The following is a 113069-nucleotide window of genomic DNA, read 5'->3' on the forward strand; positions in this document are numbered from 1 at the left end:
ACCTGCGCGGATTCGGCCCCCAGCTGTCGCCACCACTCCCCGGCACTGCGCGTCAGCAGCAGCACCCGTACCCGCCGCCCCTCATCAGCTGCCACGTCGTGCAGCAATGCCGATAGACCGGTGCGCGTCTCGGCGTAATCGACCACGATCAGCACCTGTCCCCGATCCACCGTCCGCCACCGGGACAATGCCTCGGCCTCGGTGTCGTCACGGACCTCCAGCACCCCCCACTCCCGCCCCAGCCGGTTGGCCAGCTCTGCCGCCAGACGTGATTTGCCGACTCCGCCCGGTCCCGTCAGCAGTCGCAGCTGTCCAGCATGTGGATCAGCGCACCAGGCTAGTAGGTCCTCAAGTTCCCGTTCTCGGCCCTCGAATGGCACCACGCCTCGCGAAGCATGCAGCAGCAATGCCGGGCCGGAGCCTCCTGGCACCAACTCGGCCACATTGTCAAGGTTGTCCCGGGCGGTAGCCCGCTCCCGCGCCCGGTCGAGCAGCGTCGGAGCGAAGGCCGTACCGATACCGCCGATCACAGCCCCTATCACTGTCAGCGCTGGTTTGCCGTCCGTGAGAGCCGCCACCGCTGCCGCTGTCGCAGCAACACCGACTACGGATGCTGCCAGTATGCGCTGAAAGCCGCCCATACCTCCCTGTGTAGGACGCGGCGGAGAGTATTGGTATCAAGGTTGCGAAATCGCAACCGAATCCCCTCAGTCCGTGACGATCACTATCTTCGGTGCCCGCCGTACGGAGCGGGGTGATCGGCTGCTGCGGCCCTCCTGCGTCGGACCTTGCCATCGGGTGAAGAGGTTGGTCATCTGCTGGGTGGCTGTACAGCAGCGGATACAGTAACCCCGCCTCACACAACCACATGTCACCGGTCGGCATCTACCACCTGATCAGGAGGACAGACGGCCCACATCGTGACCGGCTCCCGTTTATAAGCAGGACATCAGGCGATCGAGTACGGCAGCGCTTCGCGCCGCCGCACGGCGGGGCGTGCCCGCTCCCGCCGCGCGGACATCGGGACCGGGCATGCGGCCTTGGGGGCCGGTCCCGGCCCGCGCCCGCCCGGCGGGAGCGGGCAGACCCCGCCGCCCGCCGCACCGAGCGCCCGCCGTACCGAACCGCACCCGCCGCCCTGGGTATGCGCTGCCGCTACTGCGACCGCCGGCCCAACCGCTACGCGGCCCCTTCGGGATGCCTTCGGCATTGCGCCGACCGTCTCCGCTCTGCACGTTCACCAGGTGCACCGAATCTATGGAGAAGACAGGACTGCCGCCCCGCTTCCGGTGCTCGCGCCTGACGGCACTGCGCTCCGGGTCGGGTTGCCATCGAATAGCCTGAGGCCAGGTGATCACGGTCATTCGATGGTCGGGTGCGGCGGCACGACTACGGGGGAAGGCCGCACCGCCGCACCGGCCTTAAGAGAGTCAGCGGTAGGCGAGTTGCACCCAGACCGCGCGGCCTATCTCCGGGTCGTAGTCGGTTCCCCAGGCGCTGGACAGGAAGTCCACCCACGCCAGGCCCCGCCCGCCGAGGCTGTCACTGTCGGCAGGACGCATCGCGGGGACGTTGACGAGCGAGCCCTTGTCGATCACCTCGACATGGACCAGGCCGTCCCCCAGACCGACACCGACCGTGATGATCTCGTCAGGGTGCCCCGAGTCGCTGTGAAGAATCGCGTTCGTGACGACTTCGCTCACCAGCAACTCCACCGTCTCCAAGACCTCCGCAGAGGCCGTGATGTGCAGGCTCAGTAGCTTCCGCACCCAGTGGCGCGCGTCCGATGCCGACTGCGGCATCCCGTAGAAGTCCCGGTGATCGAGGAAGCGCAGCCCGTTCCAGCGCTTGAGCATCGCTTCGAACGCCTCGTAGACGGCTTCCCGGCTCACCGCGCCGCCGCCTTGTGAAGGGGGGCCGTTTGCGCCTGGTCAGCCGGTGTCGCCTCACCCGGCGACGTGGCTTTAGAGTGATCCACGGATCGCACCTCCGATGTGCGGTCAAGGGACCCGTACGGCGTGTCCGCGCCTGCGGGTCCCGCTTTGTGCAGCCCTCCCATGACATCCCCGAGTCCCCTCCCATCGGCAGTGTGAGTAGGGGAGACTGGGGGAGACAGGCGGACCCTCCGAGTCCCCCGAGGTGCATGCGATGGACGACGTTCCAGCCTGGGCCGTACGGCTACGCGCCGAGCGACGAGGCAAGCTGTGGACGCAGCGAGAGATGGCGAAGCGACTCGCCGACGCCGCTGACGGCCGCACCCGAGCCCGGTTCCCCGAGCGTGAATCCCTGACCCGCATGATCAAGGACTGGGAAGCGGGCAGGCATCAGCCCAAGGACCCCTACCGGGTGCTCTACTGCCGAGTGTTCGGCATGGACGAGTCCGAACTGTTCGGCGACGACCCCGACAGCATGCCTCCCGGCAGCACCCACCTCGGTGGGGACGAGATCGAAGCCCTGGAACTGGCCCGCCGCGTCGCCGCCAGCGACGTGGGAGCCGAGACGCTCGACCGGATGGAATCAGCCGTCGATGACCTCGCGATGGCCTATCCGGGGACGCCACCGGCCGAACTGCTGAACCGGGTACGCGAGCACCTGTCCTACGTCTCACATCTTTTCGACGCGAAGAAGACGATCAGTGAGCATCGCCGCCTGCTCACGGTCGGCGGCTGGCTGTCATTGCTCGCCTCCACATGCCACATCGACCTTCGTCAGTTCCGGGCTGCTACGACGTGGCTTCAGACGGCCTCCCAGTTGGCAGAGCACGCCGAGCACCCCGAGATCGCAGCGTGGTGCCTGGAGACGGAGGCATGGCGAGCGGTCACCACTGGCGACTACCGCCGTGCTTTGGCGCTGTCCCAGGGTGCGCAGACCGTCGCACCGCGCGGAAGCTCCGCCTACATCCAGGCGACCGCGCAGGAAGGCCGGGTATGGGCGCGTCTCGGCGCCGGACCGGAGACGAGGGACGCGCTTGCCCGGGTCGACCGGCTCGTCTCCCCCCTGCCGATGCCCGACAGCCCCGAGCACCACTACCGCTACGACCCCACCAAGCGGGACGCCTACGTCGCGACCACCCTGTCATGGCTCGGGGACCCGGCCGCCGAGTCATACGCCCGGCAGGTGCTCGGACGCCTGGAGACGGTCGCCGGTGGGCCGCCCCGCCCGAGACGGGCGGTATCCGCGCGTCTGGATCTGGCGCTGGCCCTCATCGCAGCCGATAAGCCCGATGAAGCCGGACAGGTCACGCTCACCGCCGTGACGAGCGGTTCTCTCGTGCCGTCCAACTATTGGAGGGCACGAGAGGTGATCAGCGCCGTCGAAGCTCACCGTGTGCCCGAAGCCGTAGAGCTACGCGAGGCGTATCGAGAACTCATCGGTCCTCAGTAGGAGTCTCCGGCTCGCGTTCACGGGCGATCCGGCGGGCGGTGGCGATGCGTTGCCGGGCGAGTTCGGCCCATAGGGCTTCCCCGTGCCGCAGGCCGTTTCCGGCGTAGCGCCACTGGGACAGGCTGACCGTCTCCTGTCCGTCCGGGGCGGGAAGGCCGAGGATCGAGCGGGCTTGTTCGGCTCGGTAGTCGGCGCGCGCCTGTCGTAGGTCGCCCAGGGTGATGGAGTAGTGGCGGCTCTTGGTCGAGAAGTGGCCCCGGTAGCCGAGCATGTGCGCCCACTGCCGCAGGGGAAGGTCCCGGTACTCCGGCAGGCGGCCCAGTGCGAAGCAGGTGAGGATCATGCGCCGGGCGTGCTCGGTCACGGCCAGTTCGGCGATGTCTTCGGCCTGGCGGATCGGGCGGTCCACCGTCCCCGCGGACTCCGCCCCCTTGGTCGCGTACTTGGCGACGTACGCCGCCACCCGCTGATCACTGACCCCGTCCACATCGGCGGAGACGTACACCGGCCGGACGTCGAGCTGGTCGCCCCACCGCAGCAGGACCGGGGCCGGGCCGTCCGAGGCCGGGACGACGACCTGTCCGGCCGCTTCCCGGATCGCCCGATCGAGCAGAGGGACGGTCGCCCAGACCGGTGGCCGGTCAGCCGGCCCCTGCGGACCGTCGAGACGGATCACGGCGTGGAAGTGGACCAGGCCGCGCGCCTGGTATTCGGCGACCTTGGCATACGACAGGCGCAGCGTACGGCGCAGCGCGGCCCGGCTCACGCCGAGCAGGCGGGCGAGAACGGACGGAAGCGCCTGGGTGAAGCGCCGCCACAGTTCCCCCGCGTGGGCGTTCCACAGCACCGCGCCCCGGTAGTCGTAGCAGCTCAGGCAGAGCGGTTGCCCGACCCGGGAGTCATCTTGTCCGTGGCGTATCCCGCAACCCTCAGGTCGCCCGTGCCGGCATATCGGGAAGTCGCGTCGGGGACGACATGGCAGTGCCTTGCCATCCTTGCCCGAGCGGTGAGCATGGACCGCACCGAAGGATGGGGCGGTGAAGGTGGCGAACACGCGGGGATGTCCGCTGACGTCCTCGGGAATGCCCTTGCCGCCCCGTAGGCCGGAGATGATCAGGTGATAGGTGTCGTCTCGGTAGGTCTGCGAGCAGGCCGGACACCGGGAAGCCCGCCGGTTGCCGCAGGCGGTGAGCAGGAAGCCCGTGGGTTCGTCGGCGGTCCGGTAGACGTCCAGGACCTCCCCCGTCCGGGCGTCCACGGTCAGCCGTTCACCATGGAGCCGGACGGGTTGGGCACACCCGCCCGTGGCGTACACCATGCGCTGCCACCGGGCGAAGTCCGGCATGGCCGCACGGTGCAGCGCGGCCAACATGTCAGGGGCAAGGGAAGGCGCTTGGTTCACGCGGCGTCCCTCCCGCGCACCTCATCGGGCCGGGAACCGGCGTCCTGCGTCTCGGCGACGCTGACGCCGAACACGGTGGCGACACGTCGCCACTTCTCATCGGTCCAGCGGGGGGACCGCGCGGCTTGTCGTCTGCCCCACTCCCGGGCAGACAGGGGTTCAGGGTTCAGGTGGACTCCTCACCTCGTGGGTGGAGCCACCGCCGCGCCTGACGGACAAAGACGTCGCACACCGCCGCCGGGGCAGCCCGAAGACAGCCGTCGGCGCGTGGTGCGCAGCAGCGAGAGATCAGAAAATGGAGTGCGGCGAGGAAGTGGATGGCGCGCTCTGTGTGGACACCTACCGCCGGGCCGGGGCCCTCCGACGATCATCGGTGATCATGAGATGTGTTGTGCCCGGATGAAAAATGCGCCTGAGGTGATTCGCCGAGATGTTCGCTGTGTCGTGCCGTGGGGAGGTCGGTGGCTTCTTACGCGATCAGTTCTACATCGGGGTAGACGAGTTCGACCAGCTTCGAGTTCCTTCGTGAGCGTTGTGTGTGGACGTCCGTTGGCGTCCGTGGGTGTCCGTCAGCGTCCGTAGACGTCCGGCTGTCGCCGGGAATCCGGGTGTAAAAGGAAGGGAGTTCTTGCCTTCCGGTAAGGCCAACAGCTCCCTGTGGAATCGAAGACGTCCAGAGACGTCCTGGCTCAGCCCTCACGCCAGATCGGTTCGAGCAGGTCGGGGTTGAAAGGCCGCCGTCCACCTCCGCTGGGGTAGATGATCACCGCGTGCAGGGCCTCACGGATATAGGACCGCTTCACCGACAGGGGCAGCCCACCGTCCTCCTCTGCCAGGTACCACCGCCGCCGGATCTCCGCCACGTCGGTGTCCGACCGGCTCCGACGCCGCTGAAGCGAAGCGGTGAAGTTCTGCGCCTCCGTGCGCAGGCGGGCGATGCGCTTTTCCAGATCGGGGGCGGTGGAGAAGAACAGCTCGTTGCTGATGTTCCCCGCCGCCCACTGGGTGCGGAGTTCTTCGAGGCGGGACTTCGCGTCCTCGTATTCCTTCTCCCCGGTCCACTCGGCGGACTCGGCGGTGGATGCCAGTTGGACTTCTTCGAGCTTGGCCAGGACCGCTTCCGAGATGTAGAGGTCCACCATGTCTCCGCGCCTGCCGACGCCACCGCATCCCCCAGCCGTCTTGCCGGGGCAGATGTAGATGTGCTGCACACAATCCTTGCTGTGGGTGACGCGGAGAGAGGTGTTGCAGGGTGTGCCGTCCGGCTTGGGCCGTCCGCAGCGCAGGAAGCCGGTGAGCAGATACTTGGGGTCGCGGAAGTCCTGGGAGAGGATATGGCCGACCCTGCCATCCCGGTAGACGTAGTGGCCCTTCCTCGCGTCGAACAGGTTCTTCACCGCCATCCACTGCTCGGGGGAGACGATCGGTTCCCACTGTCCGACTACAGGATTCCCGCTCGCGTCTCGGACCAGTTCCCCGTTGTTGATCTGGCGCCAGCCGCAGATGCGGGGGTTGGTCACCGTGACCTTGAGGGAACGGGGTGTCCAGTCGTTCCCCAGGGACGTCTTCACGCCGTCCCTGCGCCACTGGGTGGCAATCGAGTGGAGCGAACGTCCGGCGATCAGGTCGAGGACGGCCTGCCGTACCAGGGGAGCCTCTGCGGGATCGAGGGTCAGGCGGTCCGGCAGCCAGCCGAAGGGCCGCGTTCCGCCCACGGGCAGGCCCTGCTCCGCCCGTGTCCGGTGGGAGCGCCGCATCCGGCGCTGCATCTTCCGGACCTCCATCTTGGAGATGACCGCGCCGAAGAGACCCATGCTCTCCGTGTCCTCGCTGTAGAGGTCCTTCACCCCGCGAGCGTCGGCGAACACGCGGCCGTCCTGATAGGTGATCGCCTCCACGAAGCGCTCGTAGTCACCGGGACGCCGGGCCAGGCGGTCCTCCGCCACGATGACGACGCCCCGCACCGCCGTACCGTCGGGCAACTCGCCGGCGCGCAGTACCTTGAGCATGTTCTCGAACCCGTCGCGGACAACATCGGCCTTGGCGGCCGACTTGTCGTTGTCCGTGTACTCGTGGACGACGGTCCAGCCGTGCCGCTCCGCCGTCTCGCGGTTGAGCTTGTGCTGGTCCTGAACTCCGTGTTCGTCCCGCCTGATGTCGGCGGAGATGCGAGCGTATGAGACGACCGGGATCGGTGAGCTGCCCTGAGCCATGGTGACCTCCGCCATAATTATTGCGCCAAGAGAAGGTCTACCACCAGCAGTACCTCTTCAAGAACCCCGGCGGTTACTGCGGAATCGGCGGAACGGGCGTCACCTGCCCGGTGGGTCTGACGTCCGGCGAGGCATAGACCCGCGGAGATAGTCGGTCACTGACCTGAGGTCGCCCGACTCATCCGGTGTCGATCTCGGGTCAGTACTGTTTCTGGCGACAATCTTCTCTACAGGGTTGAAGGCGATCCGCCTTCGGCGGCTCGCCGCGCGTCAGGCGGTCGCCGGCCGCGCTGCGGCTCTTCGGCCGGTCGCGACCGGCGCCGCCCACGCGCCCTGAGTGCGCTGGGGCATCAATGAGCGCTTTTCATCCTGAGTAGCGGCCTTCTTCGATGAGCTGCAGGACAAGGATGGTTGCATGATCGTGGTGGCGCGCTGTGGGCGGCAGCGCAGCCGAGTCAGGATCTTCCAGGTCTACGTGGCCACGGCGCGTTCCCCGCAGGCGCGGATGGGAGCTTGCGCGCGTTTGACCGAGCGCTGATGGCGCGACGGCGGCAGTCGTAGCCGATGGCCTTCGAACGGCGTGCGGATGCTGCAGCCCGCGCTTCGATATCCGTTGCCGGCAAAGGTTCTCACCCCCCTGCGGCGGTCAGCCTGGGCGCCGCTCGCCGGTTGCGCGGCCTCTCACCTGAGTCAGCGGGCTTCGAGGTTGCCGTGTGCCTCGATTGAGAGGTCCTGCCAGTCGGCCCAGGTCTTGAGCCGGTCGGCGTAGGCCCGCTCGATCAGTGGGTGGAAGCCCATGCCGAACAACACCCGCACCGGCGGGTTGGCGGAGTCCACGAGCTTCAGCAGTGCCTGCGCCGCGGCGGCCGGGTCGCCTGCGGGCATCTTCTCTGTCATCGCCCCGAGGCGCTGACGGAGACCGTCGTAGGCCGGGTCGGGCTTGGCCATGTAGCCGTTGGCGAGCGGGTCGGGGTTGTTGCCGTCCCGGGTGGCGAAGCCGCCAGGCTCGATGATGGTCACCTTGACGCCGAACGTGGCGACCTCACCGGCGAGCGCCTCGTTCAGGCCCTCCAGGGCCCACTTAGAGGCGTGGTACGCGCCGCCGAGCGGCATCGCGATGACCCCGGCAGCCGAGGAAAGCTGGATGATGTGCCCCGAGCGCTGCTCGCGCAGGTACGGCAGCGCGGCCTGGACCACCCACACCGCGCCGAACAGATTGGTCTCGAGCTGGTCGCGCAGTTCCTGTTCGGTAAGTTCTTCGACCGCGCCGACCTGGGCGTAGCCGGCGTTGTTCACGATGACGTCGAGCCGGCCGAAGTGCTCCTTGGCGCGCTTCACGCTTTCGAAGACGGTGGCCCTGTCGGTCACGTCCATCTCCAGTGGAAGCACCGCGTCTCCGTAGGTGTCGGCCAGCGCCCGCAGGCTCGCGGAATTCCGGGCGGTGGCAGCGACCTTGTCGCCGCGCGCCAGGGCGGCCTCCACGAAGTTGCGGCCCAGGCCGCGGGACGAGCCGGTGACGAACCAAACCTTCTGCATGGTGTGCTCCTTGTTGCCGCTTCAGCCGTTACAACCCCCTGGACGAGATAGCCCGGCAGAGATGTGAGATCGCCGGAGTGTGACCTGCGACACCATGTCACCTTTATCCTGAGTGGTGATATCAATGGTCGGCATGACTCGCGTCGAGGACTTCCAGGAACTGAGGCCGCTGCTTTTCGCGATCGCCTACCGCATCCTGGGCAGTGTGAGCGAGGCCGAGGACGCCGTCCAGGAGGCCTGGCTGCGCTACGAAGGTTCCCCGACCCGGCCCGAGTCACCCAAGGCCTTCCTGTCGGCCACGGTGACGCGGATCTCGATCGACGTGCTGCGCTCGGCCCGCGTCCGGCGCGAGGCCTACGTCGGGCCATGGTTCCCCGAACCGCTGCTGACCGACCCCTACCAGGACCCGGAGCGGTCGGCGGAGCTGTCCGACTCGTTGTCGATGGCGGCGCTGATCCTGCTGGAGCGGCTCAGCCCGCTCGAGCGTGCGGTCTTCGTGCTCCGCGAGGTGTTCGCCTTCAGCTACCGGGAGATCGCCGCCGCGGTGGAGCGGTCGGAGGCGGCCTGTCGCCAGCTCGCGGTGCAGGCGCGCCGTCACATGGACGCGGGCCGGCCCCGCTTCGAGGCGGATCGCCGGGCCCGCGAGCAGCTCGCCGGGCGGTTCTTCCATGCGATGAGGGAGGGGGACGTTACAGGGCTGCAGGAACTGCTGGCCGCCGACGTCCAGCTGGTCAACGACGGCGCGGGCAAGATCGGGAGTACGATCCCCCTCTTCGGCGTCGCGAAGGTCGCCTGGGTGCTGTCCGTCGCCGTCCCGCCGTTCGCCCAGATCGGCGCGGTGCTGGAGGCGCACGAGGTGAACGGCCAGCCGGGTGCGATCATCCGCGACCGAGACGGTCACATCTTCAACGTCTGGACGCTCGACATCCTGGACGGACGCATCCAGACCATCCGCTCGATCGTCAATCCCGACAAGCTCGCTCACCTAGGCCCCGTCGCCGACGCCCACGCGGTCATCCGCGAGAAGAAGCAGACCCGCCGCGACCAGCAGACGCCATGATGGGCGGCGCGCGGGTCGGCCGGACGGAGTCCCGCAAGGCGCTCAATGACGACTGGCAGGTCAACTCGGATATCGCAATCTCAGCTGGTCCATTGAGCCCTTCAATCCCGAGTAGGGGTCGGCTTCGACGGCGTGCAGGACGAGGATGGCCTGCACGGTCGAGGTGGCCCGGCGAGGACGGCAGCGGAGCTTGGCCGGGACCTTCCATGTCTTCAGGGTCGCGATGGCGCGTTCGCCGAGGGCTCGGATGCGGGCGTGGGCACGGTTGACGTCCTTCTGTCCGCGTGACAGCCGCGGCCGGTGCCGGTGGCGCTTGAACGGGGCGCGGACCGTGCCACCTGCGCCTTGGTAGCCCTTGTCGGCGAAAGTCGGCACGCCGTTGACCGTCAGTGCGTCGATCAGGCCCACGATGCGGGCTGCGGTCAGGTCGTGCACCGCCCCGGGAAGAGCAGGAGAGGCCCGGACCAGGCGAAGCCGCTGAAGCGCTCCCGTGTGACCGTTGCGGCACTCCTGGATCGGTCCGCATCAGAACGTATTCTGACATACACTCGTGGAGTGAGCACTAGCCATGCCGACGCGGTGACATTCTCCGACCTGTCGAGAAATCCCCGGGCGGTCGCCGAGCGCGCGGCGCGCCTGGGGCGGGTGCGTGTCACGCATCGGGATGCGCCAGATTTCTACTTGACCACGGCGGACCGTGAAGAGGAACGCGAACAGACGCTGGCCACCGCGTCCCGGCTGTTCCTTGCTTTGATCAAGTACGACCCCACCGCGCGTGCGCTGGTCATAGCCATGCCGGAGGTCTTCCCCTGGGTTCGCCACCTGTCCTCGGACGAACTTCGTGCCTTCACGCTCGAGCTGGTCGAAGCACTCTCCGACGCAGCCGAGCTGGATGTCGATGCCACCGTTCAGGAGGTCGTCGCAGGCTGGCGGGCCACTGCCAGAATCAAGGCTGACCCTGCGCAGTACGGCGAAGCCCGCCGGCCCACCCGTGGAGACTTTGGGCCGGTGCAGGTTTCGCCATGAGCCCGAAGCGCGGAGATCGAGTTACGGTGCCACCGTCGGATGACGAGTGGGATGTCCGGTTCGGCACCAGCGACGCAGTCAGGGGCTGGGAGGAACTGCGCCGTCATGCCTTGGCCAATACGCGCCGATGCTTCGAGGTGTTGCGGGTTGATCCCCGTTCACGCTCCAGCCACGACCGGCAACATCGCCTGCGCGGTGACCTCGCGACTCATCGCCACAACGGCAGGGACTTGGAGCAGTGGGGAATTCGAGGTCACCAGCGGTGGACGTGTGCGCTATGCCATCGATGACGTCGCCCATACCGTCTGGGTGATTTATGCATCGCCACGCCACCCCAAGGACACCGAATAGCCCCCGAACTACTGCGTGAAGCCAAGTGCTATCACCAGCAGTACCTGTACAAGGTGCCGAACGGCTACTGCGGAATCGGAGGGACCGGCGTGGCCTGTCCGGTTGGACTGGCCTCCGGCGAGGCGTGGACCTGCGGAGATAGCCGATTGCTGACCCGAGGTCGCCTGGTTCGTCCGGCGTCGGTCCCGGATCAGGGCTGTTTCCGGCGACGATCTTCTTCACAGGGTCAAGGCGTGAGATCCGGCTCGAAGGGGTTATGTCGGCGGTGCCGGTGTGGACATGCAGAAATCGAGGTGCCTGAACCGGGCGCGCATCCCTACCCTCGGCCCCATGCACCACGAATCCGCCCTGCTGAACGTCATCGATGTGGAAGCCACCTGCTGGGACGGACAGCCGCCGCCCGGCTCTGTGAGCGAGATCATCGAGATCGGTCTCACCGTCGTGGACGTGTCGGCACGGCGCCGCGTGTCCCGGCACCGTGTCCTGGTCCGTCCTGTACGGTCGGCGGTGAGCGACTTCTGCACTGAACTGACCGGACTGACGCAAGCCGAGGTGGAACGAGGCGTCACCTTCGGCGAGGCATGCCGGATCCTCGTCGAGGAGTACGAGGCCGGGGAGCGCCCCTGGGCGAGCTGGGGCGAGTACGACCGTCGGCAATTCGCTCGGCAGAGTCAGGCCGACGGGGTGGCCTACCCGTTCGGTTATCCGACGGAGCGCACCCACACCAACGCCAAGGCCGTGTTCGCCGCGGCCTACGGGCTGCGCAAGAAACCCGGCATGAACCACGCTCTACAGATCGCCGGACTGCCGCTGGAGGGACGCCATCACCGCGGCGAGGACGACGCGTGGAACATCGCCGCGCTCGTCCTCGATCTGTTGGGCCGCGGGGCATGGCCGGCCACGGCTACAGCCGTCTAGGGAGCGTTCCGTCGAATCAGGCTTGATGTCCGGTGGGCCTGGCAAAGGTGTTGCCTGAAGCGAAGTGTTGCCGCCGGCAGTACCTGTACAAGGTGCCGAACGGCTACTGCGGGATCGGGTCTCCTGCCCCTGCCGGCCTATCGGCTTCTTCCGCGGAGTAGCCGGAATGCGGGACGTTCGGGCGGCGTCGGGCCTGTTCCCGAAGGCTGGAGCCTCAGGCGGGTCCGGGTGATGCGGCCCGGACGAAGCGCTCGCCCCATTCGCGGATGTACGTGACGAACTCCGGCGGGCCCAGCACCTCGAACTCCGCGCCCACGTTGCCCAGCGCCTGGGCCGGCCAGTCCAGTGAGGTCGAGGTCATCCTGAGCAGGCAACTGCGTTCGCCGGCTTCTTCGACCGTCCCCCACTGACCGACCGTCGTGCGTACCCACGCGGCGGGTGCGTGCACGAGCGCCTCGACCGTGTACGGCTCGGGCACGCCGCCGGCCGCTCTGACGAACGCCGCCGCGTCCTGCGTGGGCAGGTCGCGCGGGCGGAAACGTGCTCCCGTCGCCTGCGCCTGTGCCAGGCGGTCGAGCCGGAAGCTGCGCCAGTCCTGCCGGGTCAGGTCGTAGGCGACCAGATACCAGCGGCGGCCGAGGGTCACCAGCCGGTACGGCTCGACCTCGCGCGATGAGGGCTCGCGGCCCCGTGCGGCGTAGGAGAAGCGCAGCCGCTCCTCGTCCCGGCACGCCTGGGCGACGGTGGTCAGCACGTCCACCGTGACGACCGGCTCCGCCGAGGTCGCGGAGACCGTCGCCCCGCGCAGGACGTCCACGCGGCGGCGCAGCCGGGGCGGCATGACCTGGACGACCTTGGTGAGGGCCCGGATCGCGGACGCCTCCATGCCCGTGATCGAGCTCCGCGCGGCCTCACCCATGCCGACGGCGAGCGCGACCGCCTCCTCCTCGTCGAGCAGCAGCGGCGGCAGCACGGCGCCGGGTGCGAGCTGGTACCCGCCGTCGGTCCCGCGGGCGGCGTGCACCGGATACCCCAGCTCCCGCAGCCGGTCGACGTCACGACGAAGCGTCCGTTCGGAGACGCCGAGCCGGTCGGCCAGCTCCGTGCCCGCCCATTGGCGGTGGGTTTGCAGGAGGGCCAGCAGCCGGAGGGTGCGTGAGCTCGTGTTCGCCATGGCTCCAGTCTGCCCGGACTTCCGGTCAAAAAGTGGCCGGAAGCCTCCCTAGCGTTGAGATCGAAGCCCCGCAAGGAAGGAACAGGAATGATCACTCGTGAGATCCGGCTGGCCGCGCACGTCACCGATGAGCCCGGCCTCGATCACTTCGCCCTCGCCGAGACCGAGGTGGACGGCGAGGTGATCGTCAGGACCGACTATGTCGGGTTGGCCGCGACCTATCTGGAGCTGATGCGGGCCGACTGCCGGATCCCGGTGCCCGCCTGGCAGCCCGGCGACCGGGTGGGCGCCGCCGTCGTGGGCACCGTGGTCCGCTCCGACAGCCCGGATCTCGCCGTGGGCGATCTGGTGCAGTCGATGACCGGCTGGAGCGAGTACTCGGCGGGCCCGGCCGCGCGGTACGTCAAGTTCGACCGTGACCTTTTCCCCGAGCCCTCCTATCACCTCGGTCAGGGCGTGACCGCCTACTACGGGATGGCCGACGTCGCCGCCGTGGGGGAGGGGGACGTGGTGTTCGTCTCGGGCGCGGCCGGCGGGGTCGGTTCGCTGGCCGGGCAGATCGCCAAATGCCGGGGCGCGGCCAGGGTGATCGGCAGCGCGGGCAGCCGGGCGAAGGCCGCCTACCTGGTCGACGAGCTGGGCTATGACGCCGCCTTCGACTACCACGACGGACCGGTGGCCGACCGGCTGCGGGAGCTCGCGCCCGAGGGCATCACGGTCTTCTTCGACGTCGTGGGCGGCGAGCAGTACCAGGCGGCGGTCCGGACGGCGCGACCCGGCGCCCGCTTCGCGCTGTGCGGCTCCCTTTCCCACCAGCTCGGCGGCGGCGCCGACCGCTTTCCCGAGCCGGACCGCGCGGCGGCCCAGGCCAGAGGCATCGAGCTGTTGCCGTTCTCCTGCCACCACACGCCGGAACAGGTCGCGGCCTGGCGTGAGCACTTCACCCGATGGCTGGGAGAAGGCCGTTTCGTCTTCCCGCAGACCCTCGTGGAGGGCGGCATCAAGGAGGTGCCCGGCGCGTTCCTGTCCATGCTCAAGGGCTCCTACCGGGGCAACGTCGCGGTGCGGTTGGCGTGAGCAGGCTCTCCCGGCGCGCGCTCAACCGGGCCCTGCTGCACCGGCAGTTCCTGGTGCGGCGCACCGGCCGTACCGCACTGGAGGTGATCGGACATCTGGTCGCGATGCAGGCCCAGGAGCCGAACTGGCCCTACGTCGGACTGTGGAGCCGGATCGACGGCTTCACCCAGACCCGGCTGAGCGATCTGCTGGAGGAGCGTACGGTGGTCCGCTCGGCGCTGCTGCGCAGCACCCAGCACCTGGCCGTGGCCGACGACTTCCGCCGGCTCCGGCCGGTGCTGCAACCGGTTCTCGACCGTACGGCGAGCACGCCGTACTTCAGACGGGTGAGCGAGGGACTCGACACCGATGGGCTCACCGCGGACGGAGCGCGGATCCTGGCGGGCCGGACGCTGCCCCGGCGGGAGCTGGCCCGGCTGCTGGCGCTGCGCCACCCCGGCCGGGAGGCCAAGGTCCTGGCCGGGGAAGTGGAGCTGAGGACCCCGCTGGTCCACACCCCCGAGACCGGGACATGGGGCCGCTGGGGCACCCGGGCCGCCATCTCGGTCACCCGCGCCGAGGACTGGCTCGCCGCGCCGATGGAGCCGGCCACGGCACAGGACCTCGTACGCCGCTATCTGGCGGCCTACGGCCCGGCCTCCGTCATGGACATGCAGGCGTGGTCGGGACTGACGCGGCTGCGCGAGGTGGTCCACGCCATCCGTGGGGAGCTGCACCGCTACCGCGATGCCGAGGGCAGAGAGCTGTTCGATCTGGAGACCGCGCCGGAGCCGCCGGACCCCGACACCGCCGTTCCGGTACGGTTCCTGCCCGCCTTCGACAACCTGCTGCTCGGCCACGCCGACCGGACCCGGGTGATCAGTGACGCCGACCGCAAGCGGGTGATGCCGGGCGCGGCGATGGTGCTGCCGACCTTCCTCGTCGACGGATTCGTCCACGGCAGCTGGTCGCTCAAGGACGACACGCTGCGCCTGGTCCCGTTCCGGCCGTTGCGGCCGGCCGAGATGAGCGCGGTGACGGAGGAGGCCGAACGCATGCTGCCGTTCCTGGGCGTCAGGAACGTCGCCTTCGGCCAGGCACCGTAGCGGCACCGCCTCCGCACACAGCGCCGGTGGAGGCGAACCTTCGTATCAGCGCAGTCCAGTCCCCTGCCAGGCAGCTAGCAGAGTCATCGCCTGAGAGGAGCCGCTGCCACCGGCGACATTTTCTCAAGGCGCCGAACGGCTACTGCGGCCTCGGCGGGACCGACGTCAAGCCGGATGACCGTCCGATTCAGCGGATTCCAGATGATGCAACATTTCGGGGTTCTGGTGCGTCTCAGCCGGGATGAACGAGAGGATTCCCGCCCGTGGATGACGCGCCGGATTTCGCGGACTTCGCCGCCGAGCGGATCGATGCGTTGTTCCGCTACGCCTACATGCTCACCGGCAACCCGCACGACGCCGCCGACCTCGTTCAGGAGGCGATGGTACGGCTGCGCGGCTCATGGCCGCGCGTGCGGCGCAAGCACAACCCGGAGAGCTACGTGAGAACGACGATCACCCGGCTGCACATCTCCATCTGGAGGCGGCGCAGGCGCGAACACCTGACATGGGAGGTGCCCGAACGGCCGCAACCGGTGGCGGAGCCACCGCCGGACCTCTGGGACGAGCTGGCCAAGCTGCCCAAGAGGCAGCGTGCCGTACTGGTCCTGCGCTACTACGAGGACCGATCGGACGCCGAGATCGCCGAGATCCTCGGCATCTCTCCCGGAACCGTACGGAGCCAGGCGTCCCGCGCCCTCGGCAAACTGCGTGACACCGTCAACCCGCTAAGGAACCTGCGATGAACGACGTCGAAGAGGCGCTGCGCCGTACGTTCGCCCGCGCGGAGACGCGGATCCCAGCCACTCCGCCGGATCTGCTGCGCCAGGTGACCGTGGGGCGGACCCGGCGCGGCCGCCGTGGCCTGGTGCTGGCGACCGCGATGGCCACCTGCCTGGCGATCTGGGCGGCGTCAGGCGTGACATGGTGGGCTTCCGAGCAGCGACCCGCCACCGCGGCCAAGCCCACGCCGTACATTCATGAACCACGGATCGTGGAGGAGATCGCGCCGCCGCTGGAACAGGTGCTGCCTTCGGTGATCGCGGAGGTCCCCCGGAAGGTCCCGAACGGTAAGGCGTTCACACCGAAGCGGTTCATCGATTCACGCACCATGCTCGGGTACGTGTCGAAGAAGGGCTACGATCGCGCGCCTGAGTTGTGGGCTTATCACCTGGAATCGCAGACCTTTCGGCGCCTGGCCGTCATCGACCGCCCCATCGCGCCGGTGGACTCGCCGGCGGTGGGCGAAGGCGTGATCGCCTGGTTCAAGTACGTGAACCGAGACATCCACATCATGACGATTCCGGTGACCGGGGGCACTCCCCGCACCGTGGTCTCGTTCCCGGCCGAACTGGATGTGGACAAGGTGAACGGGGACACCGTTCACGGTGTGGACCTGGCCGTCGGAGACGGCAGGATCTTCTGGTCGTCGACCAAGTCGGGGGGCGTCAACCAGGTTCCGGTGGCGGGCGGCGAACCGTCGCCCGTCCCGGGTACGAAGGGGCTGCGTCTCTCCTCCTGGCCCTGGGCGGGGCGTCCCACCGATGGCCCGGGGGCCATGACGAATCTGCTCAACCTGAGCACCGGGGAGCGGCTGAAAGATCCGGCGCGGGCGCGGTGCGATGTGACCTGGTGCCTCACCGGCGACCGGGCGACCCGCCGCGACGGCAGCCAGGTTCTGGACCTGCCGGGCGACAACCCCCGGTCACTCGTGGCCGACCGCTTCGTCACCATGGATCAGGTCGACGAGCAGGGACGGAAGGCCTCAGTGATCTTCGATCTCGTCACATCCCGGGCCGGCAGGCTGTGGATTCGCAACGACCGCAAGGCATCCCCCACCCTCTACACGGATACGGAGATGCTCTACTTCAAGCGCGGTGACAAGTGGGCCGTCATTCACGACCCGGACCGTTAGGCCAGGAACCCGCGGCCAAGCCCGGCCGGTGGGTACGCGGTTCACAACGGCGTCCCGGCCCTGGTCGTCGGCGCCGACGGTGACCTCGTCGCCGCCCGCCCCGAGCAGCGGGCCATGCACCGGGCACCGGCCGCCGCCCGCATGGTCGCTCCGCGCGGCGCATCCCGCCACGGTACGGCGCCCGCCCGGCTTCGGTTCCCCGGTGAGTGAGGAGGTGTCCCCGGCCGGGAACCCGGACGACACCGTCCACGGCGGTTGGGAACGGTGCCGCGTCATGTCCCGAGGCCATCCGCCTCAGGACTCGAACGGCGGGCCGTAAGGGCGCGGCCTCCGGCTGCGACGGCCAGTGCGACGACGATCAGAGCCGCCGCGACCGCGAACGTGATCCGCGTGGCGGTGGCTACGGTCTCGGGGCGCGCCGTCGTGACATCGGTGGCCCCCGAGGCGAGGGTGAACACGGCGCCCATGACGGACGCGCCGGTGATGAGCCCGAGGTTGCGCGACAGGTTGAGCATGCCGGAGACGACGCCTCGCCGCTCCGGGGGGACGTCCGCCATGACGGCGGTGTTGTTGGCCGCCTGGAAAAGCGCGTAGCCGGAGGTGATGACAACGACGGGGGCGATGTAGCCGGCGATGCCGAGCGACGCCGACATCACGGCCAGAGCGGAGCACCCTGCCGCCACCCCGGCGAGTCCCAGGACGGTCATGCGTTGGGTGCCGAGACGGTCCACGATCCGACCGGCCGGCACGCCGGTCAGTGCGGCGACCAGCGGACCGACGGACATGGCGAGTCCGACGGGAGCCGCGTCGAGCCCGAGCGCACGGGAGAGATGGAACGGCCCGACCACCAGTGTCGTCATCATCACCGTCGAGACGAGCGCACTCATGGCGAGGCTCGTGCTCAGCATGGGATCGCGGAACATCGTCAACCGGATCAGAGGTGACGCCGCCTTTCTCTCGGCGAGGACGAAGAGGCCGGCTCCGACTCCGGCGGCCAGCAGCAGAGCCGTGTTGAGCGGATCCGGACGGCCGCGTCCGGCCGTCATGGCGAGCGCGTAGGCCGCGAGCGTCAGGGCAAGGAGCAGCGTGCCCGTGTTGTCGAAGCCGGTCCGGCCGGTTTTCCGCCCCTGGTGGTCGACGGGCAGATGGCGACGCGCTAGAAGAAGGGCCAGCGCGCCCAGCGGTACCTTGACCAGGAAGATCGCCCGCCATCCCAGGACGGAGATCAGGACACCGCCGAGCGAGGGGCCGAGAGCGGTGCCGATCGCGGACATCGTGCCGAGCAGTCCCATGGCACTGCCGGTCCTCGCCTTCGGCACCGTCCCGCCGACGAAGGCCATGGTGAGAGCCATCATGGTGGCCGCTCCGACCCCTTGCGCCACCCGGGCGGCGATCAGCAGCCAGAGCGTGGGCGCGACGCCGCACAGTGCCGAGGCCACCGTGAACAGGGAGATCCCGGCCAGCAGCAGCCGCCGGCGGCCGATGAGGTCACCGAGCCGTCCGACGCTGACGACCAGGATGGTGGTGGCGAGGAGATAGGCGAGGACGATCCACTGGACCTCCTGGAAAGAGGCGGTGAACGCCTGCGACAGTGTCGGCAGGCCGACATTGGCGATGCTGGTGCCGAGCGAGGACAGCAACATGGAGAGCGAAAGGCACGTGAGCGCCCATCGAGCCGAAGACGTCCGTTCGGCGCTTCCCGCCTTTGCCGCGTTCGCCGGAGCTCTGCCCACCGTGGTTCCCTTCGTTCGCCGAGTGCGCCCACGGTGCGCCCTGCACCGCCGGTTCGGCAAGTAACGTTGCCGGTATGGCAAATGACGACGTCGTTGTCCTGGCCTCTGTGGGCCCGCGGCTGCGTGAGCTTCGCAAGAAGCGCGGCAGCACCCTGAGCCGGCTCGCGGAGTCCACCGGCATCTCGGTCAGTACCCTGTCCCGCCTCGAATCCGGTGAGCGCAAGCCCACGCTGGAGTTGCTGCTGCCGCTCGCCCGCGCCTACCAGGTGCCGCTCGACGAGCTCGTCGGCGCGCCGCCGGTCGGTGATCCGCGGGTACGGTTGAAGCCGATCAAACGCGCGGGCTCGACGGTCGTGCCGCTGACCCAGCACCCCGGTGGCCTGCAGGCGTTCAAGATGGTCATCGGGGCCGCCCGCCGCGATCCCGAGCCGCGTACGCACGAGGGCTACGAGTGGCTGTACGTGCTCAGCGGGAGGCTGCGGCTGGTGTTCGCCGAGCACGACATCGTGCTCGGGGCGGGGGAGGCCGCGGAGTTCGACACCCGGCTACCGCACTGGTTCGGCAGCACCGGGGAAGGGCCGGTGGAGATCCTCAGCCTGTTCGGGGCGCAGGGGGAACGCATGCACGTCCGCGCGAAACCGCGTGGCACGTAGTCCTGCGGCGCCGTTGACGACGTGCGCCGGGGCGAGCGGAAGGCCGCCTTCCGTGATCCTGAAGGCGGCCTTTTCGAGCTCTGCAGGGCTTGGCGGGGCTTGGCGGGGTAGGAGCCGATCCGGACCCGCACGCCCATGAGACCGTGCGGCGTGTCGGCGTAATCCGGCCACGGGATCCGGGCCACGTTCGGCTCGAAGCCGGCCGTACGCAGCCGGGTCACGGTGTCCGAGGCCCATGACTCCGTGCCGAGTCCGCTTCTCGTCGCGGCATGTGGGCGCGTTCGCTCTCCCGTCCGAACGACTCTGAGCACAAAAGCGGAGACGCGTTCCATGTCATGTGCGCGTATCGGCCACTGCGGCATCGGGGGCACCGGGATCGCGTGCCCGGTGGGCGTCGCGCCCGCCGGGGAGTGAATAAGACGGTCTTCGACGAGGTCGACGGTCCGGAGGCGGCCGAGGCCGAGACGGGCATGTGGAGGGACCTGCGCGCCGCGTACGACGAGGGCCACCGCATCGCGGCCCTGCGGGCGTCTTCGGACGGTGAGCCCGTCTACCGCCGCCTCGGATTCGACACCTGCGGCCGGTTCACCGATGCGACGGGAGACGCAGAGTGAACGTCGTGCGGACACCTGGCACGCTGGCGACCGTGGCCGTGCCGCCGTGCGCCTCGGCCAGGTTGCGCACGATGGCGAGTCCGAGCCCGCTGCCGCCGGTCTGGCGGTTGCGGGACTTCTCCGCCCGCCAGAACCGGTCGAAGACGTGGGGGAGGTGCTCGGCGCGGATTCCGACCCCCGTGTCGGTCACCTCGATGAGGACCTGGTCGCCATCCTGGCGGGCGCCCAGCGTGATGTGCCCGCCGCGTGGCGTGTAGCGCAGGGAGTTGGTCACCAGGTTGCCGATGGCCTGGCGGAGCCGTACCGGATCCGCGGTCAGCGAAGGGTCACCGGTGACCACGGTGGTCAGCGTGAGCCCTGCGGCTTCGGCCCGGCCACGGTGAGCGGTGGTCACCTGGTCGAGAAGGTCGCCGAGGTGAAGGGGTTCGACGTGCAGGCGGAGCTTGCCCGCGTCGGCGAGGGCGAGCTCCTGAAGATCGTCGACGATGTGCTGCAACAGCAGGATCTCCTCGACCAGCGAGGCGATCAGTGCGGGGTCCAACTCGGCGACGCCGTCCTGGGTGGCCTCCAGCCAGCCTCTGAGGTTGCTCAGCGGCGTGCGCAGCTCGTGGGAGATGTCGCTGACCATGGCCTTTCGCTGCTCTTCCATGCGCTGGAGGTGTTCCGACATCTCGTTGAACGCCGTGGCGAGCTCGCTGATCTCGCCGGTGGTCCTGACCGTGACGCGGGCGGAGCTGTCCCCGTCACGCATCCGCTGCGCGGCGTGGGTGAGCGCGTTGACGGGCCTGACCAGGCGTCTGGCCGCCATGACGCTCACGCCCACGGTCAGCACGAGCACGAGGAGGGCGGCACCGGCGATCGAGGGCAGCGGGATGCGCTGGCCGGTGCCCTCGGCAGGGGAGCCGATGTACAGATACGCCGCGGGGGCGACGTAGGGGTCGAGTTGTTCTCTGCGGGCGGTGACGACGCAGGAGGAGATCACCTGATCGGGTTCGGCGACCGACGGCATCGGCTGTCTCTCCCTGGAGACCCAGGTGAGGTCAAGGCCGACCGAGCCCCTTCCCGCGTCCTTGCCCTTGCCCTTGAGACACTTGCCGACCAGGAGGTTGAGCTGTTTCAACGCGGCCTTCTCGGTGCGCGTCGGCGTGCTGAAGACGGTGGCGTCGCAGACGTCCACCACGGCGGGGGCCTCAGCCGGCACCGGGCGCGGTACCGGGCTCGGCTCCTGACCGCCCCCCTGGCTGAGCGTCGTGACGACGGGCCTGCCGGTGTTCGAGACGGTCACCTGTACGGTCTGCCCGGTGCGGCCCGCGCAGGCGGCGTAGGTGTCGGCGGCCTTCCTCAGCCGGGCGCGATCACGGGCGGACAGCAGGAAAGGACCTACCGCGCGTGGATCGATACGGTCCCTGGCCGCCCCCGGCACCAGGGTCACGTCCACGGCCAGCGGGTCGACGACGGCCGACACCTTGGCGGGCAGTGGGGTCCCGGCGGTCGCCGAGTCGGCGATGAGGGTGCCGTTCTCGGTGACCAGCGCGATGCGGCGGCCGTTCTGGGCGGCGAGGTCGCGCAGGGTGCCGGCTACGCCCGACCAGTCCGGATGGCGGGAGGCGTAGCCGAGCAGGCTGTTGTTGATCCGGGCGTCGCTGGCCAGCGTCTGGCCCTGCTCCTGCTGGATGGCGCCGGAGGTGCTGCTGGCGGCCAGCCACGCGGTCGCCGTGATCGAGCAGACCGCCACGACGGCCGAACTCGTGAGCAGTCTGGCGAACAACGACCTCATGCGCGGGTCAGTTTGTAGCCGACGCCGTACACGGTCAGCAGCCGGGCCGGGCGGCGCGGATCAGACTCGATCTTCTTACGCAGGTTCATCACGTGCACGTCGACCGTGCGTTCGGTGATGAACCTGTCGAAACCATGGATGCGCTCCAGCAACTGCTTCCTGGTGAACACCCGCTCCGGCTCGGCGGCCAGCGTCTCGATGATCCGGAACTCCGCGAGTGTGCAGTCCACCGGCGTGTCCGCCGCGGTGACGGTGTGCCTGACCGGGTCCACGAGGAGATCACCCACCTGGAACACCTGCCGATCGGCGCCGTGGGACCTCCCGGTGCGGCGCAGCAGGGTCCGCACGCGGGCCATCAGCTCACGCGGGCTGTACGGCTTGGCGACATAGTCGTCAGCACCGAGGTCGAGCCCCAGCAGCAGATCGTCCTCGGTGGACCTGGCGGTCAGCATCAGGATCGGCAGGTCGGACTCGGCGCGCAGCACCCGGCAGACGTCCAACCCGTCGACCTTCGGCATCATCACGTCGAGTACCACGAGGTCGGGATCCGCCCGCCGCGCCTCGTCGATCGCGGAACGCCCGTCGTGCACGACGAGGACCTCGTGGCCCTCCTGCTCCAGATATCGCCTGAGCAGTTCGGCCTGCTTGGGATCGTCCTCGGCGACCAGCACGTGCGCGCACATGGGCTGAGGTTATGCCCATGCCAGGGGTGCACATGGGATCTGCATGACAAGCAAACAGGTTCCACACATTCTGTCGCCAGGCTGCGGCAGGTGAGAACCAACCTCCTTCGTACGGCTGCTGCGGCGACGCTCGCCTTCCTGCTGACCGGCTGTGGGGGCAGCGCGAGCAGCACCGCACGATCCGAGCCGGTGGGCAGTGCCGCACGATCCGAGCCGGTGGGCAGTGCCGCACGATCCGAGCCGGCGGGCAGTGGCAGTTCGAAGATCGCGAGCGTCAAGGGATCTCGGATCACGGTCTACGGAAGCAAGGAGGGGATGGCACAGAGGACGATCACGAGTCCCAACGACTACGGCGCGGTGCGTGTCTTCCTGGTGGAGCGTGACGAGGGCGAGTGGCTCCAGGTGCTGCTGCCGATCCGGCCGAACGGCAGCAAGGGCTGGGTCAAGGCCACCGACGTGACGCTCGCGGAGACCGCCTACCGGGTGGAGATCGATCGCGGGGCGTTCAGGTTCACGGTCTATGACGGCGACAGGGCCGTCAGGATGGGCAAGGTCGCGACGGGTGAAGCGGGCACGCCGACGCCTCCGGGTCGCTACTTCTTCACCGAGCTGGTGCGACCCGTCGACCAGGGCGGGGCCTACGGCGCCTACGCCTTCGGGCTGAGCGGCTTCTCACCGGTGCTGAAGAGCTTCGCCGGCGGCCCAGGCCAGCTGGCGATCCACGGGACGAACAAGCCCTCTGCCATCGGCACGCGGGCCAGTCATGGCTGCGTCCGGATCAGCAACGACGACATCACCTGGATGGCGAAGAACCTGGCGATCGGTACTCCGGTCGTCGTACTGGGCTGAGGCCCGACTTGAATGAACAGGGGAATCCTATGAAGATCAAAGCCACGCTCATCGGCATCGGCGCGGCGCTGGCCCTGACCGCGGGCCTCGCGGGTCTCTCGGGCACGGCCGCGGCCGAGCCTGCGAAGCCGGCCGCCACGCCCGCTCCGGCGCCGGCCGAGGTACGGCCCACGCCCGCTCCGGCGCCGGCCGAGGAGCGGCCCACGGCCAAGGCGGGCCCGAAGGAACCCGTCGTCGTCAGGCCGGCCTACACCGGCTGATCATCGTGCGGCACCGCGGCCACCGGGTCTGCGACGCCGTGCCGGCCTGACGGCCTCCAGCGGGGAGCGGCCGGATCGTGAGACCTCCGGGCGGCGGCGCACCCGGAGGTCCAGCGTCCGCGGCCGGGGAGCGGGGCGCGCTGCCGGCTCCGCTCCCCGGCCGGGGGCGTGTCGCGGTTACTTCAGGTTGATGGTGGTGAAGTGGCTGCTGCCGTCATCGAGCTTCAGCTCGAACGTACGGCAGGTGCCGGACCACCTCTTGTCGGTCTTCCACACGTAGTTGTACCGACCGTCTCCGTAGCCGAGCTTCGAGTTCCCGGGGCCGACGGTCGGCTCGGCCGTACCGGTCGCCTTCCCGGAGTCGCAGGCCACCGGCTGGGAGACCGGGTAGCCGACGGCGATGACGTCCAGGCCGCGGTCACCGCCGAGGCCGAACTTGATCGGTACGGCGCTGCCGGCCTTGCCGTCCATCGTCTCCGGGAAGTGGGCCTTCCAGGGATAGACGACCTGGTAGGTCACCTTCTTGTCGGCCGCGTTGCCGGCCTTGTCGGTGGCGTTCACGGTGAACTCGTGGAAGCCCACGGCGGAGGTGTCGAGCGCGCTGCCGTCGGGCACCGTGCCGGCACAGGTGGCGACCCCGGCGAGGTCGTCATCGCACCGGTAGGACGCGGTCGCGGTCGTCCCGAGCGTGAAGACCGCGCCGTCGGCGGGCGTGGTGAGGGAGATCGTCGGCTTCGTGAGGTCGACGGTCATCTTCACCGCCTGGTCACCGGCGATCGACACACCGCGCTCGTTCGCCACCCGGCCGTCGACGGTCGTGGTGAAGTCACAGGTGGCGTGCGGGAGCACCGCCTGCAGCCGGCCGTCGGCGCCGGTGGCGCCCAGGTCACGCGGGCCGTTGCCGCAGTCGGCCCGCACCGGCGCCCCGGCCAGCGGCCGGCCGCCGTCGGAGACCGCGGACACCGTCACCGCGTTCAACGCGTTGTGCGCCACCGCGCCGCCCACGACGTCAAGGGTGATCTGCAGCCGCTCGGGACTGATGTTGTCCATCGTGTCCGTCGGCCTGTGGTACTGCGGCTCGGTGACGTACGTCCCACCGGTCGGACCGCAGACGGCCGGCGGGGTCGGCGGCCGGTAGTCGAGCCAGATGAACAGCGAGGACGGGATGCCCACGTCGAAGAACGCCTGGTGGTCGCTCTGCCCGAGCCTGCAGTTGCGCAGTCCGTCGAAACCGACGCGCGCGCCCGCGTTGTACGCCTCCTGGACCACGTGGTTCGACTGACCGTTCGGGGTCAGCGCCCACAGCCGGGCCGGCTCGTACGGCGTGCCGACCATGTCCATCTGCCACTCGCCGACGAACCGCGCCCTCTCCGCCGCGGTCAGCGTGTTGACGTACGCCTTCGCGCCGAGAAGGCCGCCCTCCTCACCGCCGAAGCCGCCGATCCGCAGCTCCTTGTCCAGCGGGTACTGGCTGAGGACCCGGGCGATCTCCAGCGAGACGCCGTTGCCCGAGGCGTCGTCGTGGGCGCCGGGCGCGCCCAGCACCGAGTCGATGTGCGCGCCGACCATGACGATCGGAGCCTTGGTGCCATCCGGGTCGCCGACCGCGCGCCGGATGCCGATGACGTTGGTGCCCATCGGGTTCACGTACTGGTTGGTCGTGATCCGCAGCGTCAGCGGGCCCTTGTCCAGAAGGTCCTTGATCCAGGTGTGGTGCGCGCTGCCGCCGCCCATCACCGGGATGTTCGGCTGGGCCGTGGTGAGCGTGAACGACGGCGGCGCGTTGTTGCCGGCCGGGTGGGCCAGGATGACCGCGACCGCACCTTGGCTCACCGCGTTGACCACCGCGGTGTTGCGGACCGACGCGGTGGTGCTGTAGTCCATCAGCACGATCTTGCCCGCGGTGTCGGCGGGGAAGTCCGCGGCGGACTGGCCGGTCCTGGCGTAGACGACCCGTCCCTCCACGGCGGCGTCATCGCCGGTGAACTTCGCGCTGGTCGACGCGGCCATCTGCCAGTTCGGTCCTCCCGGCAGGTCGGCGTTCGGGGACGTGACCTTCGCGACGCTCTTGGTCGAGACCGGACCCCATGACTGGAGGGTCACATCGAAGCCGTAGGACTTCAGGACACCGCCGATGTACTCCGCGCCCTCCCGCTCCTGCGGGGTGCCGTTCAGCCGCGGGCCGATGTTCACGGCGAGCTGCCGGATATGGTCGACGGAGTTGGCCGAGTCGAACCGGTCGACGATCTCTTGGTCGTAGTCCTTCAGCGCGCCGGTCGCGCCGGTCGCGGTGGCCGTCAGGCCCGCGTCCGACGATCCCTGGGTCGGGACACCGCCGGCGGCGGCGGACACGGTCCCGAGGGCCAGCGTCGCCGCCAAGCCGCCGACGACGGCAAGTCGCCTGAGCCGACGGGGGTGGTCGAATGAACTCCTCATAGAGGAACTCCCTGGTACTGGCGGATGTGGAGGTCCGCGTGGCGTCCTCGCCCTTTGGGCCGCAAGGGGAGAGGACAAGATTCGCGATTAGTACCAGGCCGGTAAAATAGGCGTCAATAGGTACATTGCTCCTGACATGGTTGACCGCCGCCGGTAATCTCGCCCCTTCCCGTGAGGGGAGAGCGCGGTGGCCCGCCGGTGCCCGCGAGCGCCGTGCGAGCGTGACCGATTCCGTGACCGGGGATCGAAAGCGGGTCCGGGGGTGACGCCGGACGGCAGGGGCCGGAGCCTTCCCGGCGCGGAGACCGTCCTCACGGTGGGGGCGGCGCCGACCGAGGGGCGGAGTCGTTTTTCGGCGAAAATCTCCACTGCAAGATCCAGGCCCGGCGGCCGGGCCGTATTGTCGGCCATGATCGTGGCTTTTCCGCTGCCGTCCTTGCGAAACGGCGGAATTGATCAAGAGGAGTCGCGGGATCCCTCAAGGGATGATCTCGGCGGCAGATCACCTGGTGAGCGGTCCGACCTCGGTCGAGTTCGAAGAGTCGGCAAGGGCCGTTATTTCGGGCCAGGGCCTTGACGTGAAATTCCGAATAAAACAAACTTAATGCTGCGGAACCGAGAAACGGGCTGATATGTTACGCCCGCGAGTGGGCGGGGGAAGTGCACCCGGGTCGGAATCACGGCCTGCATACCGATCGCATCACGCGACCGGCCCGATCGAGCGCGAGGTGGGGACATGGTCAAATACTGCGTCATTCCCGGCATCGACGGTAAGCCCGACTCGGAATACATCATGGGTACCTACCCGAACGCCGACGCGGAGTGCAGGAGCAGCGGCGGCCGCGTGGTCGACCGCTCCGAGGGGGGTTGCGGCGCGACCGCCGCGGCGGGCCCTCCGGGCGCCGACTCCGGAGCGTCGGCGTCCTCGCCCCTGACCGCCGCGGTCGTCGGCCCCATTCAGAAGCTCCGCGATCAGCTCCCGGAGTCCGACGTCCTGCGCGACCTCGAGATCGTGAACTACTCGCCCGACCTGCTCCGCATGCTTGAGGAAGACGAGGCCGTGCGCGACCGTGCACGCGACGTCGTCGGGATGGCGAGCCAGTTCGCGTTCCTCGCCCTGGCCGACCCGCGGGCCGAGACGCTCGAGCGCTCGCACTACACCGAGGAACTCCATCGCTGGATGGTCGAACTGGCCGACATGGTGCGTGAACGCACCGATGACGAGAAACTGCGCGGAGCCGTCGATCGCTTGGTCCGTGCCTTCGAGCAGCGGGTCGGCGAGCCCATCGGCGCCCTGATCGAGCGGATGCACGGCGGCGGCTCATCGGCGACTTCCTGAGCCGATCCGATGCCCACCGAACTCACCGACGGATTCAGCCTGGCCGCCCAGGTTCCCGCGGCACTGCTGCGCAAGGTGTTCTCGCCCTCGTTCTTACAGGCGCTGCCCGGACTGAACAGGACGGCCCCCTCGGGAAAGCAGCTGACGCTCTGGTTCACGGCCGCCGATCTGGCTTTTCTGCCGAAGCCGTTGCCGTTCGTGAACCCCATCGAGGTCGATCTCTCCTTCACGGCCCGGCTCTCGGGGGAGTATGACGAGGTCAGGGGAATTATCCGCATCCGTACCGCTGTCACTCAGATGCGGGTGGGGTCTGGCGGTGACGCGTTCATCGCTCCGGTCATCGACTTCCGCCCCGGGGCGGTCGACTCATTCGAGGTGTCGGGACTGACCCCGGCCCAGGAGCCGATCTGGGGACCGGAGATCACGTCGGCGGTGAAACCCACTTTGGCGAGCATGTCGCCGTTCACCGCCGGTCCGCTTTTCCCCGACCGCAACGCCCGGTTCTTTCTGAACACCCACCCCGACGCCTCTTACGGGCCGGGCAACGGCGTGCTCTCGGTCTACATCTGGACGGCGGGCGGCGATCCCCCGCCCATTCCTCCGGTGATCGTTCCTCGCCGTCTTTCCGCCGATCGCGCGGTCGCCCTCGTTCCTCGCGACCGGGTCGAGCAGGCGATCGACGCGGGCCTGCAGGCCAACGGGCTGAAGAACCTCCCCAAGGAGGTCGGTGGAACCACCCTCACATCGTTCTCCTTCGCCTGGCGCGATTTCGGCGTCGGCGCCGGTCACTTCTACTTCTCCGGCACGGCCGACCACACCTTGGGCAGCGTCCGTTTCGAAGCCTGGGTGCAGCTCTATGTCGAGCACGGCCAGGCGAAGGTGAACGTCCTCCGCACCAGGCATGACGCCGGCTTCTTCATCGACCTCGCCGACCTGTTCACGGCCGGCGCCATCACGCGCACACTCGAGGAGGTCCTCCCCAGAGCCGTCCGCGGTATCGGGGGCGGAGCGTTCGGGGATCTGGGGCTCTTCGCCACCGACGCCGTACCCGAGCCGCAGGCGTTCGCGACGATGGACGTCGATGGCAACGTCGACGTCTGGCCGGGCGGGTTGGGCATCCCCGCCCGCCTCGTCGCGAGGCCCGTCACCTCGACGTTCCCACCGCCGGTGTATCTGTGGGGCCACGTCGGCAACCGCGAGTTCCACACCGGGACCTGTGAGTACGGGCGCCGCATCAAGAATCCGGCTCGCTTCCCGACCTGGATGAGAGCGGTCGAGCTGGGCTACAACGGATGCCTGTACTGCCAGAGCGAGTACGACGTGGCGGCGGTCGGGCAGCTCCTCGTGGACGTCGCCGGCGCGGTCTCGTCGATGCCGGAGGTGACCGCCCGGCTGGTCAGCGAGGTGCGACGCTTCGGTGTCATCGTCAGGCCGCCGGTCGAGCGGCTGGACGGAAGGTTCGGCCGGCAGGAGTCCACGGGGTCGAGGGTCTACCGTTCCGCTCCTCTCGTGCCCGGTACGTGGGAGGTGATCGTCACGCACCAGGACTGGACGGTCTCCATGACCGTGGAAGTCGGCAGGGCCTGGCGATCGGAGGGCACATGGCACGGGACCGCGACGATGGTGCGCGCGGAGGTCGGATCACCCGAGGTCGGCTCGGAGACGGTCCCTCCCCGGATGTGACCCCCTGCCTCCACCCCCGCTTCGCGGTCGCTGAACGGTCGTGGCCACCTGGCTCAGCGTGAGGGCGGCGAAGGGCCGGGTGCCGTCCGGTCAGCCGCTCATCGCGCGGGGGAAGGCCCGCCGGTAGTCACCCGGAGACACTCCGAGCTGCTTGAGGAAGTGGTGGCGGAGGTTGTTGGCCGTGCCGAGCCCGCTCAGCTCCCCGACCCTCGTGATCGGCAGGTCCGTCGATTCGAGCAGGCTCCGGGCACGTGCCAGGCGTTGGTTGAGCAGCCACTGCAGCGGTGTCATCCCGGTGGACGCTCGCAGCCGCCGGTAGAAGGTCCGGGGGCTCATCGCGACCCGTCGCGCCAGTTCCTCGACCGTGATCGGCTGATCCAGGTTCGCGCGGGCCCACTCCAGGACAGGACCCAGCCCCTCGTCATCGGTCGCCGGTACGGACAGGTCGATGAACTGCGCCTGACCGCCGGGCCGATGGGCGGACACCACCATCCGGCGGGCCAACTGGTTGGCGATGTGCGCGCCGAGGTCGCGGCGTACCAGGTGCAGGCAGAGATCGAGTCCCGCGGTCAGCCCGGCGCTGGTGAGCACGTCGCCGTCGTCCACATACAGCACCGAGTCGTCGACCCGCACCTTCGGATAGCGCTCGGCCAGCTGGGCGGTGTGCATCCAGTGGGCGGTGGCGCGGCGTCCGTCGAGCAGCCCCGCTTCGGCGAGGGCGAAGGCGCCGGTGCACAGGGAGACGATCCGGGCTCCGGCGGCATGGGCGCGGCGGAGGGCCGCCACCAGCTCGGCCGGCAGTGGCGTGCCCTCCTCGACGCAGGAGTCGGGAACCGAGGGCACGATGACGGTGTCCGCGCCGACGAGGCCGTCGAGCCCGTAGTCCGTCCTCACCGTCAGCCCTGATCCGGCGGGACCGCCCCGGCCGTCCGGCGACGGCTCGCCCGTCCCGCACAGCCGCAGGTCGTACCAGGGATCGGCGAGATCGGGCTGCGGCTTGCCGAAGACGGTGCAGGGAATGCTCAGCTCGTACAGGTCCCAGGAGGGTACTTCGATCTCCTCGGTCACGACCACGGCGACGGAACCTGCGCTCATGACCCGAAGCCTATGGCGGAAATTTGGTGACATCCGTCATTCCTGTCACTGTTCCGGACCGCTGCCCGCTGAGAACGTGGTCTCCACGTGATCGACTGCCGCGGGGCAGACGTACAAGGAGCCATGGATGACTTCTGACCACCCGGCCGTGACCGTCCTCGGGCTGGGCTCGATGGGTTCGGCGCCGGCCACCGCACTGCTGGACCGCGGTCACCCGACCACCGTGTGGAACCGTACGGCGCACAGAGCCGAGGCGCTGGCCGCCCGGGGAGCCCGTCCCGCCGCGACCCCCGGGAAGGCGGTCACCGCGAGTCCGCTCATCGTCGCGTGCGTGCTGGACTACGAGGCACTGCGCGGCGTGCTGGAGCCCGTCGGCGGGTCCCTCGAAGGCAGGACCCTGGTCAACCTCACCTCCGGCTCCCCGGAGCAGGCCAGGGAGACCGCCGCGTGGGCTCGCTCGCTCGGCGCCGGCTATCTCGACGGCGCCGTCATGACGACTCCTCCGGGCGTCGGCAGTCCGGAGATGATGTTCCTCTACAGCGGTTCACCCGAGGTCTTCGAAGCCCACCGCCCCACCCTGGCCGCACTGGGCGACCCCGTGCACCTGGGCGTCGACCCGGGCCTGGCGTCTCTCTACGATGCCGCGCTGCTCGGCCTGATGTGGTCCACCCTGACCGGTTGGCTGCACGGCACCGCACTGGTCGGCGCGGAGAAGGAGGAGGCCACGGCCTTCACTCCCTTCGCGGTCCGCTGGCTGACCGCCGTGGCCGGTTTCATGACCGCGTACGCGCCCCAGGTGGACGCCGGTGTCTACCCGGGTGACGACGCCACCGTCGATGTGCAGATCGCCGCCATCGACCACCTCATCCACGCCGCGGCGGCGCGGGGCGTCGACAACGCGCTGCCCGAACTGCTGAAGCACACCATGGAGCGGGCCGGAGCGGCGGGTCACGGCTCCGACAGCTACGCGAGCGTGATCGAGGCCCTGCGGAACCCGGAGGGCGACCGATGACCCGGGTACGCCGGGCACGGGAGACGACCGGTCGCGGCCGGGTTCAGGGGCGGTTGAGGTAGAGGAGGACGGCCAGCACGCGGCGGTGGTCCTCCTCCGAGCCGGCCAGGCCGAGCTTGGCGAGGATCGAGCTGACATGGGTCTCCACCGTCCGGCCGGTCAGCCAGAGGCGCCGGGCGATGCCGACGTTCGTGCGGCCCTCCGCCATCAGGGCCAGCACTTCGCGCTCCCGGGCGCTCAGCGACGCCAGAGGGTCGGCGGCCCGGCGGGCGCCGATGAGGCGCGCGACGACTTCGGGGTCGAGGGCGGAGCCGCCGGCGGCCACCCGCTGGAGCGCGTCGAAGAAGTCGTCGACATCGAAGACCCGGTCCTTGAGCAGGTAGCCGAACCTCCCGCGGGACACCAGGTCGACGGAGTGCCGGGTCTCGACGTGCTGGGAGAGCAGGACGATGCCGAGCTCCGGGTGGGTGTCGCGGATCCGCCGGGCCGCTCGGGCGCCGTCGTCGGTGAGATCGGGCGGCATCCGGATGTCGATGATCACCAGATCGGGGTTCGCGGCCGCGACGGCGGCGATCAGCCCCGGGGCGTCCTGGGCTTTGGCCACGACCTCGTGCCCGGCGTCGGCGAGCAGGCGGGCCAGCCCCTCCCGGAACAGCACGGAGTCCTCGCCGATCACAACGCGCACGGCAGCTCCGCCTCGATCAGGGTGCCGCCGCCCGCCGGGCTGGACAGCCGTAACGCGCCACCGGCCGCCCGCACCCGGTCGGCGAGACCCGCCAGGCCGGCCCCCGGACGTATCTCGGCGCCCCCGGGCCCGTCGTCGCTGACCCGTACGGTGACCCGATCGCCGGCCCGGGTGACGCGGACCCCGATCGTGGCGGGTCCGGCGTGCTTGACCGCGTTGGTCATCGCCTCGCTCGCGACGTAGTAGGCGGTCATCGCCACGTCCTCGGGGAGGTCGTCGGCGGCGACGTCGAGTGTCACGGGGACCGGTACCTTGCCGGCCAGCATGACCAGCGCGTTGCCGAGCCCGTCGTCGAGGCTGCTGGGCCGCAGGCCGTGGGCGATCTGCCGTAGCTCGGTGACCGCGACGGCCAGCTCCGCCACCCACCGGTCGAACAGGTCGTCGACGTGGACCGTGCCGTCGCGGAGATGGCGCTGTGCCAGCCGGATCGCCATGCCGAGGGAGACCAGGCGCTGTTGCGCCCCGTCGTGCAGGTCGCGTTCGAGCCGCCGCCGCTCCTCGTATCCGGCGTGCAGCAGCCGGGTACGGCTGGCCTCGGCCTCGCCGAGCGCCCGGCTCACCTCGATGCGCAGCCGGACCACCTCGATGAGCAGCGCGCCGGCCGAGGCCGCCTCGCGCAGCAGTTCCCGGCTGCCGGCGCTACCGCGCACGATGGCGCCGATGTCGTGGCCGCCGAGCCGTACCTGCGCGACGAGGGCGTCGCCGGGGTCGACCGGAGCGCCGGTCGCGTCGACGAGCCGGGACGTGCCGGGCAGCCGGTAGCCGACCCGCAGCGCCGGGTCGCGCAGCGCGGTGCGCAATGTGGTCTCCAGCTCCTCGGGCTGCGCCTGACCCGCGTGTGTACGGTCGCGCAGCTCTTCGATGGCGGTCAGCACGGCCTGCCGGTCCGGGTAGAACCGGCGGTCGACCCAGCGTTGGAGCCGGACGCGCAGCGGGGACAGCGCGGCGGCGCAGACGGCCGTGCCCGCGGCCGCGGCGACGGACGAGCTCCGGCCGGCACCGAGGCCCACCAGGAACGAGGCGGCCGTGTAGAAGCCGAGCAGGATCGCCGTCACCAGGCCGTAGGTGACGGCGGTGCTGATCGCGCGGTCGATGTCGTAGAGGTCGTGCCGCAGTACGGCGATCGTGGTCGCCACCGGAATCGCCAGGGCCGTCGCCGCCAGGCCGGCGAGCACGAGATCCGGCCCGTCGAGGAACAGGTAGCTCGCCCAGCAGAGCAGCAGCGTCAGCGGCAGGCAGGCGGCGCCGAGCGCGAACCACTTGAGCTGTGCCCGCCTCGCCTTCCCGGTCGTCCTCCGGTAGCGGAGCACCACCGCGGCGGCGGACGCGACCAGCAGGCCGAGGAAGACCGGCAGCAGCGCCAGGCTCACGACCCGCAGCACCGGCAGGTAGGGCTCCGGGAGCCGGAAGAGGTGCGGCGTGGACTCGAACGGCGGCCGGTAGGGGCCGGGATCGAACGCCGTGATCAGCATGAAGAGCGCCGGAACGCCCAGCAGCCCGGCGACCGCCCAGCGCCATCGCCGCCCCGGCAGCCGTCCGTCCGGAAACACCAGCATGAGGAGTGCCGCCGGCACGTACAGGAACATCCAGTCGCCCTGCGACATGGCCGCGTACAACTCGGAGAACGGCAGGTCCGGCCGGCGGGCGACGGCCGAGGCGTACAGGTCGCCGACGGTGACCCACACCGCCGTCGCGCCGACCAGCATGAGCAGCGGGCCGACGACGCTGTCGGGACGCCGTACGGCGACCAGCATCCCGAGCACCACGGAGGGCAGCGCCAGCGTCGCGCCGGCCGCGAACTCCGTCGTGACACCGCCGTCGCCACCGATCACCGCCAGCACCACCCCGGCGCCCGTGAGCACGCCGATCAGGGGCGCCAGGACGAACGCGAGAAGACGGGGGGTGGCCACGCCTACACGGTAGGACTCCGGGGCCGCCCGATGAATACGTGCCAGTACGGAGATCGGTCCCGTGCCCGCCCGGATCCGCGGACCCGGGCGGGCGGCCGAGACTGCGGACAAGCACACGAAGGAGGACCACATGAAACGTTCCCGTCTTCTCGCCGCCGGGCTGGTCCTGAGCGGCCTGCTCGGCCTCATCGATGTGGTCACGCTGCCGTTCGGCGACGGGGAACACCCGCCGTTCACGGTGGCCGTCGCGGGGGCCGTCCTCGGGTTGATCACCCTGGTCGGCGTCGTGCTCGCCTGGCGCGGCAGCCGGGCCGGCGCGGTCGCCGTGATCGTCTCCAGGCTGCTGTCGGGGCTGACCGCCGTCCCCGCGTTCTTCGCCGGCGGAGTTCCCGCAGAGGCGATGGCGATGGCCGCGGCCGGCGTCGTACTCACCCTCGGTTGCATCGCGCTGGTCGCGCCGGCGCTGCGACCCCGCGGCTGAACCCGCGACCCTCACCGGCGCGGCTCGTCACCCCTGACGTGAGCGTCGCCCGAACCCACCCCGCACTCCACCGAAGGCGTGCGGGCCGCACCCCCCGAGGAGAATCGTGGAAACGTCCGTCCCGTCTTCCGTACCGCCCTCCGGCGACGTGCTCGCGCCGGCCGGTTCGTCGCCCATCCGCAGCCTCCCGCTCGCCCTGGCGCTGTTCAGCGCGCCATGGGGATTCGTCGTCGCCAACGGCGCCTACGCGTGGGCCACCCGCGCCGGAGGAGGCGACGGCAACGGCGCGGAGACGCTCGCCCTGGCCGCGGCCCACCCCGGCCTGTACCGCCTCGGCACCGTCGCCGCGATGCTGGGGAGCCTGCTCATGGTGCCGGCGGTGCTCGGCGCCAAGCGACTCGTGGCTGATCGGAGCCCGAAGCTCGGTTTCGCCGGTGCGGCACTGATGGCCGGTGGATACATCTGCTACTTCGGGATCGCCCTCAGCGGGATCACCGATCTCGCCATGGCCGAGCGCGGCGGCCCCATCGCGGATTACGCGGCCGTCCTGGACAGCTCCCAGAGCGACGCGTCGGTCCTGTGGGTGTTCCTTCTCTTCGTGCTGGGCAACCTGGTCGGGACGCTGCTGCTCGGCCTGGCCCTCCTCCGCAGCCGCAGGGCCCCGCTCTGGGCGGCCGCCGCGGTCCTCGCCTGGCCTCCGCTCCACGTGACCGGGCTTGTGGTCGGCAGCGAGTGGTTCGAGGTCGCGGGTGCCGTCCTGCAGGGGGTCGGCCTGGCGGTGACCGGCTCTCGCCTCCTGTCCGCGGCGGGTCCGGCCCCCCGGTCCTGACCGGCCGGGAGAAGCCGGACCGGGGGTGGTGGAGGACATGGCCCGGCGCGCGTCCGAGGCCGCCGGGTTCGCCCGCGTCGTTGTCCTCGGCGAGGGCGTCACGTAGGTTCCGGCTATGCGTCGTCGATAGCGAGGGAGAGATCGTGTCCGACCTCGTCGCACCCCAGCTCGTCGTCAACAGCCGGATGATCTATTTCGGGTGGGTGCCGGCCGACCCCGACGCCGTCGCGGCCCTCGTGCCCGACGGGTTGAAGCCGATGGCCAACCGGCAGGTCTTCATGAACCAGTACGTCGTCGACCGGCCGGAGCAGACCTCCGGGTTCGGCGCCTACTCGCTGACCTACATCGGGCCCGACCTGGAGGACGCCTACGCACCCGACGGCGTGACCCCCGGCCGCTGGTGGACGCACTACTTCAACTCCAGCGAGGTGGTGCGCGAGTACGCGGTCGCACGCGGGGCGCCGGCCACCCCCGGCCGTACGACGATCGAGATCGACGGGGACACGCTGGTCGCGACGACCGAGGCCGACGGCGTGCCGGTGATCCGTACGACCGCGCGGGTCGGGCGGACCGGCACGGCCGTCAACCGGGGGCAGCTGCGGTACGTCACCGAGGTGGACGGGCGGCGGATCAGCGGGAACTATCCGTTCGTGGCGGAGCCGGTCGATCCGTTCGAGGTCGTCTCGCTGGAGTTCCTGGAGCCGGGCCACCCCGTCCACGCGCTCCGTCCGGCGGATCCCCTGCAGATCGTGTGGGGGTTCTACTCGCCCCGGTCCTCCTTCGCCTATCCGGGCGGCGAGTCGCCGATGGACTGACCGGCCACTATCCGGGCGGCGAGTCACCGATGGGCTGATGGGCCACTATCCGGGTGGCGAGTCGCCGATGGGCTGACGGGCCACAGACCCCCTCTCGCCGAGGGGGTCGTCCTCGTCGGCGCGTCCATGGGGGCGCCCGATTGGTGTAATGGTCTCTAGCGGCCAGGGCCTATTACATCTAAGCTCGCCGGTAAGGATCAGTGATGGACTGCAACCCTTACCGGAGGGCGAATGGACGAGCGCGTGGCGGAGACCGGGTCTCCACTGCGGCAGTTGATCACGCTCGCCGTGCCGGCGCTCGGCGTTCTGGCCGCCGAGCCGCTGTACCTGCTGGTCAACACGGCCGTGATCGGCCACCTGGGCGCGGTGCCGCTCGCCGGGCTCTCGGTCGGCGCGATCGTGCTGGCGCAGATCGCGTCCCAGATGACGTTCCTGTCCTTCGGAACGACCGCCCGCGCGGCCCGGTTGCACGGCGCCGGCCGCCGGGCCGACGCCGTGGCCGAGGGGGTGCAGGCGACCTGGCTCGGCGTGGTCGTCGGACTGGTGCTGGTCGTGGCCGGGGAACTGCTCGCCGCGCCGGTCGCCGGCCTGCTCTCCGGTGACGACCGCGTCGCCGCCGCGGCGGTGGGCTGGATGCGGATCGCCCTGCTCGGCGCGCCGCTGATCCTGGTCACGATGGCCGGCAACGGCTGGATGCGCGGCGTGCAGGACATGCGCCGCCCGCTGCGCTACGTGCTCGTGGGCAACGGCCTGTCCGCGGTGCTGTGCCCGGTGCTGGTGCACGGCCTCGGCTGGGGGCTCGACGGCTCGGCGGTCGCCAACGTGGCCGGGCAGCTGGTCTCGGCGGGCCTGTTCGTGCGGGCGCTGCGGGCCGAGGGCGTGCCGCTCGCCCCGGTCCCGGCCGCGATGCGCGCCCAGCTCGGCCTCGCGCGGGACCTGGCACTGCTCGGCCTGGCCTTCCAGGCGTGCTGGGTGTCGGCCACCGCGGTGGCCGCGCACACCTCCGCCGCGGCGTCCGGCGCCCACCAGGTGGTGTTCCAGCTGTGGATGTTCCTGGCCTTCGTGCTCGACGCGCTGGCCATCGCCGCCCAGGCGCTGGTGGGCGCGGCGCTCGGCGCGCACGAGGCGGAGCGGGCACGCCGGCTGGCCTGGCAGGTGACCGGCTGCGGGCTGGTGTTCGGGGCGTTGCTCGGCGTGGTGTTCGCGGCGCTGGCCGGGATCCTGCCCCGCGTGTTCACCGCCGACGCGACGGTGCTGGCCGAGATGCCCCACGCGTGGTGGTTCTTCGTCGCGTTGCAGCCGATCGGCGGCGTCGTGTTCGCCCTGGACGGGGTGCTGCTCGGCGCCGGAGACGCGGGATACCTGCGCACCGCGACCGCGTGCGGGGCTGTTCTGGGATTCCTGCCGGTGGTGTGGGCGTCACTGAGCTTCGGCTGGGGGCTGGTGGGGATCTGGTCCGGCCTGTCGGTCTTCCTGCTGATCCGGATGGTCACCCTGCTGGCCAGGCTGCGCTCCGGCCGATGGGTGGTGCTCGGCGCCGTACGGTGACCCGGCCGTACCGCGACGGTCGTCCGGTGCGCGGCCGTGGCATGGCCGGTGCTTTGCCGACCGCGGTGCGGTGTGTCAGCGTAGGGCGGCATGAGCGATGATCACGAGCGGGACGCGGCACTGGCGGGAGCCGTGCGGTTGCGGGAACAGGGCCAGGCCGAGCAGGCCCGGGAACGACTGGTGGAACTGGCCGAGCGGTATCCGGAGGATGCCGAGATCGCCTATCAGACGGCCTGGGCGCACGACACGCTCGGCCTGGAGGCGGAGGCCGTCCCGTTCTACGAGCGCGCCCTGAGCGGCGAGGGGCTGTCGCGGGAAGATCGACGCGGGGCCTTCCTCGGGCTGGGAAGCACCCACCGGGTGCTGGGCCGGTACGAGCCCGCCGTGGAGACCCTGCGCCGCGGGCTGGAGGAGTTCCCGGAGGACCCGGGGTTGCAGGCGTTCCTGGCGATGGCCCTGTACAACATAGGCGAAGGCCGCGAGGCGGTGCGGCTGCTGCTGAGGACGCTGGCGGCCACCAGCGGCGACCGCCGGGTGCGGGACTACCGGCGGGCGATCGAGTACTACGCCGACGATCTGGACGCCGTGTGGCAGGCCGACGAGAAGCCGGACGGACGAGAGGACTGAATCACCCGCCTCGCCATGGGAGGCCGTCACGGCGGTGGGTGACCCGGGTTCGTCAGGTAAGGCCGCGGACGGTGATGACGGCATCGGCCGGTCCGTGCGGCCGGCCCCGGGCGGTCCCGCGTCGGGCGGTTCAGGGCCGGACGGTCTCGCGTCGGGTGATCCCGGGTCGACGCAGAAAAATCTTGAAAAAGATCCGGCCGCGCTGTCGAAACGGCCCCGTCCCGTTCGAAGCGTGGTCAGAGGGCCGAGAGGAACAGAGAGTCCGGCCCCTGGACCGCATCGAAGGAGAACCCCATGCGTTACCTGATCACCCTCCGCGTCACCGCCCAGCCCGCCACCCCGCCGCCCGCCGAGCTGATGGAGGCCATCATGAAGCTCGGCGAGGAGGCCACCGGGGCCGGCGTCCTGCTCGACAACGCGGGGCTCGCCCCGAGCGCGCAGGGCGCGCGGGTCGAACTCGCCGGGGGACGGCTGAGCGTCACGGACGGGCCGTTCGCCGAGGCCAAGGAACTGATCAGCTACGCCCTCTACCAGGTCAGGTCGAAGGAGGAGGCCGTCGAGTGGACCTCCAGGTTCCTGCGGCTGCACCGCGACCTCTGGCAGGGCTGGGAGGGCGAGGCCGACATCCGGCGCGTCATGGGTCCGGAGGACTTCGCCGCCCCGGCCTGACCGGTCCGGCCCGCCCTTGGTGCGGCCCACACCCGATCCGGCCCGCCGCCCCCGATTCGCCCAGCCGCCCGGGCCTGACCGCCCCGGCCCGTCACCCAGTCGCCCCGGCCAGGCTGCCGTCCGTGGCGGGGCCGTCCGGTTCCGCCTGTTCCGTCCCCGCCCCCGTCCCCGTCCCCGTCCCCGGACTCGTCCGCGGTGAGAATTGCCGCGGGCGGGGACGAGGTGTTTGGATCGGTGGCCGTGACGATCGAAGACCCTCGCCGGGTGATCGAGGCGGTCTGGCGGATCGAGTCCGCCCGGGTGGTCGCGGGGCTCGCCCGGATGGTGGGCGACATCGGCCTGGCCGAGGAACTGGCGCAGGACGCCCTGGTCGCCGCGCTGGAGCAGTGGCCGGAGTCCGGCGTGCCGGAGAACCCGGGCGCGTGGCTCACACTCACCGCCAAGCACCGGGCGGTCGACCTACTGCGCCGCAGGACCCGCTACGAGCGCAAGCTCCGGGAGGTCGGCCGCGACCTGGAGGTCCGGCAGGAGACGGCCGAGGCCGAGCTGGACGACGCCCTCGACGACCACATCGGCGACGACGTGCTGCGTCTGCTGTTCACCGCCTGCCACCCGGTGCTGCCGGTCGAGGGGCGCCTGGCCCTCACCCTCCGCCTGCTGGGCGGCCTGACGACGCAGGAGATCGCCCGGGCCTTCCTGGTGCCCGAACCGACCGTCGGCCAGCGGATCTCCCGGGCCAAGCGCACCCTCGCCGAGAAGCGGGTGCCGATCGAGCTGCCCCCGCCCGCCGAGCTGCCCGGACGGCTCTCGTCGGTCCTGGAGGTCGTCTACCTCGTCTTCAACGAAGGCTATTCGGCGACGGCCGGTGACGACTGGGCACGCCCGTCGCTCTGCGAGGAGGCGCTGCGCCTCGGCCGGGTCCTGGCAGGGCTGATGCCCGGCGAGGCCGAGGTGCACGGGCTGGTCGCCCTGATGGAGATCCAGGCGTCCCGCGTCCGGGCCAGGACGGGCCCGGACGGCGAACCGGTCCTGCTCGGCGACCAGGACCGGAGCCTGTGGGACCGGCTGTTGATCCGCCGCGGGCTGGAGGCGCTCGGGCGCGCCGAGGCACTCGGCACCCTCGGCCCGTACGGCTTGCAGGCCGCCATCGCCGCCTGCCACGCCCGCGCGCGGTCCACCGAGGAAACCGACTGGGAGCGGATGGCCGCCCTCTACCGGGTGCTGGCCCACGTCGCCCCCTCTCCCGTCGTGGAGCTGAACCGCGCGGTCGCGGTGGGCATGGCGTACGGTCCGGCCCGCGGGCTTGAGATCGTGGACGGGCTGGGGGCGGAGCGGGCGCTGCGCGGCTATCCGCAGTTGCCGGCCGTACGGGGGGAACTGCTGGCGCGGCTGGGCCGCGCGGCGGAGGCCCGTGCGGAGTTCGAGCGGGCCGCAGAGCTGACCCGTAACGAACGGGAGCGGGCACTCTTCCTCACCCGGGCGGCCTCGACGGTGGACGGCGCGGCCGGGACCGGAGAAGGGTGACCGTCCCGCCGGGCGGGGAGGACGGGGACCGGCAGGGCAGGGAAGCGGCGCGGGCGGCGGCCACGGCCACCGGGGTGGGCCGGTCGTGGGTCATCGTCCGCTCCTTCTCCCTCTTCGCGCCGGCCGTTCCGGCGGGCTTCCCCTACGCGCCGGCCGTTCCGGCGGGGGCGGTGCGCAGCAGGTCCACCAGGCTGGAGACGTCACCGGCGCCGAGGCCCGCGGCGACGCCCCGGTCGAGCAGCGCCCGCATGGGCTCGACCAGTTCGGTGCTGACGCCCTGGTCGGTGCTGGCGTCCAGCAGGTTGACGTAGGCGGTCGCCTGCATGGCGAGGTTGGAGGCGGCGGCCGAGTGGTCGCCGGAGTCGACCGCCTCCGCCATCCCGGGGAAGGCGGCCATCATGGCGGTGAGCCAGGGGGCGACCAGCGGCGCGAACTCCGTCGCCGGCACCTTCTCCGAGCCGGTCAGGGCGAGGGCGTGGAAGAACCCGCCGAACATCCCGTACATCGCGCTGAGCAGCGCGATGTCGTACAGCGCGGCCAGACCCGCGTCCTCGCCGAGGTACATGGCGCGGCCCAGCGCGCCGAGGGTCCGCTCGTGGGCCTGGAAGCCCTCGGGCGAACCGCTGTAGAGGACCAGCGACCCGGGGGTGCCGATCATGGGCGGGACCGCCATGATGCCGCCGTCCACGTAGCCGACGCCGTGCCCGGCCGCCCGGTCGGCCGCCTCCCGGGCCTGCCGGGGTGTGCCGTTGGTGAGGTTGACCACGGTACGGCCGGCCAGGGAGCCGACCGCCCCGTCGAGGACCTCGCGCACGGTGTCGTCGTTCAGCAGGCAGACGACGACGAGGGGGCTCGCGGACACCGCCTCGGCCGCGGTGGCGGCCTCGGTGGCGCCCCGGGCGACGAGGTCCGCCGCCCTGCCCGCCGTACGGTTCCACACGGTGACGGGGTGACCGGCGTCCAGGAACGCCCCGGCCAGCGCCGTTCCCATCGCACCCAGTCCGAGGACCGTCACGGGCGCGTTGTCGTTCATGGTCATTCTCTTCTCCGATTCGTCGAATACGGGCCGGGCGGCCTCCCGGCATGGCGGACCGGGCCTTCCGGTACGGGAGGCTCCCGGGCGTACGGGTTCATCCGGCACGGCGGTCCCGCCGGTACGGCGGTTGACCGGCCCGGTGATTCCACCGGCCTGGCGGTCCTTCCGGCCTGGCGGTTCCATCGGACGCCGGTGGTGGCGGCGCGCGGCGGGATCGGCCGGGACGCTCCGGCGGGGCTCGCCGGACGTTTCGATCCTGCGCCCTTGCTGACTTTTCCTCAAGTACCTACTATTTGGTCGGGTACCTACCTTTTGGTAAGCATGCCGAGCCGCGCGGGGCCGCCTGGGAGGCCTCGACAGGCGAGAAGCCACGGAACAGGCCCCAGGACGCGGGGAGCGGGATGAGGAAGCGGACCTACTCGTGCGGGCTCGACGCCGCCGTGGACATCGTGGGCGGCAAGTGGAAGGCGCTGATCCTGTGGGCACTCCACCACGAACCGCGCCGGTTCGGCGAGCTGAAGCGGTCGGTGCCGGGGATCAGCGAGAAGATGCTCATCCAGATGCTGCGGGAGATGGAGGCGCACGGCCTGGTGCACCGCGAGGTCTACCACCAGGTCCCGCCGAAGGTGGAGTACTCCCTGACCGAGTTCGGGCAGTCGCTCAACACCGCGCTCATCCCGCTCGGCGTGTGGGGTGATGAGAACATGCGGGCCATCGAGGCCATCCCGCGCGACTGACGCCGGGTTCGGGCGGGGCCGTCCGGCCGTGTCGATCGGCCGGACGGCCACCGTCCCTGGCGGCGCCTCGACGGCGCCGTGAAGCGAAGAGTGGCGATGGGGCGCAGACGCCGCCCTTCCCTCAGGAGTCGGTCTTCCTCCTGGCGGGTGTCCGCTGGTCGGCCTCGTCGGCGAGCTGGTCCTCGACGACCGCGCACCATCGGTGCCACTGCGCCAGGCCCAGATGCTCGTCCACATCCCCCACCCCCGCCTCGGCCATCAGCTCGTGGCTGCTGGCCGCGGCCTCGTGCGCGTTGACCAGCGCGTGATGGCCGTGGTTGGCCAGCGCCTCGCTCACCGCCAGATTCACCGCTATCTCCCCCATCGTCCTCGGCCGGTCGGAGGGGTCGCCCCCGAATTCCTTTCCTCGAAAGTCGTGGCTCTGCGAATCGTCACTCATACGAGCTTGAGTGCCCATACAGACTTAGATCTATCTGGGAGTTTCCGATCCGGGGGCGGCGCGGCGGCGCGGCGCCGCGGGCCTCACCTCGGGGCCGTCCTCCGGCCCAGGTGGGTGAGGGGGCCGCGGTCGGCGACCGGGATCTCGTGGAACCCCAGGCGGTCGTAGAAGGCCCGCGCGGCGGTGTCGGCGGTGACCATGCCCAGGTGCACCGCGGCCACCCCCTGGCGGTGCAGGGTGTCGAGGAAGGCGTTCATCAGCGCGCGGCCGTGCCTCCTGCGCTGATGGTCCGGCAGCAGGTCGAGGCCGGGATGGATGTGCCGGGAGTCGCCGCCCTCGTGGGCGGTTCGCACGCAGATGTCACCGAGCGCGGCGCGGTCATCGGGCCGGTAGGGCCGAACGGTCGGCATGCGAGGATCATTCTTTGAGTGGGAGCGCTCCTACAAGGTGTGGTGGACACCGGATCGGGAGCCGGGCGGCGAGCCTTCCCGGCGCGCCGCCGGTGGCATACCCTGCGCGGCATGATCGATGTCGAACTGCGTGACTGGCACCCCGACGACATCGGGGTCGTGCTCGACGCGTTCAGCTCTCCGGACATGGCGCAGCAGTCGGCCTGGCCGGTCGACACCCGGCGGGCGGCCCTGGAGTGGATGGGGACGTGGCGCTTCCGCGACGACGCGCGGGCGTTCGCCGTGGTGGCCGGCGGCGAGGTCGTGGGGAACGTGGCGGTGAGCAACATCGACGCCCACGACACCGGCTGGGTCTCCTACTGGACGTCCCCGCACGCCAGGGGGCGCGGGGTGGCGGTGGCGGCGGTCCGCAGGCTGGCGGACTGGGCCTTCGCGGAGCGCGGCCTGTTCCGCCTGGAGCTCGGGCACCGTACGGACAACACGGCCTCGTGCGCGGTGGCGGCCAGGGCCGGGTTCAAGGTCGAGGGGGTGGAGCGGGGCAAGCTGCGGTACGGGGACGTCCGGCACGACGTGGAACGGCACGCCCGGCTGGCCACCGACTGATCCTCCGCGCCGCCCGGCCGCCGTGTGGCCGTCATGGGGCCGAGCCGCCGCCCGGACGCCGCCGTACGGCCAGGCCGTCGGGTCACCGGGTCGCCACCCCGACGCCGCCGCGCCGTACGGTGCCGGGCGGTTCACAACCCCTTCAGCCCGGCCAGGACCTCGCGCAGCACGTTCTCCCGGGGGAGCGCGGCGATGGGCGTGGGCGGCCGGATCGCGACCAGGCCGGAGTCCCGCAGGTCACCGAGGAGCACCCGGATCACCCCGACGGGCAGGCCGGTGGCCGAGGCCATCTCGGCCACCGAGGTCGGCGAGCGGCAGGCGTCCATGATCAGCACGTGTTCGGGGGGCAGATCCTCCTGGGGCGACCTGACCACCACGACCGTGGCCAGCAGGTCGAACGAGGCTCCGCTACCCCTGGTCCGGCCGCGGGTGAGCGTGTAGGGGCGGACGATCGGCCCGGCGTCGTCGAGCCAGTGATCCGTCATTCCACTCCTTTCTCCTGCTCCACGCGGTGCCAGCCGTTGCGGAACGACGTCAGCAGGTTGCCCGTGACCGGCTCGGGGGTCTCGTCCCGGGCGGGCGGCGGGGCGGGCGGCACGGACAGCGTGGGCGGCACGGACGGCACGGACGAGGAGGCGGGCGGCGGGACGGACGGCCGGCCGGACGGAGCGGGCGGCTGGGCGGACGGAGCGGGCGGGGCGGACAGTGCCGGTGACGGGGCGGTCAGCGCGGGAGCGGCCCGCCGTACCCGGCGGGGGAGGCCGCCGGGGGAGAGCCGCTCGGCGTCGGTCCGGTGGGCGGTTCGGGAGGCGGACGGCTCGGCCATCAGCTCGTTCGGCAGGAGCACGATCGCCGTGGTGCCGCCGAACGGGGAGGGGCGCAGGGTGACGCGGATGCCGTGCCGGGCGGCGAGCTGGGTGACCACGACCAGGCCGAGACGGTCGCTGTCGGTCAGGTCGAACTCCGGCGGACCGGCCAGCCGCTCGTTGAGCCTGGCCATCTCCTCGGGGGCCATGCCGAGCCCCCGGTCCTCCACCTCGATGGTGTAGCCGCGGGCCACGACCTCGCCGCCGACCCGCACGGTGGTGTTCGGGGGGGAGAAGACGGCGGCGTTCTCCACCAGCTCGGCCACCAGGTGGATCACGTCGGTCGCGACCGTGCCCTGGACGCAGGGGCCTGGCGGCACGGCCACGGTCACCCGCTGGTAGTCCTCGACCTCCTCGACGGCGGCCCGGACGACGTCGTAGACCATGACGGGCGTGCGCCATCCCCGGCCGGGGACGGCGCCGGACAGGATGATCAGGCCCTCGGAGTGGCGGCGCATGCGGGTGGTCAGGTGGTCGATGGCGAACAGTTCCTCAAGGGTGTCGGGGTCGCCGGCCCGCTTCTCCATCGCCTCCAGCATGGCGAGCTGCCGGTGCAGGAGCGACTGACTGCGCCGGGCGAGGTTGACGAACACCTTGTTGACGGCCTTGCGCAGCTCGGCCTGGCCGACGGCCGCCTCGACGGCGGTCCGCTGGACGGAGGAGAACGCCCGGCCGACGTTCGCGACCTCGGCGGTGGTCCCGTGGTCCAGTTCGCGGACCTCCGAGCAGACGTCCTCGCCCTTGCGGAGCCGCTCCACCACGTCCGGCAGCCGCCGGTGGGCCAGGTCGAGGGCGGCGCGCTGGAGGCCGCCGAGTTCGGCGGCGAGCCGCCCGCCGAACCGCACAGAGATGAACACGGAGAAGGCCACGGCCACCAGGCCGAGCCCGCCGGCGATGCCGATCCGGGCCAGGATGCCGGTGGCGACCGGCCCCGACCGCTCGGTGAGGATCTTGCTGGCCTGGCCGCCGAGGTCGTCGAAGGAGTCCGACAGCGCCTTCGCGTTCGCCGCCCAGAACGAGTCGGGCCGGCCTCCGGCGAGGGCGGTGTGCTCGACCCGTCCGAACGCGAGGTAGACGGGGGAGCCCTCCAGCTTCCGGTAGAGCTCCCGGAGCTCCGCGTCGAACTGGTCGAACCCGAGGGAGTAGAGCAGCTTGCGGCTGCTCGCCAGCTCACCGAACCGGGTGCGCTCGGCGGCGCTCATGGTCTTCGAGGCCACGGCGCCGGAGATGAGCGCGGCCTGCCGGCTGAGCATCTCGCGGCTGCGGCCCACCATGACGACGGCGCGCATCTGGTCGGCCAGGGCGGGGTCCGCGGAGCTGATCTTGCTGTAGGCGTCGAAGGCCGAGCCGACCAGGGCACCGTAGGCGTCCAGGGTCGTAAGGCGGGTGGCGGTACGGGTGTCCACCCCGCTCCTGATCTCGGTGAGCCGGTCCAGCGCGGTCCTCAGCCGGCTGCTCCGCTCCCATACCGCGGGGGTCGAGTTCTCCTCCAGGAGGGGCGCCAGCCGCTCCAGTTCGGCCCGGGCGGCGTTGGTACGGCTCCGCTGGGCGTCCAGCTCGGCACGGGAACCGCTGCCGCCCAGGTAGGCGAGGGACAGCAGCCGCTCGTGCTGGAGCGCGGTGGTCAGCGCCCGGGTGGGGACGACCCCGTACTCGTAGCCCTTGCTGGCCCGCAGCAGCTCCAGGCCGCTCTGCAGGGTGAGGGCCGCCGCAAATCCCCAAATTGCTACAAGTGAGACAATTGGTACAAGTAGCAGGGTGAAGATCTTGACCTTGATCGAAGGTTTGCGGTCGCCCATCAGACCTCGCATTACGGATATGGGCTGTTAGCAGTGGCGAAACCCTAGCAACGGCTGTCTTCCGCGACCAGAGATGCGAGTGATTCGTATCCCGCCGGTATTTGCGCTCTGGGGGAAACGGGGGATCTTTTCCGCCCCGGGCGCCTCCGGAACGCTCCATCACGCGCCCCCTGGGGCGCCGTCCCCGTGGCGCCGGGAGCCGTTCCCGGCTGCCGCTCCGGGCGCCCGGGAGTGAGCCGCCCGGATGCAAGGCCGATTGGACATGATCTGTCTGGTTGTCAGACAATGTGAGGCATGAAGCTCGCCGTAGTCGGAGCCGCCGTCCTGTGGGGGACCGCGGGCACCGCCGGACTGCTCGCCGCGGGGGTCCACCCCGTCTCCCTGGCCGCCGCGCGGCTGGTCGTCGGCGGCCTGGTCCTCGCGGCCGTGGCCGGGCCCGCCGTACGGTCCCTTCCGCACCGGGGCCTGCTCGTGGCGGCCGCCCTGGCGGTGGCCGCCTACCAGCTCTGTTTCTTCGGCGCGGTCAGCCGGACCGGGGTGGCCGTCGGCACCGTGGTCGCGATCGGCAGCGGCCCCGTCTTCGCCGGGCTGCTGACCTGGCTCCTCGACCGGGTGCGGCCCACCCGGCGGTGGGTCGGGGCGACCGCGGCGGCGGTCGCCGGCTGCGCCGTACTGACGGGTGGGGGCGGCGAGGTGCGGGCGGACGGGGTGCTGCTGGCGATGCTCGGCGGCCTGCTGTACGCGTTCTACGTGGTGGCGGCGGCGAGGGTGATCGGCGCCGGGGGCTCCTCCGACACCGTGATGGGGGCGATGTTCGGCGGCGCCGCGGTCGTCATGCTGCCCGTCCTGCTGTGGACGGGCGCCGGCTGGCTGGCCGAGCCGCGTGGCCTGCTCACCGCCCTCTACCTGGGCTGCGTCACCACCGCGCTGTCCTACGTCATGTACGGCAGGGGCCTGCGCACCACCCCCGTCGCCACCGCCGCCACCCTCTCCCTCGCCGAGCCCGCCGTCGCGGCCCTGCTCGGGGTCGCGGTGCTCGGCGAGCGGCTCACCCTCCAGGCCGGGGCCGGGCTGGTGCTGCTCGGCGCGAGCCTGGCGGTGGTGGCGCTCCCCGAGCGGCGGCGGCCCGGCCGTGAGGACCCGGTGGGGGCAATAGGGTCGTCGGCGTGACCATTCCGCTCCGTCCCGTCTCCGCCGTCGAGGCCCTCGCCGACGCCCTGCGCCGCCGGGTGCTCTCCGGCGAGCTGGCCCCGGGGACCCCGCTGCCGGAGCAGGAGCTGTCCGCCGCGTACGGCGTGGCCCGGCCGACCGTCCGCGAGGCGCTGGCCGTCCTCGTCCACGAGGGGCTGTTGCGCCGGGAGCGGCACCGCAGCGCGCAGGTGGCCGAGGTGACCCTGGACGACCTGGACGACCTGATGTTCGTCCGGCGCCCGCTGGAGGACCTGATGGCCGTCGCGCTCGCCGGGCGGCGGGTCGCCGACGCAGACGCGGCGCTGGACCGGATGGCCGCGCTGCCCGCCGACGCCCCGTGGTCCGACGTGGTGGCCGAGCACATGGCCCTGCACCAGGCGATGGTGGTCGAGGTGGGCAGCCCCCGGCTGGAGCGCCTCTACGGCGTGCTGGCTGCCGAGACGAGGCTCGGCCTGGTCCGGCTGCGCACCGTCTACACCGACCGCGACGTGCTGGTCGCCGAGCACCGCGAGCTGCTCGACGCGGTCGCCCGGGGCCCGGCCGACGCCGCCCGGCGGGCCGTCGCCGCGCACCTGGACCACGGCTGGGGCGAGGGATGACGCGCGGGTGACACGTCGGGCCGCACCCGTCCGGGCCGAGGGGTGACGGGCGGCGAACCGCCCGGCTCACCGGTCCGGACCGAGATGCGGCGGGCGGGTGATGGGCCCGGCTCGCACGTTTCTATTGCACCGGGTGCCCGGCAGTCGTCAGAATCGCGGCCATGCACGGCGACTCAGTGCCGGACTCCTACGTGTACGTCACCGAAGAAGGCGTTGCCCGTCACTACGCGGACGGCAGCGTCGCCGCCCTCGCGTGGGAGGACCTCGCCGAGGTGCGGATCGAGGGCGGCTCGGACGCGGACATCCTGTACATCCTCCTCGACCACGACGGCCAGAGCTGCGTGGTGCCCAGATCGGCGGTCGACGCCGCCTTCCTCGCGCGTCTGCGCTACCTGCCTGATTTCGACCCGGAACGGCTCGGCGCGGCGGTGAACGCCTCCGACGGGGAGTCCGTGGTCGTCTGGCGCAGTCCGGAGCCCCCGGCTCCGCTGCCCGATTTTGAATACGACTAAATCCCCCTTTTTTTGAATAAATCCTTCAGAAAGCCTGCATGTTTGGATCGTTCCGTCAAGATGAGTACGTCTCCTGACTTCGGCCGGTAGTGGACACTTAACCGCTGTTCCCCTCCCCAATGGCGATCCCTAGGATTTCCCTGGAATAGCCATACTGCCGGTGCATTCGGTAATGCTGTCATCCAATGAAACGCGATGCGCGTCCCGTTACGTGGTAACGCCTAGGGCATCCGGGTGGGGTTGGTATGAGGGTGGGGACGGCGGAGCCCGCCACAGGGCTCCCGGATGATGTCGTACGCACTGCTCCGAGCATCTGGACGCGCTCCTACGCGCGGGTCCTGCTGGTGGGAGACGTCACCTGCGCCGTGGTGGCCTGCGAGACGGTCCTCGGGACCCGTCTGTGGCTCGGCGCTTTCATCCCGGGGACGGAGGCGCTGCTGGGGCTCGGCCTGGCCCTGGCGTGGCCGTTCTCGCTCGCGATCGCCGGCGCGTACCGAAGGCGCGCGCACGGCGAGGGAACGGAGGAGTTCCGGGCGGTTTTCGACGGAGGCGTGGGACTGACCGCCGCCGTGGCCATCGGCGCCTACGCGACGCAGACGACCATCGCCCGGAGTTTCGTCATGGCGATGTTCCCGCTCGCCCTTCTCCTGACGATTCTCTTCCGATATCGCATGCGCAAACGGCTCCACCGGCGGCGCTCCCGCGGCGAGTACATGCGCCGGGTGGTCGCCGTCGGCCACCGCGAGTCCGTGCTCGACCTGGTGATGCAGTTCCGCAGGCAGCCGCACCACGGCATGCGGGTCGTGGCCGCGTGCCTGCCCGCCCCCACGGAGGTGGCCGACGTCGACGGCGTCCCGGTCCTCGGGGGGTTCACCGACGTCGCCGAGGTCGTGACCAAGGCCGACGCCGACGCCGTCGCCGTGCTGGCCTGCCCCGAACTGGACGGCGCCGCGCTGCGCCGGCTCGCCTGGGACCTGGAGGACGCCCGCACCGACCTGTTCGTGGCGCCCGCGCTGATGGACGTCGCGGGTCCGCGCATCAGCATCCGCCCGGTGGCCGGGATGCCGCTGCTGCACGTGGAGCACCCGGAGTTCGACGGCGCGAAACACCTCGCCAAGAACCTGTTCGACCGGACCGGCGCCGCCGCGGCCCTGCTGCTGCTGGCCGTTCCCATGCTCGTCATCAGCGTCCTGATCCGGGCGACCAGCCCGGGTCCGGCACTGTTCCGGCAGGTCAGGGTGGGCAGGGGCGGCGAGGAGTTCAGGGTGGTGAAGTTCCGCACCATGGTGGCGGACGCCGAACACCGCAAAGTGGAGCTCGTCTCGCACAACGAGTTCGACGACGTGCTGTTCAAAATCCGGAACGATCCAAGGATCACCCGGATCGGGGCGTTCCTGCGCCGCTACTCCCTCGACGAGCTGCCGCAGCTCCTCAACGTGGTGCGGGGGGAGATGTCACTCGTCGGGCCGAGACCCCCGCTGCCCGACGAGGTCGCCCAGTACGGCGCCGACGTCCGCCGCCGCCTGGTCGTCAAGCCCGGCATGACCGGCCTGTGGCAGGTGAGCGGCCGGTCCGACCTGAGCTGGGAGGAGTCGGTCCGCCTGGACCTGCGCTACGTCGAGAACTGGTCCCTCATGCTCGACCTGCAGATCCTGTGGAAGACCTGGAGCGCCGTCACCGGCGGAGAAGGAGCCTACTGACCGTGAAAGCACTCCTGCTCGCCGGAGGGTCGGGCACCCGGCTGCGGCCCATCACCCACACCTCCGCCAAGCAGCTCGTCCCGGTCGCCAACAAGCCCGTCCTGTTCTACGGACTGGAGGCCCTCGGGGCCGCCGGGATCCGCGAGGTCGGGATCGTCGTCGGCGACACGCAGGCCGAGATCGAATCGGCGGTCGGAGACGGTTCGGCGTTCGGCCTGCAGGTGACCTACCTGCGCCAGAAGGCGCCGCTGGGCCTCGCCCACGCCGTGCTGATCGCCCGCGACTACCTCGGCGACGACGACTTCGTCATGTACCTCGGCGACAACTTCATCGTCGGCGGCATCGACGACATCGTGGCGCGGTTCGCCCGCGAGCGGCCGGACGCCCAGATCATGCTCACCCGGGTCGGCGACCCCCGGCAGTTCGGCGTGGCCGAGCTGGACGACGACGGCCGCGTCGTCGGGCTGGAGGAGAAACCCGCCGCCCCCAAGAGCGACCTCGCGCTCGTCGGCGTCTACCTCTTCACACCCGCGATCCACGAGGCGGTGGCCGGGCTCAAGCCGTCGTGGCGGGGCGAGCTGGAGATCACCGACGCGATCCAGTGGCTGATCGAGGAGAGGCGGCGCGTCTCCTCCACCGTCATCACCGGCTACTGGAAGGACACCGGCAACGTCACCGACATGCTGGAGGTCAACCGGCTGGTCCTGGAATCCCTGGAGCCCCGGGTGAACGGCCGGACGGACGCCGCCAGCGAGCTGATCGGCCGGGTCGCCGTCGAGGCGGGCGCCGTGGTGGAGCGGTCGCGCATCGTCGGCCCGGCCGTCATCGGCGCCGGGACCCGCGTCGTGGACAGCTACGTCGGCCCCTTCACCTCCATCGCGGCCGGCTGCCTGATCTCCGGCAGCGAGATCGAGTACTCGATCGTGCTGCCCAGGTCCTCGATCCGCGGGGTCTCCCGGATCGAGGCGTCCCTCATCGGCCACGACGTCGAGGTCACCCCCGCCCCCGCCATCCCCCGAGCCCACCGCCTCGTGCTGGGCGATCACAGCAAGGTGCAGATCATCTCATGACAGACTCCGGCCGCACCGCCGCCCGCGCGTTCCGCCGTGTCCTGGTCACCGGTGGCGCCGGGTTCATCGGCTCCCACTTCGCCCGCGCGCTCGCCGCGGACGGCGCCGCCGTGACGGTCCTCGACAAGCTGACCTACGCCGGCAACCCGGCGAACCTGCGCGACGTCCCGCACGACTTCGTGCGCGGCGACGTCTGCGACACCGCGCTCCTGGCGGAGGTCGTGCCCGGCCACGACCTCGTGGTCAACTTCGCCGCCGAGTCCCACGTGGACCGGTCGATCGAGGGGCCGGCCGAGTTCACCCGGACCAACGTCCTCGGCACGCAGACCCTGATGCAGGCGTGCCTTTCGGCGGGCGTCCCGCGGGTGGTGCAGGTGTCCACCGACGAGGTGTACGGGTCGATCGACAGCGGCTCCTGGGACGAGTCCGCGCCGCCGCGGCCCCGCTCGCCGTACGCGGCGGCCAAGGCGGGCGGCGACATGATCGCGCTCGCCTACGCCGTCACCTACGGCCTGCCGGTGTCGATCACCCGCTGCGGCAACAACTACGGGCCGTACCAGTACCCGGAGAAGATGATCCCGCTCTTCGTGACCAACCTGCTGCGCGGCCTGAAGGTGCCCCTGTACGGCGACGGCGGCAACGTGCGCGACTGGATCCACGTCGCCGACCACTGCGCGGGCATCCGCCTGGTGGCCGAGCGCGGTGAGCCCGGCGAGGTCTACCACATCGCCGGTACGGCGGAGCTGACCAACGTCGAGCTCACCGGGCGGCTGCTCACGGCCTGCGGCGCGGGCTGGGACATGGTCGAGCGCGTCGCCGACCGCAAGGGGCACGACCGCCGCTACTCACTGGACGACGCGAGGCTGCGCGCCCTCGGCTACCGGCCGGCCGTGCCGTTCGACCGGGGGCTGGCCGACACCGTCCGCTGGTACGCCGACAACCCCGGCTGGTGGAAGACCGCCGTGGAGGAGCGCGACGAGAAGGGGACCGCATGACCCGGTGGCTGGTCACCGGCGCCTCCGGGATGCTCGCCGCCGAGCTGCTGCGCCGCCTGGAGGCCGACGGGGAGGACGTCGTCGCGCTCGGCAGGGCCGACCTCGACCTGCGCGACACGCGCGCCGTACGCCGCCTGGTGCCCGACCACCGGCCGGACGTCGTGGTGAACTGCGCCGCGTGGACCGCGGTGGACGACGCCGAGACCCGCGAGGCCGAGGCGCTGGCCGTCAACGGGCACGGGGTGCGGGCACTGGCCGAGGCGTGCCGGGCCGCCGGCGCGCGGCTGGTCCAGCCGTCGACCGACTACGTCTTCGACGGCACCGCCCGCGTCCCCTATCCCGAGGACGCCCCGACCGGCCCGGTCAACGCCTACGGGCGCACCAAGCTCGCGGGCGAGCGGGCGGTGCTGGAGACGCTCCCCGGCGCCGGCTACGTCGTGCGGACCGCCTGGCTGTACGGCGCGGCCGGCCGGGACTTCGTCCGCGCGATACTCGCGGCGGAGCGGGCACGGCCGGTCGTGGACGTCGTGGCCGACCAGTTCGGCCAGCCGACCTGGGCCGGCGACCTCGCGGCCTGGATCGCCGCGCTCGGCCGCGCGGACGCCCCGCCGGGCGTCTACCACGCCACCGCCTCCGGCCGCACGAGCTGGTACGGCTTCGCCCGGGAGATCTTCGAGCTGGCCGGCGCGGACCCGGCGCGGGTCAACCCGGTCGCGGCGGAGCGGTTCCCCCGCCCGGCGCGGCGCCCGGCCTACAGCGTGCTGGGGCACGACCGGTGGCACCGGGCGGGGCTGCCGCCACTGCGGGACTGGCGGGAGGCGCTGCGGGAGTCCGATGTGCTGGTCAGAGGCTAGGGCCGCCGGCGTCGTCCGGGACGTGACGGCTCACGGCGCCGTCCACGACGGGGGAGCCGGGGGCCGCGCCGTACGGGTCCGGCACCCGGGCGGCGCCGTCCGCGGCGGTGGCACGGTCCACGGCGGCCAGGCGGCGGTAGTGCGCCGCGCAGGTCTCGTAGCGGGGCAGCAGTCCCGCCGCGAGGGCCTCGGCGAGGGTGGGCGCGGCGGCGTCCTTGTCCGACAGGATCGGCTCCACGCCGGCCGGCCACTCGATGCCGACGGCCGGGTCGAGCGGGTGGACGCCGTGCTCGCGGGCCGGGGTGTAGGGCTCCGAGCACAGGTAGACGACCGTGGCCTGCTCGGTGAGCGCCATGAAGCCGTGGCCCAGCCCCTCGGCGACGTACAGGCCGCGCCGCGACTCCTCGTCCAGGCGCACCGTCTCCCACCGGCCGAAGGTCGGCGAGCCCACCCGGATGTCCACCACCACGTCCAGGACGGCCCCGGAGACGCACGTGAGGTATTTCGCCTGGCCGGGAGGCACGTCCGCGAAGTGGACGCCCCGCACCACCCCGCGCCGGGAGACCGAGCAGTTGGCCTGGGCCAGGCCGAGCCCGCGCCCGGCCGCCTCCCGCAGCCCGCCGGCGGGGAAGACCTCGGCGAACGTGCCGCGCCGGTCGGCGTGGACCCGCGGCGTGTGGACCCACGCGCCGTCGATGCTCAGCGGCTTCATGGGCCGAAGCATGCCACGGCGGTGTAACGCGGTGGAGGAAACGGGCGAAATTCAAGGGTCCCCGCCCGCTGAAGTGATCTTGGCGAATACCGGTCGAGCCGCGTCGCGCGGCGAGGGAGCGTAACCATGACAACCTGCCGGCTGTGCGGCTCGACGAGCCTGGCCAGCGTCGTCGACCTGGGGGCGACCCCGCCCTGCGAGCGGTTCCTGACCGCCGACCGGCTCGACGAGCCGGAGCCGGCCTACCCGCTGCACCTGCGGGTGTGCACCGCCTGCTGGCTGGCGCAGATCCCGCCGCTGATCACCCCCGAGGACACCTTCACCGAGTACGCCTACTTCTCGTCCTACTCGACGTCGTGGGTGGAGCACGCGCGGCGGTTCGTGGACGACGCGGCCGGGCGGCTGGGGCTGGACGGCGGCTCGTTCGTCGTCGAGGTGGCCAGCAACGACGGCTACCTGCTGCGGCACGTCGTCGACCGGGGCATCCGCTGCCTGGGCGTCGAGCCGTCGGCGAACGTGGGGCGGGCGGCGAGGGAGCGCGGCGTGCCGACGATGGAGGCGTTCCTCGGCCCGGAGACCGGTGCGGCGGTGCGCGCGGAGCACGGGCCGGCCGACCTCGTCGTGGCCAACAACGTCTACGCCCACATCCCCGACGTCATCGGCTTCACCAGGGGCCTGCGCGCGCTCGTCGCCGACGACGGGTGGGTCTCCGTCGAGGTGCAGCACCTGCTGACGCTGATGGAGCTGAACCAGTACGACACGATCTACCACGAGCACTTCCAGTACTACACGGTCGCCTCCGCCCGCCGCGCCCTGGCCTCGGGCGGGCTGACCCTGGTGGACGTCGAGCGGCTGCCGACCCACGGGGGCTCGATCCGGCTGTGGGCCCGCCCGGCGGAGGCGGCGGACGAGCCGTCGGAGCGGGTGACCGAGGCGCTCGCCGAGGAGAAGGCCGCCGGCCTGCACGAGCTCGCCGGGTACGCCGAGTTCGCCGGGCGGGTGTCCCGGGTCCGGCGCGACCTGCTGGGGTTCCTGCTGCGCGCCGCGGAGGAGGGCCGTACGGTCGTCGGCTACGGCGCCCCGGGCAAGGGCAACACGCTGCTCAACCACTGCGGCGTCCGCCCCGACCTGCTCCGCTACACCGTCGACCGCAACCCCTACAAGCACGGCAGGTTCACCCCGGGCGCGCGGATCCCGATCCACCCGCCCGAGCGGATCGCCGAGGACCGGCCCGACTACGTGCTGGTCCTGCCGTGGAACCTGCGCGAGGAGCTCACCGGCCAGTTGTCCTTCGTCGGCGGGTGGGGCGGCCGGCTGGTCTTCCCCATCCCGAGACTGGAGATCGTCGAGGTGAAGCCGTGAAGGTCGTCCTCTTCTGCGGCGGGTACGGCACGCGGATGCGCACCGGGACACCCGGTGACGTGCCCAAGCCCATGCAGCTCGTGGGTCCCCGCCCGCTCATCTGGCATGTGATGCGGTACTACGCGCACTTCGGGCACACCGAGTTCGTCCTCTGCCTGGGCTACGGCGCGCACCACATCAAGGACTTCTTCCTGAACTACGAGGAGACCACCTCCAACGACTTCGTGCTGCGCGGCGGCCGGGTCGAGCTGCTGTCCACCGACATCTCCGAGTGGTCGATCTCGTTCGTGCAGACCGGCATCGACTCGCCCATCGGCGAACGGCTGCGCCGGGTCCGCGACCACCTCGGCGGCGACGACATGTTCCTCGCCAACTACGCCGACGTGCTCACCGACGCGCCGCTGCCGGAGATCATCGACCGCTTCGCCGCCTCCGGCGCGGGCGCCTCGATGATGGTCGTCCCGCCGTCGGACACCTTCCACTGCGTGGAGCTCGGCGAGCGCGGGCTGGTCGGGGGGATCACCCCGGTCAGCCGGATGCCGCTGTGGGTGAACGGCGGGTACTTCGTGCTCCGGCAGGAGGTCTTCGACCACATCCCGCCGGGCGGCGACCTCGTCACGGACGGCTGCGCCGAGCTGGCCAAGCGCGGCCGGCTGCTCGCGTACCCGCACCGCGGCTACTGGCGGCCGACAGACACGGTCCGGGAGCGGGTCGCCCTGGACGAGGCGTACTCGCGGGGCGAGCGGCCGTGGGCGCTGTGGGAGCGCGAGCCCGGCACGCCGCCTCCGCCGGGAACGGTCCCACGGGCCGGAGCCCCGGCCGCCGAGGCCCCGCCGGGACGGTCCGCGGGCGGGGTGGCGGCGGCCGTACCGGGGCGCGTACCTCGTGATCGGATTCCGGACGCCGCCGGGCGGCGGCGCGATCGCCCTGCTCGCCGCGCACTGCGACGACCTCGCCATCGGCGCCGGCGGCACCCTGCTGACCCTCTGCACGGCCCGCCTCGGGCTCCGGGTGGATGCGCTGGTGCTCTCCGGCGGCGGCACCGAGCGGGAGGACGAGGAGCACGCCGCCCTCGCGGCCTTCTGCCCCGGCGCGGACCTGCGGCTGACCGTGCTGAAACTGCCCGACGGGCGGCTGCCGGCGCACTGGGACGAGGCCAAGGAGGCGGTCGAGGGCCTGCGCGCGCGGACCGACCCCGACCTGCTGTTCGCCCCGCACCCCGGCGACGCCCACCAGGACCATCGGGGTCTGGCGAAGCTCGTGCCCACGGCCTTCCGCGACCACCAGGTGCTCGGCTACGAGATCGTCAAATGGGACGGCGACCTCGGGCGGCCGTCTGTCTACCAGCCGCTCGCCCCGGAGGTCGCCGAGGCGAAGGCGGCCCTGCTGCACGAGCACTACCCCTCCCAGCGCCGGCGGCCCTGGTACGACCGCGAGGCGTTCCTCGGCCTGGCCCGCATCCGCGGGATCGAGTGCCACGCCCGCTACGCCGAGGCGTTCCACGTAAGCAAGCTGACCCTTGATCTGGCTGGAGGAGAGACGCGATGCGGGTGCTGCTGACCGGGCATCAGGGATACCTGGGGAGCGTGATGGCCCCGGCGCTGACCGGGGCGGGTCACGAGGTCACCGGCCTGGACTCCGGGCTGTTCGCCGACTGCGTCCTGGGCCCCGCGCCCGCCGACCCGGGCGGGCACGCGACCGACCTGCGGGACGTCACCGCCGCCGAGCTGACCGGGGTGGACGCGGTGATCCACCTGGCCGCGCTGTCCAACGACCCGCTCGGCTCGCTGGCGCCGGAACTGACCTACGAGATCAACCACCACGCGTCGGTACGGCTGGCCCGGCTGGCCCGCGACGCGGGCGTGCGGCGGTTCCTGTACGCCTCCACCTGCTCGGTCTACGGCGCCTCCGGCGGCGACGACCTGGTCGGCGAGGACGCGCCGCTGCGCCCGGTGACCCCGTACGCCGAGTCCAAGGTCCGCGTCGAGGACGACCTGGCCGAGCTGGCCGACGGCGACTTCAGCCCGGTGTTCCTGCGCAACGCCACCGCGTTCGGCTTCTCGCCCCGGCTGCGGGCCGACATCGTGCTGAACAACCTCGTGGGGCACGCGCTGCTGACCGGGGAGGTCCGGGTGCTGTCCGACGGCACCCCGTGGCGGCCGCTGGTGCACGCCCGCGACATCGCCGACGCCTTCGTCCTGGCGCTGACGGCCCCCCGGGACGCGGTGCACGCCAGGGCGTTCAACGTGGGCACCGAGCAGAACAACGTGCGGGTGTCGGAGATCGCCGCCGAGGTCGCCGAGGCGGTGCCCGGCTCCCGGCTGGTGATCACCGGCGAGGCCGGGGCGGACCCGCGGTCCTACCGGGTGGACTTCTCCCGGGTGCGCGCCGCGCTGCCCGGCTACCGGCCGCGCTGGACGGTCAAGGCGGGCGCGGCCGAACTGGTGGAGTCCTACGAGCGGCACGGCCTGACCGGGCACGACTTCCAGCGGCGCTTCACCCGCCTGACCCGGCTGGCGGACCGGCGGATGGCCGGCGCCGTCGACGACACGCTCCGGCCGGTCACCGGTGACGCGCCCCGGCCGCGGGACGGCCGCCGATGACCGCCGGAACCGCGGGGACCGCCGGGGCCGCCGGGGCCGCTGCCCGGCCGGACACGGCGGGGGCGGGAGCGGCCGGAGACGAGGGCCGGGAGATGCACGCCCTGGTCGAACAGCTCTATCCGCTGTGCCGGAGCATCACCGGCGACGGCGTGCGCCGGACCCTGGACATCGTCGGTGAGAGCGTCCCGCTCCGGGTCCGTGAGGTCCCGACGGGGACGCCGGTCCTCGACTGGACCGTCCCGAAGGAGTGGAACGTCCGCGACGCCTACGTCAAGGACGCCTCCGGAAGGCGGGTCGTCGACTTCGCCGCGTCGAACCTGCACGTGGTCGGCTACAGCGTGCCGGTGTCGGCCACCATGACCCTCGCCGAGCTGCGCTCCCACCTGCACACGCTGCCCGAGCAGCCCGGCCTGGTCCCGTACCGCACGAGCTACTACGCGGAGACCTGGGGTTTCTGCCTGGCGGAGAACACGCTCGCCGCCCTGCCGGAGGGCCGCTACGAGGTCCGGATCGACGCGACGCTCGCCGACGGCCACCTCACCTACGGCGAGCACGTGGTGCCCGGCCGCACCTCCGAGGAGGTGCTCGTCTCCTGCCACGTGTGCCATCCGTCGCTGGCCAACGACAACCTCGCGGGCATAGCGGTGGCCACCCGCCTCGCCCGGCGGCTGGCCGGGACGGACCCCCACTACACCTACCGCTTCCTGTTCGCGCCCGGCACCATCGGCGCGATCACCTGGCTGGCGCTCAACCGGGAGCGCGCCGGGCTGATCCGGCACGGCCTCGTGCTGGCCTGCGCCGGGGACCGCGGCCACCTGACCTACAAGCGCAGCAGGCGGGGGGACGCCGCCGTGGACCGGGCCGCGGCCCACGTGCTGCGCGCCTCGGGACGGCCCCACGAGATCGTGGACTTCTCCCCGTACGGCTACGACGAGCGGCAGTTCTGCTCCCCGGGGTTCGACCTGCCGGTGGGCTGCCTGACCCGCACGCCGTACGCCGGCTACCCCGAGTACCACACCTCGGCCGACGACCCCGGCTTCGTGACGCCGGAGGCCATGACCGACACCCTCGAAGCCTGCTGGGAGATCACCCGGGTGCTGGAGGGCGACCGCCGGCACCTCAACCTCAGCCCGTACGGTGAGCCGCAGCTCGGCAGGCGGGGCCTGTACGGCTCGCTCGGCGGGCGCAGCGACACGAAGCAGGCGCAGATGGCGATGCTGTGGGTGCTGAACCTCTCGGACGGCGACCACGGCCTGCTGGACATCGCGGAACGGTCCGGACTGCCGTTCCACGTCGTGGCGGACGCGGCGCGGGACCTCCGCGCCGCCGGACTGCTCAAGGAGCTGGCATGACGGCGACACGGACCGCCCCGGACGCGGGCGCCCTCGACCTCCGGGCAGGGGATCTGGTCGAGGTGCGCGGCGAGGCCGAGATCCTGGCCACGCTGGACGAGCGGGGCGAGCTGGAGGGACTGCCCTTCATGCCGGAGATGCTGGCCTACTGCGGGCGGCGGCTCACGGTGCACAAGGTGGCGCACAAGGTGTGCGACACGATCGGCCGCAGCGGGATGCGGCGGATGGAACGCGCCGTCCACCTCACCGACGCGCGCTGCGACGGCGGCGCGCACGGCGGCTGCCAGACGGCCTGCCTGATGTACTGGAAGGAGGCGTGGCTCAAACGGGTCGAACCCGGCGGCCCTCCGGAACGGGGCACCCCCGCCGATCCGGCCGCGGCTCCCCCCGGCGCCGCCGTACCGGAGAGGCGGGACGGCACCTTCGCCGCGCTGGGCTCCGCCGCACCGCCCGGTCCCGCGCCGGGCCGCCGTCTGCTGCCGCTCATCGAGGCGGCCACCAGGAAGGAACCCGGCCCGGACGGTGAGGAGCGGTTCTCCTGCCAGGGGACCGAGATGCTGCGCGCCGCGCCGTCCTGCCTGCCGCTCAAGGACGTCCGGCAGTACGTCATGGACGTGCGCACCGGCAACGCGGGGCCGCTGTTCGTGCTCCGCGCCCTGCTCATCGGGCTCTTCAACCGCGTCCAGGACCGCAGCCGGAGGCTGCCCGGGTGGCTGCGGTTCCGGGACGGCATGCGGTGGGGATTCGTCGCGGGGCGGCTCACCGGCCCGACACCGGACGGCGCCCTCGGCCTGCGGCCGGGCGAGCTCGTCCGGATCAAATCGAAGGCGGAGATCCTCGGAACCCTCAACCAGGACCGGCTCAACCGCGGGATGGGCTTCGACGAGGAGATGTCGCGGTACTGCGGGCGGACCGCGCGGGTGCTGTCCCGGGTGGACCGCTGCATCGACGAGCGGACCGGCCGGATGCTCACGATGAAGAGTCCCTGCATCGTCCTGGAGGGCATCGTCTGCGCGGGCGCCTACACCGTGAGCTGCCCCCGGGCGTTCATCCCATTCTGGCGGGAGATCTGGCTGGAAAGGGTCGAGGAACCCGCTTAGGAGGAACCCGCCCGGCCGGCCCGCACACCGGAGGAGAGCGGCGACCGGCGGGCGGCGGCCGGATGGTGAGAGGCGGGAGATGGAAGACGGTCAGGGCGCGGCGCCCGCCACCGGTGCCACGGCCCCGGACGGCGGCCGGGCCGGGGAGATCGGCCGGCAGGCCGGGCGCGGGCTGCGCTGGAGCGTGCTCGGCAACCTCGTGATGAAGGCCGGCTCGTTCGTCATGAGCCTCGTCCTCGCCCGCCTGCTGGTGCCCGAGGACTTCGGCGTCTACGCCATCGCGCTGGCCGCCAGCCAGTTCGTCCTCTACGTCAACGACGCGGGCGTCATCGCGGCCGTCGTGCAGTGGCGGGGCCGGCTGGAGGAGATCGCGCCCACCGCGACCGTCGTGGCAATCGCCTCCAGCGCCGCCCTGTACGGGATCTTCTGGGTGGTCGCCCCGTACTTCGCGGAGATGTCCGGCAACCAGGGCGCCACCGGGGTCATCCGCGTGCTCAGCGCCACCAACCTCGTCTACGGCCTGACCGCCGTGCGCAGCGCGGCGCTGATGCGCCGGTTCCAGCAGGACCGGCTCACCCGGGCCAACCTGGTGGGCTTCTGCGTGAACGCCCCGGTGACGATCGGGCTCGCCGCCGCGGGCGCCGGGGCCTACAGCTTCGCCTGGGGGCAGCTCGCCGGCGCCGCCGTCACCGGGGTGCTGGTGGTCCTCTTCGCCCGGGTGCGGATCAGCGCCGGGCTTGACCGCGCGGTCGCCGGGCGGCTCCTGGTGTTCGGGTTGCCGCTGTGCGTCAGCCTGGGCATCGAGGGGGTGCTGCTGAACGCCGACTCCGTCATCGTCGGCGACACCCTCGGCGCCGCCCCGCTCGGCTTCTACCTGCTGGCCTTCAACATCTCCAGCTGGGTTCCGGGCCTGGTCGGCACCGCCATCCGCTACGTCGCGCTGCCCGGCTTCTCCCGGCTGGCCGAGGAGGACCGGGAGTCGCTGTCGCGGGGGGTGGGGCGGGTCGTGCCGCTGCTGGTCTCCGTCGTCCTGCCGATCGCCGTGGTGCTCGGCACGCTCGCCCCCTCGGTGGTGGCCCTCCTGTACGGCGAGCGCTGGGCGCCCGCCGCCGAGGTGCTGCGGTTCCTCGCGATCCTCATGGTCGTGCGGATGCTGGCCGCCCTGGCGGTGGACATCCTCGCGGCCATGGGCGAGACCCGGTCCACCGTATGGCTCAACCTGGGCTGGGCCGTGGCGTTGGTGCCCGCCCTGATGACCGGCGCGCGCGTGGACGGCATCCGGGGGGCGGCGATCGCGCACGCGGCGGTCGCGCTGCTGGTGGCACTGCCGCTGACCGCGCTCGCTCTGCACCGGGCCGGGGTGGCCGTCGCCCCGCTGGCCTCCGCGTTGGTGCGGCCGCTGCTGGGCGGCGCGCTGGCGGCGGCGGTGACGACCGCGCTGGCACACGTCACCCCGGACATCCCGTTCGTACGGCTCTGCGTGGCGGGCGGCGCGGGAACGCTCGCCTTCGTGCTTCTCGTCGTACCGCGGGCCGAGCTGGGGCGGCTCGCCGGACGGGTGGCCGGATCGCTGACCGCCGGAACCCGCCCGGTGACGCCGGGCCCCGAACCCACCGAAGAGGAGAACAGATGATCGGCTCCGGCACGCTGGTGTCCGTCGGGCTGCCGGTGCGCAACGGCGCCGCGCGGCTGGAGGGGGTGGTCCGGTCGGTGCTGGCCCAGGACCACCCGGACATCGAGCTGGTGATCTGCGACAACGCCTCCACGGACGGCACGGAGGAGATCTGCCGGGAGCTGGCGCGCGCCGACGACCGGATCGTCTACCACCGGCAGCCGGAGAACGTGGGGCTGCTCAACAACTTCATCAGCGCCGGCCGGCTCGCCCGGGGCGAGTTCCTGCGCTGGGTCGGCGACGACGACCGGCTGGAACCCGGCTGCGTCTCCCGGTCGCTGCGCGCCTTCGCAGAGGACGAACGGCTCATCCTGGTCACCACGCAGGTCGCCTACACCGACCCGGACGGAACCACCCGGACCGGCGTCTACGAGGGCACCGGGCTGCGCTCCGGCGACCCGGTCGAGCGGTTCGCCGAGATGCTGCGCCTGCTCAACGAGAGCCACCTGCTGATCGACCCGCTCTACGGGCTGATGCGCCGCTCCGCCGTGATCGGCATCCCCCGGCGCAACATGCTCCGCGAGGACGAGGTGTTCGCGGCGAAGCTGGCACTGGCCGGGCCGTGGGGCCACGTGCCCGAGGTGCTCGCCCACCGCAACTGGAAGCACGAGCGCATGGGGACGATCGCCCGCCGGCTGGACGTGCCCGTCTGGCAGGCCCGGTTCTCCTCCACCCTGCAGTACCGCGAGCTGCTGCGCTGGCTCGACCGGAGCGGCCTCACCGACGACCGGCTCCGCCGCGCGCGGGCCGCCGCGCGCCGGATGTACGTGCGCCGCCAGTGCGTGGTCGCGGCCCGGCGCGGGCGCAAACTCGCGCGGATGGCGGCGAACCTGGTCACCTCCGGCCGGGTCGCCGGACGCCCGGCGCCCGGCCCGCGCCCGTGACGGCGCCGCCGTACGGCGTGCTCCCGCGGCCCGGCCGTACGACCGGAGCGGTGAGACGGGCCGTACGGCGCGCGGGCGGACCGGTGAAGGCGTCAGGGGCGTTCGGGGGCGGGGCGCAGCGCGGCGCGCACCCGTGACGCCCGGCCCCGCATCGCCTCGCGCAGCGCGGGCCAGCCGCGGTGACGCTGGAACGGCAGCTCGAAGACCGCCGCGAACGAGCGGGCCGCCACCAGGCTCACCGGCCCGGCCACCGCGAGGGTGACCAGGAACGCCGGGACGCCGCCGGGCACGTGCGGGGCGACGACCAGCCGGTGGATCGCCACGACGATCGGCGCGTGGACCAGGTAGAGCGTGTAGGAGAAGGAACCGAGGCTCCGTACCGGCCGCGTGTCCAGCAGCCGTACCAGCGCGACCGGCCGGCCCGTCGCCACCCCCGCCAGCAGCAGGGCCACGGCGGGACCGAGCGCGAGGTCGACCCAGTAGTAGTGCTCCACGGTCCAGACGGGGCCGCGCGCGACGACCAGCGCGAGCACCGGGACGCAGGCGAGCGCCGCCACCCGGTGCCAGGGGAACCGCCGCACGCGTTCCCCGGCGGCGAGAACGCCCGCCGCGACCACGCCCGCCGCGAACAGCGCGGCGAACTGCGGGGTCAGCCGGAGCAGCAGGCTCACCGGATGCGACACGGGGGCGAGCAGGCCGACCGCCGCCACGACGGCGGTGACGGCCGCGAGCATCACGAACGCGCCCGCCCGGCGCAGCACCAGCAGCAGGAGCGGGAAGACGAGGTAGAGCTGCGCCTCCACGGCGATGGACCAGAAGGCGCCGTTGGGGCTCGGCGCGCCGAGGACGTCGTGCAGCAGCAGGCCGTAGACCAGCACCGACTTCACCGTGGGAACCCCTTCCCCGGGCTGGGGGACCAGGGTCCAGGCGACCACCAGGCTGAACACCAGGGCCGCCCAGTAGGGCGGGAGGATGCGCCAGGCGCGGCGGCGGGCGAACCGGCGCACACCGCCCAGCCGCCACCCGGACCGCGCGGGGGAGACCGCCAGCGAGAAACCCGACAGGACGATGAACACCACCACCGCGAAGTGGCCGTAGACGAGCCAGGAGAGCCAGCCCGGCCCGGTGTCGGCGGGGTAGCCGGGGAAGGCGAGCAGCCGGCAGTGGTGCACCAGCACGAACAGGGCCGCCACCCCGCGGATCCCGTCGAGCCCCGGCAACCGGCCGCGCCCCCCGGCTCGGGACGCCGCGGGCTTCGCGGCGTCCCCGGCCTCGGCGGTCCCCGCGTCGGCGAGCACGGCGTCCGCGCCGGGGCCGCCCGTTCCGTCCTGGTCGTCCCCGGGCGAGGCCCCCATCCGATCAACCCCCGTCTCGGGCGGCGCGGCCCGGTCATCCGGGCCTTTCGGCCTGTCGACGGGTCTATCGCTGTATGGTCGCCGGACGTAACATCCGGAATGGGACGCCGACCGGAATGGTCTCCCAGCCGACCGACGTAACGAGGAACCCGCGTTTTCCGATTGGTGACTGTATTGTCTCGGGGCCCGGTAACGCCCCGGCACAAATAGGGGCGGAGACCTATGTATTTCTGGAAGGCCGTTTTCGCTCTGGTCAAACGGAGATTCGTCGGTCCTCCTCTGATCGTCCTGTCGTTCGCCGCCGCCGCTCTGGCGTTCCACCTCGTGCCGACCACCTACGTCTCGACCGCGTCCATGGTGCTGACCACCCCCGCGACCGGCGGGACGCTCCCGGCCGACCCGACCAGGCCGACAGGGCTGACCAACCCGCTGCTGCAGTTCAGTGACGGCCTGCGCGTCACGGCCGGCATCCTCATCCTGTCGATGAACACCCCCGAGGTCGCGGCCGAGCTGGGCTTGGTGAAGGGCGGCACCACCGAGATCACGATCAACGACGGCCGCACCAACCCGGACCTGCTGGGCATCAGCACCAACGGCCCGTTCGTCTACGTGGAGGTGCGGAGCAGATCCGCCGCCGAGGCCCAGAAGGTGGTCGTCAAGGCCAAGCAGCGCATCAGGAAGGAACTGCTCACCCGCCAGCAGGCGCTCAGGGCCCCGCGCTCCACCTTCATCTCGGTCGTCGACGTCGTACCCTCGTCCACCCCGGAGGCGAAGGTCACGAGCAGGCTGATGGCCGCCGGCGGGGTGCTGTTCGCCGTGCTGGCCGTCGGCTTCGGCGTCGCGTACGGCGTGACGGAGGCGCGGGCGGGCAGGCGGCGCCGCGCCGCCGATCCCGCGTACCCGGCCTCCCCGAAGGCCGTCCTCCCCGAACCCGCCTTCCCGAAGTCTCCCGGGCTCTTCGAGGCTCCCGCCGCTCCCGGAGCGCACGTCGCCGCAGCGGCCCCGGCGGCCGGCGCGGAGCCGTCCCTGGCCGTGTATCCGCCGGAGGGCGTCCGAGGCTCCGCCGAGGGACCGTTCCACGACGAGCCCGCGCAGCTCGTGGTGGTCCTGGACGAGGAGGAGCCGCCGGAGCGCCATGGCGAGCACCCCGGTGGGGACCACGAGGACTCCGGCGAGAAACGCGACGGAGACCACGGAGGCCACGGAGACCACGAGGGTCACGAGGGCCTCGACGGTGGGTTCGGCGGGGAGAGCCGGGACCTCGACGGTGGGTTCGGCGGGGAACGCGAGAGTTTCGGCGGGGATCCCGACGACGACCCCGGCGAAAGATCCGCGGACACGGTCGTCTTCACACGCGCCGGAGGCCGCGGTCACCGCGAGAGGTAGGAGGGACGGGCCGGCGGGACCCCGCGTCACCGGCCGCCATCCCGGTTCGAGAGGAAACGCATGGACTTCTGGGGGACGGTTCTCGTCCTGTTCCGGCGCTGGTACGCCGCCGTCCCGGCCCTCGTGCTGTCCCTCGCCGCCGCGGCGGGCGTCTACTCGACGATTCCCACCACCTACATCTCCAGCGCGGTCCTCATCCTGACCACGCCGGTGACCGGCGGGAGCCTGCCGAGCAACCCGCGCTACCCCAACGGCCTGACCAACCCCATGCTCAATTTCGAGCAGGGGCTGAACGTCTCCGCCTCGATCCTCATCGCGGTGATGGCGACGCCCGACATGGCGGCCGAGCTGGGCGTCGCCGAGGACGGCGACACCTCCTACAAGGTCACCAACGGCAGCAACAACCTGGAGTCGCTGGCCACCGGCCCGTACCTCTTCGTCGAGGGGGAGAGCCCGTCGCCCGAGGGCGCGCGGGAGATCGTGAACCGGGTCCTGTCGAGGGTCAGGCTCGAACTGGTCAACCGGCAGCGGGCGGTGAAGGCGCCCCAGGCGACGTACATCACCACCTACGAGGCGGTGCCGGCGACGACCCCGGAGCCGCAGCGGAACCGCAAGCTGCGTGGCCTCGCCGCCGCGGTGGGCGTCGGCGTCGTGGCGGGCCTGTGCGCGGCGTTCGGGACCGAGAGCTTCGCCCGGGCCCGCGCGGCCCGGCGGCGAGGACCTGCCTCGTGACGACCGCCTCCGCCGCGTCCGCGTCCGGGGCCGCGCCCGGGCCCGCCTCCGCCACCGCGTCCGGGTCCGGGTCCGGGGCCGCGTCCGAGCCCGCCGTATCCGCCGCGTCCGAGCCTGCCGTATCCGCCACGGGCGCGTCCGCCGCGCCCGCTCCGGCCGAGCCCGCCGTACCCACCGCTCCGGACGCGTCCGCATCCGCTCCGTGGGCCCGTCGCCGCGCCGACGGCGCGACCCTGGTCTGCTTCTTCGTCGTCGCCCTGATGATCGTTCCCGCCCGGCTGGTCCTGCGGGGGCTGCCGCTGTCGCTGACCCCGGCCAACATCCTGGCCCTGGTCGCCGCCGTCTGCTGGTTGTGCGCGCACTTCACCCTCACGCTGGGGATGGCCAAGGGCCGCACGCCGGTGCGCACCGCGCTGTTCGTCCACCTGACCGCGATGGTGGCCTCCTACGGGTACGCCACCTATGGCTACCTGCCCTCCGACGAGCTCAACCTCGCCGACCGCGCCCTGATCCTGCTGGTGGCGGGCGCCGGGCTCGCGCTCATGGTGTGCGACGGGGTGCGTGGCGCCGACCGCCTCGACCTCGTGCTGAAGACCGCGGTGGTGGCGGGGGCGGTCATCGCGGTCATCGGGGCCTGCCAGTTCCTGCTCGACCTCGACCTCACCCGGTACCTCCAGCTCCCGGTGCTCCGCTACACCTCCGAGGACGGGTTCGTCACCGCCAGGTCCGACTTCCGCCGGGTCGCCGCGACCACGGGCCACCCGATCGAGTTCGGCGTCGTGTGCGCGATGCTCCTCCCGCTCGCCGCCCACTACGGCTTCCAGGCCCGGCGGCTGGGGCGGGGCGCGCTGCGCTGGTGGGCGTGCGCCGCCCTGATCGGGGCGGGCCTGATGTTCTCGGTCTCCCGGTCGGCGGTGCTGAGCCTGGCGGCCGTCGGGATCGTGCTGTTCCTCGGCTGGCCGGCCCGGCGGCGGATCCAGACCGTGCTCGTCGGGCTGGCCTTCCTCGCGCTGATGCGGCTCATGGCGCCCGGGCTCATCAGCACCTTCTACAACCTGTTCGCCAACGCCGGCACCGACGACAGCGTCCGCTACCGCACGCACGACTACGACGTCGCCGCCTACGAGGTCTCCAGGCACATGTGGCTGGGACGCGGGGCCGGCACCTGGTACGCCCCCAAGTACCAGGTCTTCGACAACCAGTACCTGCTGTCGGCGGTGGAGACGGGGCTGATCGGCGTCACGGTGGTCGTCGCGCTGTTCGTGTGCGCGATCTACTCGGGGCTGCGGGCCCGCCACCTGAGCGCCGACCCCGCCACCCGCGACCTCGGCCTGACCCTCGCCGCCTGCCTCGTGGTCCCGCTGGTCGGAGCGGCCACCTTCGACCTGTTGTCCTTCGCCACCGTCACGGGCCTGTCGTTCCTGCTGATCGGCGCCGCCGGATCGCTGCTGCGCACCGCGGACGGGGAGGCGCGCCTCCGCGGCGTGCCCGCTCCGGCACCCACGGGGACGGGGTGGTTCACCCCGCGCGTTTCGCGCCGGGCTCCCGGCCCGCCTCCTCCAGCCGGGTGATCCGACCGGGGTCGAGCTCCAGGCCGGCCGCCGCCGCGGAGTCGCGGATCGCGGCGTCCACCACCGACTACTTCTTCGCCCAGACGCTGGTCGCCGCGGGAGTCGGGGTCGCCCTGATCCCCGAGGTGGCGTTGCACCCGTTCCCGGGCCTCGTCGTCGTGCCGGTCGAGCCGCCGCGTCCCACGAGGTATGTCGGCATGGCGGTGACGGACCGTCGGCGCGCACGGCCGCATGTCGCCGGCATCGCCGACGCGCTGCTCGCCGCGGCCGGGGCCGCCGGTCCCCGCCGGGGCAACCCCGGCGGGGTTCCACCCGGCGGGTCCTGAGCCGGCTCCGCGTGTCCCGCCGCGGCGGGGCGTACTGCGGAGCGGGCTCAGGAACCCGCCCGTACGGCGGAGCGGGCTCCGGAACCCGCCAGGTCGCCGTCAGCCGCTGCAGGGCAGTGGGGCGACGGTCGAGGTGACGCGGTAGTTCTGGTCGATGGTGACCAGTGAGTTGCCCGACCAGTCGATCTTCGCGCAGTCGGCCTCGACGGGACCGTAGACCCATGAGCGATCGACGAGCCTGTTGTCGTGGACGACCAGCCGCCCGCGGGCGTTCTTGAGCTGGATGCTGTAGGTGCCGCCCATGATGAGGTTGTCGGTGACGGTGGCGTTCATGATCTGGTCGTCGGTGAGGAAGATCGGTGCGGTGATGTCCTTGGCGTGGCGTTGGTCGACGGTGTTGTGGTGGAAGGTGAGGTTCTTTCCGGTGTTGTAGGTCTGGATGCCGTCGGAGTGGTCGCCGGGGTTGGAGCAGAGGTTGACGTAGGAGTCGCGGATGGTGACGTCGTCGCCGGAGGCGCGGAAGCCGTCGCCGTGGCCGCGGACGTGGACGCGCAGGGCGGTGTACTTGTCCTGGCCGATGCCGGGCAGGGTCTGGCAGCCGGAGGCCGGTCCGATCGTCGAGTCGGTGATGGTGAACCGGAAGGTCCTGTCACCGTCGGCGTTGATCACCCGGCCGTCGATCCGGCTGTTCCTGACCGTGACGTCGTCGGCGTTGATCACCAGGTCACCGGGGACGCGCACACCGTCGAGGACGGTGCCGCGCGCGGTGACGAGGTAGGCGGCGCTGTCCTCGTTCAGGGCCAGGGTCCGGAGCTTCGCGCCCGGCGGCACGCCCGTGCAGGCCGGCGTCGGATGCCCCGCGCACACCCTGCCGTCCGGGACGGGCTCCGGGTCGCGCGGCGGGACCGGCTTCGGCGTGAGCGTGGGCCCGCCGGTGCCACCGGTCCCGGGCGTGTCGTCCGGCCCGTCCGAGCCCTTTCCGGTCGGCGTGGGCCGGGGGGTCCCGCCGTCACCCGGGGCCTCGGAACCGTCGCCCGGAGAGGACGTGGCGGTTCCGCCCGGATCGGGGGACGGGGAGGGCGTGGCGCCCGGCCACCGGTCCTTGCCCGGCCACCGGCCTCTGCCCGGTCCCCGGCCCTCACCCGGCCACCGGTCGCCACCGGGGCGCCGGGCTTCGCCTGAGCTCCGGTCGTCGTCCGGCCCCCGCCCCTCGTCCGGCCACGGATCGTCGCCGGGCCACGCGGTCTCGCCGTCCCACGGGATCTGGTCCGGCCAGTAGCCCCGGTCCTCCCAGCCTCCCCGGTCCGGCGGCGGGGTCGTCTTCCCGGGGAACGGCCGGGGGGTGGACGACCCGGTGTCCCGCTGCTCCCCGGTCTGGGGACGCCAGCGGAAGACGACGTCCACCCAGTAGTTGTACCGCTTCGGGTTCGACCGCCGGGGGAAGGCGCTGGAGCCGTACCCGAACACGCCCGCGTCGTGCGGCGTCGTGGCCAGCGGGCCGGAGCGGGCCGGGCGGGAGCCGCTGGTGCCCACGTAGGTGCCGTGGGTGCTGTGGTAGGAGACCGTGTACGTCCGTCCGGCGGCCAGCCGTACCGGTGAGGCGAAGCGGGCCTCCTGCCAGCCCGACGCGGTCTCGTCCTCGAAGGTGACCCGCGCGAGCCGCCGCCCGCGGGCGTCCCACAGGTTTCCGGTGTGCTCGCCCTGTTCGCCCCGGGCCTTGTAGAACCGCACGCCCGTCGCCCAGCCGCCGCGGGCCGCGGTGAAACGTGTACCGAGCTCGACGGGCGCGCGGTCGGAGTGCGTCCCGGCCCGCACCGGGACGTCCGGCCGCCACAGGCTCGTCTCCTTGGCGGCGCCGGAGCCGGGGCCGCCGGAATCGGAGGAGCCGGAGTCCGCGGTGCCGTGACCCGGCGTGCCGGAGTCGGCGCCGGAGCCGGACGGGTCGGGATCGGAGGCGTCGGGGGCCGGGGTGAAGACGGCGGGGGCGGGCCGCCCGGCGGACGCCTCCCGGAAGACGACGCCGTCACGGGTGAGGACCCAGACGGCCGGGGCGGTCGTCGCCGCGAGGACGGCGACCAGTGCCGCCGTCAGAACCGGCGGTCGCCGCCGGGATGGTGCGGATGGTGCGCTCTCGCTATTCCCCTCGTGCCGTGGGGGGCTCGTACTGGACATTCCTGTGACCTCCGCGCCGGTTCTCGCCCGGCTCGACGATGTGTCCGCTTGGTCCTCGCACAGGGGACATTGTTGCGACTGGGGTCACAGATACGCACCGGATTCACGAGTATTGGTCTGCGAACGGTCCGGGAATGATCGGCGAACGGCCATGCGGACGGTCCGGTGAACGGTTATACGGCGGTCCGGAACCGGAAAGGGAATCAGAACCGGAAGCGGAACCGGAAAGAGAATCGAAGGCGGCGCCGGAAAAGTGATCATGCCGTTCGGCTTTCCGGCCGTCACGCCGCTTTCCCGGCCGGCTCAGCCCGCGCAGGGCAGCGGGCCGACGGTCGAGGTGACGCGGTACTGCTCGTCGATCGTCACCAGCGAGTTGCCCGACCAGTCGATCTTCGCGCATTCCGAGTCGACCGGTCCGTAGACCCACGATCCGTCGACCAGCTTGTTGTCCCGCATGACCAGTTTCCCGCGCCCGTTCCTCAGCTGGATGCTGTAGGTGCCGCCCATGATGAGGTTGTCGGTGACGGTGGCGTTCATGATCTGGTCGTCGGTGAGGAAGATCGGTGCGGTGATGTCCTTGGCGTGGCGTTGGTCGACGGTGTTGTGGTGGAAGGTGAGGTTCTTTCCGGTGTTGTAGGTCTGGATGCCGTCGGAGTGGTCGCCGGGGTTGGAGCAGAGGTTGACGTAGGAGTCGCGGATGGTGACGTCGTCGCCGGAGGCGCGGAAGCCGTCGCCGTGGCCGCGGACGTGGACGCGCAGGGCGGTGTACTTGTCCTGGCCGATGCCGGGCAGGGTCTGGCAGCCGGAGGCCGGTCCGATCGTCGAGTCGGTGATGGTGAACCGGAAGGTCCTGTCACCGTCGGCGTTGATGACGTATCCGTCGATCTGGCTGTTCCTGATGGTGACGTCGTCGGCGTGGACGAGCAGCACGCCGGGGACCCGCACACCTTCGAGGACGGTGCCGGACCTGGTGACGCGGTAGGCGGCGCCTTCCTCGTTCAGCGCCAGGGTCCGGAGCTTCACGCCCGGCGGCACGCCCGTACACGCCGGCGTCGGGTGTCCGGGGCAGCGGCCGGCGGCCCCGGGAGCGGGGCCGGTGGTGGGCACGACCGGTCCGGGGGTGGGTCCGCCGCTCCTCACCGGAGGAGCCGGTGCGGGGGCGCCGCACCCGGCCAGCAACGTCACGGCGGCCACCGGGACGGCGGCGAGCAGGCTGCCCCATCGCATCGCGTCGTTCACCTCGTCGCTTCCGGGCTCCGGAGCCGGTCCCGGAGTCGTTCCCACGATCCCGCGGAAAGATCCCGGTCACTGATCGCGGAGACCGGAAGCGGCCAGTCGATCCCCAGCGCCGGGTCGTCGTAGCGGACCGACAGGTCCTCGACGGGGTCGTGCTCGCGGTCGATGCGGTAGCACACGTCGGTCTGCTCGGTCAGCGCCTGGAACCCGTGCAGCAGCCCCGGCGGCACGTAGAGGGTCACGAAGCTCTCGTCGTCGAGCAGCACCGAGGTCCGCTCGCCGAAGGTGGGCGAGTCCGGACGGGCGTCCACCAGCACGTCGTGCACGGCTCCGCGCGCGCAGCGCACCAGCTTGGCCTCGCCCCGGCCGGAACGGCCGTGCAGGCCGCGGATCGTGCCCCGGCGCGAGCGTGACTGGCTGTCCTGGACGAACGCGGCGGGGTCGAGCCCGGCCCGCTCGGCGACGACCGCGTCGAAGGTCCGGGTGAACAGCCCCCGGTCGTCACGGTGCGGCGTCGGTACGAACAACAGCACCCCGTCGATGGCGGTTCGCTCTACTCTCAAGGCGTCATCCCCTTTCTCGCGGTTTCACGGTCGGTCGGGAGGCGTTCCGGTGAGCGACCAGGTGAACGACCCGGTGAACGATCCGGTGAACGATCCGGTGCCGGGCCCGGCGGACGCCCCGGCGGACGGTCCGGCGGACGGTCCGGACGGCGCCGGCGAGGACTCCCCGCCCCCCGCCGGGTGGCCGGTGGTGAGCATCGTGGTGCCGGCGCACGACGAGGAGGCCGTCATCGCGGGCGGCCTGACCCGGCTGCTCGACGGTTCGGCGTCCGGCGAGTTCGACGTCGTGGTGGTGGCCAACGCCTGCTCCGACCGTACGGCGCGGGCCGCCCGGCGGCCGGGCGTGCGGGTCCTGGAGACACCGGTCCCGGGCAAGGCCCACGCGCTGCGGCTCGGCGACGCGGCCTGCCGTACGTTCCCCCGTCTCTACCTGGACGCCGACGTCGAGCTGGACGCCGCGTCGGTGCGCGCGCTCGTCGCCGCCGCGGCCCGGCCGGGGTGCTCGCCTGTGCCCCGGTGCCCGACTGGGACCTCGCCGGAACCGGCAGGGTCGCCCGGCGCGTGCACCGGGTGCACGACCGGCTCGTCGCGCCGCTGCGCGGGCTGGCCGGGGCCGGGGCCTACCTCCTCACCGGGCGAGGGCACGCCAGGGTCTTCCCCATGCCGGACGTGATCTCCGACGACGGCTGGGTGCACGGGAGCTTCGCCCCGCACGAGCGGGTGACCGTGCCCGAGGCCCGGACCCTCGTCCGGCCCGCCCCGACCGTCGCGGCGCACCTCGACCGGCGGGTGCGGGTACGGCTCGGCAACCGGCAGCTCGCCGCGCTGGGCCGGTCCGCGGCCGAGGGCCGCCTGCGGCTCGGCTCGCTGGCCGCCCTGGTGCGGGGGCGCCGGGTGAGCCCGCTCGACGCGGCCTGCTACCTCGCCGTCCTGCTCGCGGACCGGGTGCTGACCCGGGTGCGCGCCCGCCGCGGCGGCGAGGTCCAGTGGGGCACGGACGGCGGCAGCCGCTCCCGCCCGGCCCGCTGACCCGCGTACCGCGGCGCGCCGCGCGACGGCCGCTCCCATCCCGCCGCCCGGTCCGAGTGCCGCGTCACGCCGTGCGGTGGCCGCTCCCGTCCCACCGCCCGGCCCGAATGCCGCGTCACGCCGTGCGGTGGCCGCTATCGCCCCTCCGGCCGGACTCCGCGGGCCCGTCTCGGCCGGCTCAGGCATCGGGCCTCTCGGTGATCGCGTAGACCCGGGTCAGGCCGAACGGGCCCTCCTGGCGGGTCCCGCGCCCGTACGCCACCGTGCGCAGGGGGCGGAAACGGCCGGTGCCCAGGAGGAACTCCTCCTCCGTGGGATTGAAGTAGATCACCGTGACCCGGCGCGGGTTGCGGTCCACGCTCGCGACCAGCCGCTCGATCACGGTCTCGAAGGTCTCCCCCCGGAAGGGGTTGTTGAGGAACACCACGCTGACGTCGTCGGGGATCCGGTAGTCGAGCGCGTCCGACCGGACGAGCTCGACGTCCCGGCAGCGCAGGCGCAGGCGGGTGGTCGCGAGGTTCCGCCGGGCGATGTCGTTGAGCTGCTCCGACAGCTCGACGCCGATCACCTTCCCGAACCGGTACCGGGACGCGGCCTCCAGCACCATGCGGCCCATGCCGGACCCCAGGTCGACGAACACGTCGCGTTCGCCGACCTCGTCCCGCGGCAGCGCCCGGCGCAGCGTCCGCCAGTTCGCCGCCGAGTAGTAGACCCGGTCGTGGCGGGCCAGCCCGAACTCCTCCAGGCTCACGACCTCGGCGGTCCGCACGCCGTACCGGCGTTCGAAGAGCAGCCGTCCGGCGGCGCGGCGGAGCCACCGGTGGGCCCGCCCGAACCCGCCCAGCAGGCCGCTCGCCACCGCCGCCGACGCGTCGGCGACGGCCTGCGCGACGGGGGCGGCCTCGGGGGACACGACGGTCTCGACGAGCACGCTCACGATGACCACTCCTTCGTCGTCAGGCCGGTACGGGTCAGGTGCCGGAGGTCTTATGGGGCGGACGCCGCGCCGGGGGCTTCCGGCACGGGCCCGGCTCCGGGATTCCGCGGCGCGGGTCCGGAGCCGGGGGATCCAGGGCGTCGTGTCCTCCGCCGTCCGGAGGTCACGACCCCGCGCGCCGGGGGAGGGCGGCCTCGTAGGCGGCCAGCAGCGCCGTCCGGGAGTGCTCCCAGGACAGCGGGCCGGAGACCCGGGCCCGGCCGATCTCTCCCATCCGCCGCCGCTCCCCGGGGTCGTCGAGCAGCCGGGCGACGAGCTTGGCGAACGCCGACTCGTCGTTGGCCGGCGCGTACAGCGCCGCCTCCCCGGCCGACACCCTCGCCTCCCGCAGGTCGAAGGAGACGACCGGGCGGGCCATCGCCATGTACTCCATGATCTTGTTCATGGTGGACACGTCGTTGAGCGGGTTGAGCGGGTCGGGCGCCAGGCAGACGTCGGCCGCGGACAGGTAGCGCAGCAGGTCGTCGTCGGGGATCCGGCCGGTGAACTCCACCTGGTCGGTCAGGCCCAGCTCGCGGGAGAGGGCCACCATGTCGTCGAAGGTGTCGCCGGAGCCGACGAACACCGCGTGCCAGTCCGTACGGCCCAGCTCGTCGCGGAGCCGGGCCAGCGACCGCAGCGCGTAGTCCACCCCGTCCTGCGGGCCCATCACCCCGAGGTAGCACAGCAGGTGCGGCCTGCCCCGTCTGAGCCCCTCCTCGACGGGGACCTGGTGGAACCGTTCGACCACCGGGGCGCTGCGCACCACGAACACCCGCTCCGGCCGCTTGCCGCCCCGCCGGACCGCGACGTCGCGGTAGCTCTCGTTGGTCGCGATGACCACGTCGGCCGCGCGGTAGGTGAGCCGCTCCAGGAGGCGGACGGCCCGGTAGAGGAGGTCCTCGCCGCGGCCGAAGCGCGACAGGTACAGCTCGGGCACCAGGTCGTGCTGGTCGAAGACGAACCGGGCGCCGCGCCGCCGCATCGCCAGGGCCACCAGGAACAGCAGGTCGGGCGGGTTGCAGGCGTGTACCACGTCCACCGGTCCGACCCGCCGGGCCAGCCGGAAGGTGTGCCACAGCGCCGTGCCGTACTCCCGCAGGTAGCCGAGCGGGCCGCCGGTCGCCGCCCGCAGCGGGTAGCGGTGGATGCGCACCCCCTCCACCTCGGCGTACGGCTCGGTGTCCCGTTTCGCGCCCCGCGGGCAGATGACGTGCACCTCCCAGCCGGCGTCGCGTAGCGCGGTGCTCTCCTGCCAGACCCGGCGGTCGAACGGCACGGAGAGGTTCTCGACGAGGATGAGTGCTTTCCTACCAGCCAAGGCCCACGTATCCAGGGTGTGCCCGGCGCGCGGCGGCGTCGGGGAGGCGGACGAGGTCGATGATCACGCGGTCTCCGGCTCCGGCCAGCGCGTCCAGCACGTCGGGGTCCTTGCACCCGACGACGCAGACGTCGGCGTGCGCGAGCACCTCGCCCGCGGAACCGCTCAGCAGGTCGCCCAGGTGCGGCAGTCTGCTGGCGATGTAGTCGCGGTTGGCCCCCACCAGCCGCGACAGGGAGACGTTGGCGTCGTAGATGCGCAGGTCATAGCCCTTGCCCAGGAGCCGTTCGGCCAGCTCGACCATGGGGCTCTCCCGCAGGTCGTCGGTGCCCGGCTTGAACGACAGCCCGAACAGCCCGACCCGGCGGCCGCCCGCGGCGGTCACCAGCTCGAAGGCGCGGCGCAGGTGGTCGTCGTTGGACGGCAGGACGTGCGCCAGCAGCGGCACCGAGACGTCGGCCCGGCGGGCCGCGTACACCAGGCCCCGCAGGTCCTTGGGCAGGCACGAGCCGCCGAAGGCGAAGCCCGGCCGCAGGTAGGCCGGGCTGACGTTGAGCTTGCGGTCGGCGAGGAAGACGTCCATCACCTGGTGGGAGTCGAGGCCGAGCGCCTGGCAGATCGCGCCGATCTCGTTCGCGAAACTGATCTTCAGGCCGTGGAAGGCGTTGTCGGTGTACTTCGTCATCTCGGCCACCGTGATCGGCACCCGGAACACCTCGCCCGGCAGCCCCTCGTAGAGCGCGGCGACCACGTCGCCGCTCACGCGGTCCAGTTCGCCGATGACGGTCTTGGGCGGGTCGAAGAAGTCGCGCACGCTGGTGCCCTCGCGGAGGAACTCGGGGTTGACCGCCACGCCGAAGCCGGTCCCGGCGGCCAGGCCGGACTCCCGCTCCAGGATCGGGACGAGCAGGTCCTCGCAGGTGCCGGGGAGCATGGTGCTGCGGAAGACGACGGTGTGCCGCCCCGCCCCGGCCGCCGGCGGTTCGGGGGCGGACGTCCCGGCGGGCGTCTCGACGGCGGCGGGCGTCCCGGTGGACGTCTCGGTGGCGGCCGGTGTCCCGGCGGCCAGCGCGCGGCCGATCTGCTCGGCGACCCGCTCCAGGTAGGCGGTGGACAGGCTGCCGTTGGGCGCGGACGGCGTGCCCACGCACACCAGCGAGACGTCGGTCGAACCGACCGCCTCGGCGACGTCGGCCGTGGCCCGCAGCGCGCCGCTCCGCACGGCCTCCGCGGTCAGCTCGCCGATGCGCTCCTCGACGACCGGGGCCAGGCCGCGGGTGACCAGGTCGACCTTGAGCGGATTGACGTCGACGCCGACCACCTCGTGCCCGGCGGAGGCGAGGCAGGCGGCGGAGACGCAGCCGACGTAACCGAGCCCGAAAACGCTGATTCTCACTGGGAACCGCCTCCATGGGGTCGTCCGCCGGCCGCGGGCGGGAGGCGTTTTCCGCGCCCCGCACTGCTCGTTCTCTAATCAGGTGATTTTCTGCGAGCGTTACGAAGTGAAAAATGGCAGCTCTGACTCATATGGCATTAGTTTCTCATTAATGTACGGATTTTTCGGGTCATATTTTGTAACCCCGGGCCCAGGGGAGACGCCTTCGCCGCGGCCACCGCCGAGGCGCGCGCCCGCCGCAGCGCCAGCCGGGCCGCGCTCCGGGTGACCAGCCCCTGGCACACCACCGTCTCGCCGGTCCTGGCCCGCCGCTTGTACTCGTCGTCCCCCCGCCCGAGGTCGACGCGGGTGATGCCCAGGGCCGGGGCCGCGGCGACGATCTCACGCAGCAGGATCCACCCGGGGGACAGGCCCGCGAAGGCCGGGTCGTAGACGGGGAACCACCAGTGCAGCACGTTTCCCGAGCGGATCCCGAAATGCGCGGCGACCAGATGCGGTCCCGCGTGCACCGCGGACAGGATCCCGCCGAACGAGGGGTCCCGCACCCGCAGCAGCCGCTCCAGCAGCTCGCGGCGGCCCGGTTCGGCGAAGTGGTCGCGGACGCCGGTGGCGGCGTACTGCGCCCGCTTCAGCGCCACCACCCGCCCGAGGATCTCCGGGTCGGCCGCGTCGGCGGTGAAGCGCACCGCGCCGTGGTCCCGCTCGGCCCGCCTCGCGCGGCGCCGGGCCTGCGCCATGTTGTCCCGGCCGCTGCGCGAGGCCCGGCCCAGATACCCCTCCAGCCCCCCGGAGACGTCGAGGTACGGCGACGCCCGCCGCGACTCCACCCACGGGGCGAAATCCGCGCAGCTCTCCACGAGATGGTCGAACGCGAAGCCGCGCACCCCGCCGGCGAGCAGGGCCCGCGGGGGGAAGGACGAGCCGGGCGCGAGCACCGGCCCCTGGAAGTCGGCGCCCGGCCAGCCCGCGGGCCTGGCCATCGACCCGTCGCGGTGGTGGGGCAGCAGGGCGCTGACCACGCCGCCGCCGTCCCGGCCGACGGCGACCCGTACCTCGAAGCCGCTCGCGTGCACGGCGGCGGCGAATCCGGGGTGGAAGTAGGGGCTGTCCAGCAGCGGGTTGGTCGCCCGCAGCGAATGCCAGGCGTCGAGCTCCTCGGCGGTGAGCGCGTCGAAGCCCACCGTCCGCACGCTTCGCACGGTCCGGGCGGCGGGCGCCGCGTCCGCGGGCACGGTCATCGTGGCCTCCCCCGATCGCCGGTCAGTCGGCGAGCTTCCGGATCCGGCGTGACGGCAGCAGCAGCGCCATGACCGAAGCCCTCGACGTGCGGCGCCCGGCGAGCGCGCGGGCCGCCTCGCCGAGGACGACCGCGGCGAAGAAGAGGGACCCGGCGGCCGAGCCCCGGCGCCGCCGGAACAGCCGCACCCGGTTGACGGTGAGCAGCGCGGCCAGGGTGGGGTTGACGCCGGAGTCGCCGCCGATGTGCTCGAACACCGACGACGGCTCGTACCACAGCGTCCATCCCCGGTCGGCGGCGCGCAGCGCGAACTCGGTCTCCTCGCTGTAGAGGAGGAACGACTCGTCCCACGGGCCGATCTCCCGGATGAGATCGGTGGAGACGAGCATGGCCGCGCCCGTCGCCCACGCGGCCGGACCGGCCCGCTCGTACTCCGCCGGGTCGGTGACCAGCTCGCCCAGGGTGCCGATGCGGCCCGCGAGACCGCCGCCGATCACCGCCTCGACCAGTGCCCGCCGTACGGTCGGGGTACGGCGCAGCGAGGGCTGCAGGCTGCCGTCCGGGTTCACCAGCCGCGGTACGGCGATGCCGCACCCGGGCCGCCGCAGGGCCTCGGCGAGGGGGGCCAGCGAACCCGGCCGCAGCCGGCAGTCGGGGTTGACCACCAGCACCGCGTCGAGCGCGCCGAGGTCGAGCTCCGCGACCCCCGCGTTGACCGCGGCGGCGTACCCGGCGTTGCGGCCGAGCTGGACGGTCCGGACCGGCAGGTCCGTCGCCTCCCCGGCGATCCGCAGCGAGCCGTCCCGGGAGGCGTTGTCGGCCACGACGACATGCGCGAGGCGCGTCCCGCGTGCGCCCTCGGCGAGGGAGCGCAGGCAGCCCGGGAGGACCTCCGCGCTGTTGTAGGTGACGACCACCACGGCGATCCTGGGCGCACCAGACGTCATGTACGGCTCATCGTGCCGCGCCGGGACGCCGTTACCGCGTTCCAAAAGGGCGCCGGAAAACGCCTTGAGGGTCCGAAGGGTCTCCGGGGGCGCTGGGGGTTGCCGGGAGTTGCCGGGGGTTGCCGGCGCTGCGAGGTGGCCCCGCGCCGGCCGGTGCGGCCGGTCAGCCGTGGAACCGCTTGAGCCGGCCGGTGCGGCCGGTCAGCCGCGGAACCGCTTGACCACCCGGGCGACCGTCCGGCGGGCGCGCAGCGGCAGCGGCGGGGTGCCGTCCACGACGCGGGACGCCCAGCCCGGGTCGATGTCGTGCCGCAGGCTGTTGCGCGCCTGGAGCCAGGAATCCGGGCGGGCCCGGCCGCCGTCGCTGGTGTAGGCGCGGGTGACCCCGGCCCGCCTCAGCATGCCGAGCACCCGCCGGTCGTAGGACCCGAACGGGATGGCCACCCTCGTCACCGGCCCGCCCACCAGCTCGCCGAGCAGGCGGTTCGCGCCGTCGATCTCCTCCTTCGCCTGCCGGGCGTCCAGCCGCCGCCAGTCGCGGTGGGCCCAGCCGTGCGAGCCGATCCGCATGCCCGCCGCGGCGAGCTCGCGGACCCCGTCGGCGTCCAGCCTGCCCGGCTCGCCGAGGAGCCCGGCCAGCACGAAGAACTCCGCGGTCAGACCGCGTTCGAGCAGCCGGGGGAGGGCGATCTCCACGTCGGAGGCGTTGCCGTCGTCGAAGGTGACGCGGACGTCCGGGCGGCCCGCCACGGCGTCGAGCACCCGCTCGAACCGTTCCACGTCGACCCAGGTCTCGTCCTCGCCCTCGTCGAGCGGGCGGACGGCCGGGCCGACGCCGTGGACCGTGAGGTTGACGACCGACTCCACCAGCGTCCCCTTCTCCGGCCGGGGTCTTTCGGCCACGCGGGACGGCGGGGCGGCGCGGCGTGCGGTCTTCCGGCTCCGTCCGGGATATCGGGACCGCCCGCGTCCCCCGTTACAGCGGTGGACACCCGCCCAGGCGGAAGCGACCGGGCTGACGCGACCGGGGACGGCCGAGGCCGGTCACCCGAACCAGGACGGACCCGGCGGAGCGGGGCGGACCGACCGGTGCAGGGCGGACCCGGTGGTTCAGGACGGGCCGGGCGCGTCCTGGAACTCGCCGGCCCGCAGCCGGTCGGCGTACCAGGCGACGGTACGGCGCAGGCCGTCCTCCAGTCCGATGACGGGCCGCCAGCCGAGCACGTCGGCGGTGGGACCGATGTCGGCGATCCGGGCGCTGTCCAGCGGCCGGTCGGGGAGCGCGCCGTAGCGGGGACGCGCCACGCCGCCGGTGATCCGGACCAGCAGCTCGGCGGTGTCGCGGATGGTCGTCCGCGTGCCCGAGCCGACGTCGAGGCTCCGGCCGGCCGCCTCCGGGGTCGTGGCGGCGGCCAGGAACGCCTCGACGACGTCGTCCACGTGGACCCAGTCGATCTCACGCTTGCCGCTGCTCAGAGCCGGCTCCCGCCCCCGCAGCAGCGACAGCGCCATGTACGGCACCAGCCTGGCGAGGTTCCGCTCGCCCTGGCCGTAGACCATCGCGACGCGCAGGTTCGTCACGGGGACGTCCCACAGGCGGTGGAACATCAGGGCGTAACCGCGCGCGGCCCACTTGGCGGCCGCGTAGGGGGAGGACGGCACGGCGTCTCCCTCGTCCGGGCGGAGCTCCTCCACCGACCCGGCCAGCACCACCCGCGCCCCGGGGTCCTCGGCGACCGCGGTCAGCAGGTTGACCACGCTCGCCAGGTTGCCGCGGAGCATCGTCGGGACGAGCCGGGGGTCACGCGTGCCGGCGACCTCGCTGGCGAGGTGGAAGACGACGTCGGGCCGGACGGAGCGGACCAGCGCCCCGGCCGCCTCGGTGTCGCCGACGTCGGCGACGTGCCAGGCCAGGCCGTACTCGGTTGCCCGGCCGGGTCTGCGGCTGACCGCGTGCACCCGCGCGCCGAGGGCGGCCAGGCGTCCCACCAGGCGGGCCCCGATGAACCCGGTGGCGCCCGTCACCAGCACGCGGCGGCCGTGCCAGCCAGAGGCCTCGGAGCCTTCGGGACCCCCGGAACCCGTGAAGTCCCCGGAACCACCGGAGCCGTCGAAGCCCGGGAAGCCCCCAGGACCTCCGAAGCCCTTCCGCTCGGGCCCGCTCGGCCGTTCGGATTCCGGGGCGGTCGGCATGGGCGTTCTCCCAGGTGTCGATGACGGCGCCGCCGGACGCTCCGGCCGGGCCTCGGAGGGCACAGGCGTTTCATACCGCAACCGACCCGACGATGTACCCGATAACCGATGTATCGGGAAGTTCTCCCTGGTTCTTCGGTGAGAAAGCCACGGGGCCGCCCCCGCGTGGGAGCGGCCCCGTGGCCGTGCCTTCTTTCGTTCGCTCCGGGCTCCGGAGCGGTCCGTGCGCCAGGCGCGGTCAGCCGATGCGCCAGGTGTCCCCGGCGAGCAGCAGTTCGTCCAGGTCACCGGCGCCGCGCTGGGCGGTGGCCTCCTCCAGCTGCGCGGCCATCAGCTCGTCGTAGCTCGGGCGGTCGACGTTGCGGAACACGCCGATCGGCACGTGCTCGAACGCCGGCTCGTCCAGCCGCGACAGCGCGAAGGCCAGCGTCGGGTCGGCGCGGTGGGCGTCGTGCACGAGGATCTCCTCCTCGCGCACCTCCGAGCGGGCGACGACCTCGATGCCGCCGTCGGCCGAGCGGCGGACCGCCTTGGTGGCCGAGACGATGGGCTGCCCGTGCTCCAGCCGCAGCGTGATCTCGTCGCGCTGCGCCGGGTCCTTGAGCTGTTCGAAGGCGCCGTCGTTGAAGATGTTGCAGTTCTGGTAGATCTCCACCAGGGAGGTGCCGCGGTGCTCGGCGGCCTGGCGCAGCACCGACTGCAGGTGCTTGCGGTCGGAGTCGATGGTGCGGGCCACGAACGACGCCTCCGCGCCGAGCGCCAGCGACACCGGGTTGAACGGCTTGTCCAGCGACCCCATCGGCGTGGACTTGGTGACCTTGCCGACCTCGGAGGTCGGGGAGTACTGGCCCTTGGTCAGCCCGTAGATCCGGTTGTTGAACAGCAGGATGTTGAGGTTGACGTTGCGGCGCAGCGCGTGGATCAGGTGGTTGCCGCCGATGGACAGCGAGTCGCCGTCACCGGTGATCACCCACACGCTGAGGTCCGGCCGGGAGGCGGCCAGGCCGGTGGCGATCGCCGGGGCGCGGCCGTGGATCGAGTGGAACCCGTAGGTGTTCATGTAGTACGGGAACCGCGACGAGCAGCCGATGCCCGAGACGAACACCATGTTCTCGCGCTTGAGGCCCAGCTCCGGCACGAAGGACTGGACCGCGGCGAGGATGGCGTAGTCGCCGCAGCCGGGGCACCAGCGGACCTCCTGGTCGGACTTGAAGTCCTTCATGCCCAGCGCGACGTCGGACTTGGGGACGAGGGACAGGCCCCTGCCGTTGGTGATGAGGTCACTCACTGTCGATCACATCCTGGATCACGCTCGCCAGCTCCTCGGCCTTGAACGGAAGCCCGCGCACGCGGTTGTAGCTGATGACGTCGACCAGGAAGCGGGCGCGCAGCAGCAGCGCCAGCTGGCCGAGGTTGATCTCCGGAAGGAGCACCTTGTCGTAGGAACGCAGCACCTCGCCGGTGTTGGCGGGCAGCGGGTTGAGGTGGCGCAGGTGGGCCTGGGCGACCTTGCCGCCGGACTTCCTGATCCGCCGCACCGCCGCGGCGATCGGGCCGTAGGTGGAGCCCCAGCCCAGCACCAGCACCCGGGCGTCGCCGTCGGGGTCGTCGACCTCCAGCTCCGGGATGTCGGCGGCGATGCCGTCGATCTTGGCCTGGCGCAGCCGGACCATCTTGTCGTGGTTGTTCGGGTCGTAGGAGATGTTGCCGGTGCCCTCGGCCTTCTCGATGCCGCCGATCCGGTGCTCCAGCCCCGCGGTGCCCGGGATCGCCCACGGGCGGGCCAGGGTCTCCGGGTCGCGGGCGAAGGGCAGGAACGTCGTGCCGTCCTCGCCGTTCGGCGCGGTGGCGAAGTCGACGGAGATGTCGGGCAGCTCGGCCGCGCTCGGCACCTTCCACGGCTCGGAGCCGTTGGCGAGGTAGCCGTCCGACAGCAGCATGACCGGGGTGCGGTACTTCACCGCGATCCGGGCCGCCTCGACGGCCGCGTCGAAGCAGTCGGACGGGGTGGCCGGCGCCACGATCGGCACCGGCGACTCGCCGTTGCGGCCGTACATCGCCATCAGCAGGTCGGTCTGCTCGGTCTTGGTCGGCATGCCGGTGGACGGGCCGGCCCGCTGCACGTCGACCACGACCAGCGGCAGCTCCGTGGTCACCGCCAGGCCGACGGTCTCGGCCTTCAGCGCCACGCCGGGCCCGGAGGTGGTGGTCACGCCCAGTGCCCCGCCGAACGCCGCCCCGAGCGCGGCGCCGACACCGGCGATCTCGTCCTCGGCCTGGAAGGTGCGGATGCCGAACCGCTTGTGCTTCGACAGCTCGTGCAGGATGTCGCTGGCCGGCGTGATCGGGTACGAGCCGAGGAACAGCGGCAGCTTCGACCGCACCGAGGCGGCGATCAGGCCGTAGGCCAGGGCCTGGTTGCCGGAGATGTTGCGGTAGACGCCCGGGGCCAGCTTGGCCGGCTTGACCTCGTAGGACACCGAGAACGACTCGGTGGTCTCACCGTAGTTCCAGCCCGCCTGGAAGGCCGCGATGTTGGCCTTGGCGATGTCGGGCTTCTTGGCGAACTTGGTCTCCAGGAACTGGATTGTCGCCTCGGTCGGCCGGTGGTACAGCCAGCTCAGCAGGCCCAGGGCGAACATGTTCTTGGAGCGCTCGGCGTCCTTCTTGGACAGGTCGAAGCCCTCCAGGGCCTTGACCGTCAGGGACGTCAGCGGCACCGCGTGGACCCGCCACTCGGCCAGCGAGTCGTCCTCCAGCGGGTTGGCGGTGTAGCCGACCTTCTGGAGGTTGCGCTTGGTGAACTCGTCGGTGTTGGCGATGATGTCGCCACCGCGCGGCAGGTCGGACAGGTTTGCCTTCAACGCCGCGGGGTTCATCGCGACCAGGACGTTCGGCGCGTCGCCGGGCGTGAGGATGTCGTGGTCGGCGAAGTGAAGCTGGAAACTCGACACGCCCGGCAGGGTCCCTGCGGGGGCGCGGATCTCGGCGGGGAAGTTGGGCAGGGTCGACAGGTCGTTGCCGAACTCCGCCGTCCCGGCCGTGAAGCGATCACCGGTGAGCTGCATGCCGTCGCCGGAGTCTCCGGCGAAGCGTATGATCACGCGGTCGAGTTGCTGAACCTGCTTGGTCACAGCTCGGTCCTCCTCGACGCGATGGGGCGCCGTCGCTGGTGGCACGTTTTTCTTTCCATGCTAGATCCCTCGGGGTCACGCTTCGGGTGTTCCGCGTTCCACACGGTGGAAAGGCGCGTGCTCGCGTCACACGTCCTCTGCGGGTCGCGGAGTCGGGCTTCGGAGGGGGTCGTGAAGGGCCTGGGGGACGGTCACGACCGCGGGCGACCTGCCCGACACAGCCCGGCGGCGATCCGGCACAGGTCGACGTGCAGGCGGCCGAAGAGGACGGTTGTGGTCACGATCCTCAACTATATGTCCCGCCTAAGCCGGAACCTTCTCCCCCGTAGCCATCTCCCCGTGGCGTCGGCCCCGGCGCCGGTCAGAGCCCGGTCAGAGCCCGGTCAGAGCATCGTCTGCTTGTCGAGGGTCCGGGCGCGCTCGCCGGACTCGGCGGAGTCGTAGACCGCGCCCGGCCGCATCCCCTGCGAGCCGTACAGCTCGGGGACGGTGACGAAGGTGTAACCCTCGGCCTTGAGACGCCGCAGGACCTCGGCCGTGGCCTCGGCGGCCGATTCGCCCGTGTCGTGCATGAGGATGATCGCGCCGCGCGCGGCCCCCGCGACGGCCCGCGCGGCGACGTCCGCGGGGGCGTGGCCGTCGAGGTCGCCGGTGTCGACGCTCCACCGGACCACCGGCATGCCCAGCTCGCGGGCGGCGGCGGTGATCTGGTCGCCGACCCTGCCGTACGGCGGGCGCACCAGCGTGGGCACCTGCCCGGCGGCCTGGGCGACCGCGTCCCGGCCCCGGACGAGCTGGTCGATGATCATGTTCCGGGACATGGCGCTCAGGTCGCGGTGCGACCAGGTGTGACCGGCGACCAGATGTCCCTCGGCCGTCATGCGCCGGAGCAGGTCGGGGCGGGCCACCGCGCTGGAGCCGACGCAGAAGAAGGTGGCCCTCGCCCCCTGCGCGGCGAGGGCGTCCAGCACCCCGGCGGTGCCGGTTCCGGGGCCGTCGTCGTAGGTCAGCGCGACGCACTTGGCCTTCGCGCAGTCGACGTCGCCGCCGCGCGAGCTGGTCGCCTTCGGCCGGTCGGCGTTCGGCTCCTCCAGGGAGGAGGGCGGCGGCGCCGTGGCCCGCCTGCCCGCCTCCTCGACGACCGCCCGCTGCGCCCGCAGCCCGGTCGGCGACAGCATCGGCCCGGCGGTCCCGGCCGGCACGGCCACCGCGACCCGGCCGAGGAAGCCCGGCCCGACCTGCGAGTCGTCGAACTCCACGACGAGGTCGCCGTGCATGTTGAAGGCGATGGAGTCGAAGATCTTCGGGTCCGGGGTGACCGCCTGCGGGTTCGCCGCCGCTCCCCGGGACAGCAGGCTCCGCCTGGCGAGCCTGGCCAGCTCGGTCAGGGCCGCGCGGTCCCTGAGAAGGCCGGCGGAGTCCACGGCGCGCTTGTCCACCCGGTCGTACCAGACGGTGGTGCGGGTCTCCGTCCAGCCGCCGCCGGCGGACTCGCCGGTGCGCAGCCGTACGCCGAGCACCTCTTCCGAGGCGGCGGTGAGCTGCCAGTCCACGTTGAACTCGGCGCGGGGCGACTGTCCCGCGGTGCCCTTGCGATCCTCCCGCACGCTCCGGTCGAACAGGTCGAGCTGCGCGGCCACCGTACGCCGGAGCTCCTCGGTGAGGCGGGGGGCGTCCGCGACCGAGGGGTAGGCGGCGTGCACCTCCGGCCTACCGGGGTCGCGCCGGGAGACGGTACGGACGTCGAGCCCCCGCACGGCGGTGGGGGCCACGTAGTCGACCATCGTGGGCTCCGAGCGGAGGGGGGCCTCGGTGTCGGAGGAGACCACGCCGCAACCCGCCGCGGAAGCGACGATCAGCGCGATTCCTCCGGTGAGTCGCAGACTGGGCATGGGTGCCAGGCTAGGGGCGATAAGTGGCTATTTGCCGTTTTTTGGGGTTAATGGCGGAGAGGTTTTGATCGTGAGAAGGTTTGGGTCCCCCATGGGGTGACCGGTGCCGCGGATGCTGATATAGCTGGTCAGAAGGGGCGTGCACGCGGGACCGCCGCGGGCTCCGAAGCCGGTCGGAAGGAAGCCGCGCGGGAGGATCGACGCGGGCTCCGGGGGCGGTTCGAGGGGCGTGCGCGGCGGGACTCCGCCGTGCGCGCCGGCGACGGAAAGGGAGGTCGTGACCGTGTCTCTCGGGTATCTCGGCTCCTACGCCGCGGTCCTCGCCCTGCTCGTGGTCGGGGTGGCGATCGTCGCCGGGGCGCTGTTCGCCAACCGGATGCTCAGGCCCGCCCGGCCGACCCCCGAAAAGCTGGCGACCTACGAGTGCGGCGTCGACCCGGTGGGCGAGGGCTGGGCGCAGTCCCAGGTCCGCTACTACGTCTTCACCTACCTCTACGTGATCTTCGCGGTGGACGCGGTCTTCCTCTTCCCCTGGGCGACGGTCTTCGCCGCCCCCGGGTTCGGAATGACGACGCTGGTGGAGATGTTCGTCTTCCTGGGGTTCATCGCGCTCGGCATCCTGTACGGCTGGCGCAAACGCGTCCTGACCTGGGCCTGACAACCCGGCGCCGCGCGGGACGGTCCGGCCCGCCGGAGCCCGCACCGGGAAACGGCGCCCGGCCCCGCCGAGGGTCCCACGGCCCCGGCCGACCGACACGGAAGGGAGAATGCATCACATGGCTGATCTCCCGATGCCCACCGTGGGGCCGGTCTCCCGGCTGGCTCCCAAGCCCATGCGCTTCGTCCTCAACTGGGGCCGGCGCTACTCGCTGTGGGCGTTCAACTTCGGTCTGGCCTGCTGCGCCATCGAGTTCATCGCGACCTCGATGAGCAGGCACGACTTCATCAGGTTCGGGGTCATCCCGTTCGCCAACGGCCCCCGCCAGGCCGACCTGATGATCGTCTCGGGCACGGTGACCGACAAGATGGCGCCGGCGGTCAAGCGGCTGTACGAGCAGATGCCCGACCCGAAGTACGTGATCTCCTTCGGTGCGTGCTCCAACTCGGGCGGGCCGTACTGGGACTCCTACTGCGTCACCAAGGGCGTCGACCAGATCATCCCGGTGGACGTCTACGTCCCGGGCTGTCCGCCCCGGCCCGAGGCGCTGCTGCACGGGATCATGATGCTCCAGGAGAAGATCGCCGCCGAGAACCTGGGTGACCGGTATGTCTGAGCAGCCCCCGATCCCCGAGCCGCCCGCGCGCCCCGCGACCGAGGCCGGGTCCGCGACCCCCGTCCGGGACGCCCTCCTCGCCCGGTACGGCGAGCGCGTCCAGGTGTCGGAGTCCTTCGGTGAGATCACCGCCGACGTCCCGCCGGGCGACTGGACCGACCTGCTGGAGTTCGCCCGCGACCGGGGATACGTGTTCTTCGACTGGCTGACCGGCGTGGACGAGCCGCCCGACGCCTTCTCGGTGGTCGCCCACCTCTACGACCCCGTGACCCGCGCCCACCTGCTGCCCCGCACCCGGGTGCCGCGCGCCGACCCCCGCCTGCCCAGCGCGGTCGGCGTGTTCCGGGGCGCCGACTGGCACGAGCGCGAGACCTTCGAGATGTTCGGCGTGGTCTTCGAGGGCCACCCCAACCTGGTGCCGCTGCTGCTGCCCGAGGGCTTCGAGGGGCACCCGCTGCGCAAGGACTTCGTGCTGGCCGCCCGGGTCGCCAAGGCGTGGCCCGGCGCCAAGGAGCCGGGCGAGTCCGGCCACGGATCGCCGAGCCGCCGCAAGACGCTCCCGCCCGGCGTGCCCGCCGCCGGCTGGGGGCGCGACGCCGAGGAGCGGTAACCGAGGAGCGGTGACCGGGGACGGCACGCGGCCGGGACCGGGCCGCGGTGATCCGTCCGCCGCGGTGATCTGTCCGCCGCGGTGATCCGTCCACCACGATGGATCCGGACGCCGCAGTGGTCTGTCCGCCGCGGTGAGTTCGAACGCCACGATGGATCAGTCCGCCGCGGTGGGTTCGGACGCCGCGGGGGCCGGGAATCCCGCGACGGGCGTGATTCTCGCGGCGGTGGGCGGGGATGCCGCGGGCCCGGCCGGGGCATGATGACCGGGAGACCGGCAGACCCGGCCGCCCCCGCCCGTGGGCGCGGCGGCCGAGAGGTCCGGGTCCCGGCCCCCCCGGGGCACGGCGTTGGGAGGCGTTATGGCCGTGGTGCTCGACGTCGCCGTCCGGCTGGCCGTGATCGTGGCGGCGTTCCTGGTGCTCCCGCTGATCGCCGGGCAGGCCGAGCACAAGGTCATGGCCCACATGCAGGCGCGCCTGGGCCCGATGCGCGCCGGGGGCTTCCACGGCTGGGCGCAGCTGATCGCCGACGGGGTCAAGTTCGCGCAGAAGGAGGAGATCGTCCCGGCCGCCGCCGACCGCCGGGTGTTCGCCCTGGCCCCCGCGGTGGCGCTGATCCCGTACCTCGTGGTGCTGGTGGTCGTCCCGGTCGGCCCCGGCCTGGTCGGGGTGGACCTCGACGCCGGGCTGTTCTTCGTCCTCGCCGTGATGGGAATCGGCGTGCTCGGCTCGATCATGGCCGGCTGGGCATCCGGCAACAAGTACTCGGTGCTCGGCGGCATCCGCTCGGCCGCCCAGCTCGTGTCCTACGAGCTCCCGCTGGTCCTGGCCGCCTCCAGCGTCGCGATGGCCGCCGGGACCCTCTCCCTGCCGGGCATCGTGGAGGCGTGGCGGTGGTGGTGGCTGCCCTGGCAGGCGATCGGCGCGGTCGTCTTCTTCACCGCAGGGCTCGCGGAGCTGCGCCGCCCGCCGTTCGACATGCCGATCGCCGAGTCCGAGATCATCATGGGCCCGATGACCGAGTACACCGGCATGCGGTTCGCCCTGTTCATGCTGGCCGAGTACGCCGGGATCATCGTGCTGTCCGCGCTGACCACGGTCCTGTTCCTGGGCGGCTGGCACGGCCCGCTCCTCCCCGGGCCGGTCTGGACGCTCCTGAAGGTGGCCGCCCTGGTCTTCGTGGTCATCTGGGTCCGGGTGAGCTACCCCCGGCTGCGCGAGGACCAGCTCCAGAGACTCGCCTGGGTGGGACTGGTGCCGCTGGCGCTGGTCCAGCTCGCGCTGACCGGGATCGTCCGTGTCCTGGCGGGCTGATCCCGGTGCGTCCGGCGGCCCCCGGCCGTCGTGTCCGGTTCCGGCCACGTGTCGCGCCGCCGGATACGGCCTCCGGGATTTCAAAACGTGCACGCTGGGCAGGAGGAGGACCCGCATGTGAGACAGCACGGCCATAGGACGGAACCGATGACCCTCGCACTCGCCGTGGACCATGACGACCTCGTCGTCGAGGTGCCGGAACACCCGCCGGTACGGCTGCCGCTCGCGGGCGGCGCCCGGGTGTGCACGCTGCTGTTCTTCGACTACCCGGGCCGGAGCAGGACCAGGTACGGCCTGGCGCTGCTCGACGAGTCCGGCCTGGTGATCATGCAGGCCCCCGGTTCCCGTTCGCGCGCCTATCTGGAGGCGTTCGCCCGGCGGCACGGCCTGACGTTCGAGGAGCGACGGTTCGCCACCGGCGAGGAGGCCCGTGTCGCGCTCGCCCGCCGGTCGCCGGGGTGGTGCATGGTGGGCTGGCGCATGCCGCCCCCGGCCCTGCCGCGGCTGCGCGTCCCCGGCCCGCGGAGCCTGCGGCCCCCCAAGGGGCCGGCGAAGGTCTGGTGGCGCGAACAGCTCCTGTACGCGCTGATGTGGCTGGTGCTCGCCTACGGCGCCGCCTTCGCCACCCTCGTCGTCCTCAACATGGCGAACTTCACCGACGTCACCCGGGGCATGGACACGCTCGGGATCACCTCCCTGGTGCTGGCCGGGCTGACCGCCACCGGCGCCGCCGCCGTCTTCCTGGTCGGGATCGGCAGGCGGCGGGCCCGCAGGCAGACCGCCGACAGCCGCGAGCTGCAGCGGCAGGGCAAACCGCACTGCCGGCTCGTGGTGGTGCACGACCGGCTGCTGCTGGAGACCGAGCGCAGAACCCGCGAGATCGAGGCCGACCGGCTGCTTCTCTACTCGGCCGACCCCGGGATGACCGGGCTGATCGTCGGGGAGGGCCGGTTCCACCTGCCGGGGCACTGGGACCCGGAGGCGGCGCGCCGCTTCGCCGTACGGAACGGGCTGGAGCTGGAGACCCGGACGCTGAGCCGCGAGGAGTACCTCGACCTGACGAGCCGGGTCGGGGACGCGGTGCCCTGATCCGGAACCGGCCCGCCGACCGGCCTCCGGCCGCCCCGGGGTCGCCGCCGGTGGTCCGCTCGCCGTCGGCCGTCGGCTGTTCTCGCCGGTCGCCGGTCGGCCGTTCCAGCCGTCAGCCGTCAGCCGTCAGCCGTCAGCCGTCCGCCGGTCGGCTGTTCCAGCCGTCCGCTGTCCGCCGGCGGGGACGGGGGACGGCTAGTGCACGATCCGCAGCATGATGTCGGCGGCCGTCGGCCGGTTGGCGGGCCGCTTGTCCAGGCAGGAGGCGGCCAGCGGGCGCAGTGACGACGGCAGCGAGGACAGGTCGGGGTGGTGGCTGATCACCCGGTTCAGGATCGCCGGGATGGTGTCCGCGCCGAAGGCCACCCGGCCGGAGGCGGCGAAGATCATCGTGGACGCCCAGCTGAACACGTCGGACTCCGGGCCGACGTGCTCGCCGGAGATCTGCTCCGGGGACATGTATGCCGGGGTGCCGATGACGCTGCCGGTGGCCGTGGCCGTCGCCTGGTCCAGGGCGCGGGCGATGCCGAAGTCGATCACACGCGGCCCGTCCCCGCCGATCAGCACGTTGGCCGGTTTGAAGTCACGGTGCACCACGCCCGCCCGGTGGATCGCGGCCAGCGCGCCGGCCGTGGACAAGGCCAGCCGGGTCAGGCCGTCCTCGGTGCGGGGACCCTGCTCGCGGACCAGCTGCTCCAGGGAGACGCCGTCGACGTACTCGCTGACGACGTAGGCCTGGTCGTCGGTGATGTTCACGTCGAGCACCCGGGCCGTGGAGAACGTCGCCACCCTCCGCGTCGCCTCCACCTCCCGGATGAACCGTTCCCTGACCACCGGGTCGCCGGTGAAGTGCTCGTGCAGGACCTTGATCGCCACCTTCTCCCCCCGGGGGGTGAGCGCCAGGTGGACCGTGCCCTGGCCGCCTCTGCCGAGGGTGCCGACCAGCCGGTACGGCCCCAGGCGGCGCTCCTCGTGGTCGTGACCGCCCTGCGGGTCACGACGGTCGTGACCGTCGTGCCGGCCGCCGCGGTCACGGTGGCCGTCGTGGCTGTCCTGGCCTTCGCGGCCTTCGCGGCCGCGGAGGGAGCCGGCGGGCCCGCCGGCTCCGGTGAAGGTCCCGGCGGGCGAGGGCCGGTCGTAGGGCCCCGGGGTGTGGTGGGCCGGGGTCCGCGACGTGCCGTACGGCGGTTCGCCGGGCCGGGGCCCCCGCGGGGAGGCGGGCTCCCGGCCGGGGACGGGGGAGTCGGGTGCGGCGCGGCGACGGCCGGGGCGTGGGACCCCGGCGGCCCGTACGGTGTCGCCGGACCCGCTCCGTGCGAGGCCGAGGTCGGTCCGTACGGTGTCACCGGACCTACCCCGGGCGCAGCCGAAGCCGGTCCGTGCGCCGCCGGGATCGGTCCGTGTGCCGCCGAAGCCGGTCCGTGTGACGCCGGGGCGGGCCCGGCCGGTGACCCCGCCGACGTCCTCTGCTGCGCGTATGGGCCGGGCGGCGAGCCGTACCGTGACCGTGATCCACGCGGAGCTGTTTCGTGCGATTCACGCGGTTCGTACGGCTTGTACGGCGATCCGGGCGGCGGCTCGGCGGAGGGACCGTGCGGTGGCCGGCGCGGCGCCTCGTACGGCGATCCGTGCCGTGAGGGGTGCGTCATCTCGTGCGAGGACCCGTGCCGCGAGCCGTGCTTCGTCCCGTACGGCTCGCCGTACGGTTCGTACGACCCGTACGGCGCCGCCTGCCGCGGGGATCCCTCCCGCCGGAAAACCGCGCCCCGGATGATCAACGCGTGTCCCAGGCCGCCGATCCAGGTGCCGAAGAAGCCGATCATCATAATGGTGTCCAGCCAGGTGGGGATCAGCTCCGAGTCGCCGTAGGTGCCGGCCCCGACCAGGAACGTCGCGACGGCGATGCCGTACAGGACGGTTGCGAAGGCCAGCCCGGGACTGCGCAGGCGGCGGGCGGCGTGGCCGATGACGAACGGCGTGCCGATCCCGAAGGTGAACAGGGGCACCAGGGCCCAGGCCACGCTCCATCCCGTGGAGGGCCGCGGAGGCGTCTGCGGGTACCGGCCGGGGCCGTACTGGTGGGACATGTCGCGAACAATACGTATTCCCACCGTCAGCCGCAGTCTCCGCGGGTGTCCTTTCCGTATCGGCCTTCGGATGGGGTCCGATACTCGAACACACAGTCTGTGGATAACTTCTGTGGACAACCCTCGGAGGCTGGATCGGTGTCCGATATGGGCGTTTTACTGGACGCCGCATTCCCGGGCGCGCCCCCATGCGTCATGATGTGGTGTTGTGGCACGGATACCAGGAGTGGGGCTGGCGAAAGGGCTCTCCGTCACCCTTCGCCACATGCTGAACAAGTCGGTGACCCAGCAGTACCCCGACGTCAGGCCCGATCTGCCCGCCCGGAGCCGCGGTGTGATCGCCCTGGTCGAGGAGAACTGCACGGTGTGCATGCTCTGCGCCCGTGAGTGTCCCGACTGGTGCATCTACATCGACTCCCACAAGGAGACCCTCCCCGCCCCGGAGGGCGGCCGTCCCCGCGCCCGCAACGTGCTCGACCGGTTCGCGATCGATTTCTCGCTGTGCATGTACTGCGGCATCTGCATCGAGGTGTGCCCGTTCGACGCGCTGTTCTGGTCGCCGGAGTTCGAGTACGCCGACGGTGACATCCGCAACCTCCTGCACGAGAAGGACAGGCTGGCGGCCTGGGTGCAGACGGTCCCGCCGCCCCCGGCCCACGAGCCCAACGCCGAGCCGCCCAAGGAACTGGCGGCCGCCTCACGCCCCGCCCGTCCCCGCACCACCGCGGGGCCGGCCGGGACGGTACCGGGAGCGGCCGGGACGGTACCGGGAGCGGCCGGGACACCGTCGGCGCCCCCCGAGGCGCCCGCGTCCCCCACCCCGCCGGAGACGACCACCTCTCCCGGGCCGTCCACCTCTCCCGAGTCGTCCACGTCCTCCGAGCCGCGCCGTCCCGAGCGGAGGACCTCGACCCGGCGCGCGGACGTCCGGGCGATCCGCCCGCCGGGCGCGCTCCCGAAGAAGGACGCTCCCCCTGCCGGGGGCGAGCCGGTGGAATACCCGGGAGGACGGCCCGAGGACTCCACGCCGGTGGGTTCCGAGCCCGCCGGTTCTCCTCCCCCCGGTCCCGGTCCCGGTGCCGGGCCCGCGGGCTCCGGGTCTGCCGATTCCCCGCCGGCCGGTTCCGAACACGGTGACCAACCGCCGTCTCCCACCGAGTCTTCCTGGCCGGAACGGCCGCGACGGAGGACCTCCACCCGGTTCTCGGACGTCCGGGCGATCCGCCCGCCGGGCGCGCTCCCGAAGAAGGACACCCCGCCCGCCGAGAACTTATCCACAGAACAGGGTGGTGTGCCCCCGGACGAAGGCCCGGCGGAGCAGACTTCTGCCACGGACCAGGCTGAGGAGTCCGAGGAGGAGAAGTGACCGACGCGCCGTCCTATCTGTCACCGACCGGGCAGGAGATCGTCTTCCTGCTGCTCGGCGCGGTGGCGGTCGGGGCGGCGCTGCTGGTGGTGACCACCAGGCAACTCGTTCACGCGGCCCTCTGGCTGGTCGTCACGTTCGGCGCGCTCGCGGGGTGTTACCTCGTCCTGACGGCTGAGTTCGTCGCCTGGGTCCAGGTGCTGATATACGTCGGCGCGATCGTGGTCCTGCTGCTGTTCGGCATCATGCTCACCCGTGCCCCGATCGGCAGGTCGGCCGATCTCGACAGCGGGAACCGGCCGGCCGCCGCGCTCGTGGCGCTCGCCACGGCCGCCGTCCTGGTCACCGTCGTGGTCGACGGCTTCCGTACCGCCTACGCCCCCCTCCGGGCCGGTGGCGGTTCGGCCGGCGAGATCGGCTCCAGCGTCTTCCGCAACTGGGTGCTGCCCTTCGAGGCGCTCTCGGTCCTTCTGCTGGCCGCCCTGATCGGCGCCATCGTGCTGTCCCGCACCGACATCCGGGGGAGGGGCTGACGTGCACATCGTCTACCCGGCGGTCGTCTCGGCGCTGCTGTTCTCCATCGGCGTGTACGGCGTGCTCGCCCGGCGCAACACGATCCTCGTCCTGATGTCCGTCGAGCTCATGCTCAACGCGGTCAACCTCAATCTGGTCGCGTTCGACGTGTGGTTGCGCGACCGCCTGCACGCCGGCCAGGTCCTCACCCTGTTCGTCATCGTGATCGCAGCGGCGGAGGTCGGTCTCGGCCTGGCGATCATTCTCGCCCTCTACCGCAACCGCCGGACCGTCGATCTCGACCGCCTCCGCCTCCTGGCCGAGACCCCCGCCCCCACCGGATCCGCCCCCACCGGATCCGCATCCGAGCCCGCGCTCACCGCCGGGCCGGTCTCCGCCACCGGATCCTCCCCGGCCTCCGGCCCCGTCAGGACCGGACCTCCACCTCCCACCGGGCCCCCTCCCGTCGGACCTCCGCCTCCGGCCGGCTCCCCGTCCCCGCCTTCCCCCGGGCCCGGTGAGGGCCCGTGACCACCGCCGCCGTCCTCGCCATCCTGTTGCCGCTCGCCGCCGCGGCCGCCGGCCTGCTGGGCTCCCGGTTCCCGAAGGGGCTCCGCGGAGGGGCGGCCGACGCGGCCGCGAACCGGCGGGCCGCCTGGATCGCGATCGTGCCCACCGCGGTCTCCACGCTGCTCACGATCTGGCTGGCGTATTCCATACGGGCCGGCCAGGCCACCGGGGGAGGTGACTGGCTCTCCCGGTTCACCGGGTCGGCCGGCACCGCCCGTGTCGCCACGGCGTCCGTGGCCGTCGACACGGGCTCGGCGCCGATCTCCGTCGGACTGCTCGTCGACGGCCTCGCCGCGACGATCGCGGTGCTGGTCACCGTGGTGGCGCTCGCCGTCCAGGTCTACTCCGTGGGCTACCTGCGCGACGACCGGCGCTACCCCTCCTACAGCGCTTTCATCAGCCTGTTCACCAGCGCCATGCTCCTGGTCGTCTACGCTGCCGACCTCCTCGTCCTCTACGTGGGCTGGGAGGTCATGGGCCTGTGCTCCTATCTGCTGATCGGGCACTGGTGGGAAGACCGGGCCAACTCGCGGGCGGCGGTCAAGGCGTTCCTGGTCACGCGGATCGGCGACGTCGGCTTCCTGTTCGGCGTCTTCGTCCTCGGCACGGCGGCCGGCGGCTTCCGGATCGCCGACGTCCTCGCCAAGCTCCCGGAGCTGCCGCCCGGCACGATCCTCGCCGCCGCCCTCCTGCTGCTGGCCGGGGTCGCCGGGAAGAGCGCCCAGGTGCCGCTGCACACCTGGCTCCCCGACGCGATGGCCGGTCCGACCCCGATCAGCGCCCTCATCCACGCGGCCACCATGGTCGCGGCCGGCATCTTCGTCGTCGCCCGCCTCTATCCGGTCTTCCTGGCCTCCGGACCCGCCCTGGACGTGCTGGCGGTCATGGCCGCGCTCGGCATGCTCGGCGCCGCGCTGGCCGCCCTCGCGCAGGACGACCTCAAGCGGGTGCTGGCCTACTCCACGATCAGCCAGCTCGCCTACATGGCCGGGGCCCTGGCCGCCGGCTCCCGCGACGCGGCGGTCTTCCACCTGATCACCCACGGCGCTTTCAAGGCCCTGCTCTTCCTGTGCGCGGGGGCGGTGATCCACACGGTCGGCTCCAACCTCATGAGCGCGATGGGCGGTCTGCGCCGGGGGCTGCCCGTCACCTTCGCGGCGATGACGATCGGGTTCGCCGCCCTGGCCGGCCTCCCGCCGGCCAGTGGCTTCTTCAGCAAGGACGAGGTGCTGGCGGCGGTCGAGCGGTCCCTGTCCGCGGGCCACCTCGCCGCCCCCGTGGCCCTGCTCCTGTACGGCTGCGCGCTCGCCACCGTCGCGGTGACCGGCGCCTACGCCACCCGCGCGTGGCTGCGGACGTTCTTCGGCGGACGTGCCCTCTCCGGCCTCCCCGGCACCGCCGCCTCCGAGCCCGCCCCGTCCGCCGTCCCTGAGCCCGCCTCCGAGCCCGTCCCGTCCGCCGTCGTTCACGAGGCGCCGCCCGTCATGCGCTGGCCGATCATCATTCTCGCCGTTCCCGCCCTGCTCCTGGGCCTGCCCGGCGTGCTCCACATCCACTGGGGCACGGCCGTCCTCAGCGTCGCGCTCGCACTGCTGGGCGCCGGCGCGGTCCACGCCGTGTGGCGGGCCGATCCCCGGCGGGACCCGGCCCGGCTGCTCGGCCCTCTCCGCGGGCCCTGCGAGCGGGCGTTCTCCGTCGACGCGCTGTACCGCGCGGTGTTCGTCCGTCCCACGCTGCTCCTCGCGTACGTGGTCGCCCGTGTCGACGGCCGCGTGGTGGACGGAGCGGTGCGCGGTTCCGGCCGGACGGTCACCGGGCTGGCGGGCCTGGTGCGCCGGGCGCAGAACGGCAACGCCCAGCTCTACGTCACCGGCCTGCTCGCGGGCGTCCTGCTTCTCGCGGTGGGAGCGGTGATGCTCGGATGACCTCCGCCTGCGGGCCCGTCCTCACCTGTCCAGCCGGTTTCGTCCGGCAGGCCGGCGGCGTCTTCCGGATCGACGCCGCCCACCGGCCGGCTTCATCCCCGAAGCCGCTTCCGGACCGAGCCGGTTCCGCGCGCCGGCCCGGTCAGGCCCGGGTTCCCGGTGCCGGGCCGATCACCGCACCGGAGAGAGCCGTGACCGGGAGGTGGCGGGTGACATGAGCTGGTTGCCGGTCGCGTTGCTCGCGGTCCCGCTCGCCGGGGCGGTCCTGCTGGCCGTTCCGGTGGGCTCGGCGGCCCGGGGCCCGACGGCCCGGGAACGCTGGTTCCCCCGGTACGGCCTGGCGGTGTCCGGGATAACGCTCGCGCTGTCGGCCGTCCTGGCCGCCGCCTTCGACCACGACGACCCGGCCCGGATGCAGTTCGTCACGAACCTGCCGTGGATTCCCGGCCTGGGCCTCAGGTTCCACCTCGGCGTGGACGGCGTCTCGCTGCCGCTGGTCCTGCTGACCGCGCTGCTGACCTTCCTCTGCTTCGCCTACCTCTGCCGGGGTCGCCCCGCCGGGTCCGGCCGCGTACCCGTCCCCGGCCGCTCGGTGACCCCTCTGCCCGGAGGCCCGTCCACGCCTTCGCCCGGCGATTCACCCGGGGCGGTGTCCGGTCGTCCGTCCGAGCCCGCGGACGGCGGCCGCCCGCGGGCCCTGGCGTTCACGCTGCTGGTCCTCGAAGTGGGCATGATCGGCACCTTCCTGGCGCTGGACCTGCTGTTGTTCTTCGTGTTCTTCGAGGTCGTCCTCATCCCGATGTACTTCGTGATCGCCGTCTGGGGCGGTCACCGCCGCCGGGCGGCGGCCACCAAGTTCATCCTCTACACGCTCCTCGGCTCGGTGGTGCTCCTGCTGGGCCTGCTGTTCATCTGGGCGCAGACCGGCACCCTGGACATGACCGCCCTCGCCCGTGCCCACGGAGCCGGCATGTCCCGGGCCGCGCAGATCCTCGCCTTCCTGGCGGTCGGCGCCGGTCTCGCGGTGAAGACCCCGATGTGGCCACTGCACACCTGGCTGCCCGACGCCCACACCGAGGCGCCCACCGTCGGCTCGGTGCTCCTCGCGGGCGTCCTGCTCAAGATGGGCACGTACGGCTTCGCCCGCATCGCCGTCCCGATGCTCCCCGGCGGCGCCACCGTCCTGGCCCCGTGGCTGGGCGCCTTCGCGGTGATCGGCATCATCTACGGTTCCCTGGCCTGTCTCGCCCAGCGCGACCTCAAACGGATGATCGCCTACTCCTCCATCGGTCACATGGGCTTCGTCCTCCTGGGCTTCGCCGCGCTCACCCCGGCCGGCTTCAACGGGGCGCTGTTCGGCAACATCGCCCACGGCCTGATCACCGCGCTGCTGTTCTTCGTCGTCGGCTCGATCAAGGAGCGTTACGGCACCGCGGAGATCCCGTCGCTCGGCGGTGGGATGCTGACACGCCTGCCCCGGCTCGGCTCCGTGCTCACCTTCGCCGCCGTCGCCTCCCTGGGCCTTCCCGGCCTGGCGGGCTTCTGGGGGGAGGTGCTCTCCCTCCTGGGGGCGTTCCGGCCGGCGGCGGGCCTGCCGCGTTCCCTCTATCTCGTCTTCATGGCCCTCGGTGGCCTCGGCACCGTCCTGACCGCCGCGTACTTCCTGTCCATGCTCTCCCGCGTCACCCACGGCCGGCCCGTCGAGACCGTCCACGCCCCGGTGCTGGCCGCCGTCGGCCCGGCGGACACAGGCGGCACCGGGAACGCCGAAAGCGGAGAGAACACGGCAGACGTGGGGAGCCCCGGTCGTGGAAGGGGGCACGGGAGGCGGGGCATGCGGGACGTCGCGCCCCACGAACTCGTCGCCTGGGTGCCGCTCATGGCGCTGATCCTGCTGCTCGGCCTGTGGCCCAAGGCGTTGCTCGACGTCACCGGCCCGGTGGCCCGAAGCCTCCTGGGGGCGCCGTGATCCAGCCGATCGACTACTACGCCGTCGCGCCACCGCTGATCCTGGCGCTCACCGCCGGGCTCGTGCTGCTCCTGGACGTCTTCCTGCCCCGCGCGCCGTACGCCAGGCCACTGCTCGGGATCGTGACGCTGGCCGGGGTGACCGGCGCCCTCGCCGTGGTGATCTCCCAGGCCGTGCGGGCGGCGGGGCCGCTGCGCACCTTCTGCGTGCCCCCCGGCCTGCCGGGCTCCGCCGCCCCCGGACCCGGCGCGCCGTTCCCGGTCACCGCGCCGGAGACGGGCGCCGCGCCCCCGTGCTCGTTCGTGGTGGACGGCTTCACCCTGGTCTTCGCCGGGCTCGCGCTGGCCGCCGGGATCATCGTGGTGCTGCTGTCGATGACCGAGCTGTCGTTCGGTGACATCCCCGCCGGTGAGTGGCACTTCCTGCTGCTCTGCACGCTGACCGGCGCGGTCGCGCTGCCCGCCTCCCGCGACCTGGTCATGCTGGTGGTCGCGCTGGAACTGGCCTCGCTGCCGGTCTTCGCCCTCACCGCGCTCAGGCGTTACGACGGCCGTGGTTCGGAGGCCGCCGTCAAGCTCTTCCTCGTCTCCGTGGTCTCCACGGCCGTGATGCTCTTCGGGATCTCCCTGCTGTACGGCCTGACCGGCACCGTTTACCTCGAACGGCTGGCCCGGGTACCGCACGCGGTGCCGGGGGCCGCGGCGGGCGCCGTATCCGGCTCCGGTGTGGGGACGGCCGGGCCGGCCGCCGTCACGGCGGGCGGCGTCGACGGGGCGTACGCGTCCTCACTCCAGATCGGTCACGACCTGCCGCCCGTGCTCGCCGTCGCCGCGGTCCTGGTGCTCGCCGGGTTCGCCTTCAAAGTGGCCGCGGTGCCCTTCCACGCCTGGGCGGGCGACGTCTACGAGGGCGCCCCCATCCCCGTCGCGGCCCTGCTCTCGGTGGTCTCCAAGGCCGCGGGGTTCGCCGGGCTGATCCTCATCCTGGTCGGCGGCCTGCGGAACCTGGCGCCGGTCTGGGCCCCGCTGGTCGCGGTCGTCGCCGCGCTGACCATGACCGCCGGAAACCTGCTGGCCCTGCGCCGGCGCCGTGCCGTACGGCTGCTCGCCTGGTCGTCGGTCGCCCAGTCGGGGTACATCCTCGCTCCCCTCGCGGTCCGTGACGAGCGGGCGATGAACGCCTCCGTCGCCTACCTGGCGTTCTACGCGGCGATGAACCTCGGCGCCTTCGCGGTGGTCATGCTGGCTGCGCGGCGCGGCGAATCGGGCGAGCTGGACGGCTACCGCGGGTTCGCCGCCCGCAGCCGGATCGCCGGTCCGGCGCTGGCCTTCTTCCTGATCTGCCTGGCGGGCCTGCCGCCGGGGCTGGCCGGGTTGTTCGCCAAGATCGTGGTGTTCCGGGAGCTCGTCGGCGGCGGACCGGGCTGGCTGGCCGCCGTGATGGCCGTCAACACGGTGATCGGCCTGTACTACTACGTCGCCTGGGTCGTACGGATCTTCACCCCGGCCCCTGTTCCCGCCGCGACCACCACCCCGGCTCCAGCCGAAGCCCCGGCCATGGCTGCGGTTCCAGCTCCGGCTCCGGGCGTGGCGGGGACCGCCCCCGAGGCCGTCCCGGTCGCGCCGGGAGCAGCCTACGCGGCGGCCGGCGACCGTACCGGGCAGGTGGCGGCGGGTGTGGCGATCGCTCTGGCGGCCGTCGTCGCCGTGCTCTTCTCCGTCGCCCCGCAGACGGTGTTCGTCCTCCTGCCGGAGACACTCATCACCATCGGCTGAGTGCTCCCGGCCCCGGATCGCCGCCGTCGGCCGGGCCTCCGCCGGGGCCGTCCATCACCGTCGGCAGAGCGCCCCCGGGGAACGTCCGGCCTGGCCGGGGAACGTTCGACCTGGTCGAAAACGTTGGCACTGATGAATCGGCACCGGCCGAATCGCATCCACCGAAAGGACGGTGCAGTGCGCCACAACGGTCTGCGTACCGCGGTCCTCCTCGGCACGCTGTCGGCGGTCATCATCGCGGTGGGCGCCTGGCTGGGGGGCGGCGCGGGCGTGCAGATCGCCGTTCTCGTCGCGCTGGCCTCCAACGGTTTCGCCTACTTCTTCTCCGACCGCATCGCCCTGTCGGCGATGCGCGCCCGCCCGGTGAGCGAGGTCGAGCAGCCGGTCCTCTACCGCATCGTGCGCCAGCTCTCCACCGAGGCCCGCCAGCCCATGCCGCGGCTGTACGTCTCGCCGACGATGCAGCCCAACGCCTTCGCGACCGGCCGCAACCCCCGGAACGCCGCGGTCTGCGTGACCTACGGCATCACCCGGCTCCTCGACGAGCGGGAACTGCGCGGAGTCATCGGGCACGAGCTGTCCCACGTCTACAACCGCGACATCCTGATCTCCTCGGTGGCCGCCGCGCTCGCCACAGTGATCACCTACCTCGGTTACATCGGCATGTTCTTCGGCGGCGGAGACGACGACGAGGGCCCCGGCTTCCTCGGCGCGCTGCTGATGATGGTGCTCGGCCCCGTCGCCGCCGGGATGATCCAGATGGCCGTGTCCCGCTCCCGGGAGTACCAGGCCGACGAGTCCGGCGCCCGGCTCACCGGTGACCCGCTGGCCCTCGCCTCGGCCCTGCGGAAGATCGAGATGGGCGCCCGCCGGCTGCCGCTCCCAGAGAACGGCCGTATCGCCTCCGCCTCCCATCTGATGATCGCCAACCCGTTCCGGGGTGCGGGCATCGGCCGCCTGTTCTCCACCCACCCGCCCACCGCCGACCGCGTCGCCCGCCTGGAGCGGATGGCCGGCTACCGCCGCTGAGCCGTCGCGGACGTCCTCTTCCCGGAGGGCCGGGGCGAGGACGACCGCCGGGGCTGGAACCCGTCCCTCAGGAGTGGTGGGTGACGGGGTCGGTCTCCTCGGGGGCGAGGCCGGGGATGCCGTCGATGCTCTCGCGGTTGTGCTTGGCCCGGTAGGCGCGCCTGCGCTGGACGTCCTTGCGCCCGGTCCACTCGTCCAGCAGCGTCCGGTCCTGGTCGAAGGACATGAACGGCACCGAGTAGCCGCAGGAGTCGGCGATGCGGTCGCATTCGACGACGATGATCGTCCGGACGCCCGGGTGCGGGCCGAAGTTCCGGATCAGCTCGGGGAAGTCGGGGTCGGCCGGGAGGACGACCCGGCCGGTGCCGTACAGGCGGACGATGTTGGGCGGCCCGGAGAAGGCGCAGAACATGATCGTGATGCGGCCGTTCTGACGGAGGTGGGAGACGGTCTCCACTCCGCTGCCGTCCAGGTCGAGGTAGGCGACGGTGGTGTCGCCGAGGACGGCGAAGGTGTCGGCGTATCCCTTGGGGGAGACGTTGACGTGTCCGCCCTGTTCGGGGGCGGTGGCGACGAAGTAGACCGGCTGCGCCTCGATGAACGCGCGCAGCCGGTCGTCGATCCTGTCATGAATTTTCCCCATAGGAGGGAAGATAGCGAGTGGCTATTCTCCGGATGCCCACCAGATCCACGAATCCCGCCGGGGCTTGAAGGAGTGCAGCCTGCGAGTGACGCCGGTCTCGGCGTCCACCGTCCGCTTCACCACGAGGGCGGTCCCCACGTCCCCGTTGCCGACGTAGTTCCACATGGTGAGGGCACCCGCCGGCCCCCATCCGAGCAGTTGCACCTCCTCGCCCTTCGGCAGGCTGAACCGTACGGCACCGGAGACGGCGTCGGAGGTCAGGTCGTAGGTGTGCAGGCGGGGCTTACCCGAGTCCTTGCCGACGACCACGGCGACCGTGGTCCCGTCGTCGGCCAGCGCGAACGGGGCGTTGTTGGCGACGATCTGCGGGACGACCCTGCGCGCGGTCCTGCGGCCGTCCTTGCCGAAGACCGAGAACTCGGTGGTGTTGTCGGCGGTCTGCCGGGTGGTCAGCAGATGCTCGCCGTCCGGGCTGAAGCCCGCCACGTCCTCCTTCGCCGGCAGCGTGGCCACCTTGCCGGTCCTCAGGTCGGCGATGAGGCTCGGCAGCCTGTCGTTCGCGTCCCCGTAGTCGACCGCGACGACCGAGCCGTCGGGGGAGAGGGCGATGGACACTTCCCCCTCGTCGGCTCCCCGGGGGAGGGTGGCGGCCCGGCCCGGCAGCGGCCTGACCTCGCCGCTGCCCACGTCGCGGACGACGAACCGGTCGTTCTTGAGGTAGCTCACGATCCGGCCGTCCCCGCTGACCCGGAGCGGGGCACCGAGATCCTTGTCGACCTTGCCTCCGGGCCTCCTGGGGAAGGACTGCGCGTCGGTCAGCGTGATGGTCTTCCCGCTGCGCATGGCCAGCTTCCACTTCCCGCAGGGAACGGTGTAGTCCTTCTTAGGGCAGCTCTTGATCCACGCGTAGTCGACGGAGTCGGCGGACACGGCTTCCGTCTTCGCGTCCGCCGGACCCGCGATCAAGAACGAGGTCACCGCCGTCACGGCGGTGAGGAGTGCGGCTGTGCCGCGTGAGGGGTTCATCGGCGCTCCTTTCACCACCGGTATAGATGCGTCCCGGGGACGAAAGGTTTGGTCGCGAATCGAGCATTTCCTCCGGCGGTGTCGGCGGTCTCGACCGGCCTTGCCCCGCGCGGCCGGCCAGTCTCGCCGATGTCGAATCGGCGCTCCCGGTGAACCCCGGCCCATGGCCCGGATGCCCGCCTTGCCACGGGCGATCGACGCGGAGACGGGCCGGTAGCGTCCCGCGCCCTTCAGAAAGGCATGGCTCCTGGGCCGCGTGCCCTGTGCGTCATTCCGGCCGGGACGTGCCGCGGCCACGGCCGCCGCCGGACATGGCCGGGTCCTCCCGCTCCTCAATCCGATGAGCGATCGCATGTGCCGTTGTCGAAGCGGCGCGTGCGCCTTCCTGCCCGGTGGGCGGGGAGCGGCGTGCGGGAGAGGGCGGGGCTCAGCCGGACGCGCCGTTCGCATGCCCCGGGTGCGCCCTCCCAGGAGAGCAAGGCCCTGACGCCACAGATCAGGGCCTTGGTTCCCGGTGCGTCAACGGTAGTTGGTGAACTGCAGGGCGATCTCCAGGTCCTTGCCCTTGAGCAGGGCGATGACCTCCTGCAGCTCGTCCCGCTTCTTGGAGCTCACCCGCAGCTCCTCGCCCTGGATCTGGGCCTTGACGCCCTTGGGCCCCTCATCCCGGATGATCTTCGAGATCTTCTTGGCGTGCTCCTGGTCGATGCCCTCCTTGAGGTTGACCATGAGCCGGTACTCCTTGCCGGACAGCTTGGGCTCGCCGGCGTCCAGGATCTTGAGGGAGAGCCCGCGCTTGATCAGCTTGTCCTTGAAGACATCGAGGACGGCGTTGGCCCGCTCCTCGCTGTTGGCCCGGATCTCGACGGCCTTCTGCCCGCCCGCCCAGGCGATGTTCGCGCCGGTGCCCTTGAAGTCGAACCGGTGCCCGACCTCCTTGACCGTCTGGTTCAGCGCGTTGTCGGCCTCCTGGTGGTCGATCTTGCTGACGATGTCGAAACTGCTGTCGGCCATGCCTTGGCTGTCCTCTCTAGCTCTCTCGCCGACACTAGCGCTTTCGCCGGTCGGCACACATCGAACGTCACCGTCAACACCCCGATGACGGTGACAATGATCGCCCACCGCCGGTACGGGCCCCGCCCCGGCGGGGCCTCCGCACGGTGACCCCACACGGCAGGGCCCCGTACGGCGAGACCCGCACGGTGGGGACCTCCGCGCGCGGGATCCCTTGTGACAGCGGAGCTCCCACGCGACGAAACCGTCCGTACGGCGGGCCGCGACCTCCGTACGGCGGGCCCGCACGAGCCGGATCCCGCCGATGTCACGTCACACCCCGAAGTCCGCTATTCTTTCTCATGTCGCCGCTTCGAGCGGATGACGCGGCAGGTTGCCCGAGTGGTCAAAGGGAGCGGTCTGTAAAACCGTCGGCTCAGCCTACGCAGGTTCAAGTCCTGCACCTGCCACACCAGCAGGAAGAGGCCCGTCACCAGCGGAAACGCGGTGTCGGGCCTCTTGTCGTCTGTCCGGCTCTCTACGGGTGGCGGCGACGCTCTACGGCTCGCCGCGGCCAATACGCGGCCAAGTTTCGATCATCTCCCGGCCCCTGGTTGGGGACGTATCTGACAAGGTTTGCCCTACTAGTGCTCTGGCAGTGTGCGCTGATGATCGGGCCTCCGTGGAAAGTGGTGGGGCGATGGTGGCTTGCAGGCCGCTCTCCACTCTGCCGATGGACTGGATCTAGCTGGGGAGCCACTGCTGGAAGCCTGATCTGCTCCATCGAATGGGCGCTCTTACTGCGTGATGGCTCGCGGTCCCTCGTCCGGCTTGGCGATTGGCACGCCGGTGAGTCCGACGTCAAGGACGCTGAGTGCTGATCGCGGATCGTTGTACAACCCGGGGTTCTTCTGTAGATGCTCAACCTGCTCGGGTGTCAGCTCTCGGACCAGCGGCACCCCGTCCACTTTCACGATCAGGATGTTACTGAACGCAAGGAGCGCGTTCTCTGTGCTCTGCAACTTGTCGAGCAGGGCGGCGATCGCTTCCCCTGAGCCTTGGTGATCTGTGATTGAGGTTCTCCGTACCAGCGCGCCTTCGCTCCCGCTACAGCCGCATCCCCTGCATCCCCCAACTTGTCGGGTGTTGCCTGACGCTTGATCACAGCCCTGAACGCCTGCCAGATCGACCCTCGGATTATGGGGCTCTCTTTGTCGATCTGCAGCCCGAAGGCGTCCAGCGCGGCCTCAAGGGTCGCGCGTACACCTCCATATGCGTTTTCGTTGTCCAGGTACAGAACAACTGGCATTGGCGAAACCTCTTTAGGGTCTGCCCTCGCGATCGCAGCCCTTATTCCCCTGAGCGCCCTCTCGCTCGGTGTCTCCGCCGGTATCTCATTGCCCTGCCCGCCCATCAACTGCTCCAAAACCTTGGCGTCTATCTGCCCCTCAGTGCGCACGTGCAGGTTCTTGTCCCTGATGGGAATGTACAAATTATCGGCTTGTTTAGGACGCCCCACGGTGACTGGGGCGGCATCCAAGTAGGGCGGACCGACCCGCTCGACCATAACCTCAAGGTCCCCATGTGTAAGAGGCGGAAGGCTCAATGATTGGCGCTCAAGATCAATCAGTGAAGCCTCGATCTCCCTTGCGCGCTCTAGGAGTTCCACCAGGCGTTCCTGGTATGTCCGAAGGTCTTCGCGGACCGCGGTGATTTGATCAGGGAGGATAGTTGGCGGCAGGTCGCGTGGCGCCCCTAATGAGACTGATGTCAGCTCCTCCCGTACATGCTTAATCCCGGCGGACATCTGGTTGGCGTAGCGTCTGTGGAGCCGTAGTAGAGCTTGCACCTCGGAGAAGTGATGGCCCAGGGAGTGAAGAACCTCCCGCTGTGTGCTCTCTTGTGACTCATTCGCCGGATTGACAAGCATGATGTTTGCCTCCTAAGACGTCATCTCATTTGGTGAGGTGTCGTCGGATAAATGGTGCCGTTCCCAGGACGAGTGCGGCGAAGACGGTCAGTCGTTGAAGGCCAGGCTGGGCGGCGAAGCTGCTGTGCTGGATGCCGTAGACCGCGTACCAGTTGGCGGCGAGGTCGGTCGCCATGATGGCGCACGCGAGGTCGGTTCCTCGGCGTTCGCCCCTGATCAGGAACGCAGCGGCGAGCGTGTCAAAGAGCGCCAGCGACGACCAGTAGAGGTTGAGCCAGCTCGGTGCCCAGGCGTAGGGGTGCAGACCGTGGCTGAGAAGGTCGGCTACATGCGCGGAAGCGCCGACGAAGAGCAGCACGGCCGCGATTACGCAGACCGAAATGACCGCCCAGCGCGGGGTGTGGCGCATCCATCCGATCACGCTGTGGATCGTCCCATTTCCGGGCGCTGCCCGTCAGGCCACCAGCCTGCGATAGCAGATGAGAGCGGCTGCGATCCCGGCGAAGGCCGGGAAGTGCTCGGCCTTGCGCTCGTAGCGGCGGTGCAGGCGGCGGCAGCCGCACATCACGGTTGCGGCAAGCCCTGCAACACTTCTCAGCATGGGAGAGCCAGTCGAGATCATGCCTTACGACCCTGCATGGCCAGCCATGTTCGCCAAGTGGGGCACGCACCTACGTGTCGCCCTCGGTGATGCCGTGGCTCGTATCGACCACATCGGGTCCACCTCGGTGCCAGGACTGGCGGCCAAGCCGGTGATTGACATCCAGATCTCAGTGGCATCGCTGGAAGCGACGGATGCATTCCTGCGCCCGCTGACAGAGATGGGGCTCGTGTACCGGGCGGACAATCCCGAACGGACCAAACGATACTTCCGGGAACCTCCAGGTCAGCACCGGACCCACGTGCACGTGCGGCAAATGGGCAGCTTCTCACAGCAGTTCCCACTACTGTTTCGCGACTACCTCCGGTGCCACACGGCTGCCGCGAACGAGTACGCGGCAGCCAAGAAGCACTGCGCAGCCAAATTCCGCAACGACCGTCCCGCCTACGTCCAAGCAAAAGATGCCTTCGTATGGGACATCATCCGGCGCGCTGACGCCTGGGCCCAGCACGCCGGCTGGGCTCCCGGTCCCAGTGACGCCTGACCAAGCTTTCCGATCACAGTCGAAGCCAAGGCCGTCGGAGTCACGAGACAACCCTTACGGCAGGAGTCACCTCATTTGGTGAGTTGAGTCCGCGGTAGCAGATCAGGGTGCAGGCGATGCTGGTGAAGGCGAGGAAGTGCTCGGCCTTGCGTTCGTAGCGTCGGTGGAGTCGTCGGCAGCCGGCGAGCCAGGACATGGTTCGCTCGATGGTCCATCGGTGTCGTCCGAGTCGCTGGGAACTCTCGATGCCTTTACGGGCGATGCGGTGACGGATGCCTCGGCCGGAGAGCCATTGCCGCAGGTGGCGGTAGTCGTAGCCCTTGTCGGCGTGAAGCTTGCCGGGCTTGCGCCGGCGCCGGCCGCGGCGTGAACGGATCGGGGGTATGCCCTTCACCAGCGGGATCAGGGCCTGACTGTCGTGGAGGTTGGCGCCGGAGATCCCGGCGGAAATGGGCAGACCGGTCCGCTCAGTGATCAGATGGATCTTCGATCCGTACTTGCCCCCGGTCGACAGGATTCGGACCCGTCAGCTCCCCCTTTTTCATCGCCCGCACGCTGACCGGGTCGATCGCGCACCTCGACCAGTCCAACTCGCCCCGAGAGCCGAGCTCGTCGAGGACCAGGCGGTGCAGCTTGGCCCACACCCTGGCCTTCGACCACTCGGCGAACCGGCGGTGAGCCGTGGCCCGGGAAGGCCCGAATGATGCGGCAGGCAACTGCTGCCAGGTGCACCCGGAGGTGGCTACGAACACGATCGCCGCCAGCACCTCCCGATCGCCATGCCGACGCCGGCCCCCACCCTGAGGCCGCGAAGGAGCCTCCGGCACCACCCGCTGGAACAACTCCCACAGCTCATCCGGCACCAGCCGCTCAACGATCCCCGCCACGGGCACAGCCCACCGAGCCAATTGAGATGGCTTCTAATCCGCAGTCTGTTCCTCGTCCTCGTCCTCAGCTGGAAGCACACCACAAGCGCTGTCGATCTCCCCAGTCGCAATCATGTCTCGCACGGCATCGATCATCGAGGTGAAGCCCGGCTCGCGGATGATGATCAGGTCGGAGCACCAGAAGTACCGCCCGTTGAGGCACTCGCCCGTGTCCTTCCAGCGGTCCATGACCCTGCCGACGACATCGAGGGTCATGAAGGTGGCGTAGCGACGAGTGCCGTCGGGAAACATGATGGTCGCGGCGGCCTCCTCGGTGGTCTCGGGCTCGTGCCCCTCCCATCGGGGGACCTGCATCTCGAAGCCGGGTTCGCTGACTCGGTAGAAAGGACCGTCGGTCTCGATCATGTAGCTCACTCTGCTCGCGGTGTCGAGGTACTGCAACGGATACTGCAACAGCGACACACGACGGCTCACGTCCACATCCGTTCAGCACTGGTCAGAGCCAGGTTCCGAGCCCCTGATCATGGATGGCATGGTCCTGGAAGCGGTCACCCTAGGGCCAGGGTGACCGCCGGGCCATTAGCGGGCCATTAAGGGCGGTCAACTGCGGTCAGTCACGGTCACTCGCGGGGAGTTCGCCGCCCAGCTCACGACCCGTAAGGCCTAAGATCAGACCGATTTGCAAGCAGGGTGTCAGAAGTTCGGTCCTCCTGACCTGGTCAACGGCTTACGTGTGGCGGCATGTCCACCTTCGGGGAACACGCGATGGCGACTCCTCGGCAGATCAAGATCACTATGCCGACGAGTAGGGTCACCGCTCCCGAAAGCTCGGCGAGCGCTGCCATGACGTACTCGCCGTCTGGGTCGCCGACTCCGGACGGTCGACCGTTGAGCCATCGTGACGAGGCCATCGCCTGTGTCAGGACCAGAGCGCCGAACGCGACGGTGATCCCTCCCAGGACGAAGCCCGGAGGCGCCGGCCGGGGCCGCTCGCTCCAGGAACCGCTCTTCCAGGCTCCGACTACCAGCGTGATCGGTACCGTGAGGAACTGGCCGAACTCCAGGCCCGTGAGTGCGGCCAGGCGCAGATGCTCGAACTCGTCACCTCGCTGATCCCATAGGAAGGGAACCACAGCGGCCCCGCTGAGAAGCCCGATGGCGAGGAAGCGAAAAAACAGCATGATCGATATGCTCTCGGACGGTTCAGGGGGCAAGTCAAGAGGCGAGGAGGACCTTCGCCGACAGGAAGTTCGATCCGCGGCTGAACCACGGTGAGCGAGACCCAAGGAGCCTGCGGGATATGTGCGGAATGATCTTCTGTCGTTCGGGTGAGGGATGATGCTTTTGCCCTGCTCAGAGGCTCTGCTGTAGCCCGGAACGCGGCCCTCTTGAAAACCGCTGGGGCCGGCGACGCTCCTCGCGGGTTCGAATCCCGCGTCCTCCGCACACCACGCTCTCTGCTCTCACTTCGAAAACGGCGTCTGACCAGCTACTTTGCCTTGGTCAGACGCCGTTGATCTGAGACGTCAGCTATCGGAAAACAATCCTGGTGCGAGGGCGGTTGTGGCCGGCGATCATGGGCGTTGTGGTGGGCGCCCGTCGCCACCCCTGGCCCACGTCGTCATCGGTCGGTTAAGCCACGCGCTTGGCGGATGCCGCCCAGGTGTTGCATGCCCCTGGGTCGCCCGTGGTGAACCCCTGGTTCATCCAGTACCCGATGTTCGTCCTCGTCCCGTTGTCCTTGCCGGTCCAGTCCTTGGCGTATGAGAGCAGCAGCCTCCAATCGGCCGAGGAGCGGTCTAGGGATTTCCAGGCGCTCGCGAGGAAAGCGGCGCCGAAGCAGTTGTTCTGCAACGCGTAGCGGCGGGAGTGCTCGTAGTACTCCTTCTTGTTGCGGAAGTCGATGTCCTGCCACTCGCTGTAGATATTGGTGAGCGTCTGAACGTGCTGGCCGTACTCCATGCTCACCAAGTTGAAGAGGTACAGGTCGGAAGGGTCGTCGAGCAGGTTGTTGCTGAGCACGATGAAGATCGTTTCGGTCTCGTCGCAGTAGTACGCTTCCTCCTCGGACTGATCCCACTTGAGCGCGCAGAACTTGGCGGGTGGTTTGGTGACGAGCCTCAGCTTCGGGGCCCTGAATGACTGGCCCGACTTCTCGAACTGGGCTGCCCATGTGGTGTTGAGACAGCCCACGACAGCCTTCACGTACGACTTGGCGAGCGTCGCATTGCGCCGCTTGATGGGCTTCTCCGGGCACTCGGTGGTGTCGAGCGCACCGCCGCTGTAGATCGCATTGGCAGTGAGCGTGTTGTTTTTAACTGGATACGCATGGGCTGTCCCGTATGGGAGCATGGCGGCGACTATGCCGGAAATAACGATCATAACCCTTTTAATGGTGATCAAGAGTAGAACGATGAAAAGCCGTAGGTAAGGGCCTGATGGTAACGATTCCAGGGCAGGCTCACAGTTGTCCGCAGGGATCAACACGAATGCTTGGGAACCTGGCGGCGAGCCTTAACATTGGGGTGCCCAGCGGGGTGGTACCGCTGTTGGAGTGGGCGCTGGCCATCACCGAGGCCGCCTACGTCTCATATGCGGCGATCTTGCTAACGCTGGTGCTAACGACGGCCCTGGACGACCATGGACATCGCTGGAATATCGGAAGTCGAATACCACATCTGAGCAGGTATTTGTGTCAATGCTGGACGCCTGTGGAAATCCCCGATCTTGCTTGAAAACCGCTGCCCCTGACTTTGAAGGTCCTGGGGGCGTGGCTACCGGGTGGGTGTACCGTCCGTACCGGCTTCCGTCGGGTAGTACCGCCTGGATACGTCCCCCGTCCTGTAGATGATCTCCCTGGTCGGCGGGGTCGGCATCGGTGGCCGGCGCTCTTCCGCAGCGTGACCGCATCCCATAGCTTGTCCGTCAGTCTCGATGTCGGCCTTGCCTCTCGTCACCTGAACAAAATCGTCCCCATGGGTTTCTATGGGTACTACCGAGCCGCCGATCGCGAGGCGGCACTTGTCCGGCCGGAAGCTTCCCGCATGATCGACGAACCTCACGGGGTTGCCGGGTTCGACGCTGTGGAGACCAAGGAGATCGACCCGTGGGGAACCCTGAACAAGCTCGTGGCGCTCATCGGTGACGTGGACCTTTCCACGGAGCTGGTCGGCATGGTGGCTCTGTATCCCCCACCGGAAGGAGCACCGCAGAGTGAGGAGGAGTGGGACGTCCTGCCGGAGGACTCGCCCTACCTGGATGGACCGGGCATTCAAGGGCTGTCGGTGAACGTGCGTGATCTGCTCACCGACGTTGACGACGCACGCCTGCCGGCGTTGACGGAGCGCTGGGCGGAGATCGAGGAGTTCTCACACTTCACCTCGGTCGACATGGAGTACCTGCTGTCAGTAGCCAAAAATCTTGTCAGGCTGTCCCGCCGTGCGAAGGAGCATGACCAGCTGCTCTACTGCTGGATGTGCCCCTGACCGGGGTGGTCGCCGCTAGATGGGCCAGGCTGGTTGATCGGCTGGTGGAGGGAGCGGTGACAGCGTGATCGATCGCTGCACGGATCTCCGGCCGTGTTTGCCGTGACGTGCAATGATCATGATGACAGGGGAGCCGCGAACGCGCTGCGCACCAGGTCAGAGGTCATGTCATCGAAGAAACGGTCACGAGCTGGGCCGATATTAACGGGCGGACCCTTCGCGACCTGCGCGGCGGACCGGTCTGAACAATCCTGGACACCGCTTGGGGGCGTGAACAGGAGGTCAGGGGTTCGATTCCCGTCGTCGGTTCGTAAAGAGAAAGGCTCCTGAACAGGCGATATGCCGTCAGGGGTCTTCCTGCATCCGGTGCTCAGCCGGTGTCCTCGGCGTCTTCGGGAGCCACTTTGGGAGTCACCGGCCTTTGTCCGCCCAGCAACGCCCCGGAGATCGCCGCCGTCGCCGCGTGCTTCTCACCTTTCACGAGGTGGCCGTAGACGTCCTTGGTGATCGAGATGCTCGCGTGCCCGAGGACCTCGGAGACGACGTGCAGGGGAGTGCCCTGGGCGAGCATGAGCGAGGCTCCCGAGTGCCGCAGCTCGTGCGGGTGCCAGTGCCCGAGGCCGGCCTTGCGCGCCGGCCTGGAGAACAGGTGAGAGAAGGTGTCCGGGGCCGAGAGGCTGCCGAAAGCGGTCGGGAAGATCAGCCCGTGTTCGGTCCAGGACTCACCCGCCCGGAGCCGCTCGGCATTGTGCACGGCCCGGTGCCGCCGGAGGCGTCGACCGGCTCCGGAGCCAGGCGGAGCGTACGGCGTGACTTGGCCCGCAGCTCTGGCGCGGTTCGGCTGGCCTGCGCCAAATGCCGCAAAACACTATGGCGAAGCTGCTGCAACGTTCACCCCGACCATGCGGGCGAGCGTCGCGGTTGGTCGATCAACCTTCGTCGCGGTCGTAGGCGAACTGCAGGCCGGCGGTGCCGCCTGTCTCGATGAACAGCCTCAAGAAATCGTCGACGGTTTCCTTGCGGGACCAGTCGCGTTGAAGTTCGCACAAGAGCTGC

General features: G+C 71.3%; 104 protein-coding genes, 1 tRNA gene and 6 pseudogenes (2 of these 111 cut by a window edge). 61 read left to right on the forward strand and 50 right to left on the reverse strand.

Features of this window, described 5'->3' with window-relative positions:
- Together ACQP10_RS02685 and ACQP10_RS02690 are read right to left on the reverse strand one after the other, a co-directional pair.
- Window positions 1–641, reverse strand: the beginning of a protein-coding gene (locus ACQP10_RS02685; RefSeq protein WP_433540803.1) for a tetratricopeptide repeat protein. Its footprint begins 2440 nt before the window's first position; only the first 641 of its 3081 coding nucleotides appear in the window; it begins with the start codon at window positions 639–641; its stop codon lies off the left edge, out of view.
- Between the two features lie 789 nt (window positions 642–1430).
- Window positions 1431–1892, reverse strand: coding sequence for an ATP-binding protein (locus ACQP10_RS02690; protein ID WP_433540804.1), 462 nt, complete (start codon window positions 1890–1892; stop codon window positions 1431–1433).
- A 256-nt stretch (window positions 1893–2148) separates the two neighbouring features.
- Between ACQP10_RS02690 and ACQP10_RS02695 the strand changes: the two genes are divergently transcribed.
- On the forward strand, window positions 2149–3384 hold the full coding sequence (locus ACQP10_RS02695; protein ID WP_433540805.1) for a helix-turn-helix transcriptional regulator: 1236 nt from the start codon (window positions 2149–2151) through the stop codon (window positions 3382–3384).
- Here the strand turns inward: ACQP10_RS02695 and ACQP10_RS02700 are convergent.
- On the reverse strand, window positions 3368–4729 hold the full coding sequence (locus ACQP10_RS02700) for a replication initiator (protein WP_433540806.1): 1362 nt from the start codon (window positions 4727–4729) through the stop codon (window positions 3368–3370). The two genes, ACQP10_RS02695 and ACQP10_RS02700, sit on opposite strands and share 17 nt — an antisense overlap.
- Before the next feature lie 746 nt (window positions 4730–5475).
- The gene (locus ACQP10_RS02705; protein ID WP_433540807.1) at window positions 5476–6999 is read right to left on the reverse strand and encodes a recombinase family protein; all 1524 of its coding nucleotides are present in this window, start codon (window positions 6997–6999) and stop codon (window positions 5476–5478) included.
- Window positions 7000–7037: 38 nt separating this feature from the next.
- Between ACQP10_RS02705 and ACQP10_RS02710 the strand changes: the two are divergent.
- Window positions 7038–7136 (forward strand): annotated as a pseudogene (locus tag ACQP10_RS02710) (peptide-methionine (S)-S-oxide reductase MsrA); the annotation flags it as partial.
- 227 nt (window positions 7137–7363) lie between these two features.
- Here ACQP10_RS02710 and ACQP10_RS02715 read toward each other — a convergent pair.
- Window positions 7364–7635, reverse strand: a pseudogene (locus ACQP10_RS02715) (IS5/IS1182 family transposase); the annotation flags it as partial.
- Between the two features lie 54 nt (window positions 7636–7689).
- Window positions 7690–8535 (reverse strand): SDR family NAD(P)-dependent oxidoreductase, encoded by an 846-nt coding sequence (locus ACQP10_RS02720; RefSeq protein ID WP_346017910.1) that lies wholly within the window; start codon window positions 8533–8535, stop codon window positions 7690–7692.
- Between the two features lie 133 nt (window positions 8536–8668).
- Between ACQP10_RS02720 and ACQP10_RS02725 the strand changes: the two genes are divergently transcribed.
- Window positions 8669–9595, forward strand: a complete 927-nt coding sequence (locus tag ACQP10_RS02725; RefSeq protein ID WP_346017909.1) for an RNA polymerase sigma-70 factor — start codon at window positions 8669–8671, stop codon at window positions 9593–9595.
- Between the two features lie 60 nt (window positions 9596–9655).
- Here the strand turns inward: ACQP10_RS02725 and ACQP10_RS02730 are convergent.
- A pseudogene (locus ACQP10_RS02730) lies at window positions 9656–10066 on the reverse strand (transposase family protein); the annotation flags it as partial.
- Window positions 10067–10150: 84 nt separating this feature from the next.
- Between ACQP10_RS02730 and ACQP10_RS02735 the strand changes: the two are divergent.
- The 3 genes and pseudogenes from ACQP10_RS02735 to ACQP10_RS02745 all read left to right on the forward strand — a co-directional run bounded on the left by ACQP10_RS02735 (window position 10151) and on the right by ACQP10_RS02745 (window position 11890).
- The gene (locus tag ACQP10_RS02735) at window positions 10151–10621 is read left to right on the forward strand and encodes a hypothetical protein (protein WP_346017908.1); all 471 of its coding nucleotides are present in this window, start codon (window positions 10151–10153) and stop codon (window positions 10619–10621) included.
- Window positions 10622–10992: 371 nt separating this feature from the next.
- Window positions 10993–11094, forward strand: a pseudogene (locus ACQP10_RS02740) (peptide-methionine (S)-S-oxide reductase MsrA); the annotation flags it as partial.
- 208 nt (window positions 11095–11302) lie between these two features.
- Entirely contained in the window at window positions 11303–11890 is a 588-nt protein-coding gene (locus ACQP10_RS02745) for an exonuclease domain-containing protein (RefSeq protein ID WP_389991813.1), read from the forward strand.
- Between the two features lie 214 nt (window positions 11891–12104).
- On the opposite strand, the gene ACQP10_RS02750 is transcribed toward ACQP10_RS02745, so the two are convergent.
- The gene (locus ACQP10_RS02750; RefSeq protein ID WP_346017906.1) at window positions 12105–13064 is read right to left on the reverse strand and encodes a helix-turn-helix transcriptional regulator; all 960 of its coding nucleotides are present in this window, start codon (window positions 13062–13064) and stop codon (window positions 12105–12107) included.
- A gap of 87 nt (window positions 13065–13151) precedes the next feature.
- Here ACQP10_RS02750 and ACQP10_RS02755 point away from each other — a divergent pair, with 87 nt between their 5' ends.
- The 4 genes from ACQP10_RS02755 to ACQP10_RS02770 all read left to right on the forward strand — a co-directional run bounded on the left by ACQP10_RS02755 (window position 13152) and on the right by ACQP10_RS02770 (window position 17138).
- A complete protein-coding gene (locus ACQP10_RS02755; protein WP_433540808.1) occupies window positions 13152–14141 on the forward strand; it encodes a zinc-binding dehydrogenase in 990 nt (329 codons plus the stop codon).
- The gene (locus ACQP10_RS02760; RefSeq protein ID WP_433540809.1) at window positions 14138–15226 is read left to right on the forward strand and encodes a winged helix DNA-binding domain-containing protein; all 1089 of its coding nucleotides are present in this window, start codon (window positions 14138–14140) and stop codon (window positions 15224–15226) included. Before ACQP10_RS02755 ends, ACQP10_RS02760 begins: the two co-directional genes overlap by 4 nt.
- Before the next feature lie 263 nt (window positions 15227–15489).
- A complete protein-coding gene (locus ACQP10_RS02765) occupies window positions 15490–15969 on the forward strand; it encodes a SigE family RNA polymerase sigma factor (RefSeq protein WP_346017903.1) in 480 nt (159 codons plus the stop codon).
- Entirely contained in the window at window positions 15966–17138 is a 1173-nt protein-coding gene (locus tag ACQP10_RS02770) for a hypothetical protein (RefSeq protein WP_433540810.1), read from the forward strand. The genes ACQP10_RS02765 and ACQP10_RS02770 overlap by 4 nt, the downstream gene beginning before the upstream one ends.
- Before the next feature lie 272 nt (window positions 17139–17410).
- Here the strand turns inward: ACQP10_RS02770 and ACQP10_RS02775 are convergent, their stop codons facing one another.
- Window positions 17411–18781, reverse strand: a complete 1371-nt coding sequence (locus tag ACQP10_RS02775) for an MFS transporter (RefSeq protein WP_433540811.1) — start codon at window positions 18779–18781, stop codon at window positions 17411–17413.
- 164 nt (window positions 18782–18945) lie between these two features.
- Between ACQP10_RS02775 and ACQP10_RS02780 the strand changes: the two genes are divergently transcribed.
- Window positions 18946–19524, forward strand: coding sequence for a helix-turn-helix domain-containing protein (locus ACQP10_RS02780; protein WP_346017900.1), 579 nt, complete (start codon window positions 18946–18948; stop codon window positions 19522–19524).
- A 410-nt stretch (window positions 19525–19934) separates the two neighbouring features.
- Complete coding sequence (locus ACQP10_RS02785) at window positions 19935–20138, forward strand: hypothetical protein (RefSeq protein ID WP_346017899.1); 204 nt, start codon at window positions 19935–19937, stop codon at window positions 20136–20138.
- Here the strand turns inward: ACQP10_RS02785 and ACQP10_RS02790 are convergent.
- The gene (locus ACQP10_RS02790) at window positions 20110–21915 is read right to left on the reverse strand and encodes a sensor histidine kinase (RefSeq protein ID WP_346017898.1); all 1806 of its coding nucleotides are present in this window, start codon (window positions 21913–21915) and stop codon (window positions 20110–20112) included. The two genes, ACQP10_RS02785 and ACQP10_RS02790, sit on opposite strands and share 29 nt — an antisense overlap.
- Complete coding sequence (locus ACQP10_RS02795) at window positions 21912–22598, reverse strand: response regulator transcription factor (protein WP_346017897.1); 687 nt, start codon at window positions 22596–22598, stop codon at window positions 21912–21914. Before ACQP10_RS02795 ends, ACQP10_RS02790 begins: the two co-directional genes overlap by 4 nt.
- A gap of 90 nt (window positions 22599–22688) precedes the next feature.
- Here ACQP10_RS02795 and ACQP10_RS02800 point away from each other — a divergent pair, with 90 nt between their 5' ends.
- Window positions 22689–23447, forward strand: coding sequence for a L,D-transpeptidase (locus ACQP10_RS02800; RefSeq protein ID WP_433540812.1), 759 nt, complete (start codon window positions 22689–22691; stop codon window positions 23445–23447).
- Between the two features lie 29 nt (window positions 23448–23476).
- Window positions 23477–23707, forward strand: coding sequence for a hypothetical protein (locus ACQP10_RS02805; protein ID WP_346017895.1), 231 nt, complete (start codon window positions 23477–23479; stop codon window positions 23705–23707).
- 177 nt (window positions 23708–23884) lie between these two features.
- Here ACQP10_RS02805 and ACQP10_RS02810 read toward each other — a convergent pair whose 3' ends face one another.
- Window positions 23885–26143, reverse strand: coding sequence for a PxKF domain-containing protein (locus ACQP10_RS02810; protein WP_433540813.1), 2259 nt, complete (start codon window positions 26141–26143; stop codon window positions 23885–23887).
- A 736-nt stretch (window positions 26144–26879) separates the two neighbouring features.
- Here ACQP10_RS02810 and ACQP10_RS02815 point away from each other — a divergent pair.
- Complete coding sequence (locus ACQP10_RS02815) at window positions 26880–27482, forward strand: hypothetical protein (RefSeq protein ID WP_433540814.1); 603 nt, start codon at window positions 26880–26882, stop codon at window positions 27480–27482.
- A 9-nt stretch (window positions 27483–27491) separates the two neighbouring features.
- Window positions 27492–29165 carry a hypothetical protein gene (locus ACQP10_RS02820; protein ID WP_433540815.1) on the forward strand — a complete coding sequence of 558 codons (1674 nt, stop codon included), beginning with the start codon at window positions 27492–27494 and terminating at the stop codon, window positions 29163–29165.
- Window positions 29166–29255: 90 nt separating this feature from the next.
- Here the strand turns inward: ACQP10_RS02820 and ACQP10_RS02825 are convergent, their stop codons facing one another.
- On the reverse strand, window positions 29256–30260 hold the full coding sequence (locus ACQP10_RS02825) for a GlxA family transcriptional regulator (RefSeq protein WP_433540816.1): 1005 nt from the start codon (window positions 30258–30260) through the stop codon (window positions 29256–29258).
- A 127-nt stretch (window positions 30261–30387) separates the two neighbouring features.
- Between ACQP10_RS02825 and ACQP10_RS02830 the strand changes: the two genes are divergently transcribed.
- Complete coding sequence (locus ACQP10_RS02830) at window positions 30388–31272, forward strand: NAD(P)-dependent oxidoreductase (protein WP_433540817.1); 885 nt, start codon at window positions 30388–30390, stop codon at window positions 31270–31272.
- Window positions 31273–31315: 43 nt separating this feature from the next.
- Here the strand turns inward: ACQP10_RS02830 and ACQP10_RS02835 are convergent, their stop codons facing one another.
- Both ACQP10_RS02835 and ACQP10_RS02840 read right to left on the reverse strand, forming a co-directional pair.
- A complete protein-coding gene (locus ACQP10_RS02835; protein WP_346017890.1) occupies window positions 31316–31957 on the reverse strand; it encodes a response regulator transcription factor in 642 nt (213 codons plus the stop codon).
- On the reverse strand, window positions 31945–33927 hold the full coding sequence (locus ACQP10_RS02840; RefSeq protein WP_433540818.1) for a sensor histidine kinase: 1983 nt from the start codon (window positions 33925–33927) through the stop codon (window positions 31945–31947). The genes ACQP10_RS02835 and ACQP10_RS02840 overlap by 13 nt, the downstream gene beginning before the upstream one ends.
- 130 nt (window positions 33928–34057) lie before the next feature.
- On the opposite strand from ACQP10_RS02840, the gene ACQP10_RS02845 reads away from it, so the two are divergent.
- The 7 genes from ACQP10_RS02845 to ACQP10_RS02875 all read left to right on the forward strand — a co-directional run bounded on the left by ACQP10_RS02845 (window position 34058) and on the right by ACQP10_RS02875 (window position 40420).
- On the forward strand, window positions 34058–34408 hold the full coding sequence (locus ACQP10_RS02845; RefSeq protein WP_433540819.1) for a hypothetical protein: 351 nt from the start codon (window positions 34058–34060) through the stop codon (window positions 34406–34408).
- A gap of 106 nt (window positions 34409–34514) precedes the next feature.
- On the forward strand, window positions 34515–35237 hold the full coding sequence (locus tag ACQP10_RS02850) for a DUF4386 family protein (RefSeq protein WP_433540820.1): 723 nt from the start codon (window positions 34515–34517) through the stop codon (window positions 35235–35237).
- A gap of 143 nt (window positions 35238–35380) precedes the next feature.
- A complete protein-coding gene (locus ACQP10_RS02855; protein WP_389991761.1) occupies window positions 35381–36052 on the forward strand; it encodes a hypothetical protein in 672 nt (223 codons plus the stop codon).
- 231 nt (window positions 36053–36283) lie between these two features.
- Complete coding sequence (locus tag ACQP10_RS02860) at window positions 36284–37600, forward strand: MATE family efflux transporter (RefSeq protein ID WP_433540821.1); 1317 nt, start codon at window positions 36284–36286, stop codon at window positions 37598–37600.
- A 90-nt stretch (window positions 37601–37690) separates the two neighbouring features.
- Window positions 37691–38227: a tetratricopeptide repeat protein gene (locus tag ACQP10_RS02865; RefSeq protein WP_346017884.1), complete on the forward strand. Its 537-nt coding sequence runs from the start codon at window positions 37691–37693 to the stop codon at window positions 38225–38227.
- 294 nt (window positions 38228–38521) lie between these two features.
- Complete coding sequence (locus ACQP10_RS02870) at window positions 38522–38896, forward strand: YciI family protein (protein ID WP_346017883.1); 375 nt, start codon at window positions 38522–38524, stop codon at window positions 38894–38896.
- A 240-nt stretch (window positions 38897–39136) separates the two neighbouring features.
- A complete protein-coding gene (locus ACQP10_RS02875; protein WP_312873229.1) occupies window positions 39137–40420 on the forward strand; it encodes an RNA polymerase sigma factor in 1284 nt (427 codons plus the stop codon).
- 142 nt (window positions 40421–40562) lie between these two features.
- Here the strand turns inward: ACQP10_RS02875 and ACQP10_RS02880 are convergent, their stop codons facing one another.
- Window positions 40563–41453 carry an NAD(P)-dependent oxidoreductase gene (locus ACQP10_RS02880; RefSeq protein WP_399498889.1) on the reverse strand — a complete coding sequence of 297 codons (891 nt, stop codon included), beginning with the start codon at window positions 41451–41453 and terminating at the stop codon, window positions 40563–40565.
- A gap of 404 nt (window positions 41454–41857) precedes the next feature.
- Between ACQP10_RS02880 and ACQP10_RS02885 the strand changes: the two genes are divergently transcribed.
- Window positions 41858–42193, forward strand: coding sequence for a winged helix-turn-helix transcriptional regulator (locus ACQP10_RS02885; protein ID WP_346017880.1), 336 nt, complete (start codon window positions 41858–41860; stop codon window positions 42191–42193).
- A 121-nt stretch (window positions 42194–42314) separates the two neighbouring features.
- Here the strand turns inward: ACQP10_RS02885 and ACQP10_RS02890 are convergent, their stop codons facing one another.
- Window positions 42315–42632 (reverse strand): hypothetical protein, encoded by a 318-nt coding sequence (locus tag ACQP10_RS02890; protein WP_346017879.1) that lies wholly within the window; start codon window positions 42630–42632, stop codon window positions 42315–42317.
- Between the two features lie 83 nt (window positions 42633–42715).
- Window positions 42716–43042 (reverse strand): GNAT family N-acetyltransferase, encoded by a 327-nt coding sequence (locus ACQP10_RS02895; RefSeq protein WP_433540822.1) that lies wholly within the window; start codon window positions 43040–43042, stop codon window positions 42716–42718.
- Between the two features lie 111 nt (window positions 43043–43153).
- Between ACQP10_RS02895 and ACQP10_RS02900 the strand changes: the two genes are divergently transcribed.
- On the forward strand, window positions 43154–43645 hold the full coding sequence (locus ACQP10_RS02900; RefSeq protein WP_179820378.1) for a GNAT family N-acetyltransferase: 492 nt from the start codon (window positions 43154–43156) through the stop codon (window positions 43643–43645).
- Between the two features lie 131 nt (window positions 43646–43776).
- Here ACQP10_RS02900 and ACQP10_RS02905 read toward each other — a convergent pair whose 3' ends face one another.
- Both ACQP10_RS02905 and ACQP10_RS02910 read right to left on the reverse strand, forming a co-directional pair.
- Window positions 43777–44130 (reverse strand): DUF742 domain-containing protein, encoded by a 354-nt coding sequence (locus ACQP10_RS02905; protein WP_179820375.1) that lies wholly within the window; start codon window positions 44128–44130, stop codon window positions 43777–43779.
- Window positions 44127–46322 carry a sensor histidine kinase gene (locus ACQP10_RS02910; protein WP_433540823.1) on the reverse strand — a complete coding sequence of 732 codons (2196 nt, stop codon included), beginning with the start codon at window positions 46320–46322 and terminating at the stop codon, window positions 44127–44129. Before ACQP10_RS02910 ends, ACQP10_RS02905 begins: the two co-directional genes overlap by 4 nt.
- 282 nt (window positions 46323–46604) lie before the next feature.
- Here ACQP10_RS02910 and ACQP10_RS02915 point away from each other — a divergent pair, with 282 nt between their 5' ends.
- From ACQP10_RS02915 to rfbD, 7 genes are all read left to right on the forward strand, one after another.
- Entirely contained in the window at window positions 46605–47480 is an 876-nt protein-coding gene (locus ACQP10_RS02915) for a DMT family transporter (RefSeq protein ID WP_179820371.1), read from the forward strand.
- Window positions 47477–48100 (forward strand): GntR family transcriptional regulator, encoded by a 624-nt coding sequence (locus ACQP10_RS02920; protein WP_179820368.1) that lies wholly within the window; start codon window positions 47477–47479, stop codon window positions 48098–48100. Before ACQP10_RS02915 ends, ACQP10_RS02920 begins: the two co-directional genes overlap by 4 nt.
- Before the next feature lie 161 nt (window positions 48101–48261).
- Complete coding sequence (locus ACQP10_RS02925; RefSeq protein WP_346017874.1) at window positions 48262–48612, forward strand: hypothetical protein; 351 nt, start codon at window positions 48262–48264, stop codon at window positions 48610–48612.
- A 245-nt stretch (window positions 48613–48857) separates the two neighbouring features.
- The gene (locus tag ACQP10_RS02930; RefSeq protein WP_346017873.1) at window positions 48858–50312 is read left to right on the forward strand and encodes a sugar transferase; all 1455 of its coding nucleotides are present in this window, start codon (window positions 48858–48860) and stop codon (window positions 50310–50312) included.
- A 2-nt stretch (window positions 50313–50314) separates the two neighbouring features.
- Complete coding sequence (locus ACQP10_RS02935) at window positions 50315–51382, forward strand: glucose-1-phosphate thymidylyltransferase (protein ID WP_399498895.1); 1068 nt, start codon at window positions 50315–50317, stop codon at window positions 51380–51382.
- Window positions 51379–52377: a dTDP-glucose 4,6-dehydratase gene (rfbB, locus tag ACQP10_RS02940; RefSeq protein ID WP_346017871.1), complete on the forward strand. Its 999-nt coding sequence runs from the start codon at window positions 51379–51381 to the stop codon at window positions 52375–52377. The genes ACQP10_RS02935 and rfbB overlap by 4 nt, the downstream gene beginning before the upstream one ends.
- Window positions 52374–53231, forward strand: a complete 858-nt coding sequence (rfbD, locus tag ACQP10_RS02945; protein ID WP_433540824.1) for a dTDP-4-dehydrorhamnose reductase — start codon at window positions 52374–52376, stop codon at window positions 53229–53231. Before rfbB ends, rfbD begins: the two co-directional genes overlap by 4 nt.
- Here the strand turns inward: rfbD and rfbC are convergent.
- Complete coding sequence (rfbC, locus tag ACQP10_RS02950; protein ID WP_433540825.1) at window positions 53221–53943, reverse strand: dTDP-4-dehydrorhamnose 3,5-epimerase; 723 nt, start codon at window positions 53941–53943, stop codon at window positions 53221–53223. The two genes, rfbD and rfbC, sit on opposite strands and share 11 nt — an antisense overlap.
- A 126-nt stretch (window positions 53944–54069) precedes the next feature.
- Here rfbC and ACQP10_RS02955 point away from each other — a divergent pair, with 126 nt between their 5' ends.
- Window positions 54070–55305 (forward strand): class I SAM-dependent methyltransferase, encoded by a 1236-nt coding sequence (locus tag ACQP10_RS02955; RefSeq protein WP_346017868.1) that lies wholly within the window; start codon window positions 54070–54072, stop codon window positions 55303–55305.
- Between the two features lie 373 nt (window positions 55306–55678).
- Here ACQP10_RS02955 and ACQP10_RS02960 read toward each other — a convergent pair whose 3' ends face one another.
- A complete protein-coding gene (locus ACQP10_RS02960; protein WP_433540826.1) occupies window positions 55679–55924 on the reverse strand; it encodes a hypothetical protein in 246 nt (81 codons plus the stop codon).
- Between the two features lie 266 nt (window positions 55925–56190).
- On the opposite strand from ACQP10_RS02960, the gene ACQP10_RS02965 reads away from it, so the two are divergent.
- The 6 genes from ACQP10_RS02965 (at window position 56191) to ACQP10_RS02990 (ending at window position 62916) form a co-directional block, all read left to right on the forward strand.
- Window positions 56191–56865: a PIG-L deacetylase family protein gene (locus ACQP10_RS02965; protein WP_433540827.1), complete on the forward strand. Its 675-nt coding sequence runs from the start codon at window positions 56191–56193 to the stop codon at window positions 56863–56865.
- On the forward strand, window positions 56850–57908 hold the full coding sequence (locus ACQP10_RS02970) for an NAD-dependent epimerase/dehydratase family protein (protein ID WP_433540828.1): 1059 nt from the start codon (window positions 56850–56852) through the stop codon (window positions 57906–57908). The genes ACQP10_RS02965 and ACQP10_RS02970 overlap by 16 nt, the downstream gene beginning before the upstream one ends.
- Window positions 57905–59260: a DUF4910 domain-containing protein gene (locus tag ACQP10_RS02975; RefSeq protein ID WP_433540829.1), complete on the forward strand. Its 1356-nt coding sequence runs from the start codon at window positions 57905–57907 to the stop codon at window positions 59258–59260. The genes ACQP10_RS02970 and ACQP10_RS02975 overlap by 4 nt, the downstream gene beginning before the upstream one ends.
- Window positions 59257–60360 (forward strand): hypothetical protein, encoded by a 1104-nt coding sequence (locus tag ACQP10_RS02980; protein ID WP_433540830.1) that lies wholly within the window; start codon window positions 59257–59259, stop codon window positions 60358–60360. The genes ACQP10_RS02975 and ACQP10_RS02980 overlap by 4 nt, the downstream gene beginning before the upstream one ends.
- 79 nt (window positions 60361–60439) lie before the next feature.
- Window positions 60440–61993 carry an oligosaccharide flippase family protein gene (locus ACQP10_RS02985; RefSeq protein WP_433540831.1) on the forward strand — a complete coding sequence of 518 codons (1554 nt, stop codon included), beginning with the start codon at window positions 60440–60442 and terminating at the stop codon, window positions 61991–61993.
- The gene (locus tag ACQP10_RS02990; RefSeq protein WP_433540832.1) at window positions 61990–62916 is read left to right on the forward strand and encodes a glycosyltransferase family 2 protein; all 927 of its coding nucleotides are present in this window, start codon (window positions 61990–61992) and stop codon (window positions 62914–62916) included. Before ACQP10_RS02985 ends, ACQP10_RS02990 begins: the two co-directional genes overlap by 4 nt.
- A 92-nt stretch (window positions 62917–63008) precedes the next feature.
- Here ACQP10_RS02990 and ACQP10_RS02995 read toward each other — a convergent pair whose 3' ends face one another.
- Window positions 63009–64271, reverse strand: a complete 1263-nt coding sequence (locus ACQP10_RS02995; RefSeq protein ID WP_433540833.1) for an acyltransferase family protein — start codon at window positions 64269–64271, stop codon at window positions 63009–63011.
- Window positions 64272–64493: 222 nt separating this feature from the next.
- Between ACQP10_RS02995 and ACQP10_RS03000 the strand changes: the two genes are divergently transcribed.
- Genes ACQP10_RS03000 through ACQP10_RS03015 form a run of 4 tightly spaced genes read left to right on the forward strand, consistent with a single transcriptional unit; the run spans window position 64494 to window position 68286 of the window.
- Entirely contained in the window at window positions 64494–65657 is a 1164-nt protein-coding gene (locus ACQP10_RS03000; RefSeq protein WP_346017859.1) for a hypothetical protein, read from the forward strand.
- Between the two features lie 60 nt (window positions 65658–65717).
- Entirely contained in the window at window positions 65718–66389 is a 672-nt protein-coding gene (locus ACQP10_RS03005) for a hypothetical protein (protein WP_389991692.1), read from the forward strand.
- Window positions 66386–67960, forward strand: a complete 1575-nt coding sequence (locus tag ACQP10_RS03010) for an O-antigen ligase family protein (protein ID WP_433540834.1) — start codon at window positions 66386–66388, stop codon at window positions 67958–67960. The genes ACQP10_RS03005 and ACQP10_RS03010 overlap by 4 nt, the downstream gene beginning before the upstream one ends.
- Window positions 67957–68286, forward strand: coding sequence for a LysR substrate-binding domain-containing protein (locus ACQP10_RS03015; protein ID WP_399498909.1), 330 nt, complete (start codon window positions 67957–67959; stop codon window positions 68284–68286). Before ACQP10_RS03010 ends, ACQP10_RS03015 begins: the two co-directional genes overlap by 4 nt.
- 99 nt (window positions 68287–68385) lie before the next feature.
- Here ACQP10_RS03015 and ACQP10_RS03020 read toward each other — a convergent pair whose 3' ends face one another.
- The 3 genes from ACQP10_RS03020 to ACQP10_RS03030 form a co-directional block, all read right to left on the reverse strand.
- Window positions 68386–70458, reverse strand: a complete 2073-nt coding sequence (locus ACQP10_RS03020) for a DUF4082 domain-containing protein (protein WP_399498910.1) — start codon at window positions 70456–70458, stop codon at window positions 68386–68388.
- A 303-nt stretch (window positions 70459–70761) separates the two neighbouring features.
- Complete coding sequence (locus ACQP10_RS03025; protein ID WP_399498911.1) at window positions 70762–71685, reverse strand: right-handed parallel beta-helix repeat-containing protein; 924 nt, start codon at window positions 71683–71685, stop codon at window positions 70762–70764.
- A gap of 8 nt (window positions 71686–71693) precedes the next feature.
- Window positions 71694–72257: a dTDP-4-dehydrorhamnose 3,5-epimerase family protein gene (locus ACQP10_RS03030; protein WP_399498912.1), complete on the reverse strand. Its 564-nt coding sequence runs from the start codon at window positions 72255–72257 to the stop codon at window positions 71694–71696.
- Window positions 72258–72306: 49 nt separating this feature from the next.
- Here ACQP10_RS03030 and ACQP10_RS03035 point away from each other — a divergent pair, with 49 nt between their 5' ends.
- Together ACQP10_RS03035 and ACQP10_RS03040 are read left to right on the forward strand one after the other, a co-directional pair.
- Window positions 72307–72930: a glycosyltransferase gene (locus ACQP10_RS03035; RefSeq protein ID WP_433540835.1), complete on the forward strand. Its 624-nt coding sequence runs from the start codon at window positions 72307–72309 to the stop codon at window positions 72928–72930.
- A complete protein-coding gene (locus ACQP10_RS03040; protein ID WP_433540836.1) occupies window positions 72918–73286 on the forward strand; it encodes a hypothetical protein in 369 nt (122 codons plus the stop codon). Before ACQP10_RS03035 ends, ACQP10_RS03040 begins: the two co-directional genes overlap by 13 nt.
- Window positions 73287–73464: 178 nt before the next feature.
- Here ACQP10_RS03040 and ACQP10_RS03045 read toward each other — a convergent pair whose 3' ends face one another.
- From ACQP10_RS03045 to ACQP10_RS03090, 10 genes are all read right to left on the reverse strand, one after another.
- Window positions 73465–74223, reverse strand: coding sequence for a methyltransferase domain-containing protein (locus ACQP10_RS03045; protein ID WP_433540837.1), 759 nt, complete (start codon window positions 74221–74223; stop codon window positions 73465–73467).
- A gap of 163 nt (window positions 74224–74386) precedes the next feature.
- On the reverse strand, window positions 74387–75583 hold the full coding sequence (locus tag ACQP10_RS03050) for a glycosyltransferase family 4 protein (RefSeq protein ID WP_346017850.1): 1197 nt from the start codon (window positions 75581–75583) through the stop codon (window positions 74387–74389).
- Complete coding sequence (locus tag ACQP10_RS03055) at window positions 75573–76979, reverse strand: nucleotide sugar dehydrogenase (RefSeq protein WP_346017849.1); 1407 nt, start codon at window positions 76977–76979, stop codon at window positions 75573–75575. The genes ACQP10_RS03050 and ACQP10_RS03055 overlap by 11 nt, the downstream gene beginning before the upstream one ends.
- Window positions 76980–77116: 137 nt before the next feature.
- A complete protein-coding gene (locus ACQP10_RS03060; RefSeq protein ID WP_433540838.1) occupies window positions 77117–78217 on the reverse strand; it encodes a GNAT family N-acetyltransferase in 1101 nt (366 codons plus the stop codon).
- A gap of 22 nt (window positions 78218–78239) precedes the next feature.
- Window positions 78240–79163 (reverse strand): glycosyltransferase family 2 protein, encoded by a 924-nt coding sequence (locus ACQP10_RS03065; protein ID WP_433540839.1) that lies wholly within the window; start codon window positions 79161–79163, stop codon window positions 78240–78242.
- A 201-nt stretch (window positions 79164–79364) separates the two neighbouring features.
- The gene (locus tag ACQP10_RS03070; protein WP_433540840.1) at window positions 79365–80066 is read right to left on the reverse strand and encodes a polysaccharide deacetylase family protein; all 702 of its coding nucleotides are present in this window, start codon (window positions 80064–80066) and stop codon (window positions 79365–79367) included.
- Between the two features lie 207 nt (window positions 80067–80273).
- Window positions 80274–81194 (reverse strand): NAD-dependent epimerase/dehydratase family protein, encoded by a 921-nt coding sequence (locus ACQP10_RS03075; RefSeq protein ID WP_433540841.1) that lies wholly within the window; start codon window positions 81192–81194, stop codon window positions 80274–80276.
- Window positions 81195–81594: 400 nt separating this feature from the next.
- On the reverse strand, window positions 81595–82644 hold the full coding sequence (locus ACQP10_RS03080) for a 2-oxoacid:ferredoxin oxidoreductase subunit beta (RefSeq protein WP_179820304.1): 1050 nt from the start codon (window positions 82642–82644) through the stop codon (window positions 81595–81597).
- Complete coding sequence (locus ACQP10_RS03085) at window positions 82637–84490, reverse strand: 2-oxoacid:acceptor oxidoreductase subunit alpha (RefSeq protein WP_346017844.1); 1854 nt, start codon at window positions 84488–84490, stop codon at window positions 82637–82639. The genes ACQP10_RS03080 and ACQP10_RS03085 overlap by 8 nt, the downstream gene beginning before the upstream one ends.
- 383 nt (window positions 84491–84873) lie before the next feature.
- Entirely contained in the window at window positions 84874–86382 is a 1509-nt protein-coding gene (locus ACQP10_RS03090; protein ID WP_399498922.1) for a polysaccharide deacetylase family protein, read from the reverse strand.
- A 277-nt stretch (window positions 86383–86659) separates the two neighbouring features.
- Here ACQP10_RS03090 and ACQP10_RS03095 point away from each other — a divergent pair, with 277 nt between their 5' ends.
- The 5 genes from ACQP10_RS03095 (at window position 86660) to ACQP10_RS03115 (ending at window position 90670) form a co-directional block, all read left to right on the forward strand.
- The gene (locus ACQP10_RS03095) at window positions 86660–87040 is read left to right on the forward strand and encodes an NADH-quinone oxidoreductase subunit A (protein WP_346017842.1); all 381 of its coding nucleotides are present in this window, start codon (window positions 86660–86662) and stop codon (window positions 87038–87040) included.
- A 118-nt stretch (window positions 87041–87158) separates the two neighbouring features.
- Entirely contained in the window at window positions 87159–87656 is a 498-nt protein-coding gene (locus tag ACQP10_RS03100; RefSeq protein WP_179820297.1) for an NADH-quinone oxidoreductase subunit B, read from the forward strand.
- The gene (locus ACQP10_RS03105; protein WP_399498924.1) at window positions 87649–88266 is read left to right on the forward strand and encodes an NADH-quinone oxidoreductase subunit C; all 618 of its coding nucleotides are present in this window, start codon (window positions 87649–87651) and stop codon (window positions 88264–88266) included. The genes ACQP10_RS03100 and ACQP10_RS03105 overlap by 8 nt, the downstream gene beginning before the upstream one ends.
- Window positions 88267–88627: 361 nt before the next feature.
- Entirely contained in the window at window positions 88628–89581 is a 954-nt protein-coding gene (gene nuoH, locus ACQP10_RS03110; protein ID WP_346017840.1) for an NADH-quinone oxidoreductase subunit NuoH, read from the forward strand.
- A 147-nt stretch (window positions 89582–89728) separates the two neighbouring features.
- Complete coding sequence (locus tag ACQP10_RS03115) at window positions 89729–90670, forward strand: hypothetical protein (RefSeq protein ID WP_346017839.1); 942 nt, start codon at window positions 89729–89731, stop codon at window positions 90668–90670.
- Window positions 90671–90865: 195 nt separating this feature from the next.
- On the opposite strand, the gene ACQP10_RS03120 is transcribed toward ACQP10_RS03115, so the two are convergent.
- Window positions 90866–92206 carry a protein kinase domain-containing protein gene (locus tag ACQP10_RS03120; RefSeq protein ID WP_433541871.1) on the reverse strand — a complete coding sequence of 447 codons (1341 nt, stop codon included), beginning with the start codon at window positions 92204–92206 and terminating at the stop codon, window positions 90866–90868.
- Between the two features lie 816 nt (window positions 92207–93022).
- Here ACQP10_RS03120 and ACQP10_RS03125 point away from each other — a divergent pair.
- The 7 genes and pseudogenes from ACQP10_RS03125 to htpX all read left to right on the forward strand — a co-directional run bounded on the left by ACQP10_RS03125 (window position 93023) and on the right by htpX (window position 101904).
- The gene (locus tag ACQP10_RS03125; protein WP_433540842.1) at window positions 93023–94123 is read left to right on the forward strand and encodes a 4Fe-4S binding protein; all 1101 of its coding nucleotides are present in this window, start codon (window positions 93023–93025) and stop codon (window positions 94121–94123) included.
- Window positions 94120–94656, forward strand: a complete 537-nt coding sequence (locus ACQP10_RS03130; RefSeq protein WP_179820288.1) for an NADH-quinone oxidoreductase subunit J family protein — start codon at window positions 94120–94122, stop codon at window positions 94654–94656. Before ACQP10_RS03125 ends, ACQP10_RS03130 begins: the two co-directional genes overlap by 4 nt.
- A gap of 1 nt (window position 94657) precedes the next feature.
- Window positions 94658–94954: pseudogene (gene nuoK, locus ACQP10_RS03135) on the forward strand (NADH-quinone oxidoreductase subunit NuoK); the annotation flags it as partial.
- 209 nt (window positions 94955–95163) lie between these two features.
- A complete protein-coding gene (locus ACQP10_RS03140) occupies window positions 95164–97131 on the forward strand; it encodes an NADH-quinone oxidoreductase subunit 5 family protein (RefSeq protein ID WP_433540843.1) in 1968 nt (655 codons plus the stop codon).
- A gap of 214 nt (window positions 97132–97345) precedes the next feature.
- Entirely contained in the window at window positions 97346–99100 is a 1755-nt protein-coding gene (locus ACQP10_RS03145; RefSeq protein ID WP_389991639.1) for a complex I subunit 4 family protein, read from the forward strand.
- Complete coding sequence (locus ACQP10_RS03150) at window positions 99097–100875, forward strand: NADH-quinone oxidoreductase subunit N (protein ID WP_346017834.1); 1779 nt, start codon at window positions 99097–99099, stop codon at window positions 100873–100875. Before ACQP10_RS03145 ends, ACQP10_RS03150 begins: the two co-directional genes overlap by 4 nt.
- 177 nt (window positions 100876–101052) lie before the next feature.
- Entirely contained in the window at window positions 101053–101904 is an 852-nt protein-coding gene (gene htpX / locus ACQP10_RS03155; RefSeq protein ID WP_389991633.1) for a zinc metalloprotease HtpX, read from the forward strand.
- Between the two features lie 67 nt (window positions 101905–101971).
- Here the strand turns inward: htpX and ACQP10_RS03160 are convergent, their stop codons facing one another.
- From ACQP10_RS03160 to ACQP10_RS03170, 3 genes are all read right to left on the reverse strand, one after another.
- Window positions 101972–102547 (reverse strand): pyridoxamine 5'-phosphate oxidase family protein, encoded by a 576-nt coding sequence (locus ACQP10_RS03160; RefSeq protein WP_346017832.1) that lies wholly within the window; start codon window positions 102545–102547, stop codon window positions 101972–101974.
- A gap of 21 nt (window positions 102548–102568) precedes the next feature.
- Entirely contained in the window at window positions 102569–103573 is a 1005-nt protein-coding gene (locus ACQP10_RS03165) for a hypothetical protein (RefSeq protein WP_399498931.1), read from the reverse strand.
- Window positions 103574–104092: 519 nt separating this feature from the next.
- Window positions 104093–104587 carry a YajQ family cyclic di-GMP-binding protein gene (locus tag ACQP10_RS03170; protein WP_179820268.1) on the reverse strand — a complete coding sequence of 165 codons (495 nt, stop codon included), beginning with the start codon at window positions 104585–104587 and terminating at the stop codon, window positions 104093–104095.
- A gap of 367 nt (window positions 104588–104954) precedes the next feature.
- On the opposite strand from ACQP10_RS03170, the gene ACQP10_RS03175 reads away from it, so the two are divergent.
- Window positions 104955–105036, forward strand: a tRNA-Tyr gene (locus ACQP10_RS03175).
- 327 nt (window positions 105037–105363) lie between these two features.
- Here ACQP10_RS03175 and ACQP10_RS03180 read toward each other — a convergent pair.
- From ACQP10_RS03180 to ACQP10_RS03195, 4 genes and pseudogenes are all read right to left on the reverse strand, one after another.
- Window positions 105364–105540 carry a hypothetical protein gene (locus tag ACQP10_RS03180; RefSeq protein WP_433540844.1) on the reverse strand — a complete coding sequence of 59 codons (177 nt, stop codon included), beginning with the start codon at window positions 105538–105540 and terminating at the stop codon, window positions 105364–105366.
- Window positions 105541–105542: 2 nt separating this feature from the next.
- Complete coding sequence (locus ACQP10_RS03185; protein ID WP_433540845.1) at window positions 105543–106496, reverse strand: hypothetical protein; 954 nt, start codon at window positions 106494–106496, stop codon at window positions 105543–105545.
- 25 nt (window positions 106497–106521) lie between these two features.
- Entirely contained in the window at window positions 106522–106917 is a 396-nt protein-coding gene (locus ACQP10_RS03190) for a hypothetical protein (RefSeq protein WP_433540846.1), read from the reverse strand.
- A 33-nt stretch (window positions 106918–106950) separates the two neighbouring features.
- A pseudogene (locus ACQP10_RS03195) lies at window positions 106951–107061 on the reverse strand (IS5/IS1182 family transposase); the annotation flags it as partial.
- Between the two features lie 34 nt (window positions 107062–107095).
- Here ACQP10_RS03195 and ACQP10_RS03200 point away from each other — a divergent pair.
- Window positions 107096–107641 carry a GrpB family protein gene (locus ACQP10_RS03200; protein ID WP_433539496.1) on the forward strand — a complete coding sequence of 182 codons (546 nt, stop codon included), beginning with the start codon at window positions 107096–107098 and terminating at the stop codon, window positions 107639–107641.
- A gap of 40 nt (window positions 107642–107681) precedes the next feature.
- Here ACQP10_RS03200 and ACQP10_RS03205 read toward each other — a convergent pair.
- The 4 genes from ACQP10_RS03205 to ACQP10_RS03220 form a co-directional block, all read right to left on the reverse strand.
- A protein-coding gene (locus ACQP10_RS03205; RefSeq protein ID WP_399499141.1) for an IS5 family transposase occupies window positions 107682–108519 on the reverse strand; the annotation gives its coding sequence in 2 pieces (ribosomal slippage) (window positions 107682–108143 and window positions 108145–108519; 837 coding nt in all).
- A 42-nt stretch (window positions 108520–108561) separates the two neighbouring features.
- Window positions 108562–109002, reverse strand: a complete 441-nt coding sequence (locus tag ACQP10_RS03210) for a hypothetical protein (protein WP_399498936.1) — start codon at window positions 109000–109002, stop codon at window positions 108562–108564.
- Between the two features lie 245 nt (window positions 109003–109247).
- Entirely contained in the window at window positions 109248–109709 is a 462-nt protein-coding gene (locus tag ACQP10_RS03215; RefSeq protein ID WP_399498937.1) for a hypothetical protein, read from the reverse strand.
- 451 nt (window positions 109710–110160) lie between these two features.
- Window positions 110161–110931, reverse strand: a complete 771-nt coding sequence (locus tag ACQP10_RS03220; RefSeq protein ID WP_433540847.1) for a neutral zinc metallopeptidase — start codon at window positions 110929–110931, stop codon at window positions 110161–110163.
- A 572-nt stretch (window positions 110932–111503) separates the two neighbouring features.
- Between ACQP10_RS03220 and ACQP10_RS03225 the strand changes: the two genes are divergently transcribed.
- A complete protein-coding gene (locus ACQP10_RS03225; RefSeq protein WP_433540848.1) occupies window positions 111504–112013 on the forward strand; it encodes a hypothetical protein in 510 nt (169 codons plus the stop codon).
- A gap of 370 nt (window positions 112014–112383) precedes the next feature.
- Here ACQP10_RS03225 and ACQP10_RS03230 read toward each other — a convergent pair whose 3' ends face one another.
- Window positions 112384–112767 (reverse strand): tyrosine-type recombinase/integrase, encoded by a 384-nt coding sequence (locus tag ACQP10_RS03230; RefSeq protein ID WP_399498939.1) that lies wholly within the window; start codon window positions 112765–112767, stop codon window positions 112384–112386.
- A gap of 175 nt (window positions 112768–112942) precedes the next feature.
- Window positions 112943–113069 carry the final stretch of a hydrolase gene (locus ACQP10_RS03235; RefSeq protein ID WP_346017813.1) on the reverse strand. It continues 518 nt past the right edge of the window, so only the last 127 of its 645 coding nucleotides appear in the window; its start codon lies beyond the right edge, outside the window; the stop codon is at window positions 112943–112945.

Origin of the sequence: Streptosporangium sandarakinum, from assembly GCF_050942225.1 — a bacterium.
Lineage (GTDB): Bacteria > Actinomycetota > Actinomycetes > Streptosporangiales > Streptosporangiaceae > Streptosporangium > Streptosporangium nondiastaticum.

What these genes read in the sequence shown, in the direction of transcription:
- ACQP10_RS02700 (WP_433540806.1), bottom strand. Translation starts at nt 4,729, where the DNA reads ATGCCGGACTTCGCCCGGTGGCAGCGCATGGTGTACGCCACGGGCGGG.
- ACQP10_RS03170 (WP_179820268.1), bottom strand. Translation starts at nt 104,587, where the DNA reads ATGGCCGACAGCAGTTTCGACATCGTCAGCAAGATCGACCACCAGGAG.
- ACQP10_RS02720 (WP_346017910.1), bottom strand. Translation starts at nt 8,535, where the DNA reads ATGCAGAAGGTTTGGTTCGTCACCGGCTCGTCCCGCGGCCTGGGCCGC.
- ACQP10_RS03000 (WP_346017859.1), top strand. Translation starts at nt 64,494, where the DNA reads ATGTATTTCTGGAAGGCCGTTTTCGCTCTGGTCAAACGGAGATTCGTC.
- ACQP10_RS03185 (WP_433540845.1), bottom strand. Translation starts at nt 106,496, where the DNA reads ATGCTTGTCAATCCGGCGAATGAGTCACAAGAGAGCACACAGCGGGAG.
- ACQP10_RS02915 (WP_179820371.1), top strand. Translation starts at nt 46,605, where the DNA reads ATGAAGCTCGCCGTAGTCGGAGCCGCCGTCCTGTGGGGGACCGCGGGC.
- ACQP10_RS02955 (WP_346017868.1), top strand. Translation starts at nt 54,070, where the DNA reads ATGACAACCTGCCGGCTGTGCGGCTCGACGAGCCTGGCCAGCGTCGTC.
- ACQP10_RS02880 (WP_399498889.1), bottom strand. Translation starts at nt 41,453, where the DNA reads ATGAACGACAACGCGCCCGTGACGGTCCTCGGACTGGGTGCGATGGGA.
- ACQP10_RS02870 (WP_346017883.1), top strand. Translation starts at nt 38,522, where the DNA reads ATGCGTTACCTGATCACCCTCCGCGTCACCGCCCAGCCCGCCACCCCG.
- ACQP10_RS02750 (WP_346017906.1), bottom strand. Translation starts at nt 13,064, where the DNA reads ATGGCGAACACGAGCTCACGCACCCTCCGGCTGCTGGCCCTCCTGCAA.
- ACQP10_RS02995 (WP_433540833.1), bottom strand. Translation starts at nt 64,271, where the DNA reads ATGGGGGCCTCGCCCGGGGACGACCAGGACGGAACGGGCGGCCCCGGC.
- rfbB (WP_346017871.1), top strand. Translation starts at nt 51,379, where the DNA reads ATGACAGACTCCGGCCGCACCGCCGCCCGCGCGTTCCGCCGTGTCCTG.
- ACQP10_RS02825 (WP_433540816.1), bottom strand. Translation starts at nt 30,260, where the DNA reads ATGAGCGCAGGTTCCGTCGCCGTGGTCGTGACCGAGGAGATCGAAGTA.
- ACQP10_RS02695 (WP_433540805.1), top strand. Translation starts at nt 2,149, where the DNA reads ATGGACGACGTTCCAGCCTGGGCCGTACGGCTACGCGCCGAGCGACGA.
- ACQP10_RS02790 (WP_346017898.1), bottom strand. Translation starts at nt 21,915, where the DNA reads ATGAGGTCGTTGTTCGCCAGACTGCTCACGAGTTCGGCCGTCGTGGCG.
- ACQP10_RS02905 (WP_179820375.1), bottom strand. Translation starts at nt 44,130, where the DNA reads ATGACGGATCACTGGCTCGACGACGCCGGGCCGATCGTCCGCCCCTAC.
- ACQP10_RS02970 (WP_433540828.1), top strand. Translation starts at nt 56,850, where the DNA reads ATGCGGGTGCTGCTGACCGGGCATCAGGGATACCTGGGGAGCGTGATG.
- ACQP10_RS03005 (WP_389991692.1), top strand. Translation starts at nt 65,718, where the DNA reads ATGGACTTCTGGGGGACGGTTCTCGTCCTGTTCCGGCGCTGGTACGCC.
- ACQP10_RS02860 (WP_433540821.1), top strand. Translation starts at nt 36,284, where the DNA reads ATGGACGAGCGCGTGGCGGAGACCGGGTCTCCACTGCGGCAGTTGATC.
- ACQP10_RS02805 (WP_346017895.1), top strand. Translation starts at nt 23,477, where the DNA reads ATGAAGATCAAAGCCACGCTCATCGGCATCGGCGCGGCGCTGGCCCTG.
- ACQP10_RS03225 (WP_433540848.1), top strand. Translation starts at nt 111,504, where the DNA reads ATGGGTTTCTATGGGTACTACCGAGCCGCCGATCGCGAGGCGGCACTT.
- ACQP10_RS02980 (WP_433540830.1), top strand. Translation starts at nt 59,257, where the DNA reads ATGACGGCGACACGGACCGCCCCGGACGCGGGCGCCCTCGACCTCCGG.
- ACQP10_RS03145 (WP_389991639.1), top strand. Translation starts at nt 97,346, where the DNA reads ATGAGCTGGTTGCCGGTCGCGTTGCTCGCGGTCCCGCTCGCCGGGGCG.
- ACQP10_RS02795 (WP_346017897.1), bottom strand. Translation starts at nt 22,598, where the DNA reads ATGTGCGCGCACGTGCTGGTCGCCGAGGACGATCCCAAGCAGGCCGAA.
- ACQP10_RS02745 (WP_389991813.1), top strand. Translation starts at nt 11,303, where the DNA reads ATGCACCACGAATCCGCCCTGCTGAACGTCATCGATGTGGAAGCCACC.
- ACQP10_RS02705 (WP_433540807.1), bottom strand. Translation starts at nt 6,999, where the DNA reads ATGGCTCAGGGCAGCTCACCGATCCCGGTCGTCTCATACGCTCGCATC.
- ACQP10_RS02865 (WP_346017884.1), top strand. Translation starts at nt 37,691, where the DNA reads ATGAGCGATGATCACGAGCGGGACGCGGCACTGGCGGGAGCCGTGCGG.
- ACQP10_RS02890 (WP_346017879.1), bottom strand. Translation starts at nt 42,632, where the DNA reads ATGAGTGACGATTCGCAGAGCCACGACTTTCGAGGAAAGGAATTCGGG.
- ACQP10_RS02885 (WP_346017880.1), top strand. Translation starts at nt 41,858, where the DNA reads ATGAGGAAGCGGACCTACTCGTGCGGGCTCGACGCCGCCGTGGACATC.
- ACQP10_RS02895 (WP_433540822.1), bottom strand. Translation starts at nt 43,042, where the DNA reads ATGCCGACCGTTCGGCCCTACCGGCCCGATGACCGCGCCGCGCTCGGT.
- ACQP10_RS02755 (WP_433540808.1), top strand. Translation starts at nt 13,152, where the DNA reads ATGATCACTCGTGAGATCCGGCTGGCCGCGCACGTCACCGATGAGCCC.
- ACQP10_RS02780 (WP_346017900.1), top strand. Translation starts at nt 18,946, where the DNA reads ATGGCAAATGACGACGTCGTTGTCCTGGCCTCTGTGGGCCCGCGGCTG.
- ACQP10_RS02830 (WP_433540817.1), top strand. Translation starts at nt 30,388, where the DNA reads ATGACTTCTGACCACCCGGCCGTGACCGTCCTCGGGCTGGGCTCGATG.
- ACQP10_RS03165 (WP_399498931.1), bottom strand. Translation starts at nt 103,573, where the DNA reads ATGAACCCCTCACGCGGCACAGCCGCACTCCTCACCGCCGTGACGGCG.
- ACQP10_RS02990 (WP_433540832.1), top strand. Translation starts at nt 61,990, where the DNA reads ATGATCGGCTCCGGCACGCTGGTGTCCGTCGGGCTGCCGGTGCGCAAC.
- ACQP10_RS02845 (WP_433540819.1), top strand. Translation starts at nt 34,058, where the DNA reads ATGAAACGTTCCCGTCTTCTCGCCGCCGGGCTGGTCCTGAGCGGCCTG.
- ACQP10_RS02900 (WP_179820378.1), top strand. Translation starts at nt 43,154, where the DNA reads ATGATCGATGTCGAACTGCGTGACTGGCACCCCGACGACATCGGGGTC.
- ACQP10_RS03160 (WP_346017832.1), bottom strand. Translation starts at nt 102,547, where the DNA reads ATGGGGAAAATTCATGACAGGATCGACGACCGGCTGCGCGCGTTCATC.
- ACQP10_RS03065 (WP_433540839.1), bottom strand. Translation starts at nt 79,163, where the DNA reads ATGACGTCTGGTGCGCCCAGGATCGCCGTGGTGGTCGTCACCTACAAC.
- ACQP10_RS02975 (WP_433540829.1), top strand. Translation starts at nt 57,905, where the DNA reads ATGACCGCCGGAACCGCGGGGACCGCCGGGGCCGCCGGGGCCGCTGCC.
- ACQP10_RS02930 (WP_346017873.1), top strand. Translation starts at nt 48,858, where the DNA reads ATGAGGGTGGGGACGGCGGAGCCCGCCACAGGGCTCCCGGATGATGTC.
- ACQP10_RS02820 (WP_433540815.1), top strand. Translation starts at nt 27,492, where the DNA reads ATGCCCACCGAACTCACCGACGGATTCAGCCTGGCCGCCCAGGTTCCC.
- ACQP10_RS02815 (WP_433540814.1), top strand. Translation starts at nt 26,880, where the DNA reads ATGGTCAAATACTGCGTCATTCCCGGCATCGACGGTAAGCCCGACTCG.
- ACQP10_RS02725 (WP_346017909.1), top strand. Translation starts at nt 8,669, where the DNA reads ATGACTCGCGTCGAGGACTTCCAGGAACTGAGGCCGCTGCTTTTCGCG.
- ACQP10_RS02770 (WP_433540810.1), top strand. Translation starts at nt 15,966, where the DNA reads ATGAACGACGTCGAAGAGGCGCTGCGCCGTACGTTCGCCCGCGCGGAG.
- ACQP10_RS02985 (WP_433540831.1), top strand. Translation starts at nt 60,440, where the DNA reads ATGGAAGACGGTCAGGGCGCGGCGCCCGCCACCGGTGCCACGGCCCCG.
- ACQP10_RS02910 (WP_433540823.1), bottom strand. Translation starts at nt 46,322, where the DNA reads ATGCGAGGTCTGATGGGCGACCGCAAACCTTCGATCAAGGTCAAGATC.
- ACQP10_RS03025 (WP_399498911.1), bottom strand. Translation starts at nt 71,685, where the DNA reads ATGCGATGGGGCAGCCTGCTCGCCGCCGTCCCGGTGGCCGCCGTGACG.
- ACQP10_RS02925 (WP_346017874.1), top strand. Translation starts at nt 48,262, where the DNA reads ATGCACGGCGACTCAGTGCCGGACTCCTACGTGTACGTCACCGAAGAA.
- ACQP10_RS03060 (WP_433540838.1), bottom strand. Translation starts at nt 78,217, where the DNA reads ATGACCGTGCCCGCGGACGCGGCGCCCGCCGCCCGGACCGTGCGAAGC.
- ACQP10_RS03020 (WP_399498910.1), bottom strand. Translation starts at nt 70,458, where the DNA reads ATGTCCAGTACGAGCCCCCCACGGCACGAGGGGAATAGCGAGAGCGCA.
- ACQP10_RS03105 (WP_399498924.1), top strand. Translation starts at nt 87,649, where the DNA reads ATGTCTGAGCAGCCCCCGATCCCCGAGCCGCCCGCGCGCCCCGCGACC.
- ACQP10_RS03090 (WP_399498922.1), bottom strand. Translation starts at nt 86,382, where the DNA reads ATGCCCAGTCTGCGACTCACCGGAGGAATCGCGCTGATCGTCGCTTCC.
- rfbD (WP_433540824.1), top strand. Translation starts at nt 52,374, where the DNA reads ATGACCCGGTGGCTGGTCACCGGCGCCTCCGGGATGCTCGCCGCCGAG.
- nuoH (WP_346017840.1), top strand. Translation starts at nt 88,628, where the DNA reads ATGGCCGTGGTGCTCGACGTCGCCGTCCGGCTGGCCGTGATCGTGGCG.
- rfbC (WP_433540825.1), bottom strand. Translation starts at nt 53,943, where the DNA reads ATGAAGCCGCTGAGCATCGACGGCGCGTGGGTCCACACGCCGCGGGTC.
- ACQP10_RS03200 (WP_433539496.1), top strand. Translation starts at nt 107,096, where the DNA reads ATGGGAGAGCCAGTCGAGATCATGCCTTACGACCCTGCATGGCCAGCC.
- ACQP10_RS03125 (WP_433540842.1), top strand. Translation starts at nt 93,023, where the DNA reads ATGCTGAACAAGTCGGTGACCCAGCAGTACCCCGACGTCAGGCCCGAT.
- ACQP10_RS02810 (WP_433540813.1), bottom strand. Translation starts at nt 26,143, where the DNA reads ATGAGGAGTTCATTCGACCACCCCCGTCGGCTCAGGCGACTTGCCGTC.
- ACQP10_RS03115 (WP_346017839.1), top strand. Translation starts at nt 89,729, where the DNA reads ATGACCCTCGCACTCGCCGTGGACCATGACGACCTCGTCGTCGAGGTG.
- ACQP10_RS03040 (WP_433540836.1), top strand. Translation starts at nt 72,918, where the DNA reads ATGCCGGACGTGATCTCCGACGACGGCTGGGTGCACGGGAGCTTCGCC.
- ACQP10_RS03215 (WP_399498937.1), bottom strand. Translation starts at nt 109,709, where the DNA reads ATGCTGTTTTTTCGCTTCCTCGCCATCGGGCTTCTCAGCGGGGCCGCT.
- ACQP10_RS02775 (WP_433540811.1), bottom strand. Translation starts at nt 18,781, where the DNA reads ATGTTGCTGTCCTCGCTCGGCACCAGCATCGCCAATGTCGGCCTGCCG.
- ACQP10_RS03100 (WP_179820297.1), top strand. Translation starts at nt 87,159, where the DNA reads ATGGCTGATCTCCCGATGCCCACCGTGGGGCCGGTCTCCCGGCTGGCT.